The following is a 115,343-nucleotide window of genomic DNA, read 5'->3' as shown; positions in this document are numbered from 1 at the left end:
GCCCCACATCGGCTCCACGATGGCGAAGTCCGCGACCGCGGAGAGGTCGACGTCCACCGAGGTCTCTCCGAACGTCGGCTCGGACTCGTCATCGGTCGGCCGGGCGTAGAGGTAGCCGGACGTGGAATGACCCGGTGCCACGAGCACGTCATGCGTGGCGATATCGAAACGGGCCTCGTCGGCGAGGGCCGGGCTGGCGGAGGCGGCGACGAACGCGCCTGCGACGCCCAGTCCGGCGAGCCAGCGCCGGCTGGAGTGGGTGAGCATGAGGGGGATTCCTCCAGTAGGGGGATTCAGGTGCAGCCTGTGGATCTTAAGGAACCGCTAAGGTTCGGCGTCGTCCCTGATCACCGCCTGGTCAGCAGGACGAACCGAAAGGCTGATCACCGCCACCGCAATGTTCAGCGGGTCCGCTCCCGTCAACTGAAGCAGGAACCCGGGAGGTGCAGTGACGTACGAGGAGTTCGCGGACACGCGGCTTGCCCCGCTGCTGCGGTACGCGGTGATGCTCACCGGTGATCCGCACCAGGCGCAGGATCTGGTGCAGGAGACGATGGTCCGGGTCCAACTGAACTGGCGGCGGGTCGCCCGCGCGGACTCGCCCGAGCGGTACGTGCGCCGCATGCTCACCAACCAGTACGTCGACTGGAAGCGCGGCTCGTGGATGCGTCGGGTACTGCTGCGCGGGGAGCCCGACGAGTCCCTGCCGGCGTCCGCCGACCACGCCCAGTCCGCCGTGGACCGGGACCAGATCTGGACCTGGCTGTCCCGGCTGCCGCGCCGGCAGCGCGCCACCCTCGTGCTGCGTTACTACGAGGATCTGCCCGACGCCGAGATCGCCGACATCCTCGGCTGTGCCGTCGGGACCGTCCGTTCGTCCATCTCCCGGGCCCTTGCCACGCTCCGGGCCGAGTACGTGGAGGTTCCCTCATGATCGAGGATGACCTGCGTGCCGCCTTCGCCCGGCACGAGCCGCTGACCCCGCCGACCGGCCCGCTGCGCGCGGCGATCGACCGCCTGACCATCCGCCGTCGCCGTCGGCGTCGCCGCTGGCAGGCCGGTGGTGTCGCGTTGGCGCTGCTCGGGGTGCTGGGGATCGGGGTGCCGCTGCTGACTCCGGAGCGCGGGGGGCCGCCGCCGGCCGCCGAACTGCTCGGTGAGTCCGCTCGACCGGTGCCAACCGGCGCGCTGAACATCCTGCTGCTCGGCATCGACGGCGACGGGCCGGCGGCGACGCGGGCCGACGCGGTGCTGTTGGTGCACATCCCGGCCGACCGCAGTCGCCCGTACCTGGTGTCGCTGCCCCGCGACCTGGGCGTGTCGATCCCGGGCCACGGCACCGACAAGCTGAACGCCGCTTTTCCGGCCGGCGTCGGGTCGACCCGGCCGGAGATGACCAAGGGGTACGAGTTGACCCGGCGCACGGTGGCCGAGCTGACCGGGGTACGGGTGGATGCCGGCGTGGTGCTGACGTACCGCACCGTGAGCGCGCTGACCGACGCCGTGGGCGGTGTGCCGGTCTGCCTGAGCGAGCGGGTGCGATCCGTGCACACCCGGCGGGTCTTCCCGGCCGGCTGCCAACGTCTCGACGGCGCCGCGTCGGTCGACCTGCTCCGCCAGCGCTACGGTCTGCCCGCGGGGAGCCAGGACCGGGACCGCAACGCCCGTCTCTTCGCCGCCGGTCTCGTCCGCCAGACCACCGACCGGGGCGCACTCACCGATCCGGTACGCCTCGCCAGACTGCTGGCCGCCGTCGGCCCGGACCTCGTGGTGTCACCCGACCGGGCGGCCGTGCTGGACCTGCTGCGGCTCGTGCCCACGCTGCGGTCGGTCGAGCCGGTCGGGCTCGGTCTGCCGGTGGCCCTGCCGAGCGCGAGGGACCGCTCGCTGCGGGCCGACCCGACGTTCGTGCCGGATTTCCTGAAGGCGCTGCGGGAGGACCGCCTCGGCGACTGGGCGGCCCGTCACCCGACGTTGGTCGACCAAGCCCGGTGACTCCGTGGACTGCGACGGCACCCCACCGCCAAGGGGACGAACGACGGCGGGGTGCCGGTCAGGCGGGGTCGGTCAGGCGACGAAGTGGCTGCTGCGACGTCGGGCGATCAGGTACGCGCCGAGGCCGGCGGCGAGCAGCAGGCAACCGAGGCTGGCGAGCAGGCTCGTGGGGGTGCCGGTGATGGGCAGCGAACCACCGCCACCGCTGCCACCGTCACCGCTGCCGCCGCCCTGGCCCGGGTTGACCAGGATCGTGGCCCGGTCGTTGGCCGGCTTGATGTCGCCCCTGAAGCCCTCGCCGGCGGGACACTCACACGGCGCGTTGACCCATACCGTGCCCTTGGCGTTGGGGACGACCCTGTCGATACGTAGGCGGAACTCCACGGTGTAGGTCTCGCCCGCCACCAGGAGCATTTCCGATGCGCACTGGTACGTGCGGGTGCCCGGCCGCAGTTCGCAACTGTCGGGGACTCCGACGGCTGTGGTGCCGGGCGGCAGCTCGACGACTGTGTGTGTGGCGGCCTCGTATTCCTCGCTCACGTTGTCGAGCGTCGCCGGGCCGTTGTTCCGGAAACCGACGGTGGCCGTGACGACAGCGCCGGCCCTGCCCTTGAGCGTGGCGCCGATCGCCGCGAGGTCGGTGCCGTTCCTGCCGGTGACCTTGATGATCCAGCCGGTGTAGTCGTAGCCCGGGCCGACGTCGGTCTGGTCGGCCTGCCGCATCCCGCTGGGTGCCCCGGTCAGGGTCAGCTTCGGGCCGCTGCCACGCGCGCCCTCTCGCGCGCCAACGGCTTCGCGAACCCGGGTCAGGTCCGCAAAGTCGGCAACGGTCATGAACTGGGCAAAGCCGGACAGGTTGCTCGGGGCGTAGGTGTCCCTGGCGAGTTCGAGGTTCAACGTGGTGGCGAGCCCCTCGCCCGCCGGGATCTCCTGGTCGAACTGGCAGGAGACCAGGTGGTCGTCGGAGTACAGGCAGTTGCTGAACCGATCCTTGGTCCGGATCGCGTACGGAAGGTCGAAGACCGCGACGAAGCCCGTGACGGTCTCGTCGCCGACGTTGGACACGGCCAGCGGCACCGAAACCTTCCCGCCCGGCTTCGAGGAAGGGTAGGTGAACGGCCCGCCGGCCAGGTCGACGCCCTCGCCGATGCGGACCCGCGAGGTGTAGCTGCCCTGCCGCCCGCCCGCTGCCTCGAAGCTGATCACCACGTCGCCGGAGTCGCCGAGCTGCGCGTCCTGAGTGGCGGTCAGGGCCACCCGTTTGGTAGCGCCTCGGTAGATCCCGCTGCCGAGCGGCGGCAACTCGTTCAGGGTGACGCCGAAGGACTCCGCGCAGACGAGAACGCCCGGCTCCGGTGTGGCGCACTCCTGCTGGTCAAAGGGGGCAATAGTGATCTTGTTGGCCAGTGAGCGGTAGTCGTACCGCACGGAGACGTCGCTGAGGCTCGTCGCCTCGTCGGCGTACAGAAACAGGCTTCTGACCTTCTCCGAGCCGCTGGCCAGGGTGGAGTCCTGGAAGTACGGCTCGATCGTTGCCGCGGCGACGGCGGGGGTTGCCGAGGCAACGATCAACGCTCCTGCGGCACCCAGCCCCGCCAGCCAGCGGATCGATTGCTTGAGCATGGGGGTCCTCCCGATGAGACAGTGGTGGCGCTCGCCCAACCTAGGGAGACCCCGACACTTTCGGTGACCCGGTGCTATCGATATTTGTCGAACGAACCGAACGGCTGGACACCTCTGCCCCAACGGACAACGGTCGTGGGGCAGGTCAGCGGTAGTCGTCCTCGTCCCCGGTGACCACCCGGGCCTGCTCCATGGCGTCCCAGTCGTCGACCTCCATGCCGCGGTGTGGCTCGCCGTCGACGTAGGCGGGGTCGACCGAGGTGGCCTGCTCGACCGCGTCGGCCGGCTCCGCCTCCGGATCGCGTTCGTCCGCGGCGAGGTGCTCGCCGGGGGTGAAGTCCTCATCGGGCTGACCCATCGTCCCTCCCGGGGTCTCGGGGCACGGCTCCCACCACCGTACGGGCTGCGGCCACTCCGCGCCGGCAAGCCGAGTCGGCCGAATCACCCCGGGACGGCGGGAGCCGGTGCCAGGATGGTGCCGTGGGCTTCCTCATCCGACTGGCGATCACCGCGGTCGCGCTGTGGGTGACCACGCTGATCGTGCCCGGGGTGGACGTGCACGGCCGTTCGGGTGGCAACACCGTGCTCACGCTGATCGTGGTGGCGCTCATCTTCGGTGTGATCAACGCCGTACTCAAGCCGATCATCCGGGTGGTCGGCTGTGTGTTCTACCTGCTCACCCTCGGCCTGTTCGCCCTGGTGGTGAACGCGCTGCTCTTCCTGCTCACCGACCGGATCGCGCGCGGGCTCGACCTGCCGTTCCAGGTGGACGGCTTCTGGGCGGCGTTCTGGGGAGCGATCGTGATGACCGTGGTCACCTGGCTGATCAGCGTCATCGTGCCGGACCGTCTAGACACCCGGTGAGCGGCTGACACCCCCCTCGGTTGGTCCCGCGCACCACACCTGCGGGATACTGCCGGGCGGAGGACAGCGCGGTCCGGCGCACACGTGAACAACAGCGGCCAGCACGGCCGAGAGTGGTAAGTAAGGAGCGCATCACATGCCCATCGCTTCCCCCGAGGCCTACGCGGAGATGCTGGACCGCGCCAAGGCTGGCCGGTACGCGTACCCCGCGATCAACGTGACCTCCTCCCAGACGCTGAACGCGGCGCTCAAGGGCTTCGCCGACGCGGAGAGCGACGGCATCATCCAGGTCTCCACAGGTGGTGCCGAATACCTGTCCGGTCCCTCGATCAAGGACATGGTCACCGGCGCTGTGGCGTTCGCCGCGTACGCGCACGAGGTCGCCAAGAAGTACTCGGTCAACATCGCGCTGCACACCGACCACTGCCCGAAGGACAAGCTGGACAAGTTCGTCCGTCCGCTGATGGGCATCTCGCAGGAACGGGTCAAGCGCGGCGAGGAGCCGCTGTACCAGTCGCACATGTGGGATGGCTCGGCCGTGCCGGTCGCCGAGAACCTGCAGATCGCCGCCCAGCTCCTCGACGAGGCCGCCAAGGCCAAGATCGTCCTGGAGATCGAGGTCGGCGTCGTCGGTGGTGAGGAGGATGGCGTCGAGAACGCCATCAACGACAAGCTCTACACCACCACCGAGGACGGCCTGGCCATGGTCGAGGCGCTCGGCCTCGGCGAAAAGGGCCGCTACATGGCGGCGCTGACCTTCGGCAACGTGCACGGCGTCTACAAGCCGGGCAACGTCAAGCTCCGCCCCGAGATCCTGAACCAGATCCAGGAGGCGGTCGGTGCCAAGTACGGCAAGGACAAGCCGCTGAGCCTGGTGTTCCACGGCGGCTCGGGCTCCCTGCTCAGCGAGATCCGTGAGGCGCTGGACTACGGCGTGGTGAAGATGAACATCGACACCGACACCCAGTACGCCTTCACCCGGCCCGTCGCCGACCACATGCTGCGCAACTACGACGGCGTGCTGAAGATCGACGGCGAGGTCGGCAACAAGAAGCAGTACGACCCGCGCGCCTGGGGCAAGGCCGCCGAGGCCGGCCTGGCCGCCCGCGTCGTCGAGGCGTGCGAGCACCTGCGCTCCACCGGCACCACGATGACCAAGTAGTTGCTTGAAAGGAAGGGCCCCTTATTAACAGACGTCTGTTAATAAGGGGCCCTTCCTTTCAAGCGGTCAGCAGGCGGACGGCCTCGCGGACGTCGTCGGTGAGGTGGATCGTCGACGACAGGTCACCGAACGGCGAGGCGGCCAGCAGCGGGCGCAGCAGCGCCTCCACCGGCAGCTCCCGCGTCCAGTAGTCACGGTCCAGGAAGATGTACGCGCCGCTGGCCCCGTCGGTGCCGTAGTAGGTCTTGGTGGCCGCCTGGAACACCTCCTGCACCGTGCCCGCCCGCCCCGGCGCGAACACGATGCCGCCCCGGGCGAGGCGCAGAATGGTGTCCTCCCGGATCGCGTTCGAGAAGTACTTCGCGATCCGCCCCGCGAACAGATTCGCCGGCTCGTGCCCGTACAACCAGGTCGGGATGGCCAGCCCGCCGGCCCGCGCCCAACCGAGGTCGTCGCCCCGCTGGCGGGGTACGCCCGCGTACCGCTGCCGGATCGTCAACGCCACCGCCGTGTACCGGTGGTGGTCGGTGAAGTCGGGCGCGGTGGCCAGCAGGTCGATCGCCGCGGTCAGGTCCGCCGCCGGTCGGTCCGCCAGGTAGGCGCCGAGGTTCGCGGCCTCCATCACCCCGGGGCCGCCGCCCGTCACCACCAGCCGGTCGGCCCGCGCCAGCTCCCACCCCAGCACCGCCGCCATCCGGTACGCGGGACTGCCGCGCCGCACCGCGTGACCGCCCATGATGCCCACCACCGACTGTGACCCGTGCGCGGCCAACCAGGCCCGGGTGGCGTCACCCAGCGCGTTGTCCACGCCGTGGTCGTGCAGCCGCTGGCCGAGCGCCTCCTTCACGTCCGGCAGCGCGCCGCCGTGTGCCCGGTAGTGCTCGTACACCCGGGTGTCGTACATCCCGGCGAACCCGCCCTCGACGAACCCGGCGGCAAGGTCGTCCGGGGTGTAGAGGTGCGCCGGCTGGGTCGGGTACGGCAGCCCGGAGAACGGCGGCACCACGTTCGCGCCGCGCCGGACCAGGTCGGCGCCGACCTCCCGGGAGGCGAACCGGCAGCCGACGAAGAGGGCGCCGGTGACCTCGATGCCGGTCAGGTCGGGCACCGGGGCGAGGTCGAGGCGTAGCCCCTGCACGGTCAGCCCGGTCAGCCGGCCGGTGACCAGTTGCCGGTCGAATTCGTCCCGGGTCTGGATCTCGTCGGCGTGCAGGTGCGGTTCGATGACGTCGGTGGGTGGTGGGGTCGGCACCGGGCCATCCTGCCCCTTCGGCGGGGTCGGCCAAACCCCGGACGGCCCCGGGACGCGACAGGAGCCCGGCGGTCGTGGCCACCGGGCTCCTGCGTAACCGGGTCCTGGGGAGGCTCCGGACCATTAGTTGTAGTGGAAAACACCTGGCGGCGGCATAGGCCGCAGGCGTGATGAACTCCTCAGCCGTTCAGCGGGACGCGTCCGCCGACCCGCTCGCATGTCGCCCTGTCCAGCGGGTTGAATGGGGCGATGCAGAACCTTTTGCCGGAGCCACCGGCCACCCTCCTGCCCGCGAACGACGAGGCCGACGCCGCCCTGGCCGCTGCCCAGGAGGCCGGCACCGACGAGGCGTACGCCGAGGTCGCGGCCCGCTTCCCGACCTTCAGCGCAGCGTGGGGCGCGCTCGCCGCCCGGGCGTTCGCGGCCGGCGCGGTGGTGACGGGCTACGCGTACGCGCGCACCGGCTACCACCGTGGCCTGGACCAGCTCCGCCGCAACGGCTGGAAGGGCCACGGGCCGGTGCCGTGGTCCCACGAGCCCAACCGGGGCTTCCTGCGCTGCCTGTACGTGCTCTCCCGGGCCGCCGACGAGATCGGCGAGGCCGACGAGGCGGCCCGCTGCGCCCAGTTCCTGCGCGACTGCGACCCGGCAGCGGCGGACGCGCTGGCCAGCAACTGACCTCATTCCGACGGCCGGCCCGACACCGGGCCGGCCGTCGGCTGCTCAGAGCCCTTCGGCGACCGCTGCGGCGATCTTCAGCCAGGCGTCCCGGGTGGCCGCGGAGAGACCGCCGTACCGGATCGGCTCGCCGCTGTCGATGAGCCGCTCGTACGGCGCCAGCAGCACCGCCCTGGTGCGAGCCGCGAAGTGCTCCTGAATGGCCGGCAAGTCGATCTCCTTGCGGGACGGCGGCATCGACACCACCGTCACCGCCTGCCGGACCAGCCGCTGCCGGCCGCTCTGCTCCAGGTGGTCGAGCATCCGGGCGGCGGTCTCCGCCGAGTCGTTACGGGCGGACATGGTGACCACGAGCTGGTCGGTGGCGTCCATCGACGCCTGCCAGTTCTGCGCCCGTACGTTGTTCCCCGTGTCCACGAAGATCAGCTTGTAGAACCGGCTGACCACCTCGCGGATCTCGGCGAACGCGGCTGCGGTCAGCATTTCGCCGCCGGTGGCCGACTCGTCCGAGGCGAGCACGTCGAACATGCCCTCGCCCTGCGACCGCACGTACTGCGACAGGTCGCCGACCCGCCCGTGCGCGCCCTGGAACTGCCCGAGATCACGCAGCATGTCGCGCACCGTGCGGGCATGGAAGTCCTGCTGGGCGCGCATCCCGAGGGTGCCCTGGGTCTCGTTGTTGTCCCAGGCCAGCACGTAGCCGCCGCGCTTCTGACCGAACGTCATGGCGAGCAGCAGGATGGCCACCGTCTTACCGGCGCCGCCCTTCGGGTTGACCACGGTCACCTGCCGCAGCCCGCCGAAGTTGCGGCGCACCATCTCGATGTCCCGCTTGAGCTCCTGCTCGTGCCGGCCCGGAGAGAGCCGGAGCAGGCCCATCTTGTTGACCACCGCCCGTACGCCCATGGTGGCCACCGGGTCGGCGGGCCGGACCTGCCGACGGCGGGCGAAATCCTCCGCCGTCGGCGCGGCCGTGGTCTCCGGCGTCCACGTGGCGTCCGGGTAGCCCGTGGCCGGCACCCGTGCCACCGGGTCGGTCTCCTGGTACTGCTGCGGCGGGACCGGTGGAGCCGCCGCCGCGCCCTGCTGCCAGGGCGGCGGATACCAGCCCGGCGACGGGGGGAACGGCCCCGGCGGCGGGGTCGGCACGGCGTCCTGCTGCGGTGGCTCCGCCGGGCCGGCCTGGCCAGGAATCGCCGCCTGGCCGCCGTAGACCTGCCCCGCGTACGTCTGCCCCGCCGCGCCGCCGCTGTCGACGGCGGGTGTCGGGGGTGGCGGAACCGGCGGGGTGGGGATCGGTGGCGGCGGAATGTCGACCTGCTCCGGTGCCGATGGGGTCGGGCTGGCCGGTCGCTGCGGTGGATACGCCCAGGGTGACTCGGCCGCGGGCCGAGCCGCCCCGACGGCAGGCGTGGTCTCCCCGCCACCCTGCGACACCGGTTCCGCTGCCGGCCCTGCGGCCTGGCCGGCCGTGCCGGGGTCCGCCGTTGCCGCGCCGGCTGCGGGCTGCCCTGCTGCGGGTGGCGCTGTTGCTCCGGGGCTTGCGGTGGCCGCACCGTCGGCGGGCGCGGCCACGACCGGCGGGCGATCCAGGGAGAACGGTAGGTCCAGGTCGACGCCACCCGACGCGCCCGATTGGCCGGGGGTCGGGACGGCGGCGGTGGCCGCCGGGTTCGGCGTGGCGCCCTCGGCGGTCGGCGTGCCGGTGGACGACGGCGACGAGTCGTTGCCGGCCCCGATGAGCCCGCCCACGGCGGGCGGCAGCGGTGGCGTCGGCGGTGCGGGCAGCGCCGGAGGAGCGGGCGACGTCGTCGACGCGGCCGGCGGGTCGGCCGGAGGCCAGCTCGGTTGCGCCGGCGCCCAGCCCGTGCCCGGCCCGCCCGGCCCGTTCGCGCCCCAGCCCGTCGGTGGCGGCACCGCCCCGGTCAGCGACGGATAGTCCGACGGCGACGGCGGCGGCAGGGCCGCCGCGCCCGGCTGCCCGGGGACGCCAGGACGGCCGACCGACGGCGCCGTGATCGGCGGTGCGGCGACCGGCGGTGACACGGCCGCAGGCGCGGACTGCGACGGCGCGACCCGCTGCTCGGCGACCGCCGCCCACGGCGGTACCACCTCTGCGCCCTGCTCGGCCGGATCCGGCGGCCACAGTGGTTCGATGTCCCGCTCCGGCACCGGCTGCTGGCCGGGCACCTGCGCCCGGTCGGCGTTCTTGTCCATTACGGTTCCTCCCCAGTCCTCCTGCGAGGATAGGCCCACCGGCCGACCGGGGCCGGTCGGCGAAACGGGGGTCAGACCACCCAGACCGCCCAGGCACCCGGTTCGACCCACCACGAGCGCTTGCGGGTCAGCTCACCCTCGACGCCGTCGTCGAGGTAGGGCACCTTTCCCTCGCGGGGCAGCACCGACACCGCCCGTCCGCGAGCCCGCCGCACTTCGAGGCGTACCCGCTTGCGACCCCACGTCGACCTGACGACCACCGGAACGGCCACCGCGACCTCGACCTGGCCGTCCGCCGGGTCCGGCGCGGCCAGCAACGTCACGTCGTCGAGCGACGCGTACCCGCCGGCGTTGCCGACCGCGCAGGCCAGCAACGGTTCGTCACCGTTCGTGAGGACGGTGTCGTCGACCTCCACCCGGGCCCGCCAGTGCAGCGGCCGACCCGCGTCGTCGGCGGCCCCGAACAGCGCGCCGTCCAGGGTCACCGAGCCGCCGTCATTGCGCAGCAGATCCAGCCGACGCGGCGTGCCGTCGAGCACCGCGGCCGCCACGGCCGCCGGGTCGCGGGGCAACCCGAACTGCGCGGCCAGGTCCCGCTGGGCGCCGCCGCGCGCCGGGTCGAGCGGGAGTACGGCGACCGGCGGCAGGTCGGGCAGGGTCCGGTCGTCACGCAGGTCCGCCGGGCGACGGCTCGGCGCTGGCGCGTACCGCCGAACGAGCCGGCGCAGCACGGCGCGCAACTGACCGTCGCTGGCCGTGGCGACGACCAGCCGGGTCTTGCCGTCCGCGTCCGGCCAGGTGAGGCCGTCCGGACGGGCCGGGCCGTCGAGCTGCGCGAGTACGGCGTCGATCTCCGCGTCCGAGCGGGCGGTGACCATCTGCACCCGGGCACCCCGGGCGGTCAGCGCGTCGGCGCAGGCCAGCACCGGCACCCGGGGCCGATCGGTGGCGCAACTGTCGGCGTCACCCGGCGTCGGTCCGGTTCCGTCGACGCCCGCGCCGGTCGCGTCCGCGCCGCCGCAGCAGGCCTCGCCGCTGCCGCACCCGCCGGAAGCGTCCCGCTCCGACGAAAGGGTGAGCAGCACCACGTCGTACACCGAAGGAGCCTCCCGCCTCTCGACGCGACCCCTGCCGGTCGCGCCGTCACTACTTGTTAACCTGACACCCCGGGCTCGCCAACCGGTCGCCATCTGGCACCCGAGCCTTCTGGAGGCGGAAGAGATGCCAGCGATCGTGCTCATCGGCGCTCAGTGGGGCGACGAGGGCAAGGGCAAGGTTACCGACCTGCTGGGTGAGCGGGTCGACTACGTCGTGCGCTACTCCGGCGGCAACAACGCCGGGCACACGGTGATCACCCCGGACGGCCAGAAGTACGCGCTCCACCTGATGCCCTCCGGGGCGCTCTCGCCGAGCGCGATGATCGTCATCGGCAACGGCGTGGTCGTCGACCCGAAGGTGCTCCTCGCCGAGATCGACGGTCTCGCCGAGCGTGGCGTGGACGTGTCCCGGCTGCGGATCTCCGGTGACGCGCACCTCATCATGCCGCACCACCGGGCACTGGACCGGGTCGTCGAGCGGTACCTCGGCTCGTCCCGGATCGGTACCACCGGTCGGGGCATCGGCCCCGCGTACGGCGACAAGGTCGCCCGGATGGGCATCCGACTCCAGGACCTGCTCGACCCGGGCATCCTGCGCAAGAAGCTGGAACTCGCACTGCGCGAGAAGAACCAGATGCTGTTCAAGGTCTACAACCGCAAGGCGATCGACCTCGAGGCCACGGTCGACGAGTACCTGGAGTACGCGGAGCGGCTCAAGCCGTACATCGCCGAGACGCGGGCGATGCTCTGGGACGCGCTGGACCGGGGCGAGACGGTGCTGTTGGAGGGCGCGCAGGCCACCATGCTGGACATGGACCACGGCACGTACCCCTTCGTGACCTCGTCCAACCCGACGGCCGGTGGCGCCTGCGTGGGCGCCGGCATCCCGCCGACCGCGATCAACCAGGTGATCGCGGTGAGCAAGGCGTACACCACCCGGGTCGGCTCGGGGCCGTTCCCGACCGAACTGTTCGACGCCAACGGCGCGCACCTGCGCAAGATCGGCGCGGAGTACGGCACCACCACCGGCCGGGAGCGCCGGTGCGGGTGGTTCGACGCGGTGGTGGCCCGGTACGCCTGCCGCCTCAACGGCGTCACCGACCTGGTCATCACCAAGCTGGACGTGCTCACCGGGCTGCCGAAGGTGCCGATCTGCGTCGGCTACGAGATCAACGGCAAGCGGGTCGACGACATGCCGATGAGCCAGACGGACTTCCACCACGCCACGCCGGTGTACGAGGAGCTGGACGGGTGGTGGGAGGACATCACCAAGGCCCGCACCCCCGAAGACCTGCCGGAGAACGCCCGTCGCTACATCGCCCGCGTAGAGGAACTCTGCAACACGAGGGTGAGCGTCATCGGCGTAGGCCCAGGCCGAGACGAAAACGTACTCCAACACCCCCTCCTCCCCTAACCCCCAAACCCCACCCCACCCCACCCCATTCGCCTCGGTGATCAAGAGGTTCGCGTCAGGAATCGGCGCGAATTTGACGCGAACCTCTTGATCGACGGGAACAAGCCTTCTGGGTTTTCCACAGGGGAACTGGGGTTATCCACAGGGGCTTGGGTGCGGGTGTGGCGGTGGGCAGGGTGTGGGGGTGGGACCACACCAGGTGCTTCGTGATGTAGCGGCCGGGCAGGACGGGATCGTCACCCTGGCCCAGGCCCTGCGCGCCGGTCTGACGAGAGACCAGGTCCGACAGTTGTGTCGGTCCGGCAGGTGGCAGGGGCTCCTGCGTGAGTGCTACGTCCCGGAGGCAGCGTCGTCCGATTCGACGCTGCGACGCGCCCGCATCCGGGCAGCGACCGCGAGCCTCGGGCCGGCTGCCTTCGCGGTCCTCGACACGGCGCTCGAGGTGCACGGCATCGCCGGCCTGCGGCGGACGTCACAGGTACACGTATCGGTGCCGGTCGACAGGCCCCGGCCTCAGCGCGCGCTGGCGCCCTGGTTGGTCGTACACCAGGTCACCGTTGGTCCCGGCGAGATAGCAACGGTCGCGGGTGTCCGCGCGACCGCTCCGCTTCGCACGATTTCGGACGTCATTCTGCGTGCTGATCGATACTCGGCAGTCTCCGTCCTCGATTCGGCGCTCTGCCAGGGGCTCGTCACGCCGGACGACCTCGACGTGATCCCGCGTCTGATCCGGGGTCGGCGGGGTGCGGTCGCGGCACGACCCTGGCTGGCGGAAGCAGACGGCCGTGCACAGTCGCCCCTGGAAACGCGTACCCGGCTGCGATGTGTCGACGGAGGGGTGCCGCCGGACGCCTTGCAGTTGGAGGTACGCGACGACGACGGATACCTGCTCGGCATCGGTGACCTCGGGTGGCGCGCGCCGAGGGTGATAGCGGAAGCCGACGGTCGCAGCGCCCATGACACCCCGGAGGCGGCCTTCGCTGACCGCCACCGTCAGAATCGCCTGGTCAACGCCGGCTGGACGATCCTCCGTTTCACCTGGCAGGACACCCTGCGCCCCGACTACATCCCCTGGACCGTCCGCCGGGCGATCACGAAAAACCAGGACCAACGCCGGTGATCAAGAGGTTTGCGTCAAATCCGCGCCCCTTCCTGACGCAAACCTCTTGATCACCGGGGGGGCGGGGGCTGGGGGCCGGGGGCGAGGGCCCGGGGGGCGGCGGGGCGGCGGGGCGGGGTGGGGGGTTGGGTGGGCAGTAGGATGGGGCGTTGTGCGGGTTCTCTTGGTGGGTGGTGGGGGGCGCGAGCATGCGCTTGCCCTCGGGTTGGTTCGTGATCCGGCTGTCGACGCGTTGATTGCCGCTCCGGGTAATCCGGGGATCGCCGAGGTCGCCGAGCTGAAGGCCGTTACCGCGACCGATCCGGCCGCCGTGGCGGCGCTGGCGGTGGAGACCGCAGCCGACCTGGTGGTGATCGGCCCGGAGGCGCCGCTGGTCGCCGGTGTCGCCGATGCCGTACGAGCCAAGGGCATCGCCGTTTTCGGCCCGTCGGCCGAGGCCGCCCAGTTGGAGGGTTCGAAGGCGTTCGCTAAGGACGTGATGACCGCCGCCGGTGTGCCGACCGCCCGGGCGTACGTCTGTACGGACGAGGAGAGCACCGCGCGTGCGCTCGACGAGTTCGGCGCGCCGTACGTGGTGAAGGACGACGGTCTCGCCGCCGGCAAGGGCGTGGTGGTGACCGACGACCGGTCCGCCGCGCTGGCGCACGCCGCGGAGTGCGGCCGGGTCGTGGTCGAGGAGTTCCTCGACGGCCCGGAGGTCAGCCTGTTCGTGGTCACCGACGGCGAGGCCGCCCTGCCGCTGCTGCCAGCGCAGGACTTCAAGCGGATCGGCGACGGCGACAGCGGCCCCAACACGGGTGGCATGGGAGCGTACGCGCCGCTGCCGTGGGCACCGCCGGGCCTGGTCGACGACGTCATGCGCGACGTGGTGCACCCGACGCTGGCCGAGCTGCGCCGCCGGGGCACGCCGTTCGCGGGCCTGCTCTACGTCGGCCTGGCGATGACCGCCGCCGGCCCCCGGGTGATCGAGTTCAACGCGCGCTTCGGTGACCCGGAGACCCAGGTGGTGCTCGCGCTGCTGGAGACTCCCCTGGGTGGGTTGTTGCAGGCGGCGGCCACCGGCACGCTGGCCGAGCACCCGCCGTTGCGCTGGCGGGACGGCGCCGCCGTCACCGTGGTGCTCGCCGCGCAGGGCTACCCGGCCGCGCCGCGCACCGGCGATGTGATCACCGGCGCGGACCGGCCGGGAATCATCCACGCGGGCACCGCCCGCCGGGCCGGCGACGGCGCGTTGCTGTCCGCCGGCGGCCGGGTTCTCTGTGGTACGGCCACCGGCCGCGACCTGGCGGCTGCCCGGGAGGCGGCGTACGCGCTGGTGGACGGGGTGGAGTTGGCGGGCTCGCAGCACCGCACCGACATCGCCGCGGCCGCGATCGCCGGCCGGATCACGATCCCGGGCTGACCTCTCAGCCGTAGTAGCGGCGCAGCTCGCGGGCGAGGACCTTGCCGGTGGCGTTGCGGGGCAGGTACTTCACGTAGACCACGTCCCGGGGTACGGAGAAGCGGGCCAGGTAGTGCCGGACGTACTCGCGGACCGCCTCGGGGTCGAGCGTCTCGCCGGGGTGCAGGGCGAGGAACGCGGCGAGTCGCTGGCCGTACTCGGGGTCGGGTACGCCGATCACGGCGGCCTCGCGTACCTGCGGTAGCTGGGCGAGCAGGTCCTCCACCTCGGACGGGAACACGTTCTCGCCGCCGGAGACGATCATGTCGTCGGCCCGGCCGTCCACGAAGAGCAGTCCGTCGGGGTTGAGCCGGCCGAGGTCTCCGGTGTCGAGCAACCCGTCGCGGGTCTCCCGGGTGGCACCCGAGGTGTATCCCTCGAAGAGCATCTCGTTGCCGACGAAGATGCGCCCGACCTGTCCCGGCGGGACCGGTTGGCCGGCGTTGTCGAGCAGTTCCAGTCGGGTGCCGTGTGGTGGTCGGCCGGCCGTGGTGGGTGCCTGGCGCAGGTCCGCCGGGTTGGCGATGGACGCCCAGGAGACCTCGGTGGACCCGTACATGTTGTAGAGGACGTCTCCGTACGCGTCCATGAACTTCGGTGCGAGCCCGCCGGGCAGGGCCGATCCGCTGACCGCGACGACCTTGAGCGTGGGGCGTGGGTCCGGTGGGGGCACCTCCAGCAGTCGTTGGAGCATCACGGGTACGGCGAAGAGGGCGTCGCAGCGGTGGGTGACCAGGGCGGCGAGCGTGGCGGCCGGGTCGAAGCGGCGGTGCAGCACGATGGTGGCCCGCAGCGCGAAGCACACCTGGAGCGCGGCGAATCCCCAGGTGTGGAAGATCGGGGCGGCGATCAGCACCCGGTCCTTTGTGTGCAGGGGTATGCGGTCGATGATGGACACGAGCGGCCCGAAGCCGCTGGGTGTGGGACGGCGGGCGCCCTTGGGAGCACCGGTGGTGCCCGAGGTCAGCACGATGATCCGGCCGTCGCGCTCCGGCGGGCGCAGCTCGCCCGGTAGCGCCCCGGCCACCAGTTCCTCGCGGGCGCGTTCGTCGAGGCGGGGCAGTTCGGCGGGGAGGCCGAGGACCCGTTCGGCGAACTCGTCGTCGTGCACCAACAGCCGCAGCCGCTGTTCCTCGGCGACGGTGGCGAGTTGGGCGGCGGAGAGGCCCGTGTTGACGAGCACCGCGTCGACACCGAGCAGGGTCGCCGCGACGATCGTCTCGATGAGCCCGTGGTGGTTGCGGCAGAGGACGCCGATCCGGTCGTCGGGTTGTACGCCGAGCCCGGACCGCATCGACCGGGCCATCCGCTCGGCCCGGTCGAGGAGCGCCTGGTAGGTCAGCTCGACGCCGTTTTCGTCGATGATCGCCGGTCGCCCGGGGTCGCGGGCGGCCGCCTGGCGTAGTTCGCCGGCGAGGCTCCATCCCCAGGTACGCAGCGCGTTGAGCTGCGAGGCGATTCGGACCGGGCGGCCCGGGGTGAGCAGACCGCGACGGGTCAGCGTGGTGACGACGAACGGCAGGTCCATGCCGCAGACCTCCTTGGGGGCGGTGCGCGGACAGCCCCATCCGGCGGGGCGTCTTCCTTGATCATGCACCCGACGCGCCGGGCGGCCCAGCCGACGTCGGCGTGGGGTGACGTAGTCGGCACGGTTAGGCAGAAGCAGGATCGCCGGGTACGGGTCTGGCGGCACCGACCCCGGCCCGCGCCGACCGGTCGGGCCGTCGGCCGGAGCGGCCGCCGACCCGACGCTGGTCGGGCGCGAGGAGCGGAGGGTCAGCGGATCTGCATGCCGGAGATCGCTCGGGAGATGACCAGTCGCTGGATCTCGGACGTACCCTCGAAAATGGTGTAGATCTTGGTCGGCGGCGACCAGACTGGGTTGGTCGTAATGGGAGGCCGGCCTTGGAGGGGCTAGTGGAGAGTTGTTTTCCCAGTTCAGCGCGGGTGCTGCGAGGTGCCATAGTGCGCCAACTCTGAGTGACTCAGTAGTCACTTTTTGGAGTATCTTCGGTTAGCTCGGGCAGTTTTCGATCGTCGTTATGGGGAAATCCTGGGCAAGTTCATCGTTAAATCTGCATGTCCCAAGTTCCTGGTTGACGGTCCGAGGGGGCCTTCGGGATGCCGGGTTAGGTTCACTCAATGGGGGAACGCGGCTGAGTGTGGGCCCGGGTGGACGCTACGTACGGTGACGTCGCCAGTCGAGGCCTCGTCAGCCATGCCAAGGTACGGCCTCGCCGGCACGGTCGCATCCAGCTGGGTGCCGCCCTCGCTGCTACGGGAACTGGCCGAATCGTTCTTTGATGGAACGGCTGCCGAAGGGCGTTCGTGGGAAGCCGTCGCGCTTGCGTCGGTGGCGCTGCAACGGAGACCAGGTCGTCTCCGACCGGTGAAGTCAGCCGCCACCGCTCAACCAGCGGCCGGGCGTGGGTGCTGCAACGGAGACCGGCCTTATCCGGCCGGTAAAACTCCCAGACCCCGCCGCACCACCTACTGGGCCAGATCGCGCTGCAACGGAGACCGGCCGTAACCGGCCGGCCGGTGAAACTTGATCTGCGGTGCCAACTTCCGCTTCACCCCGGCAGCGCCGCAACGGAGACCGGCCGTGTCCGGCCGGTGAAACTGTAGTGCTCGGTGCGCCACGGCGCGATCCGTTCGTCGCTGCAACGGAGACCGGCCGTGTCAGGCCGGTGAAACCGTAACGGGCCTTCACCTTCGCTAGCCAGCCGTCGAAGCTGCAACGGAGACCGGCCGTGTCCGGCCGGTGAAGCACGCCGGCGTCACCCTCGGTCCGCTGTCCGCGTCGACGCTGCAACGGAGACCGGCCGTGTCCGGCCGGTGAAACGTACAGCAGCTTGGTGCCGGTGGTGGTGTTGACGGCGCTGCAACGGAGACCGGCCGTGTCCGGCCGGTGAAACCACCGTCGACTACGCGCTCCCGGGCAACGCGCAGGCGCTGCAACGGAGACCGGCCGTGTTCGGCCGGTGAAACTCGCTCTCGCCAGTTGGGCCGAGGATCACAAGGGCAAGCTGCAACGGAGACCGGCCGTGTCCGGCCGGTGAAACCCTCTACCTCCCGGACGTGCCGCTCGACGCCAACACCAAGCTGCAACGGAGACCGGCCGTGTCCGGCCGGTGAAACCCTTCCTGAACTGGTCAAATGCATGGGCACTAATGTAGTCGCGCTTATGCTGTGCCTGCTATGCCAGATTTGCCCGGGTTTGCTGGTTCGGAACCTCGCGCTTGTGGCGTGATCGCCTACGGTTCCGAACCGCGGAGGCAGCGTGTGCCTGCCGGAGATGGCCGCGCTTTAGTTGTCAAGGTCCGTGGCCGGGGGCTGGCTGTCAATGAATGGCCCGGTGCCGCTGGCGGCGATACCTGCGTGAGTTCGCCAGACTTACTAAACCCAATCGGGTCCCGTCGCGTCGTCGTCGTGTCGGGCGGTGCCAGATTAGCTCGGAGTCTCTACCGGGAGAGTCGAAGCAACATCGACGCGGTGCATAGCTTGACGTGAGGGTCCCTGGGCGTGCGCCTGGCGTGCGGGGCAGTGTGCCTGGCGTTGGTCGGTTGGCGGGCTTGGGTCGTGGCCGGGTTTCGTCTGGATCCTGACAGTGTCATACCGAGGGTGTATGACGTGGAGTCGATGAGGCTGTCTCCCGATCGTCTGGTGGTCCGGCTCGATGGGTTCGGGTGGACGATGCTCCCGGACGGGTCCGATGAGGAGTTTGTGTGACGTCTTTTGACGCGTTCTTCGAGTTGGCGTCCGGTGAGTTGCCGTATGGGTACCAGGCGCGGTTGGCGCACGATGGTCTTCCTGCGGTGGTTCAGGCGCCGACGGGTGCGGGGAAGACGGGCATCATTCTGGCGTGGCTCTGGCGGCGGCTGCACGGGCCTGATCCGGTCGGCACGCCGCGGCGGATGGTCTTTGCGCTGCCGCAGCGGTCGTTGGTGGAGCAGGTAGCGCGGGAGACCGAGAGGTGGTTGGCGAACCTTGGGTTGTCCGAGACGGTCGCGTTGCATGTGGTGATGGGTGGGGCGGGGGAGTCTCAGCGGCGTTGGCGGTTGGAGATGGATCAGCTGGCGATTCTGATCGGCACGGTGGACTCGCTGGTCAGTAAGGCGCTCAACCGCGGTTATGGCATCTCTCGGGCCATCTACCCCATCGACTTCGCCCTGGTCCTGAACGGCGCCCAGTGGGTGATTGATGAGATCCAGTTGTGTCCGGAGTCGACGACGACGTTGCGGCAGCTCGCGGCGTTCACTCGTACCGGTGGCGGGGGGTCGTGGCCGACGGCTGAGCCGACCGGCCTGACGTGCATGTCGGCCACCGTTTCCGCGAGCCTGCTCGACACGGTGGATAACCCAGTCCCGGTCGAGTCCGACGTGGTGCGCGTCGAGGCGGGCGACCGGGTGGGGAAGTTGGCTGTCCGGTTGAACGCGAAGCGTTCGGTTGCCCGGCTTCCGGTGGAGCCCGGCGACTACGCGTCGATCGCGGCGGCGGTGCTGCGGCGGCACCGGCCGGGGACTTTGACCCTGGTGGTGATGAACACGGTCGCTGCGGCACGCGGTGTGCACGCGGCCCTGCGGAAGGAATCGGTACCCCTCACGCTGCTGCACTCCCGGTTTCGGGGGATAGAACGGGAGCGCTTGGCGGAGGCAGTCAGCGCCGAGCCTTCGGGCGCTGGTCACGTGGTGGTCGCTACTCAGGTGGTCGAGGCCGGCCTTGATCTTGATGCGGCGGTGTTGGTCACGGAGGCGGCTCCGTGGCCGTCGGTTGTGCAGCGGGCGGGGCGGTGTAACCGGCGGGGTCTGCTGACCGATGCGGAGCTGTGGTGGCTGCCGCCGGTCAAGCACCTGCCGTATGAGGAAGCGGATGTGCGCGCGAGCGTCGCCGAGCTGACGGTGCTGGACGGCGTTGCGGTGACGAGTGAGGATCTCCTCGCTCGCGATGTGCTCGTTACGGAGCCTGAGGTCACCGTTCTGCGCCGGGCGGATCTCCTCGCGTTGTTCGATACCGCACCGGATCTGACCGGGGCGGATCTGGATGTGGGCCCGTATGTGCGCGATGCCGACGAGCTTGACGTGTTGCTCGCCTGGGCGGTGTGGGCGCCTACGGACGCCAGCGGGCGGCCGGCGGGGGAGGCGAAGGCGCCGGAGGCGAGGTGGCGTTGCCGGGTGCCCCTCGGTGAGTTGCGCGCTCTCGCGAAACGCGTCCCAGTGTGGCGCTTCGCGCAGGCGACGGGTCAGTGGACTCGGGTCAGTGATCGGCAGCCGGCCCGCCCGGGTGAGGTGCTGGTGGTCGCGGCGAGCGCGGGCGGTTATGACCCGGAGTCCGGCTTCGATCCATCGGTGCGTCGGCCGGTGCCGGGTTGCCCCTCGCTGGACCCCGTTCCCGTGCCCGCGACCGGTATGGACCAAGCCGCCGGGGCGGAGGACGCGTATCAGCAGGATGATGCCAGCGTCGCGCAGCCGCAGTGGGTGAGCCTGGAGCAACACAGCACGGATGTACGCGCCCAAGCGCGGGCGTTGATCAGCGGCATCAACCCGGTTCTCCCGGCGCCGGTGCTGCACGCCGTGGCCGTCGCCGCGTACGCGCACGACGCGGGGAAGACTCATCCGGCCTGGCAGGACGCTCTCTGCGCCCTGGCGCCGCCGGATGAGCGTGAGCACGTTGAGGGTGGGCGTCCGTGGGCGAAGTCCGCGGTCGCCGGCCGGCTGGCCTACGCGGGTGGGGTCACGAACTTCCGGCACGAGTTGGTGTCGTTGCTGCTGTTGGATGGTCCGTTACGTGGCCTGCTCGCCGGCGTTGAGGATCCGGATCTGGTGCGGTATCTGGTGCTGGCTCATCACGGGAAGCTGCGGGTCCAGGTCCGCGGGCCGGATGACACCGACGACGACCGGCTGCTCGGGTTGAAACGCAACGAGGTGGTGCTGACCTCAGACCTGCTGGGACAACCAGGCGGCACGTTGACCGTCGACCTGGATCAGTTCGGCCTCGGTGGTGCCCGGTCATGGACGCGGACTGCTCTTGGTCTGCGGGATCGGTACGGGCCGTTCGTGCTGGCGTACCTGGAGACGTTGGTGCGGATCGCCGACTGGCGGGCCAGCGCGAACCCGGGGACAGCCGCGTGACCCGGCACGTGTTGGCGGGGCTGCGTCCGACGCCGTTGAGCGCGTACCTCGCTGGTCTTGGCCTGTTCCGGGTGCTGGGCGAGCAGACCGACCCGGAGGTGACCGCCTGCTGGACCGACGACGGGCTGGTGCTCGACACGACGGTGCCAGACCTTGGCGGGTGGTTGGTGGATCGGTATACGCCGACGCCGGTGCTGAGCCCGTGGAACGAGGGAAGCGGTTTCGGGGCGAAGGACAAGACCCCGAAACAGGCCCTCGACGCGTTGGTCGCGCATCCCTCACCTCGCCTCGACGCGTTCCGGCAAGCGATGGTGACCGCCACGGCAGTGGGCGAGCGGTCTCGTTCGCAGGGGTGGACGAAGGAACGCACGATCCGCCAGTTCCGGAACCGGGCCCCGGACGCGTTGCTGCCGTGGATCGACGCCACGGTGGTCCTCGTCGGCGACCAGAGTTACTTCCCGCCGTTGCTGGGCTCGGGTGGCAACGACGGCCGGTTGGAGTTCTCCACCTCCTTCCATCAACGGTTACTCGAGGTTCTCGCGACCGAGCCGGTGCAGGTCGACCGCTCTCGTGCCCTCGCCCAGGATTTGCTCACGGGTCAGGAGACGGTGCCGCTGAGTCGGGCCTCCGCGGGTCAGTTCGACCCGCTGTCTACGGGTGGGCCGAACTCGTCGCCGTTCGGTGCGGCGGAGGCGATCGTGAATCCGTGGGCTTTCGTGCTCATGGTCGAGGGGGCGTTGTTCTTCGCCTCCACCGCTGTGCGCCGCCATCAGCATCAGGCGGGGCGGGCGGCGATCCCGTTCACGGTGGCTGCTACCCCGGACGGGTCGACGAGCGGCGCCTCCAGTGAGGTGAGCCGGGGTGAGATCTGGGCGCCGCTGTGGGAGCGGCCGTTCAGCCTGTCCGAGACCCGGCAGTTGTTCTCCGACGCCCGCGCGGCCTGGCGTGGGCGGCCCGCCCGCCGGTCCGTCGAGTTCTATGCCGCCACCCGCAGCCTCGGCGTCGCACGCGGCGTCGACGCCTTCGCCCGCTACGGCCTGCACCAACGCAACGGCCTCGCCCACGTCGCGGTCCCACTGGACCGGGTGACGGTCGTGGACCGACCGGAGGTACGCCTCGCCGCCCGGCTGGAGGACTGGGTGTCCTGGGTACGCCGCGGCGCGGGCACCGGCTCGGTCGGGGAACGGCTGCGCCGCTTCGACACCGCCCACCTCGCCTACGTCCGCGACGGCGGAGCGCTGCCGCTGGCCCGGCTCCTCGCCTCGGTGACCGACCTCGAACAGGCCGTCGGCCGCAGCGGGCGCACCCGTGACGCTGTGCCCGTGCGGACACCACCGCCGGCGGGCGAGTTTCTTGAGGTGCTCACGCGGGCCAGCCGCCCCGAATTGCGGATCGCGGTGGGCATAGCCTCCGCCGCCACAGCAGCCCCCCGGCAAGAGTCGCGGACCATGCGTCACCTGCTGCTGCCCGTCGACCCGCACCCGCGGTGGCGTGCCAGCCCGGTGGTGCCCGGATTCGGACTGCGACCGCTGCGCCAGGTCCTGACCGACGTGCTGCTGTGGCGCAGCCGTACCGCCGTGGACGAGCCCAGCGAGCAGACGTTCCGCGGCTTCCCGACCTTCCGCCGCGGAATACGGGTTCCCCCTCTCGACCTACACGCCTTCGCCACACCCAACCGCCTCGACGACGACGCCCTGGACCTGTGGCTACGCGCCTGCCTCGCCCTGCGCTGGGACGGCGTCGAGCACACCTGGGCCGACCCCGACGAACCCGTCGTCCCGATCGCCACCCTCGGGCTCCTTCACCCCCTGGCCGAGGGCATGGCACCCCCACGCCGCGCCCAGGGTGACGTGCCCCGGTGGGCGCTCAGCCCGGACTGGCCCGCCCGGCTCGCCGCTGGACACCTACCCGCCGTGCACGCCGAGGCCGTCCGCCGGCTCCGCCAAGCCGGCTGGGACGCGGTGCCGGCGCCGGCACAGATCCCGATCGACGGCCACGCGCTCGCGGCGGCGTTGGTCCCGCGCTGCCGGCAACCCCAACGAATGCTGCGCCGCTACTTCGGCACCCCGATCGCCTCCGACGAACCGCGCGAGACCGCGCACGCCCCCGAACTCCTGAAGGAGACGTTGTGACCAACCACCGCACGGTGATCAAGGCTGACCTGCGTCCGCTCATGGGATCCCGGTTCCAACCCGCCGGGTTCCCCGACCTCGGCGCCGCGGAGTTCGACTCCACCGACGGGAGGGCGTTGCTGGTCGAGTCCACCCAGTCGATGGCGAACCGCCTGGAGGCGACGACCTGGGACGACGCCCGCGCCGAGCAGCGCGAAGAACTGTCCGGTCTGCCGTACGTGCGCGTCGTCGACGGCGACGGCGCGTTCCTGTCCTCCAGCCGGCTTGAAGCACACCGGTTGGCCTCCGCTTATGTCATGAACGGCGCGGTCGACGGCGTCAAAGGTGAGCAGTGGATGCGCGAGCGCCTCGGACTCACCGCCGGCCGACCGTTGGATCACCGCGCGGTGGCCCGCGCCTGCTTCGCGCTCGACCCGGTGTCCCTGGTCCACGGCGTGTTCTTCGCCCGCAAGGGGTGGCCGTGGCAGCCGCGGATCGCCCGCGCGGTCACCAGCTTCATCGAGGCATACGACGTCCGCCCGGCGGTCAGCGGCGGGGTCAAACGCGACGTGGTGATCAACGAGGCGAAGGACGGCGCGACCGCCGAGGGATACGGGACGGTGCCGCACCACCGCGTCGAGTACACCGCGAAGCAAATCACCGCCTACTTCTCCGTCGACCACGCACAACTACGCTCCTACGGCCTGTCCGACTCCGCCACCGCGCTGCTGGAAGCACTCATCGACTTCGAAATCGGCACCCTGCTCGACGGCGGACTCCGCCTGCGAACCGCCTGTGACCTGGAAGTCGTCGGCATGGAAGGGGAACGGCCGGACACCGCCGAGGCCACCCGCCGCGTCGCCAAACTCATCGAGGAATGCGGCGACCAGCTCGGCACCGTCACCACCGCCGTCTGGACCGGACGGGGCAAGGGATGACGATCACCCTCGCGGTCCGCTTCCCCCTCGGCCGCTACCACGCCACCGCCTGGGACCGCAGCGTCAACGAAGGAGCGGTCGAATGGCCACCATCACCATGGCGGCTGCTCCGCGCGCTCGTCGCGACCTGGTACACCCGCTGGCCCGACCTCCCCGCCCCCACACTCGACGAACTCCTCCACACCCTCGGTGACCTGCCCATCTACCAAGCCCCACCCGCAGGCCCTGGCCACAGCCGCCACTACCTGCCCGACGCCGACCACACCACGGGGGCGACTGGGTCTACCGACCTCACCCTTGATCCGTACCTGTCCGTTCCGCGCGACCAAGACCTCTTCATCCAGTGGCCGGCGACCCTCTCAAACGAGCAGCGGAACACCCTGGCGAAGCTCGTCGAGTTGATCCCCTACCTCGGCCGAGCCGACTCCGTCTGCGAAGCCCGGCTCCTTGACACCAACCCTGAGCCCGACGCCAGTTGGTGGCGACCGACGCCGGCCGGGACCGAAACCGTACGGCTACTCGCTCCGGCAGGGCCGATCCGACGGGCAATCCTCGAAGCGACAACCCTGGAAGTACGCAAGGGACGCCGCACCCTGCCACCCGACACACGCTGGGTCCGCTACGCCCGTGAACCCGCCGAACCATCAGCACCCGCTGGGAAGCGGGACGTCGACAGCGCGGTGACCGCGATCCGCTTCGCCATCACCTCACGTGCACCGCTCAAGGCCACCCACGCCGTCCTGCTCGCCGACGAAATCCACCGACTCGCCGCCACCAAACTCGACAGCAACCGACCCGGACTGTTCGGCCAACAAGGGGCCGCCACGAACCACCAGCACGCACACTGGATCCCCATCCCCAGCGGAGCGCAAGCCGGCGCTGGCGTGACCAGCTTCCTTGTCTGGGTGCCCGGCGGACTCATGCTCGACGAAATCGGCCAACTCATCGGCATCCGCAGCGCCTCCGGACGCCGCGGCGACTACCACGTGAAAGGCCTCCCCGACGTCAAGCTGATGCTGCAAGCCACCGGCACCGTCCAGCAGGTCGCACCAGAGCTGTGCGGCCCCGCCCGCCGATGGCGCAGCCTCACTCCATACCTCGCCGTCCGATACCCGAAACGGCAAACCCTCGACCAATACATCACCGCCGACATCCGAACCGAACTCGGATACCGCAATCTGCCACCAGCAACCGTCACCCGCCTAAACCCAGAAGAAGGAATGTCCGACCGATGGGCGTTGACCTACCGCCGATACCGTCAGTCGGAGAAACTCACCAACGCCCGCCGCGGAATCGGACTACGCCTGGAGTTCGACCATGAGCAGCCGGGGCCACTCATTCTCGGACAACTGAGCCATTTCGGATATGGCATCTTCTTGCCGGAACATAGTTCGGCCGCGAAGACTGCTCAGCCGACTGGCGGGCGACAAGGAATCCGCTGAGGGAAGGCCCTTCGCCGGAGATTGCAGCCACGGGAGATTCCTTCGGCGCTCCGGATGCCCTGTCGCCTGCAGTAACAGAGCCCGGCCGTCTCCGACCGGTGGAACGGCGCGCGCCCACGAGGCGACCGCGACCGCGACGACGCTGCAACGGAGACCGGCCGTCTCCGACCGGTGGAACCGGGGGGAATCCTGCCTTGCCCCCAACGGACCAGAGTTGCAACAGAGACCGGCCGTCTCCGACCGGTGGAACGCAGCGAGTCGCGGTCGTGGTAGCGGTGCCCGTACCCGCTGCAACGGAGACCGGCCGTCTCCGACCGGTGGAACCCCGACCACGGCCGCTCCGCGAGCAGCGTGACCACCCTGCAACGGAGACCGGCCGTCTCCGACCGGTGGAACTGCGGCAAGGGCGGCGACGTCTGGACATTGATCATGGCCCTGCAACGGAGACCGGCCGTCTCCGACCGGTGGAACGACATCTTGAGCTGGGTGACGATGACGTCTGCCCAGGGCCTGCAACGGAGACCGGCCGTATCCGACCGGTGGAACCCGGACCCCGATGCACATGCTGCAGCCCGCCGGCGACCTGCAACGGAGACCGGTCGTATCCGACTGGTGGAACCCTTCGCGGACTGGGAAAATAGATGAGCACTCATGGATCTGGGTCTGGCTGGTGTCTGCGATGACGGTTTTGAGTGGGTTTGCTGGTTCGGAACCTTGCGCTTGTGGTGTGATCGCAGACGGTTCCGGACCAGCGGAGGGTGGCGGGTATCTGCTGAATGTCAGGGCGCTTCAGTTGTCAAGGTCCGTGGCCAGGGAAGGCTGGTTGTCAATGAATATCGCTACGCCGCTGACTGTGATGCCTGCGTGGGTCCACCGGGCTTCCCAGGCCGGTCGGATCCCATGGTTCATTCGTCCGTGTTGGACGGTGCCAGATTAGCTCGGAGGGTCGAAACGCGAACGCGCGAGCGTGCAGCCCGTGGAGGTTTCGTTCGGAACGTCGTCGTCTGACTCGTTGACTTGGGCCTGAGCAGTTATTCCCTACGTCACGATCAATCTAGGTGGACGCCGCGAGTGGTCATGAACGCGAAGGGCTCTGTGGCGTTGGCGCTGTTCGGTGGGTTACTGGTGTGGGTTTCGAAGTGCAGGTGTGGCCCGCTGGAGTGGCCGCTGGTGCCGACGACGCCGAGTTGCTGTCCGGGGCTGACGGTCTGCCCAACGGTGACGTATGGGCGGTGGAGCATGTGGCAGTAGCGGGTCGCGGTGCCGTCGGCGTGGCGGATCTGGACGTACCATCCGCAGCCTGGCGTGTTGAGTGAGCCGTCGATGTCGCAGTTGGCGCTGCCGCACTTGGCGGTGATGACGACTCCGGCGCTGGCGGCGTAGATCGGGGTTCCCTTGGGTGCGGCGACGTCCACGCCGTCGTGCGTGGGGCGTTCGGGTGTGCGGAAGCCGCTGGTGAAGGTGCCGTTGATGGGCTTGACCCAGGTGCCGGCCCCCGGTGAGCAGGTGAGGCTGCCGTCGGTGAGTGCGCTGACGATGGCGGTGGCGAGGGGTTCGTGCTGGGCGTAGGCGTCGGGGAAGGCGCTGACCTGGACGCGCTGGGCCACGACAGTAAGGGGGAGGGTTTCCCAGCCGGGTATGCCGCGCATCTTGGTGAAGAACTTGGTGGCGGAGATGGCCGGGGTCATGAGTTCTTGGACGGTGCCCCATCCGCCTGCTCCGTCGGGCGGGAGTGGTCGTTGTTGGAAGAGCCCGACGCTGTCATGGTCGGCGCCGACTCCGTCGTGGGGGAGGGTCAGGGAGCGGGGGACGTTCGCGTTGGCGAGGTTCCTGAGGTGGGACTCCTGCAGAGCGGTGGCAATGCCGATCACGGCGGCCCTGGCGGGCAGCTTCATCTGAACGGACGCGGTGTAGATGCTCTGGGCGTGCGCCAGAGCGGTCGGCGCGAGGTCCTTCAGTTCGGTCTGCGCGGCGCTTCCGGGCGCCAGGGCGGGTAGGCAGCCTGTGGTGGAGGCGGCGGGTTCGAGGCTGCCGCTGCCGGTGGCCGCGACGGCGACGCTCAGGGCGAGCGCCAGGGGTACGAGGGGTGCGAGCGTGAGCGATCTCATCGCCGCCTCGGCAGGGGCGTAGGCATGGGGCACCTCGGACGGACGCAGGTCAGCCTGTATGCGATTGCAAACGGCACGAAGTGTCGCCGAGAATAGCCGAGCGAGGCGCTCGGCTGTCAACTATCGCTAACGGGATCAGGTGAGGCTAGCGAAGATCAGGCCCGCGACGACGGTGCCGAGGAGCCCGCCGGCGACGACCTGCGCCGTGGTGTGGTCGCGCAGCGCGACGCGGGACCATCCCACGGCCGCCACGACGACGGCCAGGGCGGCGATCGAGAGAGTCGGTAGCTGGCTGGCGAGCATGGCGGTGGCGCCGGCAGCCACGGCGGTGTGCACGCTGATCTTCCAGCGCAGAGTGATGGCGGCGAGTGCGGCGAGGGTGGCGAACATGGCCAGGGTGAGGGCGATGACCGCACGAGGTGCGTCGCCGACGGCCATGGCCCCGATGCCGATCCCGACCGAGGTGAGGATGAGGGTCATGACGGTGAGGCGGTGGCTGCGTACGCCGAGGTGCCGGTCTGCCCACCGCCCGGCGGTGACGCCGCGCTTGATGAGCAGGACCGGGATGACTGCGGCGAACACCGCGCTGACGATGCCCCATCCGAGGCCCTCCCACCGGCCGGAGGTCCAGCCGGTGATGAGGCTGACGGCGATGATCCAGGTCTTCGGATCGAGCCAGTCGGTCACCCGGCGGGCAGTGCGGGATTCGGTGGTGAGGGTGGCGGTCATCGGTGCGGCTCCGGTGCGGTGCTTGCGTGGGTCAGGGCGTCCCGGACCGCCGTGGTGTCCCAGACGTGGGCGAGGTCGAGCAGCCGGGCAAGCCGCTCGGCCGGGTCCGGTGACGTGGGCGGCGCGGCGTAGGGGGCAGCGGGCGTAACCGTGGGCAGCAGCGCCTGGGCGATGCGGAGCAGGCTGGCTTCGGTCGCTGCCGCGAGATCCTGGCTGATGAGCCCCTCAGTAACGAGACGGTCGTGGACGCGATGGACGAGTTGTTCATCGGTACGGCGGTACAGGTCGTGGATCGTGTCGTGGAGTTCGACGACGTGACGGGAGAGCCGCTCGCGGGGACTGAGCCCGGGTGAATCGAGGCGGTGGTCGGCAGGCACGAGATCGTGCCAGAGCGGGTCGAGTGTCCGTAGATGCCGGCGAGCTCTCAGGTTGGCTCGCGTTCCGGGCGCACCGGCGATGGTGAGCCCGGCCGTGATGAGCAGCATGGCGAGGTACTTGATGTCGTCGGAGAGGTCGACGTAGAAGATGTCACCGCGGCTGGGTGGACCGACGGCGAGACGTGCGCCGAAGTAGGCGGCCCGATAGAGGGCGTACCCGGTGCCGATGCTGCATCCGACGACGAGCACCAGTTGACCGGCGCGTACGACGCGGTGTCGGCTGGCCCGGTGGGCGCGGCGGAACAGCCGGGCGGACAGGGTTATCGCGACGCCGAGATACACCGTCCAGCTCAGGATGTACGCCGTGGCGATGGGTTTGCCGGCCGCCTGGTCAGCGAAGTCCTCGGAGTCGACGCGGGGCATCGTCCAGAACAGGCAGGTCATGATGACGACGGTGACCGCCAGGCCGGCCAGGGAAGCGCGACGCCGGACATGGGTGGCCGTGCCCAGGACGGCAAGGTCGAACAGGGCCGCCACCGCCACGAGTCCGGCTACGTGCTTCACCAGGACGCCGGCGCCGTGTACGCCAGCGAGCTGGTCGATTGCGTGCGCGATTGGCTCGACACGGACTGTCATCGACACGGCCAGCCCGGTGATGGCCGCCCACACCGCACGGTGAGCGGGCCCGCTGCGCAGGGCGTGTACCCGAGCGACTGACACGATCCACAACGCGGCCACCACGACGAGTTCCGCGGCGGAGGGTTCAGACATCGTCGAGCGCGAGGGCGGATGCCACCTGAGACAGCCCGGCGGGTGCGCCAGGCGCGGCACGGCCGGCACGGTCGATGATGACGGTGGCCATCATCTCGGCTTCGCGCTCCTGGTCGCTGGTGAAGTCGTGTCGGCCGAGCATGGCGCGTACGACGGTCATGTCGAGGTCCGGCAGCAGGATCTCGCCGAGGTCGACGTCGGATGCCTCGTGGCCCCACAGCATGTGGCCGACCTCGTGCGCCGTGATGTGGTCCTGCTCCCACGAGCTGCGGGTGGGGTCCACGAAGATCAGGTCCTGGGTGGCGGTGTGCACCCACAGCCCGGAGTGCTGGCCCGACCGCGAGGGCACGGGAAGGTCGCGCAGAGTCACGGGCCGTCGTCGGTGCCGGGCGATGGCGGCGGCGAGAGCGTGCCGGTCAAAGGGAGACGGGACCACGATGCCGTTGTCATCGAGTAGCTGCTCGCACCGCCGCCGCAGATCGCGTAGATGTGCCTGACTCTCGGGTCCGGCGGCCCGTGGTCGGCGCATTGCCTCTCCCATCGACTGACGAGCCGGGCCACAGGGCGATCCGGCTGTGTGCGATGAGTCAGGCTAGTGGGCTGCGGTAGTCCTGCGTCAAGCTGAAGCCGCAGGTCAGGGGCATTTCACACTCGATTGGACGGCAGTGTCCCATCGCTGTCGGCCTCCGGCAGACCCTCAATGCGGCGGGCGTAGCGCAGCTGCGCCTTGATGGGTTCGAGTGCCTCCGCGGAGAGCCCGGCCGCGAGCCGGGCGAGTTCCCGCACACCATCGTCGCGCAGCTCTGTGACGATCTCCAACTGAGCGTCGACACGTTCCGCGGTGGCGTCATCGCCGAAGTAGGTCACCGGAACGCCGAACAGTCGGGCTACCCAGGCGAGCTTGTCCAGGCTCGGGGTCTTGCGCTGGCCGGTGCGGATCTGCTGGAGGTAGACCGGAGAGATCACCGCTTCGCCACCAGCCAGTTCGGCGATCTTCGCCGCAGCCTCGCGGTAGCTGTAAGGGCGGCCCAGCGTCGCGGGGTAGACCGTGCGGAACAGGTGATCCAGGCGCACGGCGACGCGGTGGGTCCTGTCGTCGGTCGTCATCCCGGCATTGGCCTTCCTGTAAGCGCGTCGGTCAAGCCTGCAATGACAGCAATCGCAGACGCAAGTTGCCACATGACCTTTGTCACCCAGTCGGGTCTATCCCTGCGGACGGCGGGCTGCTTAAAGTCTGACCCTGCTGTACGCGATTGCTAACACTCCTGGTCGGCTCGCGGCGGCATGTCCCTCCGCTCTGCAAGGAGTTCCTCATGCACACCCTTTCCTCCGCCCTGTCCGTGCTCGCCGACGTGCCCAACCCGGCTCCGGCTGACCCGACGGGTGGCAGCAACGGCATCTCGCTGCTGCTGTCGTACGTCAAGTGGGGTGCACTGATCGGGTGCGCCATCGCCGCCCTCGCCTCGGGTGGCCTGATGGCCGTCGGGAAGCTCTCCAACCGGCCCGGCACCGCTGAGATGGGCAAGAGCGCCTTCATCTGGTCGCTCGGAGGGGTGATCGTCACCGCCATGGCGATCCCCCTGGTCAACACCGTCTTCGGCGCAGCGAACTGAGCTGAGCCGTGAACGACTTCATCGACCCGGGACCGCGCCGTGCCCGGTGGGTCGTCATCGCCTGCGGAGCACTCGCGACCCTGGTCGCGGCCACCGGGCTGATCGTCTGGGTGCTGAAACCCCATCGCGGTGACGCCACAACGGCGATGCCGGGCGCGTTGGCGCCCACGGCCACCGGATCCTCAACGTCAGTTCCGAGCGGGCCGGTTCAGCTGGGCGCCGGTAGCCAGATGGTGCAGGGCATCGCGGTGGGGCACCCGCACTCACCAGCGGGTGCGGTGACGGCCGGCACGGAATACCTCACGCAGGTGCTGTCGAACCTGGATCCGGATCGCGCGCGGACGATCGCCACCGTGATCGCCGACCCCTCGTTCGCCGACGCCAGCGACTACCTCGCCGAGGGGGCGATGAACCTGCGGCGAACCCTCGGCGTGTCCACGATCGGGCCGGTGCCGCTGGGCGCGTCGCTCACCTTCGGACCGGCCGCCTACCAGCTTCGCGACGCCACACCGGACACGACGACCGTGCTGGTCCTCGGCTACCTGTCCACCACCGCGCCCGGCCGGCAGGTCGCCTCCACCATCGGCGTGTACCCGATCCGGCTGCACTGGGCCGCCACCGACTGGAAGGTCCTCCCGCCGGACCCGGCGGACGCCACCGACTACACCAGCCTTGCGGCTCCGCCCGGCAGTGTCGAGGCCGCCGCCCGAGGTTGGCAGGAAATCACCTCGTGAACGCCGCAGCCTGCGACCCGCTCAACGGCCAGATCAGCGGCTGCACCCCGGGCGGCATCATCGACGGCGCTGCGGCCAACGCCTGGGAGTCAGTCTGCCGCTCGTTCGCCGACGCCGCGACATCGCTGCTGAAGACCTTCGCCGATGCGTTCGTCGCGTTTCCCAACCTCGACCTGATGAGCATCGACCAGCCACTGGCGATCTCGCGGTGGCTGGCGATGGGCATTGCCGCCCTACTACTGCTCCTCCAGGTCGTCCGGACCGTCGCCACCCGCGACGGCTCCCCGCTGGCACAGGGACTCGTCGGCGCGGGTAAGGCGGTGCTGGCGTTCCTCGTCACGATGGTCGTCGCCAACGCCGCCCTGATCGCCGCCGACGAAGTCAGCCGCGGCATCATCAACCGATCCCTGGGCGGCAACGAGGGCCTCAAGGCCAAACTCACCGTCCTGTTCCAGATGGGCTCGGTCACCGGCTCCTCGGGGTCGCTGATGCTCATCCTCGCGCTGGTCGGCATCGCGCTCACGCTGGTGCTGTGGTTCGAGCTGCTACTGCGCAACGCCGCGATCGCGGTATTGCTGGCCACCTCGCCCATCGCCGCCGTCGGCAACATGTCGGAGACGACGCAGAGTTGGTGGTCGAAGCTCTGCGGCGCCACCATCCAGCTGATCATCCTCAAGCCGGTGATCGCGCTGGTCTTCGCGATCGGCTTCGGCGTTCTCGGAGACCCGACCGACCCCACTCGCGCCAAGGACGTGACCACCCTGCTGACCGGCATGTTGGTGCTGCTCATGGCCGTCGTCGCGTGGCCGGTCATCGCCCGCTTCTTCACCTTCGCCACCGTGCAGGCCGCCGCCGGTGGCGGGCTCGCCGGGATGCTGGGCTTCGCCGCTGGTAGGGCGAACGCCAGCGGCCCGCCGAGCGGGGTGAACCCGGCTCAGTTCAGCCAGGCCAGTGAGGCACGCACCCTCGCCTCGGCTGCCGGCAAGAGCGGCGCCGCTGGCAGCGCGGCAGGTGGTAGCGCCGGCGCGGCGGGAGGCGCGACCGCGGCACTCGGGGCGGTCGCCGCGCCGATCGCGGTCGCCGCCGCCGGCGTCGACCTGGCCCAGCGGGCGGTCAACTCCCTGGCCGGGCGGATGGAACAAACCGCCGGGCACGCTGGCGTACACGGTGCGAACCCGCATGCCCGCCCGGCGGGCTACTCCCGGTACGCCGGCAGCTGGACTGGCGCCCTCACCGGCACCGCTGGCCGCTCCGCCGCATCAACCGGCCCCACCGGAAGCTCTACCGCAACGGCTGAAGCGAACCCTGGAATCCCGGCCTCCTCCGGTGACATGACCGGACCCGCTCCGACATCTGCGCCGAGTCGAGCGGCCGAAGCCGTGCCGCCGCCGCTCCACACGCCTCCACCAGCCCCCGAGACCAACCCGACGCCAAGACCCTCGGCCAGCGAGGTGAGTTCGGCCGCGCCTCCGACCCAACCAAGGGGGACGGGCGTACCCGATCCAGCGCCGCCAGCCCCGCACGACTCTCCATCCGCCAACCCAACCGAGGAGGCCGACCGGTGACCACCCCCACCGCCGAGCACCGCACCCGCAGCTACTTCGGATGGCAGCACGAGAAGGTCGCATTCCTGTTCGGGATGACCCTGCAGCGAGTCACGATGCTCGCCGGCGCCGTCCTTGCGGGGATCTGGCCGCTCGCCGCCGCCCGCCCCGCCGCCGGGGCACTACTCTGGCCGCTCGCCGTCGTGTTGGCGACGTTGGCGTTCCTGCGCGTCGGAGGCCGCACCACCGACGAGTGGGTAATGGCGTTCACCTCCTATCACTGGGGCCGCTCCCGCAGCCGCCACCGCTTCCTCTCCGCCGCGTTCGCTCCTGCCCCGGCCGACGCGATGGCCGCGAAACCGATGGACCTGCCCGGAGTCCTGGCACCGCTGACGATTCTGGAGGCGCAGGGTCCGTCGGGGCAGCCGCTCGCGGTGGCGTACCACCGTCTGGACCGCACCTACACCGCGGTCGCGCGAGTCCGCTACTCCGGAATCAGCCTGGTCGACTCCGCCCGCCGGGACCAACGCGTCGCCGGCTGGGGCGCGCTGCTGGCCGGGCTGTGCACAGAGGGGAACCCGATCGTGCGGGTGCAGGCGCTGCAGCGCATCGTCCCAGAGTCCGGAGCGGAGCTGCGCCGCTGGCACGTCGACCACGTCGCCGCCACCGCCCCGGCCGAGGCCGTCGCGGTCACCAGCGATCTGCTCACCGCCGCCGCCCTGTCCAGCAGCGGCCGGGAGGCGTACCTGGCGTTCACGATGGACCACCGCCGGGCGGCCGGGGCGATCAAGAGCGCCGGTGGGGGCAGCGCCGCCGCCGCGGACATCCTCACCCGGCACCTGCGAGCCCTAACCGCGTCGATCGCCGGCGCGGACCTGCAGATCGAGTCCTGGCTAGGCCCCCGCGACCTCGCCGAGGTCATCCGCACCGCCTACGACCCGCACGCCGGCCGGCACCTCGCCGAACGCCGCGCCAACGCCACCACCCCGGGTGCCGGCGGCCTGCCCGCCGGCGTCGACCCGGCCGTCGCAGGCCCCGCCGCCGCGCTCAGCTCCCCGGGTAGCTACGCCCACGACGGCGCCCACTCCGTCACGTACTGGATCCACGACTGGCCCCGCAACCAGGTCTACTCCACCGTCCTCGCCCCGCTCCTCGGCGACGGCGTGCACCGACGGGCGTACTCGATGCACATCGAGCCCCTCGGGCCGCGCGAGGCGTCCCGCAAGGTGATGGGGGAGCGGACCCGCCGCTCCGTCGCCGTGGGGATGCGCCACCGCACCCAGCAGATCGTGCCCGAGCACGAGCGGCAGGCCCTGGCGCGCGCCGAGGCGCAGGACGCCGAACTCGCCGCCGGACATGGCCTGGTCCGGTTCACCGGCTACGTCACCGTGACCGTCACCGACCCAGTCCAGACCGAGGACGCCTGCGCGGCACTGGAGGCCGACGCCGCCGCAGCCCGCATCGAACTGCGCCGCATGTGGTACGCCCACGACACCGGCTTCGTGATGGGCGCCCTCCCACTCGGCTTCGGCCTGCCCCGGAAGCGGTGGTGAGCCCGATGCTGCGGCGTACCCGACGCAACAACCTGCCAGTCGCCGACCTGAGCGACCTCCTCGGTGACCTCCCGACCCCGACCACGCCCGCCGCGACCCCCTCGAAGCCGGGGCGGACCCGGCCGGAACCGACGCCGCCGCGGCGCGGATGGTCGCGGCCGTTCGCCGGGCAGGCAGCCCGCGCCCCGCAGATCCCCGTCTTCCGGGCCTCCACCGGCCAGATGCAGGGCCTCTACCCGTGGCTGTACGGGCAGACGATGCCCCCGGCCGGCACCTACATCGGCATCGACACCCAGTCCGGAGGCAGCTTCTCCTGCCACCCCATCGAGTGGCTGCGCCTGCAACTGATCACCAACCCGAACTTCCTCATCACCGGCGTACCCGGCTCCGGGAAGTCCGCCACCATCAAGCTGCTCTGCTACCGGCTGATGGCCTACGGCGTGCGCGCCTTCGTCCTCGGTGACATCAAGAACGAGTACGCCACCCTTGCCCGCCACCTCGGCGTCGAGCCCCTCGAGCTCGGGCCAGGCCTCGGCAACCGGCTCAACCCCCTCGACAGCGGACCCCTCGGCCGCAACCTTCCCGGCGACACGGAGAAGCTCCGCGAGCGGCTGGACGAGATCCACCGCAGACGCATCACCCTGCTCTCATCGCTGCTGGTGATGCGCCTGGGTCGGGCACTGTCCCCGACCGAGGAGGCGGCCCTGTCCCTGGCCATCAAGCACGCCTCCGGCGAGGCCACCGGCGACAGCGACCTCACCGATCCGACCATCCCTGCCGTCTGGGCGCTGCTACGCGACCCACTGCCGGACATGGCCTCCGAACTGCGGGTCCGCGGCGACGACACCGGGGAACTGCGGGAGATGATCCGCCCGACGGCCGACGCCCTCGGCAACATGGTCCAGGGGTCGCTGAGCGGCCTGTTCGACGGGCCGACGACCATCCGCCTGGACTTCGACGCCCCTATCCAGACCGTCGACCTGTCCCGCATCGACGGCCGCGGCGATGAAACCGTCGCCATGACCCTGGCCTGCGTCTCCTCCTGGGGACAGGCCGCCATCGACGAACCCGACGGGCCCGTCCGCATGGTCATCCGCGACGAGCTCTGGCGGGCCATGCGCGTCCCCGCCATGATCCGCAAGGTCGACTCCGACCTGCGGCTGTCCCGCGCCCAAGGAACGATCCAGGTGCTCAGCACCCACCGGCTCGCCGACTTCGAAGCCGTCGGCCCGGCCGGCAGCGAAGAGGTCACCATCGCCAGCAACCTCATCGCCTCCTGTGACGTACGGGTCTGTCTGCGGCAGGACACCGCGCCGCTGGCCATGACCAAGGACCAGATCGGGCTCACCGACACCGAGTGCGCCCACATCGCCTCCTGGTCGGGCGAACACGTCGGCCGGGCGCTGTGGAAGATCGGCCGGCAGCCCAGCCAGATCGTGCAGACCATCCTCACCCCGCAGGAACGGCAGCTGTTCTACACCAACGAACGCATGGCGGTGTAGATGAGCGGCAACACCACGCGGCTCGGCGGGAGTCTCACCAACGGCTCTGACTGGGTGGTGGGAGCCGTCGTCGCGGTGGCCGCCGGGACCATGATCGGCATCTGGATGACTGGGCAGGTCGCCGGGCTGCTCGCGCTGCACTGGCCGGCGACCTCCCCAGCCGACGCGTATGGCATCGCTCTCGCCCTGCCCCGGCACCTCAGCGACCCTCGACTGGCCTGGCCACCACCCGCCCAAGGCCAGCTGCCGGGCCCGATCCGCTTCTACACCGCCGCGGTGCTCGTCACCGGCGCCCTCTCAACAGCAGGAGTGCTGCTGTGGCAGCGGTGGGGAGACGGACGCCAAGCCCGGGGGATGGCATCGCGGCAGCAGCTGCGGCGCACCCTCTCCGCCGAGGCCGTTCTGCGGGCGGCTCCACGCCTGCGGCCCGGACTGGACCACAAACCGGAGCTGACGGATGTCGCGGTGCCGTTGGGCGACGCCGGACCCATGCGCCTGCACGCGGGCCTGGAATCCTCCGTGCTCCTGGTCGCACCGCCCCGACAGGGCAAGACCAGCCAGGTCATCATCCCGTGGCTGCGTGGCTTCCCCGGCGCCGCCGTCGTCACCTCCGTACGTCCCGACGTCCTGGAGAACACCGCCACGCTTCGGGCCGGAACGGCGTGGGTGATGGAGCTGACCGGCGACCTCACGTGGCCGCACCGCATCGCCTGGAGCCCCATCGCCGGCTGCGACCGGTACGACATTGCTCGCAAACGGGCCGGCGTGATGATCCAGGTTGGAAAACAGGAGGGCACCGACGCCACCAACGCCGGCTTCTTCGGCATGACCGCCACCAACCTGATGGCCGCCTGGCTGCACACCGCCGCCCTCACCGGCCGGACCATGACAGACATCCTGGCCTGGTCGACCGACGACACCAACGACCAGCCCGTGAAGCTTCTGCGCGATGCCTACGGCGCCCGCGACGGAGTCCTGAAAATGCTCGACGGGTTCTACCGCCAGCCGCACACCACCCGGTCCAACCTGTGGGCCACCGTCCAGACCGGCACCAGTTGCCTCTTCGGCGAAGCGGCCCACCACGTCTTCGCCGGGACGGTCCACGAGTCCTTCGACATCGAGGCGTTCCTGCGCTCCGGCACTGACACCGTGTACCTGCTCGTGGACGAACAACAGGCCGAAGCCCTCGCTCCACTCGTCACCGCCTTCGTCGACGAGATCACCACCACTGCGAAACGCCTCGCACTGCGCGCCCCCACCGGCCGACTGGACCCGCCCCTGGGCCTGATCCTCGATGAGGTCACCAACGTCGTCCCGCTGCCGGACCTACCGCAGCTGATGTCCTACGCCGCAGGAAGCGGCATCTTCGTCACCGCCGTCCTGCAGAACCTCGCCGCCGCCGAACAACGCTGGCGGGCCGTGGGCCGCCGAATGCTCTGGGCCAACTCCACCATCAAGATCGCCCTCGGCGGCCTCGCCGGCGACGACCTCGACGACTTCTCCCAACTCGCCGGCACCTACCGCGAAACCCTCCTCGTCCCGCAGCGCAACGACCGTGGCGTCACCGTCCAGACCACCGTCACCGACCGCAAGACCATGTCCCCCGAAGCAATCCGCACCCTCAACGAGCAGCGCCGGGAGGCGCTGGTCATCCATGCCACCACCCCGGCCGTCCTCACCCGCATGGCCCGGCACTACGAGAGCCGACACGCCAAGGAGTACGCGGACGCGGTTCGCCACGCCCGCACCCTGATGGGCCACACCCCGGAGACCCCGCGATGACCATCGACCCACCGGCCGCTGCGGCAACAGACGCTCCTGTACGGCCGATCCGAGAGTGGCACGCCCTCACTACCGAAGAGCAGAGCGCCGAGTGGACGGCACTGGTCGGTTGGGTCACCTGGATCCACGACCTCTACGAACTCTCCCGCGAGGAGCGACTGCCGCTGTGCTGGCCACAGCATCCCGGGCTCGTCGAAGAACTCCGCAGCCTCAAGTTCTGGCGCGACGTCCTCTACACCAGCCGCGACAGCGCTGCCGCCCATTCTCCCCGCTCCTGGCACGGAGAACTGCGCCAAACCCTCGCTGCCGCAGGCAACTTCTGGGCACCGACCTGCCGGGCGGGTCACACCAGTGCCGCTCTGCTGAGCGAGGCGCACCCCGACCTTGCCCAGCGCTGGCACGCCCACGGGCCGCCGCTGATGGCCTCCAGCCCTGCCCTCGGCCCGGCCAGCAGCCTGCCCGACATGCTCGCCGACGCGGAGATGGCCACGGCCCTTGACCAGGGCGAGGCCCGGCCACACAGCCGCAGCATGCCCTACTACGCCCACCTCGCCGGCGCGTGGTGGACCCGCAGCAGCGACGGCGCGACGTGGCTTCGGTGTACCGACCCCGACCACCACGCCCACCTCGACGAAACGAGCGCCCGGATGCGCGCCGCCGACACCGTCCGCGACCAGCTCACGAAGCAGTAAGGACCCGCCATGAGTGACCTGATCATGCGCGCGGAGCAGGGCGTTCTCGGTGCCCTCCTCGCCGATCCGAACCAGCCCCTCATCACTGACAACCTCATCAGCGAAGACTTCAGCCACCCCGCCCACCGGGCCATCTACGGCGCCATCCTGGACATCCCCGCCACCGGCGGCGACCCCGGACGGATTGTTGCCGCTGTCGTCGCGATCGTCGACCGGCCCGACGTCGACACCAATCTGCTCGACGCTCTCGCCGCCGCCGCCCCGGATGACCAGCGGGTTCGGGCCTACAGCCAGATCGTCATCCAAGCCGCCTTCGACCGCGACACCATTGACTTCGCCGAGCCCTACCTCACCGCCGCGACACAGACCACCGATCCGGTCGCCCGGGACGCCCTCGCCCGCCTCGGCCAAGCCCTCACCGCCCAAGCGGAGATCTTCGCCCCCGCCAGCACGATCGATCCGGACCAAGCCCTGTCCCTACCCACAGTCGTGGCCTTGGCCGCCGCCGACCTGCACCCCGAAGACGCGATCATCGCCGACCTTCTACAGCACCCCGAACAAGCCCGCGACGTCGCCGCCTGGCTGACCTCCGACGTCTTCACGACAGACGAACGGCGCCTCACCTACGAACTCGCGGTCTCGATCGCCTATGACCACGACCCCATCGACGCCGTCATCCTCGCCTGGAACGTCGAACGTGCACGGGAGGTCCAATCACTCTGGGCCCCGCACTATCGGCTTCCAGAGACCCCGGGCCACTACACCCACCTCGCCCGGCTGGAGGTCACTGCCGTCGCAGTCGGGACCGCCGTCACCATCGGCCACGACCTGGTCTCCGAACACGTCACGGTCACGCTCACCCGCAGCGCCAGCGCAGCCGAGGCCGCCGCTACCGCCCGCTCCGCGGAAGTTGGTGGCTCGGTTGCCGGGCTGGAACCGCCTCTCGAGAACAGCCCAAACCACAACGCCCCTCGTATCGAGCTGTGAAGGGAGTGCCAGCCATGAACACCAACCCCGAACCCGCGACCACCATCAGCGCCGGCGCCCCGCCCCGCGTACCGCGGACCATGAGCCACGACGAGATGCGCCGGCACGAAGAGCAACAGCGGGCCAGCCGCCTCTCCCCGCGAGACCGACACCACATGTTCGTCCGCCACGACGATGTCTGGTGGATCGGCGACCACGACGGCTACGTCGAGATCACCAGCGAGGAGCAGAACCTCAGGCTCGATCAGTGGCACGAGCGGCTCAACAACGGCGCGCTCTGGGTCTGAGCCGTCGAGGCTTAGCAGCACGCTGCCTGTGGGTTGTCGGCGAGCGGTACAAGCGCTGAATCCGGTACTGACGGCTAGGCGTGTCTCCACCACTGCACCGCTCGACTAGTCGACACATCCATGCAACGATCAAACATGTGTTCGATACTTGGAGACTGTGAGTCAAGGGCGGTCCCCTAGGTCGCCTGCAGTTTGGCCCGTAACGGGTTATCGTCGCTGGTGGGGACGGTTGCGATGGCTATGAAGGCTAGGTCTGCGGATGTCGGACCGACGTGGGCGGCGTGACGACGGTTGTCGACGCCGGCATGATCGTGCCTGCGGCCCGTCGGCTGATTCCGGGGGCTCTGGCTGCACGACGGTTGACGTGTGGCTTGGCGCGGCGCGATGCGGCCGTACGCGCAAGGCTGTCCGCCCGGAAGGTGTTCCTCTTTGAGGAAGGTCTGCTTGCGGCGACTCCGGCTGAGGTGGAACGCCTGGCCGAGGCAGTGAGTTGCCGCCCTGATGAGTTGATCGACATCGTGCCAGGCCAGGAGACGCTTGCCGATCTGCGCTTCTTGATCGGGCTGACGCTGGCCCGCACGTCGGAGTTGTTGAAGGCATCTCACGCCGGTCAGGATCTGCGTGTGTCGGCGGAGGCGCTGTCTGCGCTCGAATGCGGTGAGTCGATGGCCGGCCGGGATTGGGTGGAGCCGGTGATGACCGGTCGCCTCTTGCCGCCGCTGGCAAAGATCTATCGGGTGCCGACCCGGATGGTTCTGGACGCGTGGATGCGCACCCGACCGAAGGATCCTGCGCCGGCGGTGGAAAGCGGAGGACGCAGGGGGCCGTCTCGGGCCGCTGCCGAGGCGTGGGCATCGCTCAATGAGCGGCAGCGCGTGTATCTGGGCGAGATCATGCGCGACGACCGGATGACCGAGACCGAGATGTGGATGCGTCGGCTGCAGCGGTTACCGGTGCCGCCTGCCGCCGAGTGGCGTCAGCTGCCGCTGGCCCTGAAAGCGGCGTCGTCAGAGCCTGGTCATACGCGTCTCCAGGAGCGGCTGCGCCGACGTGGGGTTCATGACCCGGGCGCTGGCCGGACCCTGCACGCCCTCGCTCGCCGGGGCCTGGTGATCGTGACCGAGGATGTCATCGATCATCCGGATGCCGGTGAGGTCGTTCGGATTGCTGTCAAGATCACCCGACGCGGACGGGCTGCCGCCCGGGCGGGTCTGGATGAGGCTGTCGAAGTGGATCACGAGCCGCATCTGTTGTCGGAGTGGTTGTGGGGCGTATTGGCCCGGGTCGCGGCGGCCGAGCCCGAGGGCCTGCCGGAGGACCGGCTGGCGGGCAGATCTTTGTTCTTTCTTGGCGTCGGTTATCGCAACGCGGCCGGTGGCCCGCCGAGCAGAGGGCTGATCGAGGCAGTGCCCGTGCTGGCTCCCGGCGGAACGCACGTGGTGGAGTTCCGTTGGCAGTTAACTGATCTCGGCCGGCGTCACGTCGTCGAGTTCGCGGACACCTATCGTCAGCGGTATCCGCGCGTGGAGTGCCCCGGACTCGAACGCCTCGTCGTCTGATTTCTGACACTGACCTCGACCGCTTTCGGGACCTCGTCTTGTCAGAGGGTGGGTCTAACATCCGCCTTCGTGACCCATGCTGTCGATGACGACGCGCGCACGTTAAGTGATCTTCATGTTCGCTACCTCGTGACCAAGGCGGCCCTGCATGCCGCGAAGGCTCTCACTGCTGCTGGGTGGAAGCCGGAGCGGCGGCTGGAGACCTTGATGGAGTGCCACGGGATTGTGCTGGCTGCCCGCGGCCCGGGAAGCCCGTTGCCGTTCGGCTGGTTCCGGCAGGCTCTTTCGGGTGACCTTGCGCAGCTACTGCCCGAGGGGGTGGAGCCAGTCGATCTCAAGGGGTTGCTCGTCATGGATCAGGACGGGCAGGTCACGGAGGACGCCTTCGATCTGGACTTCGAGCAGAGGATGCTGCTGCACACTCTGCGCAAACTCGATCGCAGCTCGGACATGCTCGCGGGTGTGCGCGAGCTGCGGGAGGAGGTGGAGCAGGAGACTGTGTATCTGGCGCTGAGCAAACAGGGCGTTCAATCGGTCTACGAAAACGGGCGTGCGGATCTGATCCGATATCCGTCCGGGCCGACCGATGAGCTGGCGGACTTGCGGCTGCCGCCGACCGTGGTCGAGTTCTACACCGACATCCCGTACGCCTCGATCCACCAGGGCTGGTGGTACGAGTGTCCTATCTGCCGGTGGCCGATGCGGCTGGCGTTGGCGAAGAGCGCCGGTGCGCTGGTGGGGTCGGCCCGATGCTGGCACACCCCGCACGCCGATATGGGGGCCTCGTACCTGTTCCGTCCGAGCGATGACGGTTCTGCTGCCGAACTCCTTCCCGAACCACGCCCGGACCGTCCCGCCACCCGCGAAGCGGTGCTGTTTCCCGACATCGATGTTGTTCCCCAGCCGATGCCGGCGGAGAACCACAAGGCGCTGGCCCGGGGCATCTGGCGATACACCACAGTGCCAGGGATTCCGGAGCTGGCGCTGCGGGACCGACTGGTCGAACGCGGGCTGAAGGTGAACCTGTGGCCGGCCCTGGACGCCTACGACCTGAAGGTGACGATCCCTGGCACCAAGACGTCCTTCAAGGTCGACGTCAAGGACTACACCTCGGCGACGACGCTCGCGAGCCTCATCCATGCGCAGGAGGGTGACCGCGGCGGCGCCGAATGGCTCGTGGTCCCGGACTACCGGGCCGGGCAGGTCCCCCTGTTGTCCGAGGTGTGCCAGAAGTACGACATGAAGGTGGCCACCGCCTCGGCCTTCGGTGAGCTGGTCTGCAAGCAAGCGGGGGTGAGGTGGGCATGAGCGACCCGACCGTGCAGACCAGCGTGGTGCACGCCGCCCTGGCACTGGCAGCCCACTATTTCCCACGCCGTATCCCCGGTGACGCACGTGACGCCGCCGGGTTCGCCGACGCCGCGTTCCTGCTGTCCGGGAAATACACGGTGTGGGACCGCTGGAGCAGGCTTACCCGCGACGAGAAGCAGCGGATCGCGCTGGTCGGATCGATCGCCCCAGCCGACCTGGCCGAGCATCGTGCCTTCTCGGTCGCCGCCCGCACCGCCCTCACCCCTTCCGATCCAGGTCCGGACGAGGAACAGGCACCCATCGCAGCCTTTGAGCTCGCCGGGAACAACCCGTTCAGGGCTGACGCCGCGTTTCCTCGCGTTGGCGGGAACCTGCTGGACTACGTCGATCGCCAGACCGCCCGGTTCCGGCGCCCAAGCGTCCGCCCGAAGCCGCCGGACTTCGCGGGCCCCGGAACGTGGAGTACCCCCACGATCTACGTCAAGGACGGCGGTCAGATCCACGGGCGGGTGCGGATCCCGCGCTATCCGCATTTCACCGAACCGTTCGCCCTCGACCAGCTGCCGCACGTGTCGACCGTCCCCTACACGCCCGAGCTGCAGATTCCCACGCACGAACTCCTGACGCTGGCCGCCCAGATCGACGAACGCTTCCCGCCGGACAAGCGGTTCCTGCACACCACGCTCACCGGCCTGGTCGACGTGCTGCAGACCACCGACGTCGTCTCGCCCCGTGAAGTTTTAACAATGTCGGCCGTCGGCCTGGAGATCTTCCACGCTCCCACCGGCACCGGCAAGAGCGTGCTGGTCCGGGTCATGGCCAGCTGGTTCGCCCTGCGCAACCTACGAGTCACGCTCGTGCAGCCGGACATCAAGTCCTGCCTGGCGATGACCTCGAACATCCAGGGCGACCTGGCCTATCTCCGAGAGCAACAGGACCTGGACCACACGCCGACGTGCGCGCACCTGATGTCCTCGAGCAGCATGCGCGAGCGGGCCGTCAAGCACGCTTCGCTGATCGACGAAGACCCCGAATCGCCCGGCGACTGGGGTCTACGCGGAGAACGCGACATCGACCCGCTCGCCTACGGATGCGCGCAACGCGAGTTCACCGAGTCCACCGGCGACTACCCGCCCGGACGTGAACCCTGCCTCTCGCTCGGCCGTCAGGGCGTCGGAGTCTCGGCCTGCCCGTGGATCCCGACCTGTAGCAAGTTCACCCCGGTCTACGAGGCGTGCGACGCGAACGTGGTCGTCATGAACCACTTCTATTTCCTGCAGGGCACCCTGCGGATCGGCGTCAATCTCGATGGCCGCCCCGTGCGGACCCTGACGGCTGCCGAGTTCGCGCTGCGTACCAGCCATGCCGTGCTCATCGACGAGGTGGATCAGTTCCAGTCGAGGGCCATCGAACGCTGCGCCAGCGACGTGAAACTGCACTCGCGCCGTCATTGGACCTCGGCCCCTCAGGAGATCGATACCGACGCGAAGCGGCTGCCCATCGACGACGAGAACGTGCTGCTGCCGTCGGTCAGCCACGTGCGGCTCATGGCTGAGTTCCTGCTGCTCAGCATCTGCCGCAACGCGCTCAAACTGCACGCTGCCGAGGACCAGCGCGCCGAGGAACGCATTCCCGATCAGACCAGCAGCCGCTGGCACATGGCGCGTGGCCGCGACCGCACACTGGCCCGACTGCTGTGGCCCGATTCCGATATCGGCGACGCGGGCATACCCACCGAGATCGTCGAGCGGATCAACGCGCTGATGCCTGAGCGCTACCAGCATGCCGACCGGCACGGACGCGCGAGCGGCGCGCTCGAACCGGTGTGGGCGGACGTCCAACGGGGCCTGAGCGCACTGGTAGGACCACGAGGCGAGAGCCTGCTTGACGCGGTCAAGCTCGAACTACACGAGTTGTTGGGCGACGTCATCAAGGACGGGCACCGCCGAGCCCAGATCATCAACCTGCTGGCGACCCGCGCGGTGATGATCGAACTCGACGAGGCGCTCGCAGAGGTCCGCAAGAACGCGCAGCGCTTCCGGTCGTCCGGGTTGCGCTCCGCTCAGAAGATCATCGAGCAGCTCCAGCACTCGGCGATCACCACCGTGATGCCGATCGGCATGCTCGGCCGCTCCCTGACCGGCTACCGGGTCACCGGCCTCGATGACAGGCAGAAGAGCGCCGAGCTGGTCGCCCAGACCATCGGCGGCGACCCGCACCTGTTCACCGCCGAACTCGGCGGGATCGTCTCGCTGAGCCTGGCCGGAACGCAACGGCCCGTCATGGGGCTGTCAGCGACGGCGTTCTTCCCGCAGGCCGTCCGCGAACACGTCCACGCCCCGGTCCGCTGGTGGATGACCGACGCACAAGCCCGCTCCATCCGCGCCCGGAAACGGCGTGTCGACTACGGCAAAGGGCACCCGCTGCTCGGCGAACCGATCAAAGTCTCGGGACTGCACACCAGCCGAAAACGAGACGCCCTGATCGAGCTCGGCGACCAGCTGTACGACCGGCATATCCGCCGGGAGCTGGAACGGGCAGCTCGCGAGGACTCCGACCGCGCCCACGTGCTCGTCGTCGCGAACTCCTACGAGCAGTGCGCCTTGCTCGCCCGCGGCATCGCCCAGTCCGGGAACTACCGGTCCGGACTGTGCGTGGCCGTGCGCGCCGAGGACCGGCACAGCCTCAATCCGGACCTGCCCCGCGAGAACCTCGCCGTCCGGCTGACCCAGGAAGAGTTCGAGACCTTCCCGGACCGGGGCAACATCCTGGTCGTGCCGCTGTCGCTGATCGCGCGTGGCCTCAACATCGTCAAGGGCATCCGCTCCGCGGTGCGGTCGGTCTACCTGTGCGTGCGGCCCCTGGCGTTGCTGAACGAGCCGTCCGAGATGTACGGGAGCATCAACGCAGCCGGCATGCGCGCCCTCCCCGCCGGTGGAAGCAGTGATCCCGTCGCCGCGCTCGCCGCCGCCCGCGACGCCGCGTGGGAGAGGCTGAGGCTGTTGCTGCGCTCGGCGAGCCAGTTCGCCTCCATGCAGAAATCCCTGCAGGAGGAAGTGGTCGCCGGCATGATCGTCGACCTCATCCAGCTCGCCGGTCGGGCCCGCCGTGGCGGTACCGAAGCCGTCCTGCACATGGTCGACTTCGCGTTCCACGAGGACACCTGGAGCGCTGACCTCGACACCATCCTGCGCCGCATTCACGCGAAGTGGCCGCCCGACGTGCGCAAACAGATGAACGACCTGTACGGCGAAGCGCTTAACGCATTCCTGTCGTACGCCGGAATCGACCCCAACGAGCCCACCGTGCTGGACGCTTTCCGAGAAGAGGACGAGTGACCCGACACCACCGCGAGCCCGGACGCTATCTCGACACGCTCGCGTACCGCTGCACCCCCGACCTCGTCGGCAACGACCGCGTGTACCTGAGAAACCTGGACGCCGAGACACGCACCCTGTGGGAGAACTTCGACCGCGCCTGCCAGAGGCGGTACGGCAACGACTCCGCCCAGGCCCCGTACTCGATCGCCACCACCGTGCTCAGCGTCCTCACCGGCGGATACGTCTACTTCGAGCCTGGTGGGCCCCAGCCGTTCCTCGCATCACGGGAGCGGATCGACGACAAGCTCCTGTGCCGGGTGTTCACCCTCACCCACGGGCTGGCCCAGGGTATAGCGATCCACGAAATCGACCTGCGGCAGCCGCCGGAGCTGGCACAGAAGATCGCCGACACTCCGGAGAGCGAGGTCTACCTCGCCGAGCACGTCCGGCCGCAGACCGGCAATCAGCCCGTCGCCCCGAACTGGGTGTTCCGCACCATCGCCTGGGGCCTGGCGCAGAAGCTGGCCGGCCCCTGGACGGTCCGCGAAGGCCTTGCCATCCCACTGCGGCCAGACGTCACCGGCGGGTTGATCGCTCTCGACGACCCCTGGGAAAATGACCAGGGCGGCCGGTACGCACTGTCACGTACCGCCCTCACGCTGCAAACGGTGCCGAACATCGCCACCCCCGTACTCATGGTGACCTCCCGGGTGACCCGGATCTCGGACTCACTGATCTACAGCAGGACCGTGCTGGCGGTCCAGCCCGGTGACAACCGCCCGGTCCTCGAAGTGGGCCTGCACGGCGGCGGCGGCGCCCGCACCATCAGCCGCTACGCGCTCGAGGCGCTCGGACGCCTCGAGATGGACTACTCCGTCCTGCAGGCCATCGCGACCCGCTCGCAGGCCGAACAGCGCATGCGCGCCGAAGCCATCGCCGAGGCAGGCAAGGACCGCAGGCCCACCCTGAGCTTCTCCCGTGAACGCCCTGCCCAGATCTGGCCCGTACTGCCGAAGAGCCGGCCGTTCCCCATCGGCGTCGGCACCGGCATGCACCACCTGCGGGTCCTCAACGAGCACGTCCTGGGCCGGTTTGAGGGCCGGGCAGAGCCACTCATCGCGCGCGCCACCACCATGGCTCTGCCGCACCGACCGACTGACCCCGAGCGGGTGCCCAAGGCGGAGCTGGACCGCCGCAAGGCAGAACGCGAAGCCACCGGGTCCAAGAAGGCTCTGCGCGGCAAGGGCAGCGCGTTTCCCGAGCCCGCCTCCATCGCCGCCGCAGTCAAAGCGGCCGGCTTCACCAAGCTGCGCCTGGTCTGCCTCTGGTACCGCGACGAAACCCGGCTGCGGATGATCGCTGCCCTCGCCAAGACGTACGGCCTCGAGACCGAGGGCCTCGACCCGCACGACGGCGAAGAGATCGATCTCTTCGGCGGGACGATCACCGCCGTCTTCCACCTCGCGGCGAACTTCCTGGCGCACGGTAGCCCGAACGGCCGGACCAAGGCACTGAACCCCGCCGCCGCGGCACTCGACACCAGCGGCGACGTCCTGATCGGTGCTTGGTGCGAAACCCACATCCCCACCACCGAGGACATCCCAGGCCTCAAACCCGCCGAACTGGAGGAAGCGGACGCGAAGCCACAGAGCAAGATGATTCTGGCGAGCAAGGACATCGCTAGCCAGTACCTGCTCGGCAGGAACGCCAACGGCATCATCGAGCCAAAGGACCCCGACCACCCGGCAGAGATGGCGCTGCTCGACCTCTACCGCTCGCTCGGCATCATCGACGACCGCATCGCCAACGCCCTGCGTCCTGAGAAACGACACGCGGGGTACGGGGCCGACCGTATCGCCCACGTCGGCTTCCACATCCGCCAGCAGAACAAACGCAAGGGTGAGAAGAGCTCTCCCAGAACGGTCGTGACCGCGACCGCGTTGATCCCGCCGCCGACGCCAGGCGACGTGTGGCAATTGCTCGGCTGGAGCTCGACTGTCGCCTCATGGCAGCCCTACCGCCAAGCCCAGAACCAGTTCCACGAGACCGAATACCCGCAGGAGACCGGCGGCAAGAAGTCGTACCGTCAGCGCTGGGACGACGTCGGCGACGTCGTCGAACAGGCACTGCAGGACCTCGCCGAGGACCTCGATGGCCGGCCGTACGTCGTCACCGTCGACGAGGACAGCGCCCGCCGCATCTGGGATGGGTTGCAGAACAGCAAGCAGGGCAGCCAACCCGGAGAATGGAAGAGTAAGCGGTGGCTGCCGGGCTACAGCCTGCAAGACGATGAACGCCCCGACGCGATCATCCGCGTCAACATCGCCGACGACAGAGTGCCCCCACCGATCGCCTACACCCACGTACTCAGCACAAAAGACGCCGTACGAGAAGGCGAGACGACCAACGCTCTCTACGAGATTGAGACGGACTTCGGCACGCCGGTCTGGGTCCTGTGCAACGTGCCGCGCAACTACGACGGTGGCAACTCGGGCCGGCTCGGCGCGAAGTACACCAGGTGGGACGCCAAACGGTCCGTTATCTCCGAGAACCGCGAAGAACGCCGCAAGAGCGAGATGCCCGAACCGTGGTACTCGATGACCGCTACCGAGATCTACCCCATCGCCCTCAATGACCGTGTCTCTCATGAGGCACTCGCGGTCGCCACCGCTCAGCTCTGTCACCAGACCATGTATTGGTCCGGCCGCGCCCGCTACCCAGTCGCACTGCACGCGGCCATTCAGATGGACGAGGGCCATCCTCAATATCGCCGCACAGCACAAGCGTCCGATGAGGAGGAAGACGGCCCGGGACGATAAGTAGCTCCTGCGTCAAGTCCGGGGTGTGCATTCGGTGCCTGAGTCTCGGTAGACGACACCGGACAGGCGTCGTTCTCGTACGCAGAGGGATCGAGGCCGCCGTCGCCGGCGGCCTGCGCCCGTGCGCGCCTCCACTAGGTGCCCGAATTGACCCAATGCTATGCGTAAGCTGCATTGGTCCGCCCGGCTCACTGTCGCTACACGTTGACGGCCGGTGTAACCCAACCGAAAGGTAAGCACGTGAGGGCCGTCATCGCTGTCGCCGGCATGGGCAGCCGCTTCTTCCCGATCGGCAAAACGATCAACAAGTGCATGCTGCCGATCCTCAACCAACCAGTCGTCGCCTACGCGGTCGCTGACTGCGTCGCCGCAGGCACCCGTGAGATCGCGATCGTCACCGCCCCCGGCGAGATCGGCCGCCAGGTGCGTCATTACTTCACCGAAGACCACGACCTGAAGGACTACTTCACCGCACGCGGCTGGCAGGACAAGTACGCGTCCGTCGTCGACCTGCACAGCCAAGCCGACTTCACGTTCATCGAACAGCCGCGCGACGACCGTTACGGCACCGCGCTGCCCGCGATCGTCGCCGCTGACTTCATCGCTGGCGACGACTTCCTCCTGGTGGCCGGCGACGACCTTTTGCTTCGCAACGACGGCGGATCGGACCTGGCCGACCTCGCCGCGGCCCGGGTCGCCGCCGGAGTGCCGGCTGCGCTCGCCGCCGCCACGGTGCCCGGCGCCGAGGCCCACCGCTACGGCATCCTCCACCCGCGAGCATCCGAGGGTCATGAACTGCTCGACGAGCTACTAGAGAAGCCGCACGACTACGACGAGCCGACCGCGTACATCAACATCAGCCGTACCCTGCTACCCGCTGACGCGGTGGCCTACTTCCAGGAGCTGATTCCGGCTGCCAACGGGGAGTACCAGGCCACCGACGCCGTCATCGCCTTCGCCCGCGACAACGACGTACTGATCCACCCCGTCACCGGTGAGTACCATGACTGCGGCAGTCCCGCCGGCTGGCTCGCGGCCAACAACGCCGCAGCCATGCCCTAGGCCTGACCGGTCCCGGTCGTACAAGCGCCTTCAGACCGGCTAACCCGGCGGCGGAAACGCTGCCCGTCTGCGCGTGCCGTGACCCTCCACGCCGGCCAGTCTCACAGGAGGTCCCGCAGCGGCGGTGCCGTCCCCACTGTCATCGCGCAAGCAGCAACGTCGTCGGACCTCGCTAGGGTTTCGGAGTGGCCGAGGTGATGCGGGTGGGGGCCTGTCAGACCCCGGAGATTCTGGGCGATGTCGGCGCGGCGGTGCAGTGCATCGAGGAGTTCGGCCGCGAAGCTGATCAGCGGGATGTGGAGTTGCTGCTGTTCCCGGAGTGCTTTCTGCAGGGCTATCTCGTGCAGGAGCAGCACCTGGACGCCCACGCTATGGATCTGCGCTCCGCGTCGTTCGCTGCGCTGCTGCGCCGTGTGGGCCGGATCGGGCAGACCCTTGTCCTCGGTGTCATCGAACGACGGGCGGGCCAGTACTTCAACTCAGCGGTCGTCGTGGCCGGCGGTGAGCTCCTCGGCGTCTACCGTAAAACCCACCTCATGCCGGGAGAATCGCTCTTTACTCCAGGTCAGGACTACCCAACCTTCGAGGTTAAAGGCGTGCTGTTCGGCATCAACATCTGCTCTGACACCCGGGTACCTGCTGCGGCCGCGGCGGTGGCGGCGCAGGGCGCACAACTGCTCCTCGTCCCAGCGCAGAACATGATGCGCCGCGCCTCCGCCCTGCATTGGAAGGACCGGCACACCCCGATCCGCGCCGCCCGGGCCCGGGAGAGCGGCATGTGGCTGGTGTCAGCTGACGTCACCGGTGAGCGTGGCGCGGACCGGATCGGCTACGGGCCGACGAACATCATCAGCCCGCAGGGCGAGGTCGTCGCGCAGGTCGCGGAGATGACGCCGGGCATGGCGACCGCCGACATCGGACGCTGTGAGCCGCCGGGTCAGGCCACGTGTGGGTGACGCTGCCGCTGACGCCGGTTGGAGCCCGAGGCGATCCCCGGGCGAACGCAGGTGGCCTATTTAGGTGATCCGCCATCCGCTGCTCCAGCAGGGGAACTTCGTCGTGAAGACGTCGACGTCGAGGTTCAGGGTGTGGGCGGCGGGTGCGAACAGCGCCGCGTACTCCGCGTCGGGGGAGAAGAGGGTCCAACGGCGCCTTCGGGCGTCGAGCACGAAAAGCAGACCCCAATGGGCAGTGTCGCTGGCGGCTAGTTCCATCAGTTGTTTCCGCAGGCTGGCGGGAACGTGGGCGTGGTCGAATCGACCATGACCGACGATCATCAGCGGGAACTGAGGTCGGCCACGGTACAAGCCGCGTAAGTTCGGCACCCCTGTCACTCCCAGTACGCTCGTGGCTGCGCGAATCGTCCACGCGCCGCGCGAATAGTCGATGCGACGATGCCCGATCCGCGTCCCATAGCCGTCAACCGAGCGGTGAAGGCATTCCGCAGTCGGGACTACCGTCATCCCCCTACGGCAATCGGGGGACCGGGACTTGGTCGAGCCGGACGGGGCCCCCGGGCAGGTGAATCAGCACATCGCTGGTGGTTTCGTCGACGCCAATCGGAGCGTCGCCGATGGCATCGAGCAGCGCCGTTAGGCGGGGGAAGGCGGTGGTCTGCCGGATGCGATCGGCGGCTCCTGCATCGCGGAACGCCTGTACGGCCATTGCGGCAAGGTTGACGGCGCCGCGCCGATACTGGACGTCGTTACGTGCCAGCAGCGGCCCGCTCAGCAGTCGATCCCGATGCTCGGGCCGGACCGGCTGGTACTCGATGAGCAGGTCAGCGCGTTGGACGGCGAAGCTGGTCTCGCCGTCACGCAGCGCCTGCCGGTTCGGCTCAGGAAGCCGCCCGATGACCGGACCTTGTCGCAGTGCCCGGACCTCTGGTACCTGCTCGATGGTCGGATCCACCAGTCTGTCGTGTTCGGGCAGTAGCAGGATGGTGTGCCCGACCAGGGTGGTGTCGTCGTACCAGCTCGGCTCGTCGGTCGCGTACCGGGTACGACCGCCGTCCGGGTCGTGGATCACCACACCGACCGGCAGGATCTCGGCGGCGATCCCGAACTGCTGGTAGGCGTACCGCAGCTGCGCACACGCGTCGATGCAAGCGTTGGCGCGCTGCCCCTCGGCCATCTTGACCCAGAGCAGGGGCAGGAACTGGATGGCGAGCAACTCCCCAGAGCCCTGCGTCAGCAGTGCCGGCAGGTGATCGTCATGCAGGGCCAGGGTGCCCGGGTCAAACGGCGTCCTGCTGCTGTGTCGTGGTGCCGGCACCCGACCGGGCCTCCGATTCGCGCCTGCCTTCTGATGCTGGACGAACGTGCGCTCACCCGGGTCGGGGCGGATCTCGGCGTGAACCCCGAGGACCACCCACGGGTCGAACCCGCTGTCACGCTCCAGCACGTCGAAGCCGTGGCTGCGGTAGAACCGCTCCAGCTCCGGGCTGTCGGCCATCTGCCCATACGTGATCATGTAGCCGCAGTGCGCGTAAATCTGCTGGCAGCGATGCAGCAACGCACTGCCGATCCCGCGGCCGCGCATCGTTTCGTCGACCGCGATCGCCTTGATCCGCACCATCCACATCACGCCAGCCATGACCAGCTGAAACAGCTGCTGACTGCCCAACCCTGCCCGCCGTTGATGCTCGACCAGCTGCTTGAGCACACCACCCGGCGGGTACGCGACCACCGCTCCGACAACGCCGCGCTGGTCGTGCTCGGCCACCAGCACCAGCGTCGCCGGCGGCAGCAGCCTCCTCGGATCCATGGCCTGCGGGCCGGTGAACTTCTCGGCCATGTATCGCATGAACGTGTCCGGACCACCGTCCAAGCCGGCCCGCAACGCGGCCCCGCCGACACCGGCGTCCACGTCGTCGACGACCTCGTCCTCGAGATGGACACCGGCCAGCGCGGTGAGCCGACGCACTGCGGCCATATCCGCGCCGCGGGCCAGCCGCACTCGCACCTGCTCGGTCACCGGCCAGCCGTCGACCAGGCGCTGCCCGGTCAGGTCGGTGACCCTGTCCGCCGAGGCGGACAGTCGTGTTGCTGGAATCGGCCGGCGAATCGGTTCCCTGCGCCGAGATCGGCTGCTGCGCTTGACCACGAGCAAGCTCCCTCCACCACAACAAACTGCCAGGAGTGACCGTACCGTCGCTATGCGACATTGTTCGATGGGTGGCGCCTGGTTCGGCGCCACTGTCACCCCTCGGTGCGGTTGTGGCTGCGCGGATCGTCCACGCGCCGTTGCCGGTAGATGGCGCCGTCGCGGGCGGTGGTGCGCCAGGGGCGGGCGTGCTGCACGGCGATGCGCAGCTCTGGGGCGTCACGGTCGAGCGTGGCGCAGACCAGGTCGGCTGTGCCATCGGGTGCGCAGCGGGCGAGCCAGCCGCCGTGAGGGCCGATAATTCCGGTGGGCATGGCGGTGCTGCATTGCGCGGGCACCGAGACGCTCACCCACTGGCTCATGGTGGCGGCGTGGCCCTGGGCGATCACGGCGAACATCGGGTCTTCGGAGAAGGTGGAGAACAGGACGCAGTCCACGCCCCTGTGCAGGTAGTCGAGGAACATCTCCGGGAAGTTGATCTCGATGCAAAGTGCCAGCCCCAGCTTGAATCCCGCGATGTCGAGGACGCTTGGTGTGAAGCCGGGGGTGTAGAAGCGGGTGATCTCCGTGTGGGAGAGGTAGCGCTTGTCGTAGCGGTCGACGATGCGTCCCTGGTCGGAGATCACGTACAGGCTGTTGTGCGGACGGTGCTCGCCGCTGAGTCGGTGATTGCTGCCCAGGATCACCCACAGGCCGAGTTCACCCGCGAGCGCGGCCGTCTTGTCCAGCTCCCGCCGTAGCATTGTCCAGTCGACGTTCCAGCCGGCGAAGTGGTCCTTGGCCTGCCCGGCGTAGCCGGACAGGGCGCCTTCGGGGAACTGCACCAAGTAGGCACCCTGCTGACGTGCGCGGCGCATGAGCGCACGGATTGCGGTGCCGTTGAGCGTGGCGTCGCAGGTGACTGGCGGTTGGGCGGCAGCGATCGTGAGAGTGGACGAGTCGTCCATTCGGCGGGCGTCGAGCATTTGGGGCGAGCCTCCTGGCGTCCATCGCGGGTGATCAGCTGAGGACTCGGACTCGGGGCCAGCGGTGGGCGGGGCGTTGCCGCGCTAGTCGTTGCGCGGACACGACCTGGCTGACTCGGGTCGGGTTGCGTTGCCAGATGCCGTCGAGAAGGTCATCGAGTCCGTGGGGTGCGCAGACAGCGATGTGCCCGCCGGCGTCGAGACGGATCGCGACGGCGGTGGCGTATTCGGGCCAGGTCGCGACCGCGTCGGCGATGCTTCGCAGCGCGGGGACGGGGTCGCCTCCGAATCGGGCGGGGTACCAGGTGTGCACGGCGGCCTGGTTCTTCGCCTCCCATGGCGGTCCGAGCCAGATCGCCGTCAGATGTTCGGTGGCGTGCTCGTCGTTGGTGCGGGTCAGGTCGGTGGGGTCGAAGAATGCCACGTCGATATCCCGAGCTTGCGAGAAGTCGAATCCGTGCCCGTAGCGTTGGTCCCACACCAGGTCCCTGAGGACACCGGCGCCGATCCAGGCGTCAGGTAGGCCCGAGTCCCGCACGGTGCGCAGCGCCCGCATCAGCGGCTGGCTCCCGCCAACCAGACCGCGTAACTCGTCATCGCGCATGCCCTCTTCACCTCCGGCAGGTCCAGGTTGATCGAGGTCGGGTCAGCTGCGGGGGTGCGGCAACCAGCTGGCCGTGGGCAGTCGTGGCTGCGTGCTGGTTTGAATGTCTCCAGGCAGCTGCGCGGCGTCTGGGTGCGGCGGGGTGCTGATGTGTTGCTGGTGGAGGCGGTGTGCGAGGTAGTCGCTCAGCGAGGTCGCGTGCGGCACGTCCGGGTCGGTGGTGGCGCCGGAAGGGGTGTAGTGGGTGTGCCGTAGCGGGGCCACGAACTCGGACGGGGGCGCGCCGGCTTGCAGACCGGTGGTGATCGCCGTGGACAGCGCCTCGGTTAGGCCGGCCAGGGTGGAGCCGTGTTTGCCGACGCGCAGCTCGACGTGAGTGAGCTGCCCGGACGAGGTGGCCGTGGTGAGGCGCCCCGTGGTGCCGTCCAGCACGAAATCAGTCGTGGTGCCGGCGTACCGGCGAGGTGCCCGCCGCTGCGGGTTGTCATCGCTCATTCTGCGTTCTCCCTGGGTGTGGTGGCGGTGGCCGTGACGGCGGTAGACAGGCCGGTGCTCGCGCTACCGGAACGACGTGCCAGTAGGCGACGTCCGCTGGGCGGGTTCGCGGCGGGGGTGTGGGGCGGGCTGTTCGGGGTGGTCTTCCATGGCAGGATCGCGGCGCTGGTGAGGGTGAGGGCGGCGGTTGCCGTGAGGGCGGTGCGGGGGCCGGTGGCGGCGGCGAGGATGCCGGCGGCTGCGATGAAGAGGGGTTGGGTGAGTTTGCTGGTGATGGACCAGGCGGTCAGGACGCGGGACAGGCAGTGCTCGCTGGTGTGGTTCATGCGGTAGGCGGCGAAGGTGGGATTGAACGTTCCCGCCATGAACAGCAGGAGTGTGTCGGCGAGGGTGATGATGATCAGGCCCGGTGTGCCGGGCGGGGCGAGGGGGATGAATCCCATCCAGAGGGTGCGGGCGACGCCGGTGGTGAGCAGGACCCTGCGGAGGCCGTATCGGGTGGTGAGGGGGCCGGCGGTGAGGGAGCCGAGGATGCCGCCGAGGCAGGGCAGTCCGAGGGCCAGGCCGTACTGCCAGGGCGCCAGGTGTAGGTCGCGGAGCATGAACACCGCGATGATGGGCGTGCTGGCCGTGATGGCGCCGCCGAAGACGACGGCGTTGACGAACAGTGCCCGCAGGCCCGCGTGGTGAAGGATGTGCCGCCATCCTTCGATGGCTTCCCGGCCCCGCCTCGGGGCGGGTTGCCGCGCAGGTGGCGGCGGTTCGGGGCTGCGCAGGCGGCGGATCCCGAGCGCGGACATCAGAAAACTCGCGGCGTCGACGGTGATGGACGCGGTAGCGCCGAGCCAGGACACGAGGACACCGCCGATGGGTGAGCCGAGGCTGTTCGCCGTCCACTGGGAGGTCTCGAATCGGCTGTTGGCGGTGACACGTTGATCGACGGTGACCAGGTGCTTCAGGTGTGCGCCGCTGGCGGCGCCGAACACGATGGTGCCGGCGGTCTGCACGACGGCGACGACGCACAACTGCTCGTACGTCAGGGCGCCTAGCGCGGCGGCGATGGGGACGCTGGCCAGGGCCGCGAAGCGCAGCAGGTCGGCGCCGATCATCACGGGCCGTTTGCGCCGGAACTCCACCCAAGGGCCCAGGGGCAGGACGATGACCGCCGAAGCGAGGCCGGAGATCACCGCGAGCAGGGAGATCTGCAGAGCCGATGAGTCCAGCAGCAGGATCGCGACCAGCGGCAGCGCGCCCGCCCCGACGGCGGATCCCAGGTGGCTGACCGAGTATGCGCCCCACAGCCGGTGGAAGTCACGGCTCAGCGGGGGAGGTGCCTGTGAGCCGTCTGCGGGGCTGCGGTGGGCCCGCGGGATGGCGGTCGTCCGGTTCATGCCCATCGCATCAGTGCCTGAACGTCGCGGCGTGCTTGGCTGAGTAGCTGTCGCAGGTACGCGAGCCGGGACGTGGTCGAGTCGCCTGCTGGCAGCACGGTGTGCAGGCGGATCTCTCTGCAGGTCAGCAGGAGCAGGTTGACGTAGTAGGCCGTCGTGATGTCGGCGGTGTGCACATGTTCGGCGATCGCGGCAGTGAGGGTGGGGCTGGCTGCGGCGCCGATGATGTGCAGTAGCGCGAGGTCGTAGCCGGGTAGGTAGCTGCCGGTGTGCTCGAAGTCGATGAGGGCGCAGTGCTCGCGGTCGAGGAGCAGGTTCGCGGGTAGGGGGTCGCCGTGTGCGGTGACCCGGTCCGGTCCGAGCTGGTCGACGAGGGTGTGTAGGGCGTGCTGGTCGGCGTCGTCGAGGAGTCCGGCGGTGTGTTCGGCGCCGATGCGGCCGTGGTAATCGACAGGTTGCGGCAGCGGCGGTGCTGGCATCCAGGCGGCGACGGTGTCGAGGGTGTCCAGGACCAGCTGTGCGGTGGCCGGGCTGACGTCGCGAGTGAGGTGGCGTTGGTCGTCCAGGCGCTGCCCAGGTAGCTGAGTCAGGACGGTCAGGCGAGCGTCGGCGTACAGGACCTGCGGCACGCGCACGGGGGGTGGCTGATCGGTGAACAGTTCGTACATGCGCAGCTCGTGTTGGCGCCGGCCTACCCAGTACGGGTCGTCGGTGGTCAACAGCTTCACGATCACCGGTCGGCCGTCGCGGCGGCCGGTGGCGACGACGGCCTTGTCGGTACGGTGCACCACCCGGCCGGTACCCACCCCTGCGGCAGCGGCACGGGCGACCAGCGCCGCGAACACGTCATCCGCCCCGTCCGCCACGAGACCGGCACTGCCTGCGCTGGACGTCTGGGGTGAAGTCATGGGACGGCCGGGAGCAGGTCGTCGTCGCGGCCGGTCAACGGCAGGCCGGCGACGGTGGCGATGCGCTCGATCGCTTGCTCCAGCATGGTGGTCTCCGGCAGGACGAGCTCGTTGGACCAGCCGAGGACGTCGCGCGGGGTATACCAGCTGCGCAGGTTTTCCGGCGACACCTCCGCCGCCAAGGGACGCGTCTCGTGGCGTCGCAAGGTCTCGGTAAGTGACACATCGAGGTAGACGAAGAGCGTTCGCCCACGGTGCGCGTCACGCAGCTCGGTGAGCATGCTCCGATAGCGGGCGGTGTGCATGATCCCTTCCAGGATCACGTGGTAGCCGTGGTCGAGGCAGAAGCGGACGTTCTGCGCGATGAGCGCGGGCGCGAGGCCGCCGGGCTTGTCGCGTTCCCTGAGCAGGATCCGACGGATATGGTCTTGGCCGACCATCGCGCAGCCGCGGCCGTGCCGGCGCCGCAACGCCGTGGCGATGGTGCTCTTCCCGGCGCTGGAATTGCCGCGGATGCTGATGAGGATCGTCTCGGAGTTGCCGGTGGGCGCCGCTTGGTCCATGACGGTTCTTCCTATCGCGAGGCGGGTCGGTGCTGTTGCGGGATGGGGCTGTCCTCGCTCGGGGTGGCGTCGTAGCCGGCGGCCTGAAGGGCGAACAGTTCGGCGTACCGGCCGCCGGTGGCGATGAGGTCGTCGTGGCTGCCGGCCTCGACGAGCCGGCCGTGGTGCAGGACGAAGATCCGGTCGGCGTGGCGGACGTTCGCGAGCCGGTGGGTGATCAGGATCGTGGTGGCCCGGCCCTTGCGGTCGCGGATGGCCTGGAACAGGGCGTCCTCGGCGCGGGGGTCGAGCGCGGAGGAGGGCTCGTCCATGATGAGCAGTTCGGCGTCGCGGAGGAAGCCGCGGGCGGCGGTGATGCGTTGCCACTGCCCGCCGGAGAGGTCCTGGCCTCGGGCGAAGGTCCGGTCGAGCAGTGTCTCGTACCCGTGGGGCAGTTCGGTGATCATGTCGTGGGCGACCGCGCGGGCGGCGGCGGACTCGATGAGGTCTTGCCGGGCATCGGTGTCAACGTTGCCGATGGCGATGTTCGTGGCCGCGGTGAACGGCCATTTGTGGTATTCCTGCGTCACTACCGCGATCCTGGCTCGCAGCCCGTCGATGTCGCACTCCGACATGGGCTGGCCGTTCCATTCGATGACGCCTTCGCTGGGGCTGCGGAGGGTGGCGATCATCGCGGCGAGGGTCGTCTTGCCCGAGCCGTTCTCCCCGACGAACGCGACGGTCTGCCCGGCGGTGATGGTCATGGTGACGTTGTCGACGGCGGGTGCGTCGCGGTCGGGGTAGCGCATGCTCACCCCGCTGACGGTCAGTTCCTGCAGCCGTTCGGGGCCCGTCGCGGACACCGGTCCGCTGCTGCCCGGGAGGTAGGCGGCGGCGCGGGTCATGAACCCGGTGTAGTCGTTGAAGTGCTGACCCTCGGTGTAGACGCGGTCGACCTGGAAGGTGACGATGGCGAGGGAACGCTGCGCGGACTGCACGGCGATCACGCACGTCGCCGCGGCGGCGAGGGGGATCTGCCCGTCGATCAGCAGCAGGCCGAGCAGGACGTACACCGCGGCGGTGGCTACTCCTCCGATCATCGCCCCGACCGAGGTGGTGGTGGTGACCCGCCGCGCCAGGACGAGCTGGATGTCGGTCTCGACCTGCATGACCCGGTCGTACTGGTCGAGCAGGAACCGGCGCAGCCCGTACGACCGCAGCTCCGGCGCGGATGCCCGCTCGGCCATCAACCGCTGCAACAGCCACAGCCGGCGCCGGCGCACCGACCCGGCCGTGTATGTCTGATACCGCAGGTGGCCCGCCCGCAGCGCCGCCCACCCGTTCGGCACCGTCGCCACCAACAACGCCACCAGCAACAGCGGGTGGATCACCACGACCGCGACCGCCACCGCCAGTACGCCGGCCAGCCCGGCGAGGAGGTTCATCGACGACTGCACCAGGCCGATCGCCGACTCGGTGCCTCGGGAGGCGCGTTCCATGTCGTCGGCGAACGCGTCGGCGTCGAACGCCTCCAGCCGCACCTGCGTGGACACCTCGAACAGGCCCCGCTCCACCTCCCGGCTCACCTGCGGCGTCAACGCGTTCTGCGCGTACCCCGTGGCGATGCCCATCCCCGCACGCAGCGCGACCGCCACCGCCAGCACGGCCAGCGCGGGCAACGCCGCCCAAACCTTGTCCGCGGTCGGCCCGCCGGCGAACAACTCCACCAACACCCGCTGCGTCGCCAACAGGCCGAAGGCCGCCATCACCCCGGCGCCGACCGTCGCTACCGCCACCACGCCCGTACGCAGCCGGTCTGCACGCCAACTGACGCCCAGAGCGGCCCAGACAAGCCGGGGGAGTTCCGCGAAGACGGTGAACACGCCCGCTTCCGCCCGGGCACGCACTCCCGTCTCCCACCATGTGGCCCGTAGCTCCGGCAAGACCGACTCCGGTCGCGCGATGCCCGGCTGGCCCGCTGTACTGGGGTTCTGTGTGGTGGTCGTCTGCGTCATGGACAAACATCCTCAAAGTTATGCAAATGGATGGCAGCGGGACGTGTGTGAGTCGGGCCGGTCGCCCGAAGGCGACCTCCCGCAGATCGGATCTTCAGCAGAGGGCTACGAGTCGAATCGTGGATGCGGCTGGCCCGTGTAGGGCCGGGGGTCAGGTGACCGGCAGCCCGTTCTCCAGGTACCTGGTGAACCCTTGGCCGCGTGCTTCCCGGGCCGCGGCGACGCGTCGGGCCAGCAGCGCCGGCAGGCGTTCATGGGCCGCCGGCTGGTCGCACCAGGACCAGCTGCGCAACTCTGTCGGCGGCAAGACGATCCGGTCCGTCTGCTCGGACGTGAGCGTGCCCGCATCGAAGACGAACATGACCCCCTCGGTGCGGCCAGGCTGCGGTGGCACCCAGTCCATGACCAGCAGCCGGCCGGGCGTCAGGGTCAGCCCGAGTTCCTCACGGCACTCCCGGACCGCCGCCTGGTAGGGCGACTCGTCGGCCTCGACGCACCCACCGGGGATCTCCCACGAGGCCTTGTATGCCGGCTCGACAAGCAGCACTCGACCGCGGGGATCGGTCAGGAGCAGCCCTGCGGCCATCCGCTTGCGAGGTAGATCGGCGGTGAAGTCACGGCGTTCGGCGGGCATGAGTCGACCGTAGGACGCCAGCCGTCCGACACGCCCGCCGCGCCGTGCCACGACATTGTCGGCAGATTCCGCTGCCGACTCCGACAAGACGGCGACATCGTCGGCCGCGCGTGACCCCTACCGGCGGCCAACGCAGCCGCTAGGCTGCCCGGCTGTCGACCAACCCCGTCCGACCCCCGACAGCCCTCAGTAACCGACCCAGGAATTGTCGGAGGCGGCGGATACGGTCTGCCCGCACCGTGACCGCATCTCGGCACCGCCAGGGGGTGGCAAACCATGGCCGACGACGAGATCACGACGGCACGGCGCGCACTCGGCCGCCACCTCGCACAGCTGCGCAAGCAAGCCAACCTCACCCAGCAGGGCCTCGCCCGGCTCGTGCAGTACGGCCGCAGCTCCGTCGCCAACACCGAGACCGGCCGCCAATACCCCGAGCGCGAGTTCTGGGCACGCTGCGACACCGCCCTGCACACCAACGGCACCCTCACCCAGGAATACGACCGCCTCACCAGGCGAATCCAGCGGCACCAACCACAGCCACCGTCGGTCCCGTCGGCGAAGAACCCGCACCGGCCGCAGCCCGCCGCCAGCACCGATTCCAGTGCTGACGAATCGGCTCTCTGGGAAGACGAGAACAGCATCAACGCCCGCCGAGCCGCGCTGAAGTCCTGCAACGACGAAGACACCCGACTCAGCTACCTCGAAGACGAGGTCCGAAAGGCGATCGCCGACAACGAACGCCTCCCGCCAGCAGTCCGCCTGGCGCGCTTGCGGCCGTTGCGTACCTGTGTGGATGAGCTCATGGCCGGGCAGCAGCACCCACCACAACGCGCCCGGCTCTACACCCTCGCCGTCCACCTGTCCGGGCTGCTCGGCGCCCTCGCCCTGGACCTGGGTGCGATCCGGGTTGCGCACGCCTACGCCGCCGAAGCCTTCGACCTCGCCGAAGCCGCTCAGCAACCTGAGGTGCGGGCAACACTGATCGCACTACGCCGAAAACATCCCGCCTTATCGATGGACGGCCGGGCCGCGGCTTACCCGCGCGATGATGCGTCGGGGGCCGGCGGTGCCGGCTAAGCACCGAGTCGGAGGAGGGCAGATAGACCCGGCCGTACGAGAACTCGGAATTGTGGGAAGGTAGGCCATATGGGCTTCTTCGACCGCCAGGTAGCGGCATCGGACGTCGAGCCAGAACCGATCAGACAGCCCCGTCCCGCCTGGATGAAACCCGAGGCGGTGATCCCCGGTGTCGTGGCCGAAAGCCACGTGCTGGTCCACACCGATCGCGTCGCGGTCGCGATCAGCGGTCTGCTCGCCTACCCCGCAGGCTTCGAGTTCAGCGTGACCGCGGTGCTACGTGCGCCGGACCGACGGGCTGATCTATTGCACCACCACCGGATCGGGTACTGGGCCGGGCAGACCGTGCCAGCGGATTTCCTCCGGGTGGGTGTGCAGTTCGCCGACGGGAGCACCGTCACCAACATGGATCGACGCTCGCCCACGCCGCTGGATGCCGAGCCACCTGGCCGGTTGTTGTTTCCGGGCAACGCTGAGTCGGACGCCCGGCGGCACGAGGCGCACTACTGGGTTTGGCCACTACCGCCGTCCGGGCCCGTCACCTTCGTCTGCGAGTGGCCGGCGTACGACATGCCCGAGTCGCGGCTGGAGGTCGACGGCCAGGTGATCCTCGACGCCGCCGCGCGGGCGGTACGGCTCTGGCCCGACACCGACGAGACGACCGACTAACCACGCTCGGACCCGCCCGCACCGCTCAGGCACCCGGAGGTTGCTGCGGTCTGGGCAAGGTCATGCCTCTGCTGTCACCTTCCGCCGGTGTCCGCAGGTCAGCCGGCCCACCATCACCATGGCCGACGGGGAGACCCGGCGGATGGAGTGGCCGACGACCGGTGGTGACGGCGAAGGCCGCCGGGCTGGGTCCGCCGCCACGGCTTCTCCAGATTCCCTGGCTGAGCTGGTTGGCGCCGAACAGGCCGGCCGGTGTGGCGAGCAGCAGGGCCGCCCAGAGGCCGGCGTCGTCGGCCCGCAGCGCGTGGCCGAGCCAACGATCAGGACCAGCGGAAACATCAGCCCACCGGCCATCGCGAGCAGTTCGGGATGTTGAACGACGTGTGATCTTCAGTGGATGCGACATCGATCTTCAGTGCCTTTCCGGTGGAGATCACGTCAGTTCCTTGCGCCAGGGAGCCTTGGGGTCCGCGAGCGTGTCGAGCATGAGCTGGCACCAGGTGAACGCGGCGTTCACGGCGAGGTGAGCGTGGCGGGGGCCGAGGCCGACTGGAGCGGTGGCGGGACCGTGGCCGGTGCCGTAGCCGCGGTTGCGGAGTTCGGCCAGTCCGATGGCGATGCCTGAGACGGAGCCGAGGATCTTCTTGATCGCGTCGCTGCCGTCCGGGCCGGGTGCCTTGGAGGACGGGTGGAGGCCGAGGGCTTGCTGGGCGCTTCGGACGAGCGCAGGGAGGTCGTCCTTGTCGTCGACCGGCTGGCCGCGTTCCTTGAGTACGACTTTCGCCGTGCTCTCGATGAGTTCCTTGGCGCTGCCTACGGCGAGGGCAGGGTCGTCCAGGACGGCGTGCTGGATGCGGGTGAGTTGCTGGCGGATCGCCGACGCGTCGGTGATGTTCTGCAGGGAGGAAGGGGCGAAGCGTGGTCCGCCGGAAGCGATGTGGCCTGTTTGCTCATCGACGGTGTAGCCGTCACGGCGCAGGGAGTTGAGGAGCTTGCTCGTGTACTGCGGCTCGAAACCCTGGATGAGGCGCTCGAAGACTCGCAGCGCCCGGCTGACCTGGTTGATGTCGCCCCAGTCGATGGCTTCGAGGTACTCCTGCGTCGTGACACGCCGAACGCTGCTGTCTTCGTACGTGCTGTCGGGGTTCGGTGCGAAGAGTTCGTCCTGGAAGGCTGCGCCGATCGCGCCGACGGTGCTTCCGGTCATGAGGTCACGGAAGAGCCCGCGGGTGGTCCGGCTGACGAGGTCGCTCACGCAGCGCCACCCCTACTGTCCGCGAGCGCGTTGGCGTCGACGAGGCGCTCAGTCGGGTGAAGGCGCTCGCGGCCGATACCACCGTGGCCGGCGGTGGCCATTGAGGAGCGTTCGTGCCTGCGCCGTGCGAGGAGCGGACAGGTCATGCGGTCAGCTCCATGCGGGCCCGGCCGGCGGCACGTAGCTCGCGTAGGTCGGGAATGTGGTTGTAGAGGGTGCCGGGGCTGACGCCGAGCAGCCGGGCGATGGACGCGACGCTGGCGTCGGGGTTGGGTAGCAGGTCGCGGGCGGAGCGGATCAGCTCGGCGTTGATGACGGTGGGTCGGCCGCCGCCGCGCCCTCGGGCGCGGGCGGCGGCGAGGCCTTCGCGGGTGCCGGAGACGATGAGTTCGCGGATGAACTCGGCGAGGGCGGCGAAGACGTGGAAGACGAGCCGGCCGCCGGGGGTGGTGGTGTCGAGGTTTTCGTAGAGCGAGGTGAAGCCGACGTCGCGGCCGCGCAGGTCGGTCACGGTGGCGATCAGGTCTTGCACGGACCGGCCGAGGCGGTCGAGGGCGGGGACGACGAGGGTGTCGCCGGGGGCCATGAACGCGAGGCAGGCGGTGAGCTCGGGCCGGTCGGCGTCCTTGCCGGACTGCGTCTCGGAGAAGATGCGGCGGCAGCCGGCGGCGCGCAGCGCGTCGAGTTGCCGTTCGAGTTTCTGCCCGCCGGTGGAGACCCGCGCGTAGCCGATGCGGATCTCGGTGGGATGCGCTGGCGCCGGGGCGAGCAGCTCGGTCGGGTCGAGAGCGTCTGACACCTGTTCATGGTGTCAGAAAAGGGTGCCTAGTGGGTTGTTGAACCCGCCGGTTTTTGACGGAGTTTTTGACGCCTCGGAGGGGTACCGCGAGGCGTCTGACCGTGGTCGTCAGAAAACGATGGTTTTTTGACGGTGCGCAGAGCGCAGGCCTACACCCCTAGCATCCACAGCAAAGAGCAAATAGACCGTCTTTTGCATGCCGACGACAATAGACACCTGCGGTACTTGCCAAACCTGATGTTCGATGCTGGACTAGTGTCAACAGTTCGGCGGTGCAGATAGATCGGAGGCTAGGTGGGTATTCGGCTTAAGCTCGGTGGCTACGAGACTGTCCAAGGCGACCCGCTCGGGAGGGCGTTCATCGGCTACTTCCCGCGCATGACCGAAGACGAGGCATGGGAGGCAGGCCGGGGCGTCTGGAAGATGAACCGCGAGAAGGCCAGCCGTCAACGATTCGCTTTCATCGTCGGGGAAGGCGTCGTTCGCGCGGTCGCCGAGATCACCGGCTACCACGAGCACTCCACGGAGACCGGCGTACGCGGCGAGCTCATCGGCCAGCCCTTGCCCGCCGGCCACCCCGTGCGCGAGGCGTACCTCGGCCAACCCGACCCGGTCGCCAACGGCTCGCAGAACCCCGTGGGCTACTGCGACCTGCCCGAAGAACAGACCTACCTGATGCGCCCCTGCGCCTGCAGCTGCGGCGAGGACACCGACCGGGACTTCCTGCCCGGCCACGACGTCCGTGCGCTCCAGCAGCGTGTCCGCGACCACTTCGGCGGGTCCCCGCTCAAGCTCATCCAGTTCATCGACCAGAACGTCACCGCCGCGGCGGCCTGACCACCACGAAGCCCTCGTTCGCCTTCTTCAGTCAGGAGGCAAACGAGGGCTTCGTGCTTCCGCAAGGCCCACAGCCCCAGGATCAGGGGAGGCATCCCACATGCCGGAACCACGGAAAACCGTCAAGCGGATCTCCGGCGATCACGCGCATGTGTCGCTCCTCAGGCCTCAAACGGGTGCACTACGTACTTGACCAACGAGGGGGGTGGCTCGCCCAGTTGAGGGCGGCCAGTTCGCCGCCAGCGAGGAGATCGTAAGAAGACCTGAGTCTCTGCCAGCACCGCTACGTTCTCCGGCGTGGGCATCCCGGGACTGGTGCCTGTTGACCAGTAGGCGAACTCGGACTTGGCCCGCGGCGAGTCCGCTGGTCCCATACCTGGATCTGTTCCGGTCATGACCGCTGCGGCGTTCTTTCCGTACGGCCCGAACGCGCGGGCACCGAGATCGGCCTCCGATTCATCGTGGGTCAGACGCCATGCCCGGTAGGCGATCGAGCCGCCGCGCGCAACCCCGAATGAGGACCACCGACGCTCGGCAGCCAGTTCGGTACCGTCATCGGCCTCACTCGCCCATCGTGCGACGATGGTTCTGTGAACCACCGCAGCGCCGGCTTGGTGATCTGGGACGTTGACGGGACTCTCATCCCCGCGGACTTGCGCTGGCTGACGCGCGCCATCGCTCGCGCGTACGGTCTCGCGCAGTCCGCGGTTAACTTTCCTGACAAGAAGGTGCATGGCTATACGGACGAGTCGATCGCCGTCGACACGGCGATCGCTTCGGGCGTCGACCCGTCAGATGCGGAGGCGGGCATACCCGCCTTCCGTCAGGCCATCGCCGCGGTCATGCAAGAGGGCCGGCAGGAGTTCGCTGAGGTCCAGCCGCCGTATCCAGGTGCTGCGGCGAGCATCGCGGAGTTGCACGACCGAGGCTTCATCCAGACCGTGCTGACCGGCAATCTGCGTTCGGCCGCCGAGGTGAAGCTGCACGTGGCGGGCTTGGATGAGTTTCTTGATCTCCGCATCGGCGGGTTCGGTTCAGACGAGCGCGATCGCTTTCAGCTTCCGGCAGTCGTCGCCCGACGCTACTCCGCGATCTACGGTGATCAGCTCGATCCTGCGCGCGTCATCGTCATCGGGGATGCGCCCAACGATATCGCCTGCGCGCGCCATGCCGACTTTCATGTCGCCGTTGTCGCTCACCGAATTGGACGGCAAGAGTTGACTGCCTACGAACCTGACCTGGTGCTCGACAGTCTTGAACCAATGATGGTGATGGCCGCCGTCAGTTCGCTGTTGAGCTCGGATGGGTCGTCGACTGCTTAGCCGCTCATCTGCTCTTCAGGTTCGAGCATAACCAGCGTCAGTTGTCGCCGATCCGCAACAGCGGCACGTCGTAGAGGCTCGCCTCGGGGATACGACGCATGACGGGCGCAGTGACCTCGATAATCAGCATCTCGGTCAGGAACTGGACCGTAGCGGCGAGCAGGTGACTGGTGTGGCCGGTCGCGCTGTGCTCCTTGAGTCCGACGCTGACGTGGATGTGCGGCGAGATCCGGTCGTGGGCCTCGTCGTAGGCGATGGTGCCGCCGCCGAGCGCTTCGACGTTGGTCAGGTGCACCCGGTCCCAGACCGGGGCTTGGGGGTCGTCCAGACGCTGGCAGGTGCCGACGATCTCGACCGTGCTGAACCCGGCGATGAAGACTGGGATGTAGCCGTGCCGGATGCCGTTGGTGCGGCAGGCGTCGGCGAGGGCGGTGAAGAAGTCCTCGCCATGATCGAAGGTGACGCCGATCATCCGTCCGGGCGTGAGGTCGTGGCTGCGCATACTGAGGCACTTCCGGTCGGGTTGGTCGGGGGAGTGGCTGTGGTGGGTCCAGCCGGGGACGCACGCCCGTCAGAGGTGAAGAATCCTGTCGTAGTCTTCGTCGTACCAGCCGTCGGTATTGTGCTTCTGGATGGTCCCCGCGACGCGGGTCAGCATGAGCACGTCGCCGTTGAGGGTCAGGGCCGCGTCTTCAGCTCTGCCGGCGAGGATCGCGGCCACGGTCGCCAGCATGTGGGGCTTGCCCTTGTCGACCAGGGTGTCCTTGCGCATGTAGAAGCTGACGTCGACGTAGGTCTCCGGCTCCCACTGCCACAGAGCACCACCGTCGTCCTCGGCGCTGTAGTAGCCGTGCCGGCCGCCGGTGATGTCCACGACGTACCCGTGCTCGTCGTTCAGGTCGGCACTGAGCATCGTGCCGCCGGACGCCGTGGACGTCTCGACCGCTCCGGGAGCAGCAAGCTCCGCTACCTGTTTGAGTGGGATGTTGCCCGCCAGCGTCAGCCGGTACTCGACAGCCATTTGCACCCCTTCATCAGTCTCGCCGGATGATCTGAATGATCGCACCGTCGCGCGTTACCGCTGCCAGTTCCTTCAGCCCTGTGATGGGCCAGTCGTGGAACTGCTTTTGCAGGGCGGCGAGGTCGCCCCGCCAGTCGTGGAGGTTCAACATGACGCGTTGGGTCTGCTCCGTGTCGACCTTCCTGGACACCGCGCTCCAGACGGCGCGGGCCGGCACGGGAGCAGTGGGCGCGTAGCAGTCGAAGACATGCCCCTCGATGAGGAAGTCGGGTGCCTTTTCCGGCCTCCCAGAATCCCCGGTCTCGCGTCGCGCGTCCGCGACCTCCTGCCTCGTGGGGTTCTGGTGAACCCGGTACCCCTTGCCGGCGACCCTGTCGGCACACTCGTCCTCCAACTCCAGGGCACGGCGCTCCCGTGGCTTCTCGTTCGCGGAGATCCGGGTTCGGCGTCCGGTAGGCGACCCGCCGACGACGCCGGTGGGACGCCTGGTCCACGGGTTTGACGCGTCAGTCTCTGTGAAGACAGTTCCGCCCAGGGTGGGGGTCGTCGGGGATGGGCTGCCGGTGGTAGCAGGGGCGGGGCTGGCCGGTGGATGACCGCCAGCCCCCGTCAGTTTCCCGACGACCCCAACTGCCGGGCCTGCGCGATCGCCCCTTCGATGGCCTGCCGGGCCCCGCCGGTGCGCTGAACGACCAGCACCAGGACCTGCTTGATGGCCTCCAGAGCCTGCAACAGCGGCCCGGGCTGCCCACCCTGCAGGACCACGGCGACGAGCTGCTGCGCCTCACCGACTCCGGTGATGGCCGCGGCCGCCGCCTCACGAGCAGCGTCCACGGCGCTCAGCACAGGCGCCAGCCCGGCGATCGTCTCCTGCGGGGTGGCCTCGTTCGGCACCGCCGCGGTCGCCTTCGTCGCATCACCGATCGACCCGGCAAGACTTCCCAGGCCGCCCTGGATGCCCGTGATCGCGTTACGCACCCGAGCCACACCCGCCGCCACGGCGACGAAGCCCGCGCCCGCGGCCCGCAACGCCACCTCCTGCGCCTGACTGTCGGCGGCGGCTGCCAACCCCTGCGCGCGTTCGACCCCGGTCATCAACGCGCGGAGTTCACCGGTGATCTTCTCGATGTGCGACACGTGGCCGGCATCCCCAATCGATGACAGTAGAAGTGCTCGACAGCTGAAACTACCTGGCGTTCCTAGGGGCCTACCGCCCCGTGTCAGCCCGTCGCCGGTATCGGTCTCGACGAGGTCGAGGAGGCGGTGGGCCGCGTTGATCGCGGGCGCAGGACCTCGGCGGCGGTTTGGTCGACGCGTTCGTCGAGGATCTGCCGCAGCGTGACGATCTCGACGCCGAATGGAAAACCCAAGTGTCGAGTGATGGCGGCACGGCGCGGTCGATCACAGCGGGCCTTGCGCTGGCTTCATGTCCGCCAGTCCCGTCTGTTTGCGGACACTCCTGCTCCTACGTCGGCGCGGCCGTTCCTGGGACTCGGGAGGCGGAGAGACTCGAGGATCGCCGCGCAGTTGGATTCGGTCGACATGGAAATGTCAAGTCGCTGCGTTGGCAGGCCCGGCCAGTCGCCGAAGGTATGCATCTCTGTGGCCAATGCTTGCAAATACCCCAGGTATCCGGGCGTCACGGTCTGAGACGATGTGAGGCGCGGAAGGGCCGTCCGGAGCGCTTCCACGCCGTCCCCAAGTTCGATCGCCACGCACGGGTGGACGTCGGTGAGCGCTCGGACCGAGGTGGCCAGACGTTCCCGAAGTGGTTCGATTGCCGTGCGTCGTTCGTAAGCGTGGGCGCGGGCGGATGCGTAGACGGTCTTCGGTCCGCGATCAACCAGGTGCACGTGGTCTTGTGCGACGCTCAGGTCGCGGAGGTCGTCGAGGCGATCAATCATTGCAGTGATGAGCGCTTCTGCGACGTCCAGACCAGTGGTACTGACGACCCAGGAGGCGAACTGTTCCGCTGCGGCGATCGTGGGGAGATAACGCCACAGTGGGCTGGAGACGACTGCTTCGGCGCCGCTGCGGTTCAGGGCGGCGGCAAGGTGTCCGATGAGAGTGGTCTTCCCGCTGCCGTCGATCCCGTCGACGAAAATGATCATAGGGATGCCGATTCTTCGAGCATGCTCCTCACGGCCACGAGCGCACCTGGCACCCGTACAGCGAGCCGATCGGCCTGTGCTGCGTCGTCTGCGCCTGCACGGCGGTAGGCGTCGTAGTCTTCAAGGAGCGATCTGAGTTCGGTGCCCGGCCAGTCGCGCAGCGCCTCGATCACCTCGGGAAGCCGCAGGCCGACCTCTGGCGCTCGATGCGCGACAAGCAGCCGACCGGCGCTCGACAGCACCGACAACACCCGGCGTGCGGTGTCCTCGCGCTCCGATTCTGTGTGGTGGCTGGCGGCCAGACGGGCGACGGCAAACTCGTGCAGTACGCCAACATCACCAGCGAGATCGGTCAGTTCTGAGGTGGCGGCCGGCGTAGGGGCGGTGGCACCTGCGATCACGGCGGTGTCGAGCCCTACACGACGCAGCACCTCCCGCATCTTCATGTCGTAGAGCGGACCGAGGCGACGGGCGTCGCCCCCGTGGCTGTCGGCGAGGTGCAGCGACGCTCGAGAACCGTGGCGTCGGGCCGCTTCACTGACGATCTCGTGGAGCGACGTGGCGGCGGACGAGGTGGGGGGCAGGTTCCAAGCGATGAAGTCGACGTCGCTCCAGCCCTCGATGAAGTCTCCTCGTGCGGCCGATCCGCACAGCCCCACCCCGGCATCCGGATGCCCGGCGATGACGGCCTCGGCCTCTGCCGCCACCTGGTTGACCAGGTAACTGAGCTTTCGGCTGAACGGCAGGGGATTAGCGGCACGCCAGGTGATGACGGCAAGGGCGCGATCCAGCACCTGCTGGAACTGGGGATGGCTGGCGGCCTGCCGGGCGGCGGGAGCCTCGAGCCAGCGGGCCTGGACGAAGCCTTCGTCCCGGGCCGGCGTTGTGGTGGTGGTGGACGTCGAGAAGAGGAACCAGTCGACGATCTTCGCCGCTGGCGTGCCGTCGTTGTCGGTGAACGTGTAAGCCTCCTGCCCGAGATACGCGCTGTAGTGCGTGTCGGTGAGGCCGGCTTCCTCGGCCACCTCCCTCTTGGCTGCGAGGAGTGGTGCCTCGCCTGGCTCCAGTCGGCCTTTCGGCGCGACGGTCTGTCGTTCACCGGTCTTTCGGACCTGATCGAGGAGCAGGACTTGTGGAGAGCTGAGGTCGTCGGTCGCGACGACGGCACCGGCGGAGGCGTATCGACGAGTCATGGCTGGATGCCTCCTGAGGATGTCTGCATGGTCTGGAACGCGTCCCGGAGACGAGCCCTGAAGGTGATGATGTTGGCAGTGTTGTCGATCCAGTGATCGGCAATCGCGCGCCAGGCCGGAAGCTGTTCGTGGACGCGTTTCCGCTCGTCTTTGCGTCGGATGATGCGTCGGGCCTCGTCGGCGGTCAGCCCTCGGGCCCGCGCGAGGCGTCTGACGCGGACGAGTTCTGGTGCGGTGATGAAGATGATCGAGCATGGTGCTGGCCACGTTCGCTTCACAGTCACAGCCAAAGCGGCATCGATGAAGCTCTCGACTGCCAAGGGGGCCTCGCCGCGGTCGGTTAGTGCGAGGAGTTTCGCGACGAACTCGTCGTACCCGAAGCCTTCCCGCGTCTCCACGCCCTCGTGGTAGGCCTGCCGGCCTGAGCTGAGTTGCACGAGGACTGTCCTGATCTTGACGCGGCGGGAGCCGAGGGCGGCCAGGTACTCGCCTGCGCTCGACTTTCCGGCCTCGCTGGTGCCGGCGAGGAGGAGCATCGGTGGTGCGGCCGGCTGCCGCATCACGAATCTCCTCTTGTCCGACGGATCACCGCGGCAACACTGGTGGGCAAATCGTCTGGCTTGCCGATGCCGACGCGGATGACCGGTACAGCGGCAAGTGCGTCGAGTGCCTTCTCCCCGAAGTTGAATGCGGGAAGACTGCGGTTGATGGTGACCTCGTCAGCCGATGAGAAGATCGAGACGTGGTCAAGAGTCGGGTCGCGTAGCTTCGCCTCGTGGTCGGTCACCGCCGCGCGCAGCAGATCCCGGGCTGCGGGAGTAGGCGTCTCGCGCAGTTCGCCCGCCGCGAGGCCCTGATCCGGAATGACGATGAGGCTCAGCGGCAGCGGGCGGTGTCCGGTCGTGGTGGGGGTGGGAAGATCCACCGCGTAGAGGAGCCGTTCGGCGGTGTGAGGTGCCAGCAGCGGCGCCATGTCGGCGCGTACGTGCCAGGGCAGGGTGGGCATCGGTACCACGCAGGGCTGACGGCAGGGGAATGCGGTGAAGGCGAACTCGTCGACCAGGAGGCTGCCTCCGTGAGCGGCGACGCCCAGCGCGAGTGATGTCTTGCCCTGCCCGCGTCCGCCGTCGAGCACCGCTATGGCCGACCGTCCGTCGTCTATGGTCACCGCACTCCCGTGCAGGAGCGTCAGCTCGCCGTCCCCCATGACGGCCAACGAGCGTGCCGCGGCCTGGAGCACTCCGATCTCCAACGTGGGTGGATCGCCAGCCAGCTCTGGGGCCAGTTCCAGGAGGACCTCACCTCTACTGACGTCGACGGTCAGCCGGGTTCGGTGCCCGTCACGTACCTGCATGACCTGCCCGGCAGGCATGGTCGGCAGTTCCGTGTCAGCGAGTCGGGCGACGAACCGCCGCAGGCAGCGTGGTGCCGACTCAGCGATCCGGATCTCCAGCGCGTGGTCGCCGACTCTCAACAAGCTCATGACCGCTCCCCGGGCTTGCGGAGGACGAGCCACATCGAGTACCGGCGGTGTCTGCCGCGTACCGGGGGCGCGGGGGCCGACAGGACACCCTCCTCCGATGTCACAGTCGCGTACTGCCGGATCCCGCATGTCGCCGCGAGGAGGTACAGCTCGTGGGCGGTGGTGAGGTGGGCGTAGCCGGGTGCCGCTCCGCTGGTCTTGTTGGCGAGGTAGATGATGTCGCGCGCTGGCAGGGGCCGCGAGCCGGTGCGGCGCTGCCCCCGCCATCGCGCGGCGCGGGCGGCCAGGTCCAGCAGATTGGCGATACGGACAAGCCCGAGCCGGCCGGCGTAGTACCAGTTGAACGTCTCCACCAGGACGGTGCCTCCCGGGGCGCACACCCGCCACATCTCGTGCAGGGTCTCCACACGTTCGGCCTCGGTTGCCAGCGCGTTGAAGGAGAATCGGAGGCACCACACCTGGTCGAAAGTGTCCGTTGGTAGTGGCAGGGCGTTCATGCTGCCGTGCACGAAGGTGCCGTTCGGGCACGCGGCCCGGGCAACGGCCAGGGCCGCCTCGTTGATGTCGACGCCGACGATGTCGCCGCCCAATGCGGTTATCGCTTGGGCGACGCGACCGGCACCGCATCCCACATCGAGGATTCGCGCCCCCACGCCGAGCCGGTGGTAGAGCGCCTCCTCGCAGGGGCGCAGCCTTGCGTTGTTGTAGAACGACGTCTCGCCCGCGTAGTGGACCTGGTTCAGGGCGCGGATCATGGCTGCGTAATCGATCTCGGTGATGCCGCCGTGGGTAGTCGTCATCGCAGTCCCAGTCCTCCGTGGACCTGCAGCGTGCTGCCGGTGGTGTACGACGCCTTCGGTGAGAGCAGGAACATGATCGTGTCCGCCACCTCTTCCGGTTCACCGCAGCGCCCGAGGAGGCAGCGGTGACCGGCGGCCTGGTCGGGGGTCATCTGGGTGACGATCGCAGTTGGCACGAGCATGTTGACGCGGACTTCGTGCTCCACTGGCACCTCCCAGGGTCGTGGAGAACCAGGGCGGATCTGACGAGTGGTCGCGCCCCGTTCTCCTCACACTCGCCCTCAAAGTTGCCGTCGTGAATGCCGAGCATGCGGACGAAGGCATTGTCCGCATGCGGCGCGCCTTCTGGGTCGACGGTCATGTAGCGCAGTCCCCGGCGATCCTGGTTGCGCCGCGCTGAACACTGGGTGACCCTATGTGCGCGATGTCCACGCTGCTCAATGCCATCGGCGACGCACAGCCCGAAAGGCGGTGTCATGGGCCAGACCCCGCGAGCGCTCCAGCCATCCCTGTCCGAGCGCCACTTCTTCGGCGCCGAACTGCGCCGACTGCGCGAGCGCGCCAACCTCTCGCAGGCGCGGCTCGGAACCATGATCCGCTTTAGTGCCGATCTCGTGCGTCGGGTGGAAACGGCCGACCGGTTTCCCTCCCGCGAGTTCGTCGAGGCCTGCGACAAGGCGCTGGTGACCGGCGGCTCCCTGATGCGCCTGCTACCGCTGCTCGGCAGTAACCGGACCAGCGACGGCAAGCCGAGCACCCCCTCACCGGCCGGCGGCGGCCTCAGCAGCGCGCTGTCCAATCGCCCGACAGGAACGTTGGGGCTGGTTGAGATGGTCGCTCGGGTTCCGTTCCAACCCGGCGTCCTGGACAGCGCCGCCCTTGACTGGCTGAACGCTGCGGCGGGACCCCGGCCGCCCGTGGCCGGACGACTCGGCTCGCCTGACCATGTTGACGAAGAGGATCTTCATTCGGCGGAGACCGCTCTGGCGATGTTCCGGCAGTTGGACCACACCCACGGCGCCGGACGAGTCCACGCGCAGGTGCAGCGGTACGTCGAGGGCGAGCTGAACCGGCTGTTGGCGAATACCCCCACCTCTGACGCTGTTGGTCGCCATCTCTACACGCTGGCGGCGGGATTCTTCGAGCTCTGCGGGTACCAGGCGGTTGACACTGGCGCCCACGGCCTCGCCCAGCGCCGTTACCTTCGCGCTCTGCGTCTGACGGAAGCTGCCGAGGACCGCCCGTACGGCAGCTACCTGCTCGCCGTGAACATCGGTCACCTCGCGCTGCACTGCGGGCACCCCGAGCCGGCACGCAGGATGGCGCTGACGGCGGTGAGAGGGAGCGAGACCCAGGCGACTCCCGCTGTGGCAGCCGCACTGCACGCGGTGGTGGCACGCACGCACGCCCGCCTCGGACGCGAACGCGATTGCCTGACCCACTTCGACATCGCGGAGAAGCAACTGGCCCGTAGCAAGCCCGAGGACGAGCCTCCGTGGATCCGGTACTTCGACGCGGCGTACCTCGCCGACGAGATCGCCCACTGCTTCCACGACCTGGGCCGACCGCAGCACACCCAGCAGCACCTGGGCGAGGCCCTCACCGCGCTGAGTCCCACCCATGTCCGGCGACTCGCCATCGACACCGCGCTCCTGGCCTCGTCGCTGGCCGCCGCCGGCCGCATCGACGAAGCCTGCGCCGCCGCACGCGAGGCAGTCGACTACGCCGCACGAACCACCTCACACCGCTGCCTGCAGCGCATCGTCGAGGTACAGGTCGACCTCGAGCCCTATCGGTGTGAGCCCGAGGTCCGCGAGTTCGGCGAGTACGTGCGTCACCGACTACCGCTGGCGGCTGTGTAACCCCTGTCGATCGTTGGCTGCATCCGCCATCACCGAGCGGTAGTGAGCCAACTCCGCCTCCAGCGCCGCGCCCGCTCGACGGGACGACGCCACATAGTGGCCGACATCAGCAAGAAGCAGCACCTCGGGCGCCATGCCGCGAGAGGTTAGCTCCTCGGCGAGTTCGCGCACATCTTCGACCACGGCCACCTCGTCGGCGGTGCCGTGAATGAGCAGCACTGGCCGTTGGACATCGGCGGCTCGGACCCGACCGGCGCCACCTCGTAGCCGCACCGCGTGCGCGCGCTGGAACCGGGGCACCGTCTTCGCCCACCGCTCGGGATCCACGATCGCCGACACGGCGGTGGCGGCGGTGAACGGGCCGTCCTGGGCCACCGCGTGCAACGCCGTGTATCCGCCGGCGCTGGCACCACGGATGAACACCTGCCCTGGCACCGCCTGCCCCGCCGACAACAGGTGCACCGCCACCGCCGCGCAGTCATCGACATCGTCCAGACCCCACCGGCCGTACAGCGATTCCCGGAACACCCGGCCGTACCCGGTGCTACCCAGATAGTCGACATCCACGACGGCGAACCCGCGACTGGTGAAGAACTGCGCCTGCCAGTCCAGGCGCAGCAGGCAGGAGGCGGTAGGCCCAGGATGGGCCCGCACGATCACCGGTGCCCGCCAGTCCGCAGCCGCGCTCGTCGGCGGATATACCAGGGCAAGCACCTCCCGACCATTGGCCACTGGAACGCGAAGCTCGGTCGGCGCCGATACTCGCGCCCCGTCGAGTCCGGCGTGCTCCGACCTGGCAAGCACCTCCACCTGGGGATCGGCGTCAGCCAGGTCGATCAGCGCGACCTGCGGGGCCGCGGTCGGCGATGATCCGATCAACGCCACCGTCGTCCCTTGCACGGCCAGGTACGGCTTGATCGACGTGTACGGGAGGCCGATCGGGCGGATAGTGCCGTCGGGCTCGATGATGACGAGGCGGTGTCGCGGCCCCTCCTGCACCGCCACGACGATCCGACCGTCGTCGAGGAAGCCGTAAGACGCGTAACCCAGCTCCCATGGCTCCGCGGCGCACTCGCCCGCGATCGGCGCCACCGCCTCCACCTTGAGCCCGTTCCACCGGTAGAGGTTCCACCAGCCATTGCGGTCCGACACGAAGTACAACGCCCCGTCGGGTCCCCACCGCGGCTCCACCGCAGACTCATCAGGGCCCCCGGCGAGCCTCACTGGGTCCTCGACCCCACCGTGCGGTGAGTAGGCGGCGGCCCACACCTCACACGCGTCCCAGGGCATGTCGTGCTCGCTCCACGCGGTCCAGGCCAACGAACCCGGACCCGGCCGAGGCGCGCCGAGAAACCCCCGGGTCGAGACGAGAGTTCGCATCTGCGGATCACCGGTGAGCGACACCGCGACGAGTTGGTCACCCTGCTCCGACTCCCGCACAGCCAGCAACTCACCGTCGCCGATCGTCAGGTCACCGAGGGATCCATGGCTGACCAATTCGAGTTCGTCGCCGTGACGGCGGCTCCGGTAGAGGCCATCTCGGCCGACGCACCACAACGTCTCCTCGGCGACAGCGAACGATCCGCCTCCGTACGCGTGAACGCCGCTGGCGACATCGAAGCCCTTCGGACTGATGTCACGTTTGCCCTCGCCGGGCCGCCACCGTGTCACCGTCGTGCCCCCGCCGGCGTCGGGGTGAGTCTCCAGCCAGTACAGGCCGTCATCACCGGTACGCAGCTGGTCATAACTCACTGAGGCGCGGACGGCGTCGTCCACCGACACTTCAGCGATCCTGTCGCCCAGCCTCACAGGTCCTCCTCGGACAACTTCCACGCGGGCCGGACGACGGCGGGCTCGTCAACCGCGTCCGCCCGAGCGCTCTCCCAGGGGCAATGTCGATGCGAACGAAAGCCTCGTCCAGCATCATTCCTGATCCTGCCTAGGGTCTCGGCAGGAGGCCGTAGTGGTCGGCGAATGAGCGAACAAGGTCTTCGAGTACGGCTTTGCCCTTGGCCGCGGTGGCGTGGGACGGCAGACCAATGACGCCGCTGGTGGTGTAGCCACTCATGCCCCGCGTGAGGAGGTGACGTCGGTCGTCCGCTAGGTGGTCGGCATGCTGGAAGCCATCACGTACCACTTCCGGCGCAACGTGCAGAAGCAGCGAAACTTCGAGCTCGCCAGCGTGCATGTCCTGGTGGGCTGTGCTGTGCAGGCCGGCGGCAACGCGAGCGTCGTCCCAGTCGGCCCGAGCGGGGAACAGAGTCATCCTCGGTCCGGCGACGTTGGCTTCCTGAACGATGTTGGCAAGGGCGTAGTTCCCGCCGTGTCCGTTGATCACGGCGAGCCGATCGACGCCCGATTCACGTAGGGAGTCAGCGATGTCACCGACCACGGCGGCGAGGGTGGTGGCGCTGATACTGACCGTTCCACGCCACGCGGCGTGCTCGTGGGAGCAGGAGATCGTCACGGGCGGCAGCAGAAAGAGGCCGTAGCGTTCGGCGACTGCCTTCGCGATCGCACAGGCCACGATGGTGTCCGTCAGCAGCGGGAGATGGGCGCCGTGCTGTTCGAAACTCCCGACTGGGAGGACCGCGACGGACGCTGCTCGTTCGGACTCGTCGGTGCTCGTTGCCGTGGTGATGAGATCCACGGGCTAATGGTTGCACGCTTCGAGGGTCGCCTGCCGATAGGCGAGCACGAAGGTCGCGGCCTCGGGGATGGCTGTCTGCTGGCGCAGGGCCACCGCCGTCGGGTTCAACCAGCGCAGAGCCCGCGCGGAGGAGGTACCAGTGGCCAAGGTCAGGGCGTTGGCGGCCTCCGTCGCCGCGCGCTCGACGTCGCCACTGTTGAGGTAGGCGGTGGACAGGGCCGATCGCCAAAGGGCCTCGTCGACGCGCCACTGAGCTGGCCAGTGGCGCAGGAGTTGCTCGTAGAGATCGGCAGCAGCCGCCGGTTGGCCGAGGAGCAGACGGCATTGCGCTTCGTGGGCAGCCACGTACACCGCGTCGCAGTGGACGCCGACATCGATCGGCAGTTCCGAGCCCCATTCGGCGCTGCCGGCGACCCTGTGCGCCTTGTCGATGCTGGCTGCACAGGCGTTCTGGTCACCTCCCATCGCGTAGGCCTGGGCCTGGCGGATCAGCAGTAGAGCGCGGATACGGCCTGGTAGCCGGACCTCCTCCAGCGCCCGCTGCGCCAAGGCAATGGCATTACGTGGATCGAAGCGTTCGAGGGCGCGTTGGCTCTGCCTCATCAGGACGTAGCTGGCGAGCGCCGGCGCGTTGGCTTCGACGGCCTGCTGCTGGGCGCGTCGCAGCCAGGCGTCAGCCTCGGCGGCGTCGCCCTGCTCGTCGATCCAGCTGAGAAACTCCGCCCACAGTGCCTGCGCGATGAGTATCTCTCGGCGATCGCCTGAACGGCTCCGCCGCCCGACCGCGGCCGCGATGCTGATCTGCGCATGGGCGGTGGACGCCATCCCGGCGTATCCGGTGCGGTTTCCGGCAATGGCCAGACCGGCGAGCTGCTCGTGCCACGAGCGGAGCAGGTAGGGCCTGTCGGGATGATCGATGGAGGCCCGGAGTTGGCCCTCCGCACCGTCGACCAAGCGGTAGCCGACGCTGGTGAGGCGACGCCCACTCTCGAGGTCTGACAGAAAGCGGACCAGCTCACCACCCGTCTGCAGTGCGCCCTCACACGACTCGACGAAGCGGGCGGACGGCCAACGTTCGGCCTTCTCCACCTTGCCGATGAGGTCCCCGCTGACGTGCACCAGCCCGCCCAGAGCGCGCTGGGACAGCCCGCGGCGCTCGCGCCACTGCCGAAGCGCGGCACCGAATCCATGCAGCGCCGATCGGTGCGGGGTCAGCCGTCGTGGAGTTTGCGCCACCGGTACTCCTGAGTGCTGTCTGTCCGTCACTGCTGCAGTTGGAAAGGTCTGACCGTACGTGGTCGAACGCTACGCGGACAGTTGCATGCGGACAACACCGTGTGTCCGCATCAGCGCTATCGACTCATCTGTCTCGGTGAGCAAATCTCGTTGCTGAGATACCTGTCCGCTTGCTGGTCGAAATCATTAGCAGCGGTTCAGGTCCGACGAAGCGGTTGCCTTCGCTGACGAGTCAGCTGCGAGTCGCGAGATTGGCCAGGACGCAGACATTTGAGGAGTGTGATGAGTTTTCAGAATGACCTCTCCCGATATGGATATCGACAGGAACTGAGCCGGCAACTCCGGTTTCGGGACTTGGTCGCGTACGGGCTGGTGTACATGGTGCCGATCGCGCCGATGGCGATCTTCGGCAGCGTGTACGCCGGCTCCGGCGGGATGGTGGCCCTGGCGTACGCGGTCGGTGTGGTGGCGTTGGTGTTCACCGCGTTCTCCTACGCGCAGATGGTGAAGGCGTTCCCGATGTCGGGCAGCGTCTACAACTACGCCGGCCGGGGTATCAGCGCACCGGTCGGGTTCCTGGCCGGCTGGGTGATCCTGCTCGACTACGTTCTCGTGCCGGGTCTGCTGTACCTGGTGGCGTCGGTGGCGATGCACGCCACCGTCCCGGCGGTGCCGGTCTGGTTGTGGCTGCTCGGGTTCGTCGCGGTCAACACGGTCGTCAACTCTGTCGGGATGCGGATGACCGCGATGGTGACCCGGGTGATGCTGGTTGGTGAGTTGGTCGTCCTGGCGGTCTTTCTCGCTGTCGCCGGTTGGGCTCTTGCCTCGGGTAGGGGCAGGTTCAGTTGGGACGCGTTCTACAACTCCGACACGTTCACCTGGTCGCTTGTCGCCGGTGCGGTGTCGATCGCGGTGCTGTCCTTCCTCGGCTTCGACGGCATCTCCATGCTGGCCGAGGAGACCAAGGGCGGTTCCCGGCAGATCGGCCGGGCCATGGCCGCCGTCCTCATCCTGGCCGGGGTGCTGTTCATCGCCCAGACCTGGCTGGCCGCGATGCTCGTCCCCGAGCCGGCCTCGCTGCTCAGCGACGGGGATCCGAACGGCACCGCCTTCTACGACGCCGCGCAGGTGGCTGGCGGAGGCTGGCTGGCGACCCTGTGCGCGGTAGCAACCGCGATCGCGTGGGGGCTGCCGAACTCGATGGTCGCCCAGGTCGCCACGTCCCGGCTGTTGTACGCGATGGCGCGGGACCGGCAACTGCCCGCCTTCTTGGCGAAGGTGTCGATCCGCCGGAACGTGCCGATCAACGCGACCCTGCTCACCGGCGCCGTGTCCCTGGTGCTCGGCCTGTACATGGCCACCCGCGCGGACGGGATCACGCTGCTGTCGTCGCTGATCAACTTCGGGGCGATGGTCGCGTTCCTGGTCCTGCACGTCTCCGTGGTCGTGCACCACCTCATCCGCCAGCGCAGCGGGAACTGGTGGGCGCACCTGGTCATGCCCGGGATCGGGTTCGCGATCCTCGCCTACGTGGTGGTCAACGCGAACATCGCCGCGCAGCGCCTCGGTCTGGCGTGGCTCGCCCTCGGCGTGGTCGTGCTCGCCGGCCTGTACCTGGCTGGCCGCCGGCCCGCGCTGTCGGGTTTGGCGCCCGCGCAGCCGCAGGCCCGCCACGTGGAACGGGTGTGACCGCCATGGACACGATCACGTACCGTCCCGCCCGCGACGAACTCGCCTACACCTTCGGCGGCCGGATGCCGGTGGCCCACGTCCGCTCCGGCGACATCCTGCAGGTGTACACCGAGGATTGCTTTGGCGGCCTCGTCCGCGGGCCGGCGGACCTGCCGTCGCAGGTGTGCCGGATGCCGTACCTGAACCCGGTGTCCGGGCCGTTCTTCGTCGAGGACGCCGAACCCGGCGACACCCTCGCCGTCCACCTCGCCGCCATCACCCCCGCCCGCGACTGGGGCGTCTCCTCGACGTTCCCGCACTTCGGGGCGCTGACCGGTACGTCCCACACCGCCACCCTGCAGCCGCCGCTGCAGGAGCGGGTGTGGGTGTACGACATCGACCGGCAGGCCGGCACGGTCCGCTTCCACGCGACGGCCAGCGACCACTCCATCGACCTGCCGCTTGACCCGATGATCGGCACTATCGGGGTGGCGCCCGGCGGGTTCGAGGCCCGCTCCACGATCGTCCCCGACATCCACGGTGGGAACCTGGATACCGCTGAGCTGCGCGCCGGATCGACCCTGTACCTGGGTGTGAACGTGCACGGGGCGATGCTCGCCCTCGGCGACGGACACGCCCGCCAGGGCGAGGGGGAGGCCTGCGGGGTCGGGGTGGAAATTGCCACGACCACCACCCTGGTTGTCGAGGTCATCAAGGGCGTTCCGGCGGTGTGGCCCCGCTTGGAGACCGATCGGGAGATCATGTCGATCGGTTGCGCCCGGCCATTGGAGGACGCCTACCGGATCGCTCACCGCGACCTCGTCGCCTGGACGAGTCAGCTCACCGAGCTGGACGAAATCGATGCCTACCAGTTGGTGTCGCAGGCAGGCCGGGCACCGATTGGGAACGTCTGCGATCCCAACTACACGGTCCTCGCCGCGGTGGACAAGGGGCTGCTCCCGCAGCCGCAGTCCGTCCACGACGGCGTGCACGCCCGGCTGCGGCAACGGGCCGCCGGGCTGCGGTAGGAGCCCCGCCGATGACCGCGTCGATCCCGCGCCTGCCGCTGCGCGATGACCTGTTCCTGCTCGGGCACGACGACGACACCGGCCAGCTGCATATCCACCGTCAGGCCCTTGCCCTCGGCCTCGCCGGCGCGGTCCTGATCGACCTGTTCCTCGCCGGTCGCGTCGCGTTCGACCCCGGAGAGGGCGACGGCCAGCCGGGCGCAGAGCGGCGGTTGTGGCTGCGCCTGCACGAGCCGGTCGGCGACTTGATCGCCGACAGCGCGCTCTCCTCGATCCGATACGCGCGCCCGGCCCCATCCCTGCGCGGCTGGGTGCGAGGGTTCGCCGACGGCCTGTACGAGCGCACCCGCGCTGGCCTGGTCGCCGGTGGGATCCTGCGCCACCAGCAGCGCCGCCGCTTCGGTGGGCTCGCCCGCACCGACCGCTACCTGCTCCTGGACGTCAAGTGGCCGGTCGTCGCTCGCGCCCGGCTGCACTACATCGCCACCGGCCGCAACCAGCCTGACAACCACACCGCCGCTCTCGCCGGGCTGGTCACGACCCTCGGGCTGCTCAACCATCTCTACCTCGCCGACGACACCACCGTGCTCGCCGCACAGCTACGCACCATCGCCGAACAGCACCACCAGCCGGTACGCGACATCACCGCGACGGTCGACGCCGCAGTGGGGGATCTCGCCACCGCCGCATACCGCTGACCCCGGACACCACCGGCAGCTATCCATCTGCCCGCCGTGCTTGGAGAATCCATGGACGTCATTCCGCGCATCCGTTCTGCCCGATGGGTGGACAAAGGCCCGGTCGCCGCACTTATCGCCGATGCCGTTTACCCCACCGCACTCGCCCAGTGGCTGGTGCCCGACCCGGCCGCGCGCCGCCGCGTCCTGGCTGACGTCGCGGCGATCTGGGTAGAGCACGCCATGTTCCACGGCGACATCCAGATCACTGACGACCTGAGCGCTACCGCCGTCGCCTTTCACCGTTACCGGCCCATCGCGCCACCAGCGAACTACCGGAGCCGCATCGACACCGCCGCCGGCACCCACGCGCAGCGCTTCGACATTCTCGACCAACTGCTCACCAACCAGCGGCCCACCGACCCGCACCACCACCTGGCGATCCTCGCCGTGCGCCCTGACGCCCAGCGGCGTGGCCTCGGCGCGGCGATGCTCACCCACCACGAAGCCCGCCTCGACCGCATCAACCTGCCCGCCTGGACCGAGACCCTTCCCGACACCCAGGACCTGTACCTCCGACACGGATACCTTCCCCGACCGGCGCTCACCCTCCCCGACGGGCCGACGGTGACCTTGATGCACCGCGCCCCACGCCCAGCTCACGAATCGGGGCAACTCAACGCCACCAACCCCACCGCCGTCGCCCCGACGCTCGCGAGGCCCGTCGCCCCCCAGTGAGCCGGATGCCTACGCGGAGGCGACAGCTCAGCCATCACGCCGCGTCTTCGCATCACCGTCGCGCGCTATCGCCTGCCAGTCTCGCTGAGCCGCGCTGGGGCGCACAAGCCGGTCGCCCGCCTATGAAAGGGAAGGGCCGCGGCGACCGACGTGGCCGACGGCGATAGGCCCCCACTGTCGCCGTCGGCCACACCAGCCCTTTCCCCAAGACCGAACATGAATAGGAGCTTGAACGGACATGCCGACGCGGACGCCGAGGCCCCGGGTACTTGAACCGGCGTGCGGGCCACACCACACGCCCGCGCGTAGGGCGATCGACCACGCCGTGGCGCGGCAGACGCTCGGCGACCTCACGGACGCCTACCAATGGGCCGTCTACGCCCGCACGCTCGCCCACCGCGCCACCCCACCTGCCGAACAACTCGATGCGGCGGCGCTGCTGGCACCCCTGGCCGCCGTGAACGGGCACGCCGACCAGGCCGTGGCCGCCTACCGCGACCTGGTCGACCTCGCCACCGCGCACCTCGGCGCCAGCCACGAGCGGACCCTGTACGCCCGCGCAGGCCTGGCCCGGGCACGCCACCGCGTCGGCTGTTGTGACCAGGCGATCCGGGACCTCGCCGACGTCTACACCACCGCCGCGCACCGGCACGGCCCCGACGCACCAGTCAGCCTGACCACGCTCACCGAACTCGCGTTCCTCTACCGCGACTGCGGATGGCCCGACGTTGCCCACCGCTGCCTCGCCGCCGCCACGACCATCGCCAACAGGTACCTGCCCAGCGGCGATCCTCTCCGCGCCCGCATCACCGACACCGCGGGGACGCCCACCAGCTCGAACCATCGCGCCGTCTGCACCCAGGCGAGGTGGCCATGACAAGCATCGACGCCGACCGCCCGAGGTGCCTCCGGCCGGTCAGTGCGACAACGGGACCGCTGGCCGACACCCGGACGCCGGCTTCCCGGTTCGCAGGCGCCCTGCGACCTCGCACGCTGCTTGGCCACACCGCTGTCAAGATCGCGGTTCTGCTGTTGGCCGGTAGTCCGCTGCCGGGCTGTGCCATCCGATCTGCCGGATCAGCCCGTCCCGACGCAGGGCCGTGCACGACACCACGCAACGCGTCCACCGCCCAGCTGCAACAGGTGGTCGATAGCACGCGGATCGCGGGGCCGACCCGGCTGTGGTACCCCCACCCGCCCGCGACACGACTGCATCAGCTGATCGGCCAGGTCTCCGCCAGCAGCTGCGATCTCACGGCGGGCACGTACGACGTGATCCACCTTCGCCTCTGGCGCAGCGACCCAATCATGGTGCGGGACATCATCCGCTGGCGCGCCGATGACCGGTCGGGCGCGCAGCTTCTCACCAGTTACCCCCGCGGGTATGTCGAGGTGACCAAGGACTGGTGGTTACCCGGCGAAATCCTCTTCGTCGAACCGGGTAGTGCGTTCACCGACAGCGGGGCAGTGCGCGACGGGATAAACCGCCGCTATGGCGACATCGCCGAGCCCCAGGCGGTGCTGCGGGGAATTGCCTCGCTCGCCAACTGGTACAGCCCACGGCGCGTCGAACGCGCCACCACGATCGCCGTTCTGCGCGACACCCAGCCGATTACCTACTACTCGCGGGTGATCGACCGTGCCGGTCGCAGCGGCATCGGCATCACCGCCACCGGCAACAACGACCGCGATCTCCTGATCCTGCACCCCAGCACCGGCGAGGTCCTCGCCTACGAATATGCCCGCCGTACGCCCACCGGCTGGCACGTCGAGAACTACTTCCTCTATCTCACCCACACCCACTCGTCTCATCGGTGGTGGGAACCCCCCGGCGCATCGAATGACGAACCGCCGCCACCACCTCTGCATCCGCGCGTCGAACCGAACTGGGACTCGTCGACCCGCCCAGCCGCATGACATCCCACGAACCACCGTCGGGCATACCCACGAGCAGGAAGAAAGAGTGCGCCATGCCGTCGAGGACCCCGCCGCTTGCCTCGTGGACGCCGGCGTTTGTTGCCGATGCGGTGGCCGCGACGTTGAAGCGTGCCGTCGAGCACGGCCTGCCACCGGCGATCAAAGATGTGGCTCGAGAGCGCGGGCTGTCACCGGCCACCATCGACGAATGGGTGGCGCGGGCACGAGCGGTGCCGGCCGCCCCGGTACCGCCAGGGCTGCTGGCCTGCCACAGCTGTGACCATCCGATGATCCTGGTGCAGCTCCCCGGATGCCCACCGGTCTACCTGTGCATGCCGGCCTGCGGCCGGGCACCCGTCTCAGCCCAGGCCTTGCGCGACGCGATCGCTGAGGCGGTGCTGCACCGCGCCCCGCACCTAGTGCCCCCCGGCAAAGTCGATTCTGCTGCCGCGTACGCCCCTGGTGGCCTGCACCGTGTCGCGGTCGGCGCCGATCCCGGCGATCTGCGCATCACGTGGCGGGCCAACCCGCGCCAGCTCGTCGGACCTCGGATGTCCATGGCGCAGCGCCTCACTTACGCTCGTGCCCGCGCTGATCACGGAGATCACGCACGCGCCATCCAGGTCCTGCACACCGGGCTGCTGCTCACCGATCCCACCGACGACATCTGCGCCCTGGACGTCGCCTCCGCGAACGCCGCCGCGTTACTCGCGGAACTCACCCTCGACCACGGTGAGGCCTGCACCGCGCCGCCCTGGGCGGAGTGGGCGTACCGCTCCCTGCGTCGCCTACTTGGTGTCACCTCACCGGAGGCGCATGCCGCCCTCCGGGTCCTCGCCACCGCACACCGCCGGACCGGCAACCTCACCGAAGCCGCGAACTGCTACAGCGACCTCATCCGCCACCACAGCAAGGCCGAAGGCCCCCAGGCGCTGCCCACCCTCGCCGCCCAAGCGACCCTCGCCCTCGTCCTCTACCAGGACGGGCACTGCTTACACGCTCGTCAACTCCTCACCCGGACCGTCACGGTCCACCGCGCCGCGCACCCGGGCCACCGCGACGGCCTGCGCCTGCGTCAAGAACTCGCTCGCATGCGTGCCGGCTGCGTTGACCAAGGCCACGGGCACTCTGCCGGAATCGATGAGTCGGGGCGGTAGAGGTGACGCATCCGGGTGGAGGTGCGGCGGCGGACAACCGGTGCCGTATCTACAGGGCGCTGCTCGCCGATCCGACCCGTGCGTGGACGGTGCGGGAGTTGGCCGCAGCGGTGGACACCGCCCTGGACGGCACGGTTCGCGACACCTTCAACGTGCTGCTGGCCGACGGAATCCTGCGGCAGGTGCCGTACCGGCGTTCCCTGACGGCCGTGCTCACCGATCACGGCTACCAATCCCTGACCCGACTGGTGCGCCGTGCCCCCTAGCGCCGCCCAGGTGCAGCGCCGCCGGAGCGGACGGTGCTCAGACAGCGCACCGCCCGGCCGGGCACGCCGCCGTTCCACAGCGACCACCCCGCCCTGCGAAGCCACCCCTCGATCGTCAGGAGTGTCAATTGAGCATCGCCTCACCAGCCAGCATCGACCCGCAGCATCGGCCCCCTCCTGGCCATGTCGCCACGCCCGGCTGCCCATCCGACTCGCGCACAGCGCCTCCCGAGGAGACCGCGTACGCCATGTCACTGACCTTCGATCCGCAGTGGCTATCTCGATACCCGGCACAAGACTCGATCGGCGACGCGGTGTCCTCCTGCGTGTTCTGCGGCATTGCGTCCGGCGACGTGGAAGCGCACGTCATAGCCGAGACAGCGGACACCCTGTGTTTTCTGGACCATCTCCCGGCGACCTACGGGCACGTCCTCGTTGTTCCCAAGCAGCACTTCCAGGACCTACTCGACATCCCGGAAGTGCCATTCCAGCACGTCATGGCAACCGCGAAGCAGGTGGCGAACGCGTTGCGGGACTCGTGCGGCGCGTCCGGCATCAATCTGGTCCACGCCACCGGTCGGGCCGCCCATCAGACCGTCTTTCACTTCCACGTCCACGTCGTGCCGCGCTACGACGGCGATTCGATCGTCGTCTTCCCTCGGCTGGCCGATCCGGCCCACAAGCACGAGGTCGCACAACGACTGCGCACGGCCCTCAACGCCCCACAGCCGTCCAAGACCAAGGCAGAAGGCAGCCAACCATGATCACTTCACCGATCGACGTCGTCGCCCAGTTCACCGAGCAGGGCTTCGTGCTCCTCAAGCAGGCCGTTCCGGACAGCGTCGTCAGCACGCTGGACGCGGCCGTCCGCAGGCTTACCGATGACCGCGGCCCCGACCTGACGCACAGTTCGTTCAACGCGAACCCGGCCCTGACCCACGTGCGTGACGCCGCGAACCTCATCGCCGAGTACCAGCTGCTCTTCGAGTGCGGCGCCCTGATGTCCGTACCCCATCGGATCCTCAACGGGTCGCTCCAGGTCCTGGGCACTGAGGTGCTGCGGCGAGGGATCTACCAGGAGGCCCACGAGCCGTGGCACCGCGACTCCGGGCCCTACCTGGAGCGTCCGTACGACGAACTCAACGGACCGCTGCACCTCAAGGCCCAGGTGTTCTTCACCGACACACGACCCAGGGACAGCGGCAACCTCGTCCTCATTCCCGGTTCACACCGGTGGCCGGCCAACCACATGGACGACGCTTACTGGAAGGCGGCGAACGACGCCCTCGCCCGGGGCTCGCTTCCCGAAGGCGCCCTGAGCATCCACGCGGAACCAGGCGACGCGGTCGTCTTCGGCAACACCATGTGGCATGCCGTGCTGCCCAACCGGACCCAGGAGCGACGCAGCGCGATCATCCGCTTCGGGCAAGCGTGGCTGCGCCCGTACGACCACACCTGCGACCCCGCCACCGCGGCCGGCCATCTCTCCTCCCAGAGCCGTCGGCTGCTCGGCTACCACGCCAACACGGTCAACCCGGTGGACCTGTACAAGGACACGACGAGCAACGAGAGTTGGGGTGCGTGATGGCGGACTTGCCGCAGGTCGTCACCGTGCTCGGGGCGACCCGGAACTTCTTCAAGGTCGGTCACTACACGCTGCGCCGACTCGCCTCCGACGCGCAGCAGGTGACGCTACGCCTGGCCATTCCCGAAGCCCGGATCGCTGGGCGGGCCGTGCGCGGCATCGAGGTTCAGCTCCGGGACTGGGAGCCGACCCAGCCCGCCTCGCTGGTCGAAGCGCTGGCCGGCACGGAGACCATGCTGATGGTGCCTCCCATCGACCGGCGACTCGACATCGGCGGCATGTACCTGCAGGCGGCGCAGAGGGCCGGTGTGCAGAGGATCGTCTGCCTGGGCATCCAGTTCGCCCCGGAGCAGTGCGCGATGGCCGACGAAGCAGCAGCGCTGGAAGTACTCCTGGAGCAATCCGGGATCGCGTTCGACGTCGTCCAGCTGCCCATGTTCCTGGAGAACATTCTCTACCAGTGCCAGTCGATCGCCGAGACGCGGTCGTTCACCTTCCCCGTCGACGCGGACACCCCGTTCTCCTACATCAGCTGCGACGACGCCGCCGATCTGTTCTGCCGCAAGATCCTGTCTCCCGACTCGGTGGATCTGAGCGGCTCCCTGATGAGCCACCACTCGCAGGCGACCTGTGCCCAGTGGGCCTCGGCCCTGAGCGAGGCATGCGGGCGGCCGATCAGGTTCGTGCGGCAGACAGACGAGCATTTCGTGACGAGCCTGGCCAAGTACGGGATGCGCCGCCCTGCCGCAGCGCAGGTCCTCGGCCTGTGGGGCCGCATCGGCACCGAGGGGGACGCCCCGGCCACCCGGACGGCCGCGCAGCTCCTGGGGCGATCATCCACCGATCTTGAGACCTGGACGACGGCCCATGCCTGCTGCTTCGGCCCCGGGTTCACCTCATGCCCCCACCCGCACCCGCCCACTCAGCACATGTTCGGCCCCGCCTGAGAGGCGGAGTGCCAGGGCGCAGCGCGCGCCCCCCGCCGGGCCCGCGCTGCGCCTGACCGTCAACTGCGGGCCCGCGCTGCGCCTGACCGTCAACTGCGGGCCCGCGCTTCGGGGGCACGACGGCGTGGCCGAGTAGAGCCATTCGGCGCCAGGCGCGACGGGCGCTTTCCGCCCCGAGCACAGACCGAGACAGCTGAGGACTCCTTCAATGACTCTCACCAACTGGGGCGGCAACGTCGCCATCGCCGCCGAGGGCGGTTGGACGCGCATCACATCCCTGGAACAGCTGGAGTCGATGCTGACGCGCGAGGAAGGAACAGTGCGCGTCCTCGGATCCAGGTTCACCTACCCCGCTCAGCTGCGGTGCCCAGACGGAACTCGCGGCATCCTCCTCGACCTGCCCGGTCGGGGAGCCGGCGAGCTGCGTGGCGAGAACCTGTACGTCACGGGAGACACGCTCCTCGAAGACGTGTGGCGGGCTTTCGGCCGCCGCGGTTTGGAGCCGGCCGCATGCCCGCCCGTGATCACAAGCCAGACGGTCGCCGGCGCGCTCGCCACCGGCACCCACGCACAGGGGCTGTCCGGGGGCACTTTCTCCGACTGCGTAGCCGCTGTCGAGCTCATGGACGGGAGCGGCACCCTGCACCGGCTCACCCCCGCTGACGCCGAGTTTGACGCGGCCGTGCTCAACCTCGGGTGCCTCGGCGTGGTCGTCGGCCTGGAACTTCGTGGCCGACCGGCACAGGAGTTGCACTGCGCCCGTTTCACCGTGGCCGAGGACAGCCTGCCCGAGCGCTACGCCGCCTGGAACCGCGAATCCGTGGCCGCCAAGAGTTGGTGGTTCACCGAGCACCAGGTCACGCACACCTGGATCGTCCACGACGACAACTGGACACCCACAGGATGCGAGACCCAAACCGGGGCTGAACTGGACCGCATCGTGACCCGCACCCGCCGTCAACTGATGGCCGACATCGGCGACGGCCAGGGCCGGACACCAGCGGCCCAGACGCTGGAGAAGTTCCTCAGCGCGACGGGCTCCACGGGGACACTCCACGGGATCTTCAAGAACGGCATCCCGGCCCCGCAGCTGAACATGGAGATCGCCGTTGCCCTGGACGTCGTCCCTGCGGCGTACGCCGGTCTCAAGGAACTCCTGCGCGACTCTCCCTACAAGCTGCACTACCCCGTCATCCTGCGCACCACCGGCCCAGCCCACGGCCACCTGAGTCCCACACAGGCAGCCCCAGCCACCTACTTCGGCTTCGTGTCCTACATGAGCGCCGCCGAGTCGATCACCGCAGCGCGCCCATTGTTCGACGACATCCAGCGCCTGCTCTACGGCCTGGGTGGTAGGCCGCACTGGGGCAAGTACTTCACTCCCGAGCTGCTGCCCGCCTCCAACACCGACGGCTTCCACCGGTTCCGGCAGGCTCTCCACACGTTCGACCCGCACCGGCGCTTCGAGAACGACACGTTCTATCGCACGCTCGGGCTCTCCCCGGCACGACCCGGAACTGACAGGCCGCCCCCGCTCAGCCGCCCCCGCCTATCGGAGCAGCGGACAGAACCCCGCCCGTCGGCGCCGACGCGACGCCGCGGATGAATCCCACCAGCGCTACCGACACGCTGTCAGGGGCAGTCAGCAGAATGGGCAGCATGACCACACCTTCCGCAGCGGCGCCCGCTGTCGACCTCGCTGACGAGGCCGCCTACCTTGAAGCCGTCGCGCAGGCGCGGAAGGCCGCCGATGCCTACTACGGCTCCGGCGAATCAGACTTGGACGACGAGACCTACGATCGGCTGCTGCGCGGTATCACCGCGTGGGAGGACGCGCACTCCGGGCAGATCGCGGTCGACTCCCCGTCCCAGCAGGTCGCGGCAGGCGTGACAACGGGCGACGTCGCGCACCCCGTTCCGATGCTCAGCCTGGGCAACGTCTTCTCCGACGAGGAACTGACGGCGTGGGCCGTCTCGCTGGAGCGGCGGCTGGGCGGCGCCGCGGTGGCAGGCTGGGCGGTGGAACCCAAGCTCGACGGTGTGGCCTTGGCAGCCCGCTACCGCGAGGGCCGGCTGGTTCAACTCGTTACCCGCGGCGACGGGTCGACCGGGGAGGACGTGTCCCACGCGATCGGGGACATCATCGGCCTGCCCATGACCCTGACCGAACCGGTCACGATCGAAGTGCGGGGCGAAGTCCTCATGACCGAGGAGCAGTTCGCTGCTGCGAACGAGCTGCGGATCACGCACGGCGCCACGGCCTTCGCCAACCGCCGCAACGCCTCCTCGGGCTCGCTGCGCGCCAAGGACCGGGCCTACCGGATCGGGCAGACCTTCCTGGCCTACGCCGCGCTGACCCACCCCGAGCACACCGACGATCCTGGCCTCGCCGCGCTCACTCACACTGAACTCATCGCCCGCCTCGCCGATCTCGGGCTGGGGACGATGGCCGACACCCCGCTCGCCACCCGGGCCTACGCGACCCTTGACCAGGTGGTGAACCGGGTGCGCGAGATCGGCGCCCTGCGCGCAGGACTCGACATCGAACTCGACGGTGCCGTGATCAAGGCCGACAGCCCTGCCGACCAGATCCGGGCCGGGATGGGCTCTCGCACCCCGCACTGGGCCACCGCCTTCAAGTTCCCGGCCGCCCAGAAGATCACCGTGCTGCGCGCCGTGGAGTGGAGCGTGGGCCGCACCGGTGTGATCGCCCCACGGGCCGTCCTCGACCCCGTGGACGTCGCCGGCACCACCATCACCTACGCCACGCTGCACAACCCGGCCGACATCACCCGCCGCGGCCTGATGCTCGGAGACCACGTCATCGTCTACCGAGCCGGCGAGGTCATCCCCCGCGTCGAAGGCGCGGTCGCCGGCCTGCGCACCGGCACCGAGCAGCCCATCGACTTCCCCGAACTCTGCCCGCGCTGCGGCTCCGGCATCGACCGCAGCCAGGAGCGCTGGCGCTGCGCGCGGGGACGCTCCTGCGGCCAGAAAGAGGCAATCCGGTACGCCGTCGCCCGCGACGCGCTCGACATCGACGGCCTCGGCGAGAAGATCATCGTGCAACTCGTCGACACGGGGCTGATCGAGGACTTCGCCGACCTGTTTACCCTCACCCGCGATCAGCTACTCACCCTGGACCGCATGGGGGCCAAGAGCGCCGACAACCTCCTGGCCGCGATCGAGACGGCCAAGACCAAGCCCCTCAATCGCGTCTTCTGCGCCCTCGGCGTCCTGGGCACCGGCCGTTCCATGTCGCTGCGCATCGCCGCGCACTTCGGCTCCATGCAGGCCATTCAAGACGCCGACGCCGTCTCACTAGAGCAGGTCAACGGCATCGGCGACGAGAAGGCCCCAGTGATCGTCGAGGAACTGGCCGATCTCGCCCCCGTCATCGACAAGCTCGTCGCCGCAGGTGTAAATCTGGACCAGCCCGGCTTCGTTCCCGCTGCTCTCACAGATGCTCAGGGCGATGCGGAGGCGTCCGCCCAAGAGGCGAAGAGCGAGCTGCCCTTGGCGGGGATGACCGTGGTGGTAACCGGTGCGATGACCGGGCCTCTCTCGGACCTATCCCGAACCGAGATGACCGAACTGATCGCCAAGGCAGGGGGACGCGCATCCTCAAGTGTCTCTGCCCGCACCCACCTCGTCGTCGCTGGAGAGAAGGCCGGAAGCAAGCTCGACAAGGCTCGGGCGCTGGGCATCGAGATCATCACACCCGAGGACCTCGCCCAGCGCCTCGCTGGCATCTGACGTCGGCCGCCGTCGCGATCGAGGACTCCGGGTACGGCGTCCGCGCCGCGCACCAGGCGGAATGCCGGCGTCCCGCGTACCGCGACGCCTGCCTTGATCTTCGCCCTACCAGGACACCTGAACGTCCGGCTGGCTCCGGACTTGTTCAAGAGGTGGCTCGGGCGCGGTGTGCTGTATGCCGACGCGCTGCTCAGGCAATGTGGCAGACCGCGCGGGCTCGGGCGTGGCTGCTGAGATGCAGTAGCCCTCGGCGATGAGTTGAGCGTTTAGACGTGTTGCGTACGTGGGCGTGGTGAGGATGCTGTCCGGGTCGCCATGGCGGGGGCCGAGCCAGTCTTTGCCCAAGTCGTCGGCGATTCGGGCGGCGATGTGTGCCCGTTGTTCGTCGGGTAGGGCGAGGTAGATGTCGCGCGCGATTCTCGCGGTGGCGGGGTCCGCAGGGCTGGTGTGCGGGTGCCGGGCGGCAAGGACGGCGTCAGCGGCGTGGAGGTATGCCCGGTGCCCGGCGTGGTGCTGGGGAACGTAAGGGCCGATGGGTTGGTCGGGGTCATCGCCGGTGATCTGGTACTGGTCGCGGTAGGCCGCGACAGTCGCCACGTGGGTCCTCCACGCCGTGTGCACGTCCGGCTGGGTGACGTCGCCCCTAAGCCCGGCGAGCCAGGCGGGTTGCTCGGTGAGGGCGCGGTCGGTGACCTCGTTGACCCGCTCCTGGATGAGCCGGGTGGCGTCTTCGAGGTAGGCCGTCAAGGCGGTGTCGGCGGTACGTGAAGCGGCGTCAAGCCAGGGAACCGGCCCGGCCTCGGGGGCGGGGCGGGTGAGGCTGTGGAGTTGGTGGCGGACGCTGTCCAGGTCGCTGCCGGGACGGGCAACGGTGAGGAGTTGTTCAGCGGGGTGGCCCTGTGTTTCGGCGGCCTTGAGGGTCCAGGCGAGGGTGCGCCAGCCGTCGGTGGTGCCGACTTCGACGGGTGGTGGGGTGGAGTCGAGGTGCTGATTGAGTCGCCAGGCGAGGACTTCGGAGAGGGACCGAGCGTCGTGCAGGGGCCGAGCGAGGGCCGCCGTGGCGACGGCGGTGAGGGCGTCGTGTCCAGCGTGTTCGGCGCGGCGGATCGCGGCAGTGAGAGCTGGCCAGGCGGGCTCGCCAGCAGCCCGGTCGGCCTTTCGGTCGCCGAGAACGGTGGCGATCAGCTGTCGATGGTCGCCGTCGTGTGAGGCGGGTTCGCTTGCGAGAAGCCGCGGTGGGCGGGTCGCGTCGATGGGGTCGAAGGGCTCGGCGGTACGCAGGATTGGTCGGAGGAGAGCGGCGTACCGCGCGGTGTCGTCGACGCTTGGTTGGGTCAGGGCGGGGCTCGGGCGGCGGCCGTCAAGGTGGTCCTTGACGCGCCAGGCGAGAAGTTGAGCGGGGGATTCGGCGCCAGCGAGAGTGCCGCGGCGGGCGGTGCTGGCGAGGACTTGGGGCAGGTCCCAGCCGTTGCTCTCGGCGGTGCGCAGCGCGCGGACGACGCTAGGCCAGGCGGCGTCACGGTGCACCGCGACGGCGTCTGGGCCAAGGGCGTCGGAGACGAGGGTGTGCAGGCGCTGGTTGTCGGCGAGTTCGGTCGCGTAGCGCAGTCGGGGGACCAGGGTGGCGAGGCTGCGGGCCTGGTCGGCGGCGTGGGTGATGGCTTCGGTGGCGGAGGTTTGCGCGCCTTCGGTGGCGAGGACGGTTTCGAGGACTTCTCGGGCGGCGCGGGCGCCTGGGTCGTAGCCGGCGCGGTCGAGGCGGGCGTCCTCGTCGAGGGGCAGGATGCGGTGGGTGACGGCGTAGAGGGTCGTGTGCTGGCGGGCGCGGGTGGCGGCGACGTAAAGGTGTTCGCGGGCCATGTCGTCGGTGATGAGGGCGTGGGCGGTGTCGACGGTGGCGCCCTGGGCGCGGTGGACCGTGGTGGCGTAGAGCAGTTCGACGTGCGCGGCGACATAGGCGGCGGGGAGGGTGAGGGTGCCGCCATGCTGCTGGTGTTTGACGGCGAGGGCCCCGTCGGGGCGGCGGTGGGTGACGGTCCAGGCGTCGCCGTTGCGGACCCAGTCCTTGCCCCGGTTGCTGGTCATGGTGCGGCTGTTGAGGCGGGTGACGATCCAGTCTCCGCGGCCAGCGCGGTTGCCGTCATGCAGGTTGACGCCGTCAGGCTCGACCTGACCGGCGACGACGCGGTCGGCGCGGGCGCGGGCGGACAGGGCGGTCACTCCTGCGCTGGTGGACGACGACATGAGGGTGGTCAAGCCTGCGGTCATGTCGGTGTGCCAGGCGGTGTAGGCCTGTTCGACCATGGCCTCGTAGGAGCCGCCACGGATCCGGCCGCTGCTCTCGTAGTGGTCGAGGGCGGTGGTGTCGCCGTCGCGGAGGCGGCGGGTGGCGTCGGCTTCGGCAGGTGTGGTGAAGCGGTGCAGGGCGGTGAGTTCGACGGCGCCGGCCTCCGTTGCGAGCAGGCGCAGTGCGCCGCCGGACTCGACGGCGGCGAGTTGCCGGTGGTCTCCGAGCAGGCGTACGAGGGCGCCGTGCCGTGTGGCGATGTCGCGTAGGGCGTCAAGGTTGTGGGTGCCGGCGAGGCCGGCTTCGTCGACGAGGATGACGTCGCCGGGCCGTACCCGGAAGAAGTCTTTCCCAGTGGGGAAGGTGCTGTCGGCGTGCCGGTGGTTGGTGTGTTCGTGGACGAACTTGTGCAGGTTTTCGGCGGGGACGCCGAGGTCGGCGCTGAGGACGGCGGACGCGGCGGCGGAGGTGGCCAGGGGGATGAGTCGCTGGCCGTGGGCGGCGACGACGTGGTGGTACGCGCGCATGGTGGTGGTCTTTCCGGCGCCAGCGGGGCCGAGCCCGACGGCGATCAGCCGCGCGTCGGTGGCGAACGCGACGACCATGGCCCGCTGCCCGGCATCGAGCGTGGTGCCGGTGGTGGCCTCGTAACTATCGAGCATCGCCTGCACGGCGGGGGCCGCGTAGCCCAGGACGGTGGGGGTGCGGGCGGCGTCGAGGAGGCGTTGTTCCGCGTCGAGGATCGCCTGGCTGGTGTAGCGGGCGGTGCCGTGCTGCACGAACACTGACGTTCCATCCTTGCGGCGCAGCCCGGCGGGCTCGACCAGATCCGGCTCGGCCGTTACGGGTACGCAGAGCGCGGTGACGGCCTGGTGGACGACCTGCTGCAGCACCTCCGCGCGATCGTGCTGATCGGTAAAGCGCAGCCCGCGAGGGGCGACGGTGGTGGGTGGTTCGCGCAGCAGCCGGTCGGTTTCGGCACGCAGGTTCCACACCGTCCACGTCGACCGGGATCCCTCTGCCCGTCGCACCGCCAGAGCTGCAAGGGCCCCGATCTGGTCTGTGGATAACGTTGTGGAAACCATCTCGTGTCTGTGGGCGGGGCCGGTGGCGGTGACGACCTGGGCAAGGGATCGCGCGGCCGATTGGCCGTGTTCGGCGTGCAGTCGGGCCGTCCATTCCTCGCGCAGCGCGGCGAGGGAACGGGGAGCGGGTTTGGGGCCGCGGGTGTCGAGGTTGGCCTGGCCCGCGAGGCGGAACGCGGCCTGGTTGTCGGGGTCGCGGCCGTGGGCGCGACGGAAGTCGACGACCAACTGCTCGTAGCGGGCCTCGATCTGCGACCGCCGCGATGAGAACGTCCCGATCACGTCGCGCGGAACACCGGCGACCTCACGGACCGGATGCCGCTTGCCCACGGTGTCAGGGCGGACCGCGAACTGGACCCCGAGGTGTTGGATGGCGAGGGTTTCGATGGTGGAGTTGTAGTGCTCGGACGCGGCGACCGCGACGCGGTGCAACGGGCCGCCGTCGAGGCTGCGCCACTTCCCATCCGCTCCCTGGATCTTGTTGCTGATCGCGACGTGGGTGTGCAGGTTCGGGTCGCCGTCGCGGGAGTCGTAGTGGTCGAACATGGCGTAGACCAGGCCGCGGGTGTCCAGCTGCGCCTGCCCGGTATCGCCGCTGCGTGTGAACGCCGCGTGCTTCTCCAACAGCTCCAGTGCGGAGTCGCGGGCCTGCTCGTGGATCGCCTTCACCGTGTCGCGGACCCACTCGCGTTCGTCGAGGGCCCACAGCAGGACGAGGCTCTTCACGGGGGTGAAGACGAGGTCGTAGCCGGCGACGGCACCCCGGGCCCGGCGGGCCTCCTCGGCGCGTACCTTGCCCGTCTCGGACTGTGTCGGCTCCCGGCCCGTCTCGGCGCGCACCACGTCGAGCCGCTGATCGACACGGGTGTCGAAGTCCTGCAGGGTCGCGTAGACGGGGAAACGGCGCCCGAGGGTGGCCTGGCGGATCGCCTCCTGCGTGAGCCGCTCGACCTCCTCGTCGTCCATGCCGGGTCGAACCCGGGTAGCGAGATGTCGGGCGATGATGGCGTCAGCGTCGGGGTGCATCCCCTGGCCAAACAGGTGCCGCATCTGCTCCTCGGACACCTGCCCGGCCAGGCCGAGCGGGGCCAGACCTCGGCCGCCCCACCGGCCGGGAGGGTTGCCGGGGGCGGTGTAGTAGTCGGTCGCGTCCTGCCCGGGAAGCCGGTCGCGGTCTCCGCCGACGACGTGCCGGGTGAGGTAGGTGTAGCCGTCGCCGACCGACAGCTTGTGCAACGTCATCACTGGGCGACCGCACCCCTTCCCTTGCGTCGAACTCGCCTTCACCCGCCTTTGTTGGCGCGATTGTTTTGCGCCGGTTATTTGAGTGGGAGAGGGGACGGTACCCGCCGCAGGCGACCCGTGGCAAGAGCATCTGCAAGAGGTGTGTCGGCGTTCTCTTTTGAAGCTGTGGATCCACGTTTGCGCTGGCAGAGACGGTGTTGTGTGGGGGTTTAGGCGGCTATTCTTTTCGGTTGTTTGTGGTTGGATTGACGTGGCTTGAAATTGCGACTCGGTCTTGTTGGTAATGGGTGCTCATGGCTAGGGTTCCGACATGGCTAAGCGAAATTCTGGTGCAGGTGTTAATCGGATGGCGGCGCGGAAGGCGTCGGAGGTTCGGGCGGCACGGGTCGCGAGGCTCGCGGCGCACGAGGCGAGCGTGACGGAGGCGGTGCGGGTCTACTTCGACCGGGTGACACGCGCGGGTCAGGTGCGGGACGAGGCGACCCTTCGGGCTCAGCGGATCCTCGCTGCCGGACAGAGCAGGGCAGGAGTGCTGGCCCGGGAAGCCGATGCGGCGGTCGCCCGGCTTCGGGAACTTGGTGAGCCGGTCGTGGAGATCGCGGCCATGATCGAGCTTCCTGTCGCCGGGGTGCGCGCCGCCCTCGCCCGCGCCAGCGACCAACCGACCCCCGTGGGCGACCAGCCGGCCCTCGTCGATGAGCCCAAGGAGATGCCCATGCAGGAGGAGCCGGCATTTTCGACGGCATGAGGTCGGGCGCGGCCTCCAGCACGGCGCAGCGAGCGCGGTGGGCAGCGGGCCGTGATGGCGCGGCGGGGCCGGACTCGACAGTCCGGCCCCGCCGCGCGTGGCGTGTCAGCGGTCGCCGTAGCGCAGGACGGTTCGGTACTCGGCGGCGTCGGCGGCGCTGTACGGGTCGTAGGCGTCCTTCTGCCCGACCAGCACGAGCCGGCGGCGGACGGACGCCGTGGTGGGGGAGTGGTGCTGCGGGGCAGTGGGAGTGGCGGTGGTGCTCATGAGTGGGTCCTCCTGACGGTTCGGGTTGGTGCGCTGCTGCCCGGGTGGGCCCGGGGTGCCGCGCTGACAGGCCGGTGAGGGACCGGCCGCGGCCGGCGGCGGGCAAGCGGGAAGGCCGCGAGATCTTGGGAGCGCAGCGGTCCGGGGAGCGCAGCGAGCCGGCCAAGATGTTGGGGTCGGCGCTTGCCGGACGTGGCCGGGTCGGTCACCACTGGGGACTGGCCAGCGCGCACCACGGACACCGGCGAGACCCAAGCGGGTCAGGGCGGAGTGGCGATGCGCAACCTCTCCTACGGGCGGGCCCGTCGCCCGGTGAGCCGTAGGCGCAGATGCTTGACCGGTGCGGTGGGGTAGGCGCGGAGGTAGGTCACCAGCGTGTAGGCGAGGTTGGCGGTGCGCTTTCCGACATCGCCGAGACCGGGCTGGCCCTGCAGGCGGGCGTTGAGGGCGCCGAGGAGTTGGTACCAGCCGTAGTAGAGCTCCTTGATGGCGATGACGTTGTCTGCCGTCAGGTGGGTGCAGGTTCGGGTGGCGGTGAGCCACTGCTGGTTCACGGCTTGGGCGTGCTCGTCGAAGAGGTTGCCGGTGAGCATGTCGATTTGGCGGCGTACGTCGTCGGCGTCCTGCGGGAGGCTGATCGCGGGCAGGGGCAGGCAGGCTCCCGGCTCGGGGTGGGCGGCGTGGACGACTTGGGTGATCGCTGCGCAGCCGCGGACCAGGTCCCGGTACGCGTCGGCAAGGTGGTGGCCGGCTGGGGGAGTCTTCACGGGTTCTCCGGGGCGTCGGGCGGGGGTCTCGGTGTTCGAACTGGCGGATGGACTGGGCCACGGGCGGGCCGTGGTCAGCGGCCCGCCCGGTGTGGTGGTCAGCGGTGCAGGAGCTGTGGGTCGGTGGTGACCTCGGGGTAGAGGTGTGCGGCGTACTGCTCGCCGTCGGGGGTGGTGACGATGTCGCCGCGGCGGGCCTTGACCGCAGTGCCGGCGTGTGCGTCGGTGAACCGCATGGAGACCGACAGGTTGCGGGCCTGGACTTTGAGGCTGGGCATGTCGGAGTCGTTGAGGTAGGGCAGGAGTTGGCCGGCTTCGACGAGGACCTGGTCGCCGCGGGTCAGGTTGCGGGCCCGGGCGGCGAGGTCGCCCCAGCACATGACCTCGAAGAACATGGCGCGGGTGTCGACCCACTTGCCGCTGTGGTCGCGGTAACGGTCGCGGTGCACGATCGGGAACTGGACGTACTCGCGGCCGTCGCGGGTGTGGCCGGTCTGCGGGGAGGCGGTGAGCCGGCCCTCGACGATGCAGGTGAACAGGGACATGACGACGCTCCAGACAGTCAGGTCGGGTGAGGGGTGATGGGCGGGGCCGGCCGGCGCGGCCGGCCCCGCCTGCGGTGAGGGCTAGAAGGCGGGCTCAAGCTGGCGGTCGTCGGCGTTCCAGGGGTCCTCGACCTGCTCGGCCTTGGCGGTGCGGGCGGACTGGGCGCCGGCGAACCGCATCGAGACCGCGACGTTGCCGGCGGTGACCTGCAACTGCCCGGCCGGCTTGTCGCTGTTGGGTGACTGGTAGGCCCAGACGGAGAGGTCGTCGCGGGCCTCGACGATGACCGTGTCGCCCTTGCGCAGGTGCTCGGCGCACCGTTCGGCGAGGCTCTCCCAGCAGGTGACGGTGACCCACATCGTCGGCCCGTTGGTCCACTCACCGCCGTTGCTACGGCGGCGGGTGTTGTGGCCGACCCGCAGCTTGCAGACGGCCTTGCCGGAGGGGGTGACGCGCAGCTCGGGCTCGTCGGCGAGGTTGCCTTCGAAGGTGAGGTTGAACAGCATGACCGTGCTCCCTGTCGCTTGGTGTGCGGCGGGCGGGCCGGTCGGGTGACCGGGGCGCCGGGGTGCCGCGCTGACGGGGCCGGTCAGAGCCCGCCCTGGGGCCGGGGCTGCAAGCAACCGGCCAAAAGATCTTGGCGTCGAGCGGAGCGAGACAAGGGGCCAAGATGTTTTGGAAGGGGGCTTAGCGGCCCCGGCCCGGGTGGGCTGACCTTTGGGTCCCTCAGCAGCGGACACCCGGCCGCCACCCGGGACACCAGCACCGCCAGTGCGCCTCATCCGTGACGACCGAGGCCCGGACGTCGTACCGACCTCGCCGGCCGCCGAGCTCGGGCGCTAGCGGCACGCTTAGACGGAGCCAAACGATGTGCGGGGCGTTCTGCGCCCGCCAACGCCGTCCAAACGTGTCGTGGCCAGGTCGCTTGTTCCGGGCGAGATGCTGACTGCGAGCAGACCATCCGCGTCTGGCTGCTGTCCACGGGGCGCCGAGTCAGACGCCCCAATGACATACGGCGGCGGGGTGGTTGAACTCAACAACTGGTAGGCGCTGGGTGCTGGACTGGTCGTGTTGGTTCGGTCACGATTTGGTGATGAGTGAGGTGCGTCCTCGGTGGGCGAAGCTACCCCCGGCTGAGCGAGACCGCCGTCTGGCGCAGAGCGCCGCGGATCGCGCGCGGCACGAACATGGCGCAACTCCGTCGACGGCCGTACCGCACGTGGATGTGCCTGAGCAGGAGCGGCGCAGCCGGCAGGGTCAGAGCGACGCCGCCCGTGCCCAGGTGACGCGCTGGGCGGGACTGCCGGAGGAGGAGCGCCGTCGTCGACAGTCGCAGAGCGACGCTGCTCGCGCTGCGGCCCGGCGTACCGAGGCGCCGCCTGCCCGAAGCTCGGCGACCGAGTTGAGCGACGACGAGATCGTCCGGGCGATGGAGGACACGATCGACGGCGGCGGCTACGACTTCATGTCGAAGGACGACTGGTGACAGCAAGACGAAGGCGACGGCCTGGGTGAGGGCTCGTACCGCCACTGCGCGGTTGTCGTTCCCGGGTTACTGCCCGGGGACGGCGTAGTCCGGCTCGCCAGCCGGAGGCGATCGTCGCGCGAGCCTCAGCCGCCGAGAGACCGACGGTGTGCGCGGCTTCCGCGAGCCGGGGCCACACCACCTGTGCGTCTAGCCCGTCGTGGGCGGCGAGTTGTCCGAGACGGAATGCCGCGAGGTGCAGGGCCGTGTTCCGGCCGCCAGCGATGATCCGCTGTCCGCCGCGGATTACCGGTCGGGGTGCGGTGAGGACTCTGCCGATCTCGCCGTTGAGGGCGGCAAGCCCGTACCGGCCGGGGTCGTCGATCCGACCTGGGATAGCCGTAGCCGGTTCGGGCACCGGGGCCGGCGGTGGTGACAGCAGTCGCCGTAGGGCTGGTGGGCAGTCTGGCAGGACACGGTCGAACTGTTGGGTGAAGGTGTACCGGCGGCCGGTGGTGTGCAGCGACGGCGGTGCGACGACGAGTCCACCGCGTCCACGCCAGTCCACCCCGGGCACCACGCCGACGCGGTTGGCGTGCCCGGTCGCGGCGAACCAGAGATGCCACCCGGATCCGGTTCGTACGACGGGCCCTGTCGGGTGGGTGTTGTCGAGGATGGTCGTGACCGTTCGGAGTCCGTCTGCGGTGTCGATGTCGCAGACGTCGAGCAGGGTGCCGGTGGCGAGGCCGATGTTCGCATCGGGCCACCTCGTCCACCATTGCCGTACGAGAGCGGGGTCGGTGGAGGCATCTCGCAGCCCGTGCCGCAGCCGAGGGTGTTTGCCGGGTGACGGGCAGGCGGGTGCCCGCCGGCAGCTGCAGCCACCAGCACGCTGGGGAGTGTGCAGGGGCATCACGGGGATACCGGCGGTGGCGTAACGAAGGGCCACGTTGAGGACGGGCTCGGATCGCAGGTCCTGCGGTGGGGGCGGTTGGGTGGCTGGTGCGGCGGTCGGCCCCTGGGCTTGGGTCGGGGTGGTCATCGGAGGTTCCTCTGGTGGTCATGGGCGCGGTTCGGGCCCGGCGGATCTGTCGAGGCCGGGGATGGCACCAGGACGGCGGGATGGTGGACGGGGTGCTGGTTGACCGTGAGGTCGAGGCTGACGTACTCGCCGTTTTCCGTTGCGATCGCGACGCTGAGCGGCGCAGCGGTGCCGGGGACCGGGGTGACGGCGATGGTGACGGGTCCGGCGGTGATCGTGGCGGTCGGGACGCCGTATCGGTCCTCGCTGACCACGGCGGTGACGTTCCAGGTTTCGTCCAGCAGCGGCCGGCCGCTGCTGTCGATGAGGCTGCTCATCAGTCCCAACGCGTCTGCGCCGGATGGCTCGGCCTCACGGTTGAGGAATGCGGTGAGCGCGTCGACGATCGCTGTGTCCGGGTGTTGCTGTCCGTTCGTCGTGTGGTGCGAACGCAGATCCCCGTCGTCGGCGACTGTCGGGGTGCGATGGCGCTGCATCAGGCCGGTGTTGGTCAGGGCAGCTTGCGGCGTCACGAGGTACTCCAGAGGCAGTGGTGCGGGCGGGATGGATCAAGGTCGGGGCATGGTTGCTTCGGCCCGGAGGGCTGGCTGTGCGGAGGCGCGACGGGGAACGCGTCACTCGGCGCGCGCGGCGTCGAAGTCGCAGGTTCCGAGGAAGGCCAGGTCGCGGGCGGGAATGTGCCTGCCGGCGGCGAGCGCCACGATGCGGCTTATCCGGTCCTGCGGGTCGACGATGAGTGCCCGTCGGGCCGCGGCGAGAGCGAGGGTTTCGTCGCCGAGTCGCCACGCGCACCAGGCGGCGAGACCTGCCGGAGCGGTGACGTACTCGCCGGGGACGCGGCGGGTCAGGTCCAGCCACAGATCCCGCTCCCACATCACCCCCGACGTGGCCCGCCGTACCGTGTCTCGGTTCTGCTGATCGGTCAGCAGGATCGCCATGCGGGCGGCTTGCTCGACGGTGAGGCGGTGGCTGTTCCGGGCCCGGTCGAGCAGCGCTCGCAGCGCCGCCGGCCCGTCGGGGGCGGGCTGAAGGGCGGCGATGGCCGCAGCGACGGCGGCCTGTTGTGCCGGGTCGGGATCGGTGAGCGCGAGCAGGGCGTCGCGATTCGGTAACGCGACGAGGCCCTCGACGGTCGACTGGGCGGCGGTCGCGGTCGCCTTCGCGTCGAAGCTGACACCCTCTGTGGCGTCGCAGGGGCAGTCGAGGCAGAAGTAACGGTCAGTGATCACCAGGAGCGTCTGGCTGACGGTGAGGTGCGCGGCCAGGGCGTCACCCGCCGCCGTGACTTTCGGTGCGACGTCCCGGTTGCCGTAGCCGACGAGGACGAGGGTCTGCGCCGCCGTCCGATCGGCGACGTCGAGGAAGGCCTCAACGACCTGCGCCATCGGGGCGGCGAGGTCGACCCGGGCCGCGACGGCGACTCTCCGGTCGGCCTTCAAGAACAGCGCGACGAGACTCTGCTCGGGGTGGTAGCCCAGCAGGTAGGGCACCAGGCCCAGCAGCTCCGCCTGCGACCGTACCGTGAAGGTGGGGACATGAGACACGACAAACTCCTTGATCGAGTACGGGTAGAAAACGAGACCGGCTGTGGTCGACCGGACCACGGCAGGGGACGCCGCTCTACTGCGGCTTCGGGCGTCGCCGCTCACCGGCGAGGACCCGGACAGTGGTGCTCGCCGCGATAGGCGCGTCAGCGGGGCCGCGGAGGTAGGCGAAGACGTAGACGTCCTTTCGCAGCGCCCGCCCGGGACCGTGGGGCTGGGAGCGCCAGTAGCCGCTGATCCACCGCCGCTGCGCCTGCGGCTCCCGCGCCTCACCCGGCCTGGTCTCCCGCGGGCCGGTGGCCTGCCGGCCGCGGATGCGGACCAGCCGGACCTCCGGTGCGGGCCGCCGGGTCCGTACGTACGCCTTACGGATCGACCGGTCCGCCGCGACGGAGACGGTTTCGCCGGTGCGCTGCGCGATGAGCAGCCACGTCGCGGCCAGCACCGCGAGAGCACCGTCAACACGTGTGATCGCCTCGCCGTGGACGACGAGGCGGTGGCTGACGGGGATGAGCCAGCCGACCTGCTCCCGCAGCGCCTGCACCGCCAACCCATCGGCGACGCCGGCCGAGCCACCGACACCGCGGTAGGAGACGATCCGAATCCCTTCATCAGTGCTGGCCCACGATGCGGCGCAGACATCCCAGGCGACCGGATTGGCCCACAGGAGCAGCCCATGGGGTGCGGGGAGGTCTTCGACGTCGAGGACGGTCGCCGGGAGGTCCGTGGCGGCGGTACAGGCGAGGTCGGTGAACTCGTCGTCAACGGCGAAGAGCCGCCCACCCTGCAAGCTCGCCGCGATGTCCTGCCTCTGGCGGACCTTCAGCAGGTCCATGTGGTCTGGTCCGGTAAGCAGCGCGGTCAGCCGGTCACGGATCTTCGGCAGCGCTGTGGCCGTGACTGGGGTGTGGGGCCAGTGGACGTCGGTGAGCAGGGTCCGCCCTGGCCGCAGGGTCCCCACGACACCGGCATGAATCGCGCGCACGGCTTCGGCCGCGATCGTCGGGTCCGCCCACCCCATCCGGGTGACCGCCCGCTGGGTCAGGGCTTCGCTGATTGGTGCAACGCACGTATTCGTGACCGGTCGTATTCGTCGCGTGTCCCGGCCAGCAGTGTCGGCGTACGGTCATCACGGCACCGTCCTCACCAGGCACATCGCCCGGCAGGTTAGGCCGGAAACACCGTTAAGATCCACACCCGCGGATCGTCACCGGGCGCCGGGTGGACGGTGTGGTCCTGATGGAGATCCCCTTGGAGGACGACCGGGTGACCCGCCTGACCAAGACCGGTCTGCCGTTCGTCACGATCGGGCGGATCGCCGAACCGCACGACATGAGCTGGATCGACATCGACTATTCCGGGCTGATCGCCCGCTGCGTGCGCCACCTGGCCGATCTGGGGCACCGGCACGTGGCCCTGGTCAACCGTTCCGCCGAGTTGGTCGCCGCGGGCTACGGCCCCAGCCATCGGGCGCTCACCGGTTTCCGGGCGGCGGCGGACCGGGGGCTGACCGGCGTGGAGGTCTGCTGCGGCGACGACACGGCCTCCGGCGAGGCGTGCGTGGAACAGCTGCTCGTGACGCATCCCGACGTCACGGCCATCGCCACCATCAACGAGGCCGCGCTGCCCGGCTTGCAGCGCGCGCTGACCGGTGCCGGCACCGACGGCGGTGCCGCCTCCGTGAGTCTCGCGGAGGCGGCACCGTCGATCGGGTGGTGGTACGGATCAGCTGCGGGTGGACCAGCGCTGGTTCTGTTGCCCGTTGCAGGCCCAGAGGAGGAGCTTGGTGCCGTTCGCGGTGCCGGCGCCGCTGGCGTCGAGGCAGAGCCCGGACTGGACGCCGGTGATGGTGCCGTTGGAGTTGATGTTCCATTGCTGGTTGGTGCCGCCGTGGCAGTCCCAGATGATGGCCTGGGTGCCGTTGGTAGTGCCCTGGCCGCTGGCGTCGAGGCACTTGTTGCCCAACACCTGCAGTTGTTTGCCGGCGGTGTGGGTCCAGCGTTGGGCGGTGTTGCCGACGCAGTCCCAGAGTTGGACCTGGGTGCCGTTGGTGGTGCTGCCGTTCGGCACGTCCACGCACCGGTTGGACTGGGCGCCGACGACCTGGACGTTCTGCTGCGGATTGCCACCGGTCGGGGCGTACCCGGCAGCGGCGATGTTCGCCTGCACCGCGTCCTCGGTCGCCGCGGTCGGGTAGCCGGAGGTCATCACGCCCTCGTAGAAGGTGCCGCGGGCGGTGTTGCTGTTGTCGCCGCCGATGCCGAGCAGGATGGCGCCTTCCTTCTTCATCGGGTGGTAGCCGTTGGGGCGTCGTCCGTCGAAGTAGTTGGTCAGGCCGCCGGACTGCGCGTTGCCGCCGCGGATCGCCCAGTGGTTCGGTTCGCCCTTGACGATGGCGGTCACGAAGCGGTGGTTGATGGGCGCCATGGGGTTGTATCGCGGGTTCACTCCGGAGAAGAGTCCCCATTCCATGTCCATCATGATCCAGGGGCCGTTGCCGTCGCCGTAGCCCCACACTTTGTTGTTGCCGAAGTAGATGGTCTCCATGATGCCGATGTCGTCGGCCATGGCGTTCGTCTGCGCGTTGCCGTAGTCGAAGCAGCACCCGTTGTTGTAGTGCGTGCCGTCGAGGACGGCGTACATGCCCTCGGGCTGGTCGCCGGTCGCGATGCCGTTGGTGTTGTTGTTGCGGTAGCCGGTGCCCGGAGGGATGTAGACGCCGTACGCCTTCTGGCCACCGATCGTGATCGGCGCCGCCTTCGCGTCGGCAAGGTTGTCCGATCCGTCGGGACGTGGGCCGGGCACGCCGCCGCCGAGCGCCCGGGTGAGGCGGTTGTTCCGGCCGGACTGGTCGTAGATGATCGTGATAACGCAGTTCGTGTTGGCGCAGAACGAGTCCTGCGCGGCGGCGTTGACGACACCGCCCGCGCCCAGCACACCGATGTCCTGGGTGGCGTTGTCCGACGAGCGTTGGACCTGGTAGAGCGGGCCGTTGTACGCGCCGTACAGCGCCCGGGTGGTGCTGTGCGCGGCGACGCAGGGGGTGCCACCCGATGCGTAGATGTCGCACGGTCCCGTGCCGGCGGCGCGGGCGACACCCGGCGCGTCCGAGACCACGTAGATGCTGGCGCCGACGGCGAGGACCAGCAGGGTTCCCGTCGCGGCGAGCAGACGACTCAGTCGTCTCTTCACATTCATCGGATCCTCTCGGCGGTGTGGTGGAGCGTGGTGGTGGCGGGTTGAGCCTGTGTTGCCGGACCGATCCAGTTCGATACGGTTGGTGCCGTGGGCGGCGGTGGTTCGAGCCGCGCTACCGACCCAGACCGACGTCACACGTCATACCTGTTGACATTAATGCCCGTCCATTCGTCGCGCCACCGTTCGCGGGCCGTCGCATCCGACCCGGTCGACGCCCCGCTGGCCGGGGAACTTGCTGACTCGGGGCTTGGGTTTCCGGACGGATATGCTCGGCAGGGAAGAGGGTGCGTGCCCGTTTCGGGGCAAGAATCGATTCGAGGGCGCGGCATGAACATCGGGGAGATCGCCCGCCGGGCGGGGGTGTCCCGCAGCACCGTCTCCTACGTCCTGAGCGGGAAACGGACGTCTCGGAGGGGACCCGGCAGCGGATCCAGGCGGTCATCGACGAGCTGGACTACCGACCGAACGCCAGCGCCCGCGCGCTCAAGGAGGGACGCACCCGCACCCTCGGGCTGGTGATCCCCCCGGCCAGCCAGCGGTTGACCGACATGCAGCTGGGCTTCGTCGCCAGCGTCGTCGAGGCGGCCGCGCGCCACGACCTCGACGTGCTGCTGTCCCGTCCGGGGGCGACCACGACCGGTCGTTCGAGCGGATCTGCACCGGAGCCGTACGCCGGCCAGTAGGGCTATGTCGTGTCGGTTCGGGCTTCGAGGTAGTGGGTCCAGTCGCGGCTGGTGAGGCGGTTCCACTTTTCGGTGGTGCCGGCGCTCATACCGAGGAGGTCGGCGAGCACGGCGGCGGGGATGTCAGCGGCGAGGTCGAGCATGGCGGCGTTGCGGCCGAGGTGGGCTGTGATCCCGTTGCGGGTGAGAGTTCGGCTGAGTGCTTGCAGGGTGATCGGTGTGGTGGCTGGCCGGCCGGGGAAGAGCAGGTGCGGCTCGTGGTTGGGGAGGGCTGGGATCGAGGCTGGCCGGCTGCGGTCGTTGATGAGCTTGGCGACGATCGCCGCGACCTTCGGTGGCAGCGGGATTGGTTGCTTGCCGAACGTGATGGCGGTTGGAGCGTCCTTGCCGAAGGTGATGTCGGTCGTGGTCAGGTTGAGCACGCGTGTGAGTGTGATGCCGAAGAGTAGGACCAGGGCGCCGGCGACGCGGGCTTTGGTGGGCATCGTGGTGTCGTCGAGGCATCGGCGCAGCTGCGTCCAGCGCTGCTCGTCGGTGAGGAAGCGGCTGGGCAGGCTGGAGGGCCGGTTCGGAACGTCGAGCGCGGTGGTCAGGCGACGTTGGTTGGTCCATTTGATGAATGGTCGCAGGTGCCGGGCAGCTGGTCCGGTATCGATCCATCGGTCGATGTGCTGCTGGTTGATCGTTGCCAGGGTGAGGCTGTGCGTGTCGAGCCAGGCGAGGAACGCGGCGGCGATGTGGATGTAGCGGCGGTCTTTGGCTGCGGCTTGGGCGGTGCGCGAGCCGAATTGGTGTGAGCGGCGCCGGGCGCGGTGCAGCACGTGCCAGAGGCCGAACGGCTGAACGAGCTGACGGTGCTCGGGGGGTAGCTCGGTGAGGGTCTGCTTGAGCCAGGTCCGGGTGCGCTCGAGATGCTCGTCGCGGGTCGGGAGCACGTCGGCGAGGACGAGCAGTTTGCGGAGGTAGTGCAGGTGCTGGACGCCGGGGAGCTCGTCGAGGAGTTCGTGGCTGAGGTCGTCGGGGTGGGCGGCGAGGAAGGCGAAGAGCGAGCAGGTGCGGGGCCGTCGGATCCAGGTGAGGACGGATTCGGGGCGGTCGGTGTTGGTGAGTGCGGCGCGCACCGGTCGCAACTGGGCCGCGATCGTGCCGTGATCATCGGTGAGGAGGTCGCTGACTCGTTCGTCGAGCACGCACCAGGCGCAGCGCTGATCGGCGAAGGTGTGGCCGGCTCGTCCGCATCCGGTGCAGGTGTAGTCGCGTGCTCCGGCGCACGGGCCGCAGATCCGAGCGCCGCCGGCGTCGGTGCCGGTCAGCACGCGGGTCTCGGCGCAGTTCGGGCAGCGCGCTGGGTGTTTGCGGATGGTGTTGTAGCAGGACGAGCAGACCGGGCCGATCGGCCAGACGGCTTGAACGGTGCGGCGCTGCTGGCAGCCGGCGCACTGACGCTGTGGACGTGGAAGGCAGCCCTCGCAACGGAACCCGCTATGAGGCGTCTTGCGGCCGGGGCGGAATCGTCCGCATCTGCTGCAGGTGCCTTCCGCGCCGCGGTAGCAGCCGTTGCACAGATCTGGCTGGTCCGTGGTCGCGCGCCGGTCGATGAGGCGTGAGCGCCCGCATCGGCCGCAGACACGTCGTGGTCGATGCCTTTCGCGGTAGCAGGCTGGACATACCGGTCCGGCATCGGTGATCTTCTGGGTCCGTGCGAGCGCGCCGCAGTCGGCGCAGGCGCGCAAAGGCCTACCCTGAGCCTGGCAGCGTTGACAGCGCAGCGAACCGTCGTCTTTGCATAGGATCAGACGCTGGACCCGGCCGCACTGCGTGCACGGGCCGACGCGTTCCGGGTCAGGATTGCGACGCCGGCAATTGCCGCAGATCCCGGTCTGCGTGCCGGCGTGTGTGATCCGCTTGATCTCCTTGCAGATCTCGCACCGGCGAACGTAACGCCGGTGCGCGCACGAAGTGCAGATCCGTCCGTCGTCCTGCCGATGCGACAACACGCGCGTTCGCCGGCCGCACGCGGCGCAGACGGTCGGCGGAGCGTCGTAGCCCTCGACGTCGAGGATCGCGAACAGCTTCAGCAGCTGCAGCGGCCCGTTGCTGGCAGGAGTGATCCCGTGCGCGCTGAGGTGATCCTCCAGGGCCCAGAGCGACACCGGGGCCGTGACTCTCGCGGCCTCCATTGCCGCGCGAGCCGTGCTCGCGGTCAGCCCGGGGACCAGGGCGGTCAGCCGGGCGACGACCCGGTCGGCGAGGAAAGGGTCGGGCTCGCGGCGTTGGCGGACGCGGGTCATGGCGCCGGCTCTGGGCGGCGGATGGTGCTGCGCCGCGCGGTGGGCGCCGGCCCGCCGGCCGTCGCTGTCTTGCGGGTGCGTTCCTCGGTCGCCTCGACCTCGATGAGGTCGTTGGGCTGGCAGCCCAGGATGTCGCACAACGCGGCGAGCGTCTCCATGCTCAACCGTTGTGGCGGCTGGGTCACCAGCCGGAACACCTGCTCACGTGACAGATGGACGCCTCGCTCGGCCAGCAGTGGCACCAACTCGGTAGTCGCGAACAAGCCCCGTTCGGCCATGCGCAGCCGCAGCTGCCAACGGATCCCCATCGTCTTCACGTGAGCTTCCCGCCCCAGAGATCATCCTTGTGCTGCTCCAACTTGCGGTTGATCAAGCGGGTCCGGTACTCGTCGGAGACGCCGCTGTAGATGGCGGTGGTCGAGGCGTAGGCGTGCCCGGCCTGGTCCTGCACGAACTTCTCCGGATAGCCGAACTCGATCAAGTGCGTGACGTAGCTGTGCCTGAGGCAGTGCAGGTCCAGCTCCGACGGCAAGCAGGCAAGGTCGCGCACCTCGGCGAAGGCGAAGTTCAATCGGCGCAACGACATCCGGCCGCCTCGCTCGGTTACCCACAGCGCTGGATGAGCCTCGCCGACGATCCGCGGCCGGACATCGCTGAGATACTGGTCCAGCACCGGCACGATCCAGTCCATCTCCGGGACGGTGAGTACGGTGCGCCGCTTGGGTGGACTACCCCGCGACGACTTGCCCCACCGCACGAACACCGCACCGAACTGCCCCATCCTCTTGGCCTTCGGGTTGTGGCGGAAGTCCGACTCGTCCAGCCCGCACGCCTCAGCCCGGCGCAGGCCGAAGGCGTAAACCGTCTTGAGCACCGCCGCGTCGCGCAACGCCGCCAGGACGCCCTTGCGCTGATGCGTACGAATCTGTTCGACACGGCCGTCGGCTGCGTCGAACAGCGTCTGCACCTCGTCGTAGGTGAGGGGCCGCCGACCCGGCTGACCATCAGACTCCGTCACGTGCACGATCGAGTTCCACTCGTGCAGGATCTGCGCCGGCGCGCGGCCGAATCGCCGCAAGCACTCGCCCGCCCAGCCGTAGCGAGTGTCGGTGACGAAGTCGCAGAACATCCGCAGCGTGGTCTGGTAGCTCCTAGCCGTCGACACGGTGATGGGCCGCGGACCGGCCGAACGCAGGTAATCGAAGAACGCCTCGACCTCGGCCGGCTCCCACTCCCACGGATACTGGTTGGTGTAACGGTGAAACCGACGCACCGTCAACACCCGGCCCGCGATCGTCGACGCCTTCAAAAACCGCGTGCGCTGCTGACGCTGCCAGCCCTCCAACATCGCGTCGAAGACCGCGGTGGCCGGATCGAGATACGCCACCCCTGATGCCAACGTCAGGTGCACCGCTCCAGCCAGATCCACTGCTCGCTCCACGTTGCACTCAACGCAACATCGATGCGCCGGTTACGCAGCCCGCGCGGCATACCCTTGACGAGCACGCAACCTGCCAGAATGCTCCCGCCACCGTGCTGAGACCGAAAGGTCGAATGGTTGCATCCAATGCAACTCGGCCCATTCCTTGCTGGCCTGGGCGAGCAAAGTGCAGGTGATACACGCCGACCAGGTGGTGCCGAAGTCGTGGACGCTGCTGTCGTCCTTGCCGAGAGCGAGGGCCTGTACGGGGCCGCTGTCGAGTCGGAAGACGGGATATCGGTCGCTGCAGAAATCGCAGGACCGCGCTACCCCGGCCACCTCTGCGCTCGGCACAGGGTCCGGATCGTGGTCGTAGGAGGTGCGGGCGGCGGGGTGTAGGTGCCGGAGCCGGCCGGTCGCGTCGAAGTAGGTGTTCAGGATCCGGCGGCAGACGCGGCACGCCATCTCCCGCCGTAGGCCGATCGATGTACCAATGGCGGCATTCGGCCTGTACGCCGGGGATGGATCGTCATGGGAAGGGATGGAGTGAGACATCGGTTGAGGGATCCTCCGGTCGGGGTGGACCGGCTCGTCGTCATCGGGCGCGGGCCGGCGGGGGTGACGACCTTGACGGATCGGCGTGGGTCGACAGCCATGTGGAGCCGCTGCCGGCTTGGGGCTGATCCGGCCGGTGGCACAGCTATCAGGGCAGGTCAGGGCGGCAGATGTGCGCGACGTGGTCACCGAGCAGTGCCCCCGCGCCCATCCCGGGCGTGACCATCACGGCTTCTGGTCGCAGGTCGGGCAGGTCAGCCAGTCGCCCTCGTCGTCAGCCGTGACGTAGATGTCCGGGAGACGCAGGGAAGCTCGCCTGCGCAGGCGCATGCTGGCGGCGTCGGGAGCAGCGGTAGCAGTGACCACTGCTGCAGCGCTTCCGCGATCGGGTCCGCCGCAGCCAGCTCTTCGCTGGTATCGCCGTGAATCTGATGTGTGATGCGGGATCAGGATCTGCTGGTGCACCCAGTGTTTGAGGCGGGGTCTGGCGATGTCGTGATCTTGGAACGCACCCCGGCCCATAGGTCTGGCGTACGGTCGCGAACCGGGCGACGGACAATGCTGCGCCAGCAGCCGCCCCGCGAACCCGCAACGACGTTCTGATCCGGCGAGTTCCGCGCCGAGGGGCACAGCATGCACCAGCACGGTCAGCCGACGCCGCCACTTGAGACGGGGGGGGATTCTTCGGCTGAATTCTGCCGCGGGGGCGTGACGAGCATGCCCCGGATAAGCTGCCTGCCGCAGAGATCCCTACTGGACGGGCGAGGCGTTCTATGGACGTTGGCGGCGAGGACGAGGTCAAGCGACTGCTGGGCATTACCGACTGGCGCGGACTTTCCAAGGAGAAGTTCCGCCAGTTCGTCGCGATGATGCCGGACATGGACAAGGAAACGCGGATCAAACTGATCGAGCAGCTTCCCGAAGTCATGCGATTCGCCGCTGAAGTCGTGGCCGGTATGACCAAGGTGCACGACGCGACCCTCGCAGCCAACGAGGGAAGCCAGGCCCGCGTTCAGCAGACATGGGACGAGATCAGGGCGACGATCAGCGCTCAACTCGACCGCGACGACCTCGACACGGACGGGCGCGTTGCCTTGGCCGACCGGCTCATCCTGATCGGTGATCGGCAAGCCGAGGCCGACGCTAGGAACAAGACGTATCTGGACCGATGGGACAGCAAGAGGACGTTAGGGCTCCTCGCCGCAGCCGTCATCCTGACGACCCTCGCCGCCGGCGGCAAAACGGCACTTCAGAACGGCTCACTGCTGCGCCGGTAGTACGGACACAGTGCCGTGCTGCGGTGCGCTGAGGCTTGCCTAGTCCTGCGGTGACGGGATGACTGCCGCCTCTTCAGCCGGTTCGTCAGCCCGGAGCGCGGCGAGGAGAGCCGTGGCACGGTCGGTGGAAACGCGGACCCCATCGGTGCGCAGCCCTTTGATCAGGACCGACCGGGACAGCGTCACGCCTTGAGCGCTTAGGCGGTCCGCGACTCGACGTCCGGGGTCCATCAGGTCCGTAACGTCGGGGACCGACCGTGGCTGCAGCTGGCCGGCACCGTCCCGGCGTGTCGAGCGCCCGGCTGATTCCGTGGGCTGCGGGCCGGAAACCGTCGAGGGAGTCTCTCGCGGTCCCGGTCCGCTGTCGCCGACGCTCCGGACCTCGACCCGGTCGTTCGTCTCGACGGCCGACGACCCAGGAGTGCCCCCTGAGCCGGAGGGCGGAATCGACGTCCGCTGCGAGGACCACTCGGCGTTGACCTGGTCCGGGAGATCGTGGCCTTGGTCCTGTTCACTGCTGTCCCTGTCGACCGCGGTCCGGTCCTGCGCCGGGGCCGTCCGCGCTGTCGGGTCCGACCCTGCGGATAGCGCAGCGTCCGGCGCTGGTCGGGCGCGGACCTGCGCCGGGAATGCTTGCCCTGAATCGAACGTGGGGTCCGGCTCGGTGCAGGCGCGGTCCTGTGGTGATGAGGACTGGTCCGGGACCTGTCCCGTCTCGTGGTGGACCTTCGGGTGGGGCAGGGCGGGGACCGGGCGGCTGGTCCCGTGTTCGGCGAGCCAAGTCAGTTGCGCGAGGACGGCGCCGGTGTCGCCCCGCCGTGCGGCGGCGCGGACCGTGCGGCGTGCCAGCCGGCGGACCTGGTTGCGCCTCGCGGCGGTCCGCCGGGCCTGTCGTTCGGCTGCGGCCCTCCGCAGCAGGTAAGCGGCGCGAGGGCTGACACGGTCGCGGACATCGACGGACCAGGCTGCGGCGGTACTGGGCAGGTATCGGAGCCAGCGGCGCCAGCCGAACGCGGCCGGCGGATCGGGTAGGAGCCTGCGGCGGCGCAGTTCGACGCGGTGTCGGGCACCGCTGCGGATCTCCCAGACCACGATCCCAGCGAGGGACAGGACGGCAAGGAGCCCGGCGCCGACGCGGCTGGCATGTTGGTGGCCGAGGTAGTTGATGCCGGCGGCGGTAGCGGCGCAGAGCCAGGTCAGGGCGCGTGGGGTGCGGGCGGCTTCCCCAGCGAGGCGCATCTTCTGCGCGGTCAGCGCCATAACCAGTGCCAGACCCTCGATCGCGACGGCGACGACGATCCCAACGAGCATCGGCCAGCCGCGGGCTTGGGCTGCGGTGATCTGTCCGTAGACGGCGCCACCGACGGCCAGCAGGTACATGGTGGCGGCGTAGACGTCATCGGCGTGCCCCCGCACGTACCCGACGAGCGAAGCGGCTCGGTGCCGCCAACGCGCTGCCCGCTGCCGGGCGGCGCGGGCGCGGGCCTCGCGGCGGGCCCGCTGATCGGCGGCTCTCTCCTCGGACTCGCGGCGCTGGGTGGCGCGGGTCTGGGCGGCGAGGTGCTGCTGCCGCTCTGCTGCCTGGAGTTGACGCTGCATCGCGGCGTCAGCGGCGGCGATCCTCGCTTCCTCGGCGGCCTGGGCCTGCTGGGCGGAGAGGACCTGGCGGGCCAGTCGCCGGTCGCGGCTCGCCAGGTGCGCGACGGCCTCCAGGTCGACGCTCACCGGCCCCGCCCTCTCTCGCCAACGGCATCGCGGTAGCTGTCGAGGGGAGTCACCGCGGCCCCTGCGCGGGGAAGTCCGCCAGGGTGCCGCGGACGATGGTCGTCGGGTGGTGGGCGCGGGCGAGGAGTTCGTAGACCAGGTGCGGGTGGCCGCCGGCGAGACGGAACCCGACCTCATCGCAGGCCGCGCCGCGAACCGGCCGCCGGACCTCGCCGGGTGCCTGGACAGCGATGACCCACGTACGCGC

Annotated in this window: 103 protein-coding genes, 1 pseudogene and 2 CRISPR repeat arrays (2 of these 106 cut by a window edge); of the genes and pseudogenes, 51 read left to right on the top strand and 53 right to left on the bottom strand. The window is 69.3% G+C overall.

Annotation, left to right across the window (positions count from 1 at the left end; genetic code table 11):
- Positions 1-267 carry the start of an LPXTG cell wall anchor domain-containing protein gene (locus ACIBTX_RS04530; protein ID WP_357392127.1) on the bottom strand. Its footprint begins 1,278 nt before the window's first position, so the window shows 267 of its 1,545 coding nt (coding positions 1-267); it begins with the start codon at positions 265-267; its stop codon lies off the left edge, out of view.
- Between the two features lie 181 nt (positions 268-448).
- Here ACIBTX_RS04530 and ACIBTX_RS04525 point away from each other — a divergent pair, with 181 nt between their 5' ends.
- Positions 449-934, top strand: coding sequence for a SigE family RNA polymerase sigma factor (locus ACIBTX_RS04525; protein WP_357129616.1), 486 nt, complete (start codon positions 449-451; stop codon positions 932-934).
- Positions 931-1,995: an LCP family protein gene (locus ACIBTX_RS04520; protein WP_357129619.1), complete on the top strand. Its 1,065-nt coding sequence runs from the start codon at positions 931-933 to the stop codon at positions 1,993-1,995. Before ACIBTX_RS04525 ends, ACIBTX_RS04520 begins: the two co-directional genes overlap by 4 nt.
- A 72-nt stretch (positions 1,996-2,067) precedes the next feature.
- On the opposite strand, the gene ACIBTX_RS04515 is transcribed toward ACIBTX_RS04520, so the two are convergent.
- Both ACIBTX_RS04515 and ACIBTX_RS04510 read right to left on the bottom strand, forming a co-directional pair.
- Positions 2,068-3,618 carry an LPXTG cell wall anchor domain-containing protein gene (locus ACIBTX_RS04515; protein ID WP_396832034.1) on the bottom strand — a complete coding sequence of 517 codons (1,551 nt, stop codon included), beginning with the start codon at positions 3,616-3,618 and terminating at the stop codon, positions 2,068-2,070.
- A 145-nt stretch (positions 3,619-3,763) separates the two neighbouring features.
- Positions 3,764-3,976 carry a hypothetical protein gene (locus ACIBTX_RS04510; RefSeq protein ID WP_396832033.1) on the bottom strand — a complete coding sequence of 71 codons (213 nt, stop codon included), beginning with the start codon at positions 3,974-3,976 and terminating at the stop codon, positions 3,764-3,766.
- A gap of 122 nt (positions 3,977-4,098) precedes the next feature.
- Between ACIBTX_RS04510 and ACIBTX_RS04505 the strand changes: the two genes are divergently transcribed.
- Together ACIBTX_RS04505 and fbaA are read left to right on the top strand one after the other, a co-directional pair.
- Positions 4,099-4,482, top strand: coding sequence for a phage holin family protein (locus tag ACIBTX_RS04505; protein WP_354860252.1), 384 nt, complete (start codon positions 4,099-4,101; stop codon positions 4,480-4,482).
- Positions 4,483-4,618: 136 nt separating this feature from the next.
- Complete coding sequence (gene fbaA, locus ACIBTX_RS04500; protein ID WP_124771129.1) at positions 4,619-5,644, top strand: class II fructose-bisphosphate aldolase; 1,026 nt, start codon at positions 4,619-4,621, stop codon at positions 5,642-5,644.
- Between the two features lie 58 nt (positions 5,645-5,702).
- Here the strand turns inward: fbaA and ACIBTX_RS04495 are convergent, their stop codons facing one another.
- Positions 5,703-6,896, bottom strand: coding sequence for a hypothetical protein (locus ACIBTX_RS04495; RefSeq protein ID WP_357171685.1), 1,194 nt, complete (start codon positions 6,894-6,896; stop codon positions 5,703-5,705).
- A gap of 249 nt (positions 6,897-7,145) precedes the next feature.
- Here ACIBTX_RS04495 and ACIBTX_RS04490 point away from each other — a divergent pair, with 249 nt between their 5' ends.
- Entirely contained in the window at positions 7,146-7,574 is a 429-nt protein-coding gene (locus tag ACIBTX_RS04490; RefSeq protein ID WP_355048444.1) for a DUF3151 domain-containing protein, read from the top strand.
- Between the two features lie 45 nt (positions 7,575-7,619).
- On the opposite strand, the gene ACIBTX_RS04485 is transcribed toward ACIBTX_RS04490, so the two are convergent.
- Together ACIBTX_RS04485 and ACIBTX_RS04480 are read right to left on the bottom strand one after the other, a co-directional pair.
- The gene (locus ACIBTX_RS04485; RefSeq protein WP_357171684.1) at positions 7,620-9,791 is read right to left on the bottom strand and encodes a chromosome partitioning protein; all 2,172 of its coding nucleotides are present in this window, start codon (positions 9,789-9,791) and stop codon (positions 7,620-7,622) included.
- A 71-nt stretch (positions 9,792-9,862) separates the two neighbouring features.
- Positions 9,863-10,888: a hypothetical protein gene (locus ACIBTX_RS04480; RefSeq protein ID WP_357171682.1), complete on the bottom strand. Its 1,026-nt coding sequence runs from the start codon at positions 10,886-10,888 to the stop codon at positions 9,863-9,865.
- A 124-nt stretch (positions 10,889-11,012) separates the two neighbouring features.
- Between ACIBTX_RS04480 and ACIBTX_RS04475 the strand changes: the two genes are divergently transcribed.
- From ACIBTX_RS04475 to purD, 3 genes are all read left to right on the top strand, one after another.
- Positions 11,013-12,302 carry an adenylosuccinate synthase gene (locus ACIBTX_RS04475; protein ID WP_357129644.1) on the top strand — a complete coding sequence of 430 codons (1,290 nt, stop codon included), beginning with the start codon at positions 11,013-11,015 and terminating at the stop codon, positions 12,300-12,302.
- Between the two features lie 199 nt (positions 12,303-12,501).
- Complete coding sequence (locus ACIBTX_RS04470; protein ID WP_396832032.1) at positions 12,502-13,422, top strand: type IV toxin-antitoxin system AbiEi family antitoxin domain-containing protein; 921 nt, start codon at positions 12,502-12,504, stop codon at positions 13,420-13,422.
- Between the two features lie 151 nt (positions 13,423-13,573).
- The gene (purD, locus tag ACIBTX_RS04465) at positions 13,574-14,824 is read left to right on the top strand and encodes a phosphoribosylamine--glycine ligase (protein WP_396832031.1); all 1,251 of its coding nucleotides are present in this window, start codon (positions 13,574-13,576) and stop codon (positions 14,822-14,824) included.
- Positions 14,825-14,828: 4 nt separating this feature from the next.
- On the opposite strand, the gene ACIBTX_RS04460 is transcribed toward purD, so the two are convergent.
- Complete coding sequence (locus ACIBTX_RS04460) at positions 14,829-16,391, bottom strand: AMP-binding protein (protein ID WP_396832030.1); 1,563 nt, start codon at positions 16,389-16,391, stop codon at positions 14,829-14,831.
- A gap of 840 nt (positions 16,392-17,231) precedes the next feature.
- Positions 17,232-18,004: direct repeats of the CRISPR family, unit length 37 nt; unit sequence GCTGCAACGGAGACCGGCCGTGTCCGGCCGGTGAAAC.
- A gap of 587 nt (positions 18,005-18,591) precedes the next feature.
- Between ACIBTX_RS04460 and cas3 the strand changes: the two genes are divergently transcribed.
- From cas3 to csb2, 4 genes are read left to right on the top strand one after another with little or no spacing between them, the layout of a single operon-like run.
- Positions 18,592-20,994 (top strand): CRISPR-associated helicase Cas3', encoded by a 2,403-nt coding sequence (gene cas3, locus ACIBTX_RS04455; RefSeq protein WP_357129655.1) that lies wholly within the window; start codon positions 18,592-18,594, stop codon positions 20,992-20,994.
- Positions 20,991-23,126 (top strand): type I-U CRISPR-associated protein Csx17, encoded by a 2,136-nt coding sequence (csx17, locus tag ACIBTX_RS04450; protein ID WP_357129658.1) that lies wholly within the window; start codon positions 20,991-20,993, stop codon positions 23,124-23,126. The genes cas3 and csx17 overlap by 4 nt, the downstream gene beginning before the upstream one ends.
- Positions 23,123-24,043 (top strand): type I-U CRISPR-associated RAMP protein Csb1/Cas7u, encoded by a 921-nt coding sequence (gene cas7u, locus ACIBTX_RS04445; RefSeq protein WP_357129661.1) that lies wholly within the window; start codon positions 23,123-23,125, stop codon positions 24,041-24,043. The genes csx17 and cas7u overlap by 4 nt, the downstream gene beginning before the upstream one ends.
- Positions 24,040-25,485 (top strand): type I-U CRISPR-associated protein Csb2, encoded by a 1,446-nt coding sequence (csb2, locus tag ACIBTX_RS04440; protein WP_357129664.1) that lies wholly within the window; start codon positions 24,040-24,042, stop codon positions 25,483-25,485. The genes cas7u and csb2 overlap by 4 nt, the downstream gene beginning before the upstream one ends.
- A gap of 69 nt (positions 25,486-25,554) precedes the next feature.
- A CRISPR array of direct repeats spans positions 25,555-26,104; the repeat unit is 35 nt; unit sequence TGCAACGGAGACCGGCCGTCTCCGACCGGTGGAAC.
- 430 nt (positions 26,105-26,534) lie between these two features.
- Here csb2 and ACIBTX_RS04435 read toward each other — a convergent pair.
- The 5 genes from ACIBTX_RS04435 to ACIBTX_RS04415 form a co-directional block, all read right to left on the bottom strand.
- Positions 26,535-27,593, bottom strand: a complete 1,059-nt coding sequence (locus ACIBTX_RS04435) for a M23 family metallopeptidase (protein WP_357129667.1) — start codon at positions 27,591-27,593, stop codon at positions 26,535-26,537.
- Between the two features lie 135 nt (positions 27,594-27,728).
- Entirely contained in the window at positions 27,729-28,322 is a 594-nt protein-coding gene (locus ACIBTX_RS04430) for a phosphoesterase PA-phosphatase (protein ID WP_357129670.1), read from the bottom strand.
- Positions 28,319-29,470: an MAB_1171c family putative transporter gene (locus tag ACIBTX_RS04425; RefSeq protein ID WP_357129673.1), complete on the bottom strand. Its 1,152-nt coding sequence runs from the start codon at positions 29,468-29,470 to the stop codon at positions 28,319-28,321. The genes ACIBTX_RS04430 and ACIBTX_RS04425 overlap by 4 nt, the downstream gene beginning before the upstream one ends.
- A complete protein-coding gene (locus ACIBTX_RS04420; protein ID WP_357129676.1) occupies positions 29,463-29,999 on the bottom strand; it encodes a hypothetical protein in 537 nt (178 codons plus the stop codon). Before ACIBTX_RS04420 ends, ACIBTX_RS04425 begins: the two co-directional genes overlap by 8 nt.
- Positions 30,000-30,115: 116 nt before the next feature.
- Positions 30,116-30,577: a helix-turn-helix domain-containing protein gene (locus tag ACIBTX_RS04415; RefSeq protein WP_357129679.1), complete on the bottom strand. Its 462-nt coding sequence runs from the start codon at positions 30,575-30,577 to the stop codon at positions 30,116-30,118.
- 206 nt (positions 30,578-30,783) lie between these two features.
- On the opposite strand from ACIBTX_RS04415, the gene ACIBTX_RS04410 reads away from it, so the two are divergent.
- From ACIBTX_RS04410 to ACIBTX_RS04340, 15 genes are all read left to right on the top strand, one after another.
- The gene (locus tag ACIBTX_RS04410; protein ID WP_328654499.1) at positions 30,784-31,083 is read left to right on the top strand and encodes a hypothetical protein; all 300 of its coding nucleotides are present in this window, start codon (positions 30,784-30,786) and stop codon (positions 31,081-31,083) included.
- 8 nt (positions 31,084-31,091) lie between these two features.
- Positions 31,092-31,817, top strand: coding sequence for a hypothetical protein (locus tag ACIBTX_RS04405; protein ID WP_357129682.1), 726 nt, complete (start codon positions 31,092-31,094; stop codon positions 31,815-31,817).
- The gene (locus ACIBTX_RS04400) at positions 31,814-33,382 is read left to right on the top strand and encodes a type IV secretion system protein (RefSeq protein WP_357129685.1); all 1,569 of its coding nucleotides are present in this window, start codon (positions 31,814-31,816) and stop codon (positions 33,380-33,382) included. The genes ACIBTX_RS04405 and ACIBTX_RS04400 overlap by 4 nt, the downstream gene beginning before the upstream one ends.
- On the top strand, positions 33,379-34,914 hold the full coding sequence (locus tag ACIBTX_RS04395; protein WP_357129688.1) for an SCO6880 family protein: 1,536 nt from the start codon (positions 33,379-33,381) through the stop codon (positions 34,912-34,914). The genes ACIBTX_RS04400 and ACIBTX_RS04395 overlap by 4 nt, the downstream gene beginning before the upstream one ends.
- A gap of 5 nt (positions 34,915-34,919) precedes the next feature.
- Complete coding sequence (locus ACIBTX_RS04390) at positions 34,920-36,416, top strand: type VI secretion protein (RefSeq protein WP_357129691.1); 1,497 nt, start codon at positions 34,920-34,922, stop codon at positions 36,414-36,416.
- Positions 36,417-38,198, top strand: coding sequence for a type IV secretory system conjugative DNA transfer family protein (locus tag ACIBTX_RS04385; RefSeq protein ID WP_357129694.1), 1,782 nt, complete (start codon positions 36,417-36,419; stop codon positions 38,196-38,198).
- Positions 38,195-38,890 (top strand): hypothetical protein, encoded by a 696-nt coding sequence (locus ACIBTX_RS04380; RefSeq protein WP_357129697.1) that lies wholly within the window; start codon positions 38,195-38,197, stop codon positions 38,888-38,890. Before ACIBTX_RS04385 ends, ACIBTX_RS04380 begins: the two co-directional genes overlap by 4 nt.
- 9 nt (positions 38,891-38,899) lie before the next feature.
- The gene (locus tag ACIBTX_RS04375; protein WP_396832029.1) at positions 38,900-39,877 is read left to right on the top strand and encodes a DnaB-like helicase N-terminal domain-containing protein; all 978 of its coding nucleotides are present in this window, start codon (positions 38,900-38,902) and stop codon (positions 39,875-39,877) included.
- A gap of 14 nt (positions 39,878-39,891) precedes the next feature.
- On the top strand, positions 39,892-40,164 hold the full coding sequence (locus ACIBTX_RS04370; RefSeq protein ID WP_357129703.1) for a hypothetical protein: 273 nt from the start codon (positions 39,892-39,894) through the stop codon (positions 40,162-40,164).
- A 281-nt stretch (positions 40,165-40,445) separates the two neighbouring features.
- Complete coding sequence (locus tag ACIBTX_RS04365; protein WP_357129706.1) at positions 40,446-41,723, top strand: hypothetical protein; 1,278 nt, start codon at positions 40,446-40,448, stop codon at positions 41,721-41,723.
- Positions 41,724-41,792: 69 nt separating this feature from the next.
- Positions 41,793-43,031 carry a hypothetical protein gene (locus tag ACIBTX_RS04360; RefSeq protein ID WP_357129709.1) on the top strand — a complete coding sequence of 413 codons (1,239 nt, stop codon included), beginning with the start codon at positions 41,793-41,795 and terminating at the stop codon, positions 43,029-43,031.
- Positions 43,028-46,372: a hypothetical protein gene (locus ACIBTX_RS04355; protein WP_357129712.1), complete on the top strand. Its 3,345-nt coding sequence runs from the start codon at positions 43,028-43,030 to the stop codon at positions 46,370-46,372. Before ACIBTX_RS04360 ends, ACIBTX_RS04355 begins: the two co-directional genes overlap by 4 nt.
- Positions 46,369-49,173 (top strand): RNaseH domain-containing protein, encoded by a 2,805-nt coding sequence (locus tag ACIBTX_RS04350; RefSeq protein WP_328654487.1) that lies wholly within the window; start codon positions 46,369-46,371, stop codon positions 49,171-49,173. Before ACIBTX_RS04355 ends, ACIBTX_RS04350 begins: the two co-directional genes overlap by 4 nt.
- A gap of 240 nt (positions 49,174-49,413) precedes the next feature.
- Positions 49,414-50,235, top strand: a complete 822-nt coding sequence (locus ACIBTX_RS04345) for a sugar phosphate nucleotidyltransferase (protein ID WP_328654486.1) — start codon at positions 49,414-49,416, stop codon at positions 50,233-50,235.
- Positions 50,236-50,420: 185 nt separating this feature from the next.
- On the top strand, positions 50,421-51,191 hold the full coding sequence (locus ACIBTX_RS04340; protein ID WP_357129717.1) for a carbon-nitrogen hydrolase family protein: 771 nt from the start codon (positions 50,421-50,423) through the stop codon (positions 51,189-51,191).
- Positions 51,192-51,251: 60 nt separating this feature from the next.
- Here the strand turns inward: ACIBTX_RS04340 and ACIBTX_RS04335 are convergent, their stop codons facing one another.
- The 10 genes from ACIBTX_RS04335 to ACIBTX_RS04290 all read right to left on the bottom strand — a co-directional run bounded on the left by ACIBTX_RS04335 (position 51,252) and on the right by ACIBTX_RS04290 (position 60,894).
- Entirely contained in the window at positions 51,252-51,449 is a 198-nt protein-coding gene (locus ACIBTX_RS04335) for a hypothetical protein (protein ID WP_328654484.1), read from the bottom strand.
- Between the two features lie 253 nt (positions 51,450-51,702).
- The gene (locus ACIBTX_RS04330; protein ID WP_328654483.1) at positions 51,703-53,433 is read right to left on the bottom strand and encodes a GNAT family N-acetyltransferase; all 1,731 of its coding nucleotides are present in this window, start codon (positions 53,431-53,433) and stop codon (positions 51,703-51,705) included.
- A gap of 2 nt (positions 53,434-53,435) precedes the next feature.
- Complete coding sequence (locus tag ACIBTX_RS04325; RefSeq protein ID WP_328654482.1) at positions 53,436-54,305, bottom strand: carbon-nitrogen hydrolase family protein; 870 nt, start codon at positions 54,303-54,305, stop codon at positions 53,436-53,438.
- Between the two features lie 34 nt (positions 54,306-54,339).
- Positions 54,340-54,909 carry a nucleotidyltransferase family protein gene (locus ACIBTX_RS04320; RefSeq protein WP_328654481.1) on the bottom strand — a complete coding sequence of 190 codons (570 nt, stop codon included), beginning with the start codon at positions 54,907-54,909 and terminating at the stop codon, positions 54,340-54,342.
- Between the two features lie 42 nt (positions 54,910-54,951).
- The gene (locus ACIBTX_RS04315; RefSeq protein WP_328654480.1) at positions 54,952-55,404 is read right to left on the bottom strand and encodes a hypothetical protein; all 453 of its coding nucleotides are present in this window, start codon (positions 55,402-55,404) and stop codon (positions 54,952-54,954) included.
- Positions 55,401-56,795: an MFS transporter gene (locus ACIBTX_RS04310; RefSeq protein ID WP_328654479.1), complete on the bottom strand. Its 1,395-nt coding sequence runs from the start codon at positions 56,793-56,795 to the stop codon at positions 55,401-55,403. Before ACIBTX_RS04310 ends, ACIBTX_RS04315 begins: the two co-directional genes overlap by 4 nt.
- Positions 56,792-57,703 (bottom strand): phosphotransferase, encoded by a 912-nt coding sequence (locus tag ACIBTX_RS04305; RefSeq protein WP_357129726.1) that lies wholly within the window; start codon positions 57,701-57,703, stop codon positions 56,792-56,794. The genes ACIBTX_RS04310 and ACIBTX_RS04305 overlap by 4 nt, the downstream gene beginning before the upstream one ends.
- Positions 57,700-58,266, bottom strand: a complete 567-nt coding sequence (locus ACIBTX_RS04300; RefSeq protein WP_328654477.1) for a kinase — start codon at positions 58,264-58,266, stop codon at positions 57,700-57,702. The genes ACIBTX_RS04305 and ACIBTX_RS04300 overlap by 4 nt, the downstream gene beginning before the upstream one ends.
- A gap of 11 nt (positions 58,267-58,277) precedes the next feature.
- Positions 58,278-60,260, bottom strand: a complete 1,983-nt coding sequence (locus ACIBTX_RS04295; protein ID WP_357129729.1) for an ABC transporter ATP-binding protein — start codon at positions 60,258-60,260, stop codon at positions 58,278-58,280.
- A gap of 151 nt (positions 60,261-60,411) precedes the next feature.
- Positions 60,412-60,894 carry an NUDIX hydrolase gene (locus ACIBTX_RS04290; RefSeq protein WP_328654475.1) on the bottom strand — a complete coding sequence of 161 codons (483 nt, stop codon included), beginning with the start codon at positions 60,892-60,894 and terminating at the stop codon, positions 60,412-60,414.
- Between the two features lie 276 nt (positions 60,895-61,170).
- On the opposite strand from ACIBTX_RS04290, the gene ACIBTX_RS04285 reads away from it, so the two are divergent.
- A complete protein-coding gene (locus tag ACIBTX_RS04285; protein ID WP_328654474.1) occupies positions 61,171-61,971 on the top strand; it encodes a helix-turn-helix transcriptional regulator in 801 nt (266 codons plus the stop codon).
- 174 nt (positions 61,972-62,145) lie between these two features.
- Entirely contained in the window at positions 62,146-62,640 is a 495-nt protein-coding gene (locus ACIBTX_RS04280; RefSeq protein WP_357129734.1) for a hypothetical protein, read from the top strand.
- Positions 62,641-63,073: 433 nt separating this feature from the next.
- On the opposite strand, the gene ACIBTX_RS04275 is transcribed toward ACIBTX_RS04280, so the two are convergent.
- Together ACIBTX_RS04275 and ACIBTX_RS04270 are read right to left on the bottom strand one after the other, a co-directional pair.
- Positions 63,074-63,895 carry an abortive infection family protein gene (locus tag ACIBTX_RS04275; RefSeq protein ID WP_357129737.1) on the bottom strand — a complete coding sequence of 274 codons (822 nt, stop codon included), beginning with the start codon at positions 63,893-63,895 and terminating at the stop codon, positions 63,074-63,076.
- A gap of 142 nt (positions 63,896-64,037) precedes the next feature.
- Positions 64,038-64,694, bottom strand: a complete 657-nt coding sequence (locus tag ACIBTX_RS04270) for a recombinase family protein (protein ID WP_357129740.1) — start codon at positions 64,692-64,694, stop codon at positions 64,038-64,040.
- A gap of 294 nt (positions 64,695-64,988) precedes the next feature.
- Between ACIBTX_RS04270 and ACIBTX_RS04265 the strand changes: the two genes are divergently transcribed.
- Positions 64,989-65,531, top strand: a complete 543-nt coding sequence (locus tag ACIBTX_RS04265; protein WP_357129743.1) for a hypothetical protein — start codon at positions 64,989-64,991, stop codon at positions 65,529-65,531.
- A gap of 590 nt (positions 65,532-66,121) precedes the next feature.
- A complete protein-coding gene (locus tag ACIBTX_RS04260) occupies positions 66,122-66,853 on the top strand; it encodes a haloacid dehalogenase-like hydrolase (protein WP_357129746.1) in 732 nt (243 codons plus the stop codon).
- 37 nt (positions 66,854-66,890) lie between these two features.
- On the opposite strand, the gene ACIBTX_RS04255 is transcribed toward ACIBTX_RS04260, so the two are convergent.
- From ACIBTX_RS04255 to ACIBTX_RS04210, 10 genes are all read right to left on the bottom strand, one after another.
- Positions 66,891-67,355, bottom strand: a complete 465-nt coding sequence (locus ACIBTX_RS04255; protein WP_357129749.1) for a PCC domain-containing protein — start codon at positions 67,353-67,355, stop codon at positions 66,891-66,893.
- Between the two features lie 69 nt (positions 67,356-67,424).
- Positions 67,425-67,874: a SitI3 family protein gene (locus ACIBTX_RS04250; protein ID WP_357129752.1), complete on the bottom strand. Its 450-nt coding sequence runs from the start codon at positions 67,872-67,874 to the stop codon at positions 67,425-67,427.
- Between the two features lie 13 nt (positions 67,875-67,887).
- Positions 67,888-68,274, bottom strand: coding sequence for a hypothetical protein (locus ACIBTX_RS04245; RefSeq protein ID WP_357129860.1), 387 nt, complete (start codon positions 68,272-68,274; stop codon positions 67,888-67,890).
- A 209-nt stretch (positions 68,275-68,483) separates the two neighbouring features.
- Positions 68,484-69,011 carry a DUF6244 family protein gene (locus tag ACIBTX_RS04240; RefSeq protein WP_357129754.1) on the bottom strand — a complete coding sequence of 176 codons (528 nt, stop codon included), beginning with the start codon at positions 69,009-69,011 and terminating at the stop codon, positions 68,484-68,486.
- A 287-nt stretch (positions 69,012-69,298) separates the two neighbouring features.
- Entirely contained in the window at positions 69,299-69,985 is a 687-nt protein-coding gene (locus ACIBTX_RS04235) for a hypothetical protein (RefSeq protein ID WP_357129757.1), read from the bottom strand.
- On the bottom strand, positions 69,982-71,178 hold the full coding sequence (locus ACIBTX_RS04230) for an NUDIX domain-containing protein (RefSeq protein ID WP_357129760.1): 1,197 nt from the start codon (positions 71,176-71,178) through the stop codon (positions 69,982-69,984). Before ACIBTX_RS04230 ends, ACIBTX_RS04235 begins: the two co-directional genes overlap by 4 nt.
- Positions 71,175-71,738, bottom strand: a complete 564-nt coding sequence (locus ACIBTX_RS04225; RefSeq protein ID WP_357129762.1) for a hypothetical protein — start codon at positions 71,736-71,738, stop codon at positions 71,175-71,177. The genes ACIBTX_RS04230 and ACIBTX_RS04225 overlap by 4 nt, the downstream gene beginning before the upstream one ends.
- Entirely contained in the window at positions 71,738-72,550 is an 813-nt protein-coding gene (locus tag ACIBTX_RS04220; protein ID WP_357129765.1) for a hypothetical protein, read from the bottom strand. Before ACIBTX_RS04220 ends, ACIBTX_RS04225 begins: the two co-directional genes overlap by 1 nt.
- A gap of 107 nt (positions 72,551-72,657) precedes the next feature.
- Positions 72,658-73,461: a class I SAM-dependent methyltransferase gene (locus ACIBTX_RS04215; RefSeq protein ID WP_357129768.1), complete on the bottom strand. Its 804-nt coding sequence runs from the start codon at positions 73,459-73,461 to the stop codon at positions 72,658-72,660.
- Complete coding sequence (locus ACIBTX_RS04210) at positions 73,458-73,667, bottom strand: SDR family oxidoreductase (protein WP_393293727.1); 210 nt, start codon at positions 73,665-73,667, stop codon at positions 73,458-73,460. Before ACIBTX_RS04210 ends, ACIBTX_RS04215 begins: the two co-directional genes overlap by 4 nt.
- Positions 73,668-73,937: 270 nt before the next feature.
- Between ACIBTX_RS04210 and ACIBTX_RS04205 the strand changes: the two genes are divergently transcribed.
- A complete protein-coding gene (locus tag ACIBTX_RS04205; RefSeq protein ID WP_357129772.1) occupies positions 73,938-75,323 on the top strand; it encodes a helix-turn-helix transcriptional regulator in 1,386 nt (461 codons plus the stop codon).
- Here the strand turns inward: ACIBTX_RS04205 and ACIBTX_RS04200 are convergent.
- The 3 genes from ACIBTX_RS04200 to ACIBTX_RS04190 all read right to left on the bottom strand — a co-directional run bounded on the left by ACIBTX_RS04200 (position 75,303) and on the right by ACIBTX_RS04190 (position 79,209).
- Positions 75,303-77,105, bottom strand: coding sequence for a prolyl oligopeptidase family serine peptidase (locus ACIBTX_RS04200; RefSeq protein WP_396832028.1), 1,803 nt, complete (start codon positions 77,103-77,105; stop codon positions 75,303-75,305). The two genes, ACIBTX_RS04205 and ACIBTX_RS04200, sit on opposite strands and share 21 nt — an antisense overlap.
- Positions 77,106-77,262: 157 nt before the next feature.
- On the bottom strand, positions 77,263-77,973 hold the full coding sequence (locus tag ACIBTX_RS04195; protein ID WP_357129778.1) for a creatininase family protein: 711 nt from the start codon (positions 77,971-77,973) through the stop codon (positions 77,263-77,265).
- Between the two features lie 3 nt (positions 77,974-77,976).
- Entirely contained in the window at positions 77,977-79,209 is a 1,233-nt protein-coding gene (locus ACIBTX_RS04190; protein ID WP_357129781.1) for a helix-turn-helix transcriptional regulator, read from the bottom strand.
- A gap of 282 nt (positions 79,210-79,491) precedes the next feature.
- Here ACIBTX_RS04190 and ACIBTX_RS04185 point away from each other — a divergent pair, with 282 nt between their 5' ends.
- The 13 genes from ACIBTX_RS04185 to ligA all read left to right on the top strand — a co-directional run bounded on the left by ACIBTX_RS04185 (position 79,492) and on the right by ligA (position 92,951).
- On the top strand, positions 79,492-80,898 hold the full coding sequence (locus ACIBTX_RS04185) for an APC family permease (protein ID WP_357129784.1): 1,407 nt from the start codon (positions 79,492-79,494) through the stop codon (positions 80,896-80,898).
- Entirely contained in the window at positions 80,895-81,908 is a 1,014-nt protein-coding gene (locus tag ACIBTX_RS04180) for an acetamidase/formamidase family protein (RefSeq protein ID WP_357129787.1), read from the top strand. Before ACIBTX_RS04185 ends, ACIBTX_RS04180 begins: the two co-directional genes overlap by 4 nt.
- 11 nt (positions 81,909-81,919) lie before the next feature.
- Complete coding sequence (locus ACIBTX_RS04175) at positions 81,920-82,606, top strand: GPP34 family phosphoprotein (protein WP_357129789.1); 687 nt, start codon at positions 81,920-81,922, stop codon at positions 82,604-82,606.
- Between the two features lie 51 nt (positions 82,607-82,657).
- The gene (locus ACIBTX_RS04170) at positions 82,658-83,323 is read left to right on the top strand and encodes a GNAT family N-acetyltransferase (protein ID WP_357129792.1); all 666 of its coding nucleotides are present in this window, start codon (positions 82,658-82,660) and stop codon (positions 83,321-83,323) included.
- Positions 83,324-83,648: 325 nt separating this feature from the next.
- A complete protein-coding gene (locus ACIBTX_RS04165; protein ID WP_357129795.1) occupies positions 83,649-84,200 on the top strand; it encodes a hypothetical protein in 552 nt (183 codons plus the stop codon).
- Positions 84,197-85,240, top strand: a complete 1,044-nt coding sequence (locus ACIBTX_RS04160; protein WP_396832027.1) for a hypothetical protein — start codon at positions 84,197-84,199, stop codon at positions 85,238-85,240. The genes ACIBTX_RS04165 and ACIBTX_RS04160 overlap by 4 nt, the downstream gene beginning before the upstream one ends.
- Positions 85,241-85,293: 53 nt before the next feature.
- Positions 85,294-86,397: a hypothetical protein gene (locus tag ACIBTX_RS04155; protein WP_357129801.1), complete on the top strand. Its 1,104-nt coding sequence runs from the start codon at positions 85,294-85,296 to the stop codon at positions 86,395-86,397.
- Positions 86,398-86,399: 2 nt separating this feature from the next.
- Positions 86,400-86,663, top strand: a complete 264-nt coding sequence (locus tag ACIBTX_RS04150; RefSeq protein ID WP_357129804.1) for a hypothetical protein — start codon at positions 86,400-86,402, stop codon at positions 86,661-86,663.
- A gap of 248 nt (positions 86,664-86,911) precedes the next feature.
- Positions 86,912-87,427: an HIT family protein gene (locus ACIBTX_RS04145; protein ID WP_357129807.1), complete on the top strand. Its 516-nt coding sequence runs from the start codon at positions 86,912-86,914 to the stop codon at positions 87,425-87,427.
- Entirely contained in the window at positions 87,424-88,248 is an 825-nt protein-coding gene (locus ACIBTX_RS04140) for a phytanoyl-CoA dioxygenase family protein (RefSeq protein ID WP_357129810.1), read from the top strand. The genes ACIBTX_RS04145 and ACIBTX_RS04140 overlap by 4 nt, the downstream gene beginning before the upstream one ends.
- Before the next feature lie 8 nt (positions 88,249-88,256).
- On the top strand, positions 88,257-89,195 hold the full coding sequence (locus ACIBTX_RS04135) for a hypothetical protein (RefSeq protein ID WP_396832026.1): 939 nt from the start codon (positions 88,257-88,259) through the stop codon (positions 89,193-89,195).
- Positions 89,196-89,403: 208 nt separating this feature from the next.
- A complete protein-coding gene (locus ACIBTX_RS04130) occupies positions 89,404-90,801 on the top strand; it encodes a D-arabinono-1,4-lactone oxidase (RefSeq protein WP_357129815.1) in 1,398 nt (465 codons plus the stop codon).
- 53 nt (positions 90,802-90,854) lie between these two features.
- On the top strand, positions 90,855-92,951 hold the full coding sequence (gene ligA / locus ACIBTX_RS04125) for an NAD-dependent DNA ligase LigA (protein ID WP_357129818.1): 2,097 nt from the start codon (positions 90,855-90,857) through the stop codon (positions 92,949-92,951).
- Positions 92,952-93,056: 105 nt separating this feature from the next.
- Here ligA and mobF read toward each other — a convergent pair whose 3' ends face one another.
- Entirely contained in the window at positions 93,057-97,565 is a 4,509-nt protein-coding gene (mobF, locus tag ACIBTX_RS04120) for a MobF family relaxase (RefSeq protein WP_357129821.1), read from the bottom strand.
- 349 nt (positions 97,566-97,914) lie between these two features.
- Between mobF and ACIBTX_RS04115 the strand changes: the two genes are divergently transcribed.
- Positions 97,915-98,316, top strand: coding sequence for a hypothetical protein (locus ACIBTX_RS04115; protein ID WP_357129824.1), 402 nt, complete (start codon positions 97,915-97,917; stop codon positions 98,314-98,316).
- Positions 98,317-98,421: 105 nt separating this feature from the next.
- Here ACIBTX_RS04115 and ACIBTX_RS04110 read toward each other — a convergent pair whose 3' ends face one another.
- The 4 genes from ACIBTX_RS04110 to ACIBTX_RS04095 form a co-directional block, all read right to left on the bottom strand.
- Positions 98,422-98,583 (bottom strand): hypothetical protein, encoded by a 162-nt coding sequence (locus ACIBTX_RS04110; protein ID WP_357129827.1) that lies wholly within the window; start codon positions 98,581-98,583, stop codon positions 98,422-98,424.
- Between the two features lie 290 nt (positions 98,584-98,873).
- Positions 98,874-99,350: a hypothetical protein gene (locus ACIBTX_RS04105; RefSeq protein WP_357129830.1), complete on the bottom strand. Its 477-nt coding sequence runs from the start codon at positions 99,348-99,350 to the stop codon at positions 98,874-98,876.
- Between the two features lie 98 nt (positions 99,351-99,448).
- On the bottom strand, positions 99,449-99,895 hold the full coding sequence (locus tag ACIBTX_RS04100; protein WP_357129833.1) for a single-stranded DNA-binding protein: 447 nt from the start codon (positions 99,893-99,895) through the stop codon (positions 99,449-99,451).
- An 81-nt stretch (positions 99,896-99,976) separates the two neighbouring features.
- Positions 99,977-100,402: a single-stranded DNA-binding protein gene (locus tag ACIBTX_RS04095; protein ID WP_357129836.1), complete on the bottom strand. Its 426-nt coding sequence runs from the start codon at positions 100,400-100,402 to the stop codon at positions 99,977-99,979.
- A 719-nt stretch (positions 100,403-101,121) separates the two neighbouring features.
- Here ACIBTX_RS04095 and ACIBTX_RS04090 point away from each other — a divergent pair.
- Positions 101,122-101,382: a hypothetical protein gene (locus tag ACIBTX_RS04090; RefSeq protein WP_357129839.1), complete on the top strand. Its 261-nt coding sequence runs from the start codon at positions 101,122-101,124 to the stop codon at positions 101,380-101,382.
- On the opposite strand, the gene ACIBTX_RS04085 is transcribed toward ACIBTX_RS04090, so the two are convergent.
- The 4 genes from ACIBTX_RS04085 to ACIBTX_RS04070 form a co-directional block, all read right to left on the bottom strand.
- Positions 101,360-102,403, bottom strand: coding sequence for a bifunctional DNA primase/polymerase (locus ACIBTX_RS04085; RefSeq protein WP_357129842.1), 1,044 nt, complete (start codon positions 102,401-102,403; stop codon positions 101,360-101,362). The genes ACIBTX_RS04090 and ACIBTX_RS04085 overlap by 23 nt on opposite strands.
- Positions 102,400-102,915 carry a hypothetical protein gene (locus ACIBTX_RS04080; RefSeq protein WP_357129845.1) on the bottom strand — a complete coding sequence of 172 codons (516 nt, stop codon included), beginning with the start codon at positions 102,913-102,915 and terminating at the stop codon, positions 102,400-102,402. Before ACIBTX_RS04080 ends, ACIBTX_RS04085 begins: the two co-directional genes overlap by 4 nt.
- A gap of 102 nt (positions 102,916-103,017) precedes the next feature.
- Positions 103,018-103,947, bottom strand: a complete 930-nt coding sequence (locus ACIBTX_RS04075) for a DUF4192 domain-containing protein (protein ID WP_357129848.1) — start codon at positions 103,945-103,947, stop codon at positions 103,018-103,020.
- Between the two features lie 76 nt (positions 103,948-104,023).
- Positions 104,024-104,908 carry a hypothetical protein gene (locus ACIBTX_RS04070; RefSeq protein WP_396832025.1) on the bottom strand — a complete coding sequence of 295 codons (885 nt, stop codon included), beginning with the start codon at positions 104,906-104,908 and terminating at the stop codon, positions 104,024-104,026.
- A 278-nt stretch (positions 104,909-105,186) separates the two neighbouring features.
- Here ACIBTX_RS04070 and ACIBTX_RS04065 point away from each other — a divergent pair.
- A pseudogene (locus ACIBTX_RS04065) lies at positions 105,187-105,546 on the top strand (LacI family transcriptional regulator); the annotation flags it as partial.
- Between the two features lie 126 nt (positions 105,547-105,672).
- Here ACIBTX_RS04065 and ACIBTX_RS04060 read toward each other — a convergent pair.
- Positions 105,673-107,145: an arabinofuranosidase catalytic domain-containing protein gene (locus ACIBTX_RS04060; RefSeq protein WP_357132246.1), complete on the bottom strand. Its 1,473-nt coding sequence runs from the start codon at positions 107,143-107,145 to the stop codon at positions 105,673-105,675.
- A 156-nt stretch (positions 107,146-107,301) separates the two neighbouring features.
- Here ACIBTX_RS04060 and ACIBTX_RS04055 point away from each other — a divergent pair, with 156 nt between their 5' ends.
- Positions 107,302-107,664, top strand: a complete 363-nt coding sequence (locus ACIBTX_RS04055) for a LacI family DNA-binding transcriptional regulator (RefSeq protein ID WP_357103867.1) — start codon at positions 107,302-107,304, stop codon at positions 107,662-107,664.
- Positions 107,661-107,828, top strand: a complete 168-nt coding sequence (locus tag ACIBTX_RS04050; protein ID WP_357132242.1) for a hypothetical protein — start codon at positions 107,661-107,663, stop codon at positions 107,826-107,828. The genes ACIBTX_RS04055 and ACIBTX_RS04050 overlap by 4 nt, the downstream gene beginning before the upstream one ends.
- 2 nt (positions 107,829-107,830) lie before the next feature.
- Here the strand turns inward: ACIBTX_RS04050 and ACIBTX_RS04045 are convergent, their stop codons facing one another.
- The 4 genes from ACIBTX_RS04045 to ACIBTX_RS04030 form a co-directional block, all read right to left on the bottom strand.
- Positions 107,831-110,119 (bottom strand): hypothetical protein, encoded by a 2,289-nt coding sequence (locus tag ACIBTX_RS04045; RefSeq protein ID WP_357132239.1) that lies wholly within the window; start codon positions 110,117-110,119, stop codon positions 107,831-107,833.
- Positions 110,116-110,436 (bottom strand): helix-turn-helix domain-containing protein, encoded by a 321-nt coding sequence (locus tag ACIBTX_RS04040; RefSeq protein WP_396832024.1) that lies wholly within the window; start codon positions 110,434-110,436, stop codon positions 110,116-110,118. The genes ACIBTX_RS04045 and ACIBTX_RS04040 overlap by 4 nt, the downstream gene beginning before the upstream one ends.
- Complete coding sequence (locus ACIBTX_RS04035) at positions 110,433-111,548, bottom strand: tyrosine-type recombinase/integrase (RefSeq protein WP_357103859.1); 1,116 nt, start codon at positions 111,546-111,548, stop codon at positions 110,433-110,435. The genes ACIBTX_RS04040 and ACIBTX_RS04035 overlap by 4 nt, the downstream gene beginning before the upstream one ends.
- Before the next feature lie 771 nt (positions 111,549-112,319).
- A complete protein-coding gene (locus ACIBTX_RS04030; RefSeq protein WP_357132235.1) occupies positions 112,320-112,460 on the bottom strand; it encodes a hypothetical protein in 141 nt (46 codons plus the stop codon).
- A 407-nt stretch (positions 112,461-112,867) separates the two neighbouring features.
- On the opposite strand from ACIBTX_RS04030, the gene ACIBTX_RS04025 reads away from it, so the two are divergent.
- Positions 112,868-113,371, top strand: coding sequence for a hypothetical protein (locus ACIBTX_RS04025; RefSeq protein ID WP_357132232.1), 504 nt, complete (start codon positions 112,868-112,870; stop codon positions 113,369-113,371).
- A gap of 39 nt (positions 113,372-113,410) precedes the next feature.
- Here the strand turns inward: ACIBTX_RS04025 and ACIBTX_RS04020 are convergent, their stop codons facing one another.
- Together ACIBTX_RS04020 and ACIBTX_RS04015 are read right to left on the bottom strand one after the other, a co-directional pair.
- Positions 113,411-115,096 (bottom strand): DUF2637 domain-containing protein, encoded by a 1,686-nt coding sequence (locus ACIBTX_RS04020; RefSeq protein ID WP_357132229.1) that lies wholly within the window; start codon positions 115,094-115,096, stop codon positions 113,411-113,413.
- Between the two features lie 49 nt (positions 115,097-115,145).
- Positions 115,146-115,343, bottom strand: partial view of a hypothetical protein gene (locus ACIBTX_RS04015; RefSeq protein ID WP_357132226.1) — the 3' portion only. 147 nt of this gene lie beyond the right edge of the window; only the last 198 of its 345 coding nucleotides appear in the window; its start codon lies beyond the right edge, outside the window; it ends in the stop codon at positions 115,146-115,148.

Source organism: Micromonospora sp. NPDC049359 (assembly GCF_044466585.1).
Classification (GTDB): Bacteria; Actinomycetota; Actinomycetes; order Mycobacteriales; family Micromonosporaceae; genus Micromonospora.
This window is presented reverse-complemented; position numbering and strand designations above follow the sequence as displayed.

Excerpts from the sequence above, each read along its gene's own strand:
- ACIBTX_RS04520 (WP_357129619.1), top strand. The coding sequence starts at position 931 with ATGATCGAGGATGACCTGCGTGCCGCCTTCGCCCGGCACGAGCCGCTG.
- ACIBTX_RS04515 (WP_396832034.1), bottom strand. The coding sequence starts at position 3,618 with ATGCTCAAGCAATCGATCCGCTGGCTGGCGGGGCTGGGTGCCGCAGGA.
- ACIBTX_RS04510 (WP_396832033.1), bottom strand. The coding sequence starts at position 3,976 with ATGGGTCAGCCCGATGAGGACTTCACCCCCGGCGAGCACCTCGCCGCG.
- fbaA (WP_124771129.1), top strand. The coding sequence starts at position 4,619 with ATGCCCATCGCTTCCCCCGAGGCCTACGCGGAGATGCTGGACCGCGCC.
- ACIBTX_RS04490 (WP_355048444.1), top strand. The coding sequence starts at position 7,146 with ATGCAGAACCTTTTGCCGGAGCCACCGGCCACCCTCCTGCCCGCGAAC.
- ACIBTX_RS04485 (WP_357171684.1), bottom strand. The coding sequence starts at position 9,791 with ATGGACAAGAACGCCGACCGGGCGCAGGTGCCCGGCCAGCAGCCGGTG.
- ACIBTX_RS04475 (WP_357129644.1), top strand. The coding sequence starts at position 11,013 with ATGCCAGCGATCGTGCTCATCGGCGCTCAGTGGGGCGACGAGGGCAAG.
- ACIBTX_RS04460 (WP_396832030.1), bottom strand. The coding sequence starts at position 16,391 with ATGGACCTGCCGTTCGTCGTCACCACGCTGACCCGTCGCGGTCTGCTC.
- csb2 (WP_357129664.1), top strand. The coding sequence starts at position 24,040 with ATGACGATCACCCTCGCGGTCCGCTTCCCCCTCGGCCGCTACCACGCC.
- ACIBTX_RS04435 (WP_357129667.1), bottom strand. The coding sequence starts at position 27,593 with ATGAGATCGCTCACGCTCGCACCCCTCGTACCCCTGGCGCTCGCCCTG.
- ACIBTX_RS04430 (WP_357129670.1), bottom strand. The coding sequence starts at position 28,322 with ATGACCGCCACCCTCACCACCGAATCCCGCACTGCCCGCCGGGTGACC.
- ACIBTX_RS04425 (WP_357129673.1), bottom strand. The coding sequence starts at position 29,470 with ATGTCTGAACCCTCCGCCGCGGAACTCGTCGTGGTGGCCGCGTTGTGG.
- ACIBTX_RS04420 (WP_357129676.1), bottom strand. The coding sequence starts at position 29,999 with ATGCGCCGACCACGGGCCGCCGGACCCGAGAGTCAGGCACATCTACGC.
- ACIBTX_RS04415 (WP_357129679.1), bottom strand. The coding sequence starts at position 30,577 with ATGACGACCGACGACAGGACCCACCGCGTCGCCGTGCGCCTGGATCAC.
- ACIBTX_RS04410 (WP_328654499.1), top strand. The coding sequence starts at position 30,784 with ATGCACACCCTTTCCTCCGCCCTGTCCGTGCTCGCCGACGTGCCCAAC.
- ACIBTX_RS04390 (WP_357129691.1), top strand. The coding sequence starts at position 34,920 with ATGCTGCGGCGTACCCGACGCAACAACCTGCCAGTCGCCGACCTGAGC.
- ACIBTX_RS04385 (WP_357129694.1), top strand. The coding sequence starts at position 36,417 with ATGAGCGGCAACACCACGCGGCTCGGCGGGAGTCTCACCAACGGCTCT.
- ACIBTX_RS04380 (WP_357129697.1), top strand. The coding sequence starts at position 38,195 with ATGACCATCGACCCACCGGCCGCTGCGGCAACAGACGCTCCTGTACGG.
- ACIBTX_RS04375 (WP_396832029.1), top strand. The coding sequence starts at position 38,900 with ATGAGTGACCTGATCATGCGCGCGGAGCAGGGCGTTCTCGGTGCCCTC.
- ACIBTX_RS04370 (WP_357129703.1), top strand. The coding sequence starts at position 39,892 with ATGAACACCAACCCCGAACCCGCGACCACCATCAGCGCCGGCGCCCCG.
- ACIBTX_RS04355 (WP_357129712.1), top strand. The coding sequence starts at position 43,028 with ATGAGCGACCCGACCGTGCAGACCAGCGTGGTGCACGCCGCCCTGGCA.
- ACIBTX_RS04335 (WP_328654484.1), bottom strand. The coding sequence starts at position 51,449 with ATGGAACTAGCCGCCAGCGACACTGCCCATTGGGGTCTGCTTTTCGTG.
- ACIBTX_RS04325 (WP_328654482.1), bottom strand. The coding sequence starts at position 54,305 with ATGCTCGACGCCCGCCGAATGGACGACTCGTCCACTCTCACGATCGCT.
- ACIBTX_RS04320 (WP_328654481.1), bottom strand. The coding sequence starts at position 54,909 with ATGCGCGATGACGAGTTACGCGGTCTGGTTGGCGGGAGCCAGCCGCTG.
- ACIBTX_RS04315 (WP_328654480.1), bottom strand. The coding sequence starts at position 55,404 with ATGAGCGATGACAACCCGCAGCGGCGGGCACCTCGCCGGTACGCCGGC.
- ACIBTX_RS04310 (WP_328654479.1), bottom strand. The coding sequence starts at position 56,795 with ATGAACCGGACGACCGCCATCCCGCGGGCCCACCGCAGCCCCGCAGAC.
- ACIBTX_RS04305 (WP_357129726.1), bottom strand. The coding sequence starts at position 57,703 with ATGACTTCACCCCAGACGTCCAGCGCAGGCAGTGCCGGTCTCGTGGCG.
- ACIBTX_RS04300 (WP_328654477.1), bottom strand. The coding sequence starts at position 58,266 with ATGGACCAAGCGGCGCCCACCGGCAACTCCGAGACGATCCTCATCAGC.
- ACIBTX_RS04295 (WP_357129729.1), bottom strand. The coding sequence starts at position 60,260 with ATGACGCAGACGACCACCACACAGAACCCCAGTACAGCGGGCCAGCCG.
- ACIBTX_RS04290 (WP_328654475.1), bottom strand. The coding sequence starts at position 60,894 with ATGCCCGCCGAACGCCGTGACTTCACCGCCGATCTACCTCGCAAGCGG.
- ACIBTX_RS04285 (WP_328654474.1), top strand. The coding sequence starts at position 61,171 with ATGGCCGACGACGAGATCACGACGGCACGGCGCGCACTCGGCCGCCAC.
- ACIBTX_RS04255 (WP_357129749.1), bottom strand. The coding sequence starts at position 67,355 with ATGCGCAGCCACGACCTCACGCCCGGACGGATGATCGGCGTCACCTTC.
- ACIBTX_RS04250 (WP_357129752.1), bottom strand. The coding sequence starts at position 67,874 with ATGGCTGTCGAGTACCGGCTGACGCTGGCGGGCAACATCCCACTCAAA.
- ACIBTX_RS04235 (WP_357129757.1), bottom strand. The coding sequence starts at position 69,985 with ATGATCATTTTCGTCGACGGGATCGACGGCAGCGGGAAGACCACTCTC.
- ACIBTX_RS04230 (WP_357129760.1), bottom strand. The coding sequence starts at position 71,178 with ATGACTCGTCGATACGCCTCCGCCGGTGCCGTCGTCGCGACCGACGAC.
- ACIBTX_RS04225 (WP_357129762.1), bottom strand. The coding sequence starts at position 71,738 with ATGCGGCAGCCGGCCGCACCACCGATGCTCCTCCTCGCCGGCACCAGC.
- ACIBTX_RS04220 (WP_357129765.1), bottom strand. The coding sequence starts at position 72,550 with ATGCCTGCCGGGCAGGTCATGCAGGTACGTGACGGGCACCGAACCCGG.
- ACIBTX_RS04215 (WP_357129768.1), bottom strand. The coding sequence starts at position 73,461 with ATGACGACTACCCACGGCGGCATCACCGAGATCGATTACGCAGCCATG.
- ACIBTX_RS04205 (WP_357129772.1), top strand. The coding sequence starts at position 73,938 with ATGGGCCAGACCCCGCGAGCGCTCCAGCCATCCCTGTCCGAGCGCCAC.
- ACIBTX_RS04185 (WP_357129784.1), top strand. The coding sequence starts at position 79,492 with ATGAGTTTTCAGAATGACCTCTCCCGATATGGATATCGACAGGAACTG.
- ACIBTX_RS04175 (WP_357129789.1), top strand. The coding sequence starts at position 81,920 with ATGACCGCGTCGATCCCGCGCCTGCCGCTGCGCGATGACCTGTTCCTG.
- ACIBTX_RS04170 (WP_357129792.1), top strand. The coding sequence starts at position 82,658 with ATGGACGTCATTCCGCGCATCCGTTCTGCCCGATGGGTGGACAAAGGC.
- ACIBTX_RS04160 (WP_396832027.1), top strand. The coding sequence starts at position 84,197 with ATGACAAGCATCGACGCCGACCGCCCGAGGTGCCTCCGGCCGGTCAGT.
- ACIBTX_RS04155 (WP_357129801.1), top strand. The coding sequence starts at position 85,294 with ATGCCGTCGAGGACCCCGCCGCTTGCCTCGTGGACGCCGGCGTTTGTT.
- ACIBTX_RS04145 (WP_357129807.1), top strand. The coding sequence starts at position 86,912 with ATGTCACTGACCTTCGATCCGCAGTGGCTATCTCGATACCCGGCACAA.
- ACIBTX_RS04140 (WP_357129810.1), top strand. The coding sequence starts at position 87,424 with ATGATCACTTCACCGATCGACGTCGTCGCCCAGTTCACCGAGCAGGGC.
- ACIBTX_RS04130 (WP_357129815.1), top strand. The coding sequence starts at position 89,404 with ATGACTCTCACCAACTGGGGCGGCAACGTCGCCATCGCCGCCGAGGGC.
- ligA (WP_357129818.1), top strand. The coding sequence starts at position 90,855 with ATGACCACACCTTCCGCAGCGGCGCCCGCTGTCGACCTCGCTGACGAG.
- mobF (WP_357129821.1), bottom strand. The coding sequence starts at position 97,565 with ATGACGTTGCACAAGCTGTCGGTCGGCGACGGCTACACCTACCTCACC.
- ACIBTX_RS04115 (WP_357129824.1), top strand. The coding sequence starts at position 97,915 with ATGGCGGCGCGGAAGGCGTCGGAGGTTCGGGCGGCACGGGTCGCGAGG.
- ACIBTX_RS04110 (WP_357129827.1), bottom strand. The coding sequence starts at position 98,583 with ATGAGCACCACCGCCACTCCCACTGCCCCGCAGCACCACTCCCCCACC.
- ACIBTX_RS04100 (WP_357129833.1), bottom strand. The coding sequence starts at position 99,895 with ATGTCCCTGTTCACCTGCATCGTCGAGGGCCGGCTCACCGCCTCCCCG.
- ACIBTX_RS04095 (WP_357129836.1), bottom strand. The coding sequence starts at position 100,402 with ATGCTGTTCAACCTCACCTTCGAAGGCAACCTCGCCGACGAGCCCGAG.
- ACIBTX_RS04085 (WP_357129842.1), bottom strand. The coding sequence starts at position 102,403 with ATGACCACCCCGACCCAAGCCCAGGGGCCGACCGCCGCACCAGCCACC.
- ACIBTX_RS04060 (WP_357132246.1), bottom strand. The coding sequence starts at position 107,145 with ATGAATGTGAAGAGACGACTGAGTCGTCTGCTCGCCGCGACGGGAACC.
- ACIBTX_RS04055 (WP_357103867.1), top strand. The coding sequence starts at position 107,302 with ATGCCCGTCCATTCGTCGCGCCACCGTTCGCGGGCCGTCGCATCCGAC.
- ACIBTX_RS04045 (WP_357132239.1), bottom strand. The coding sequence starts at position 110,119 with ATGACCCGCGTCCGCCAACGCCGCGAGCCCGACCCTTTCCTCGCCGAC.
- ACIBTX_RS04025 (WP_357132232.1), top strand. The coding sequence starts at position 112,868 with ATGGACGTTGGCGGCGAGGACGAGGTCAAGCGACTGCTGGGCATTACC.